The organism is Fibrobacter sp. UWB5 (assembly GCF_002210295.1).
GTDB lineage: Bacteria > Fibrobacterota > Fibrobacteria > Fibrobacterales > Fibrobacteraceae > Fibrobacter.
Window position 1 is genome coordinate 1 of the sequence record NZ_MWQH01000002.1, and the last position, 114,769, is coordinate 114,769.

The following is a 114,769-nucleotide window of genomic DNA, read 5'->3' on the forward strand; positions in this document are numbered from 1 at the left end:
ATAAAATCACGATAATCGCACTTGCTTTGGGTGCGGTCGGTTTCATTGCCTGTTCGGATTCGGACAGTTCTAGTGACGCAAACGGTGAAGACAACGTGCTCTCTATCAAATTGGGTGAGACGCCTGTCAACGGTGGCGTGCTGTTGCTTGGAAAGGGGGAGAGCTTCTATGAACTAAATCTGGAATCCAACGGTGAGTGGCGTATCGAAAATAATTCCACTTTTATCGATTCGGTCTTGCCGGAATCGGGTTTGGGTAATGCGGATGTGAAAATCCATGTGAAAAAGAATGATTCAGAGGGGCAGCGTAAGGGGAAATTACGTGTCGTTTTTCCCAAGGACACTAGTCTGAATACAGTCATTGATTTGAGGCAGATGTATAGCGGAGATTATGAAGATAATGACGCTTCTTTTGATTCTCTTGAAATGGGTGCGATTTTCGCTTGTAGTTTTATGGGACTGTTTAGCAAGGAGGCTGCGTTACAGTGCCTGACGGATGCGTTTGAGAAGAGTGAAAATTATAGGGTTGATCCCCGTGATGGTAAAATGTATAAATTGGAAAAAATCGGCTCGCAACTTTGGATGGCAGAGAATCTTCTGTATGAAACACCGAATAGCTATTGCTATGACGACAATGCGGATAATTGTAAAAAATATGGTCGACTTTACGAATGGGATGCGGCTATGGAGGCGTGCCCCAAAGGGTGGCACTTGCCGAGTAAGTACGAATGGAATGAATTATTTTATGGAATTGTAAATAATAAGGGCAAGGCTCTCAAATCTACTTCAGACTGGCTGCGCGATGGAAACGGAAGTGATGACTACGGCCTTAACGTTTTGCCTGCAGGTTACAAGGATAGCGAGTATCGTTCCTTAGGTGATATAGCACGGTTCTGGACTTCGACAGATGATCACGGCTATACTGCGTTCTTGGTACGTATAGAAGCGCTTAAAGACGATGCCTATCTGAACGAAGAGGTAAAGTACAACGCAAACAGTGTTCGTTGTCTAAAGGATTAGTTTTTCAGAACAACAAAAATATTCCCTCGTTTGAGGGAATTTTTTATAATTATCAGCAAGATGTTCCAATTTGGAATAATACAGGGTGCAGTGAAATTGCGGTATTTTTTTTCGCATGTTCTATTGACTTTGTTTTGAAAAGAAATATTTTATAGAGAAAAAAGTGGAATTACAAGAAGGAGATTCTGCTATGTCTATCAATACCCTCAAATTTCCCGTGGCAGCGGCTTTAGCCTATGCTGCAACCTTGGGCCTTACAGCCTGCTCCAATTCAGAAGATTCTAGTCCTAGTGGCTCCTCCGCTAAAGAAACGGCGATTTCGGTCGAAGTCTTGGGAAAGACTGTCGGTGACACGTTGGTGTTCGACATGATGGACAGCACCTACGATTTCAAGATCAAAGCTGACGGAAAATGGCGCATCGAGGATGAAACGGAATTTATTCAGTCGATTAGCGAAAAATCCGGTAACGGCGATGCGACCGTCAAAATTCGTATGGTTACGAACTTCCTGGACGAACGTTTTGTGGGCGACTTGCGTATTGTGTTCCCTGAGGACACTTCCCTGAACAAGACGATTACCGTTGTGCAGAAGTATAGTGGCGATTACGATGACAATGCGAATGATGTTTCGCAATCAAACAAGGCCTATGCCATGGGCTATGGTTACGATATGATATCATCGACAGAAGGTTACCTTGATCCCAGTGCGATTAAGTCGGAAGTTTTTGATACCAAAACCTTGTTTGAAGATGGGACTTTTGCTTATGGTCCCAATACGCAGACTTTGGATGAAACGACAGTTACCGGGTCGACAATTTCGGACATCAGTTTTAAGCTGGGTGTCAAGACCAAAATAGAAGGTGGCACGGCGCTTTTCTCGGGAGAGATGAAATCTGCTTTTGATATGTCCAAGACCTCCTATAGTAATTATGAATTTGCGTTGAATTATATCGATGTTACAACGCAGACGATTACCTCGGAAGTACCTTTGGAAATTTTGGCTGATAGTTTAAGTATGATTGTGTCCGCCTATTACGCTATCAATGGCTTGGGACGCACTGGCCAGAAATTCCCTTCGACGAATGCGGGCTTTAGAAGGTTGATTAAGGGATACGGAACGCATGTTGTAATGGGAGCGAAAGTGGGTGGTCGTATTCGTCAGTCCATGACGGTGGATGTGTCCAAGGTAACTTCCTCGTATGATTTGGAGGCTTTTGCCAAGGCTGCTTATAAAGGGCTTGCTGTTAAGGCCGAAGGCTCGGTGGAAGCTAAAATGAAACAGAGTTTTGAAGAAAATAACTCGAATATGTCATTTAAGGTGCATGTTTACGGTGGCGACGCCGGAGTAGGCGCAAGATTGATGAACACTACGAATCGGGCCTTGGATCCGACGGATGTGGATACCTGGAAAGCTTCCGTAGCTAAGGGGAAGGGCGCCCTTATTGGTTTCCCGAGCGATGGCTTGGTTCCGCTTTATGAATTGATTGACGAAACAATCAGTGATTCGACTGCGAAACGTAAAAAATTGCTCAAGGAATATATGGAAAGCAAGGCGTTTGCTTCGGACTTTAACGCCTACTACGAATGCGGTACGGTGACCGAAATCGATGTGCCCAAGATTGAAGACTTGGATACGAATACTTTGATCAAGGATATCTATTCTGGCGGTCAGTTGGTGGCAAAGGCGACCTTGGAGTTTGTGCCGCTCCTGAACATCAAGGAAAAGGTGATGGTCATTTACCCTGTAATCAACAACAAGCCTCGCTATAATTTGGGCTTCTACATTGGTGATAAGGACCATAAGCCGGCTCGTGTTAGTTGGGATGGGACGGATGCAGCAATCGTTGAATATGCCGATATGGATTTCGGTGCAGCAAAGAAGATTTATATCCGAGGCACTTCCGTGTTAAGTACAGCTCCTGAAGGGACAGAAACTCATGTGGGTACGGTTGAAGATGCCTATTTGGCTTCGAAAATTATTAATAAAAATATCAGCGCAGATTTTGATTATAATTATCCGCTAGTCAAAATTTTCGACCATGTTTGGATTCGTCAAGACTATGCAAGTAGCACAACGAGAAAAGGCTTTTTTAGACAACCTGGGTCTGGTCAAGTAGTTGGGGCAAACCCTATGTGGAGAAAGTACGATGCAACTGAGGTTGAAGAATATGTTCCGCTGGGTTGGAAAATTCCATCTGATACGGTTTTCAAAAGTATCGAAAATGAGTTTAAAAAGAATGGCTTGTCAAATATAGGAAAAGCGATGCTTAGAAAAAAAGATTGCGATTCTGAGAAAGAATGTGGCTTACTTGGTTTTAGTGCGGTAAAGTGGAATGATAGTAGGAGTAAGAATTATTATGGCTATGTCAAACCGGATGGTAAGATAGGTTCTGTTGATATAATGTATGATGCGAGTGTCCTTGATTATAACAATGATCGGGATGAAGTGCAACTCCGCATCATCCAGGAATAAAATGACTTGGCGATAACTTTACCCGTATAACAAAAATTTCCCCCACTTGGGGGAATTTTTCTGTATATAGACTATTCTAAGTTGGAGTATTGTTCGAGTTTTTTTTTATTGAATTCGTGTTGAAAAGAATTATTTTACAAAAAAACATCCGTCAAAGAAGGAGAAAATCATGAGCTTTGCAAAAAGTTATAAAATCACGATAATCGCACTTGCTTTGGGTGCGGTCGGTTTCATTGCCTGTTCGGATTCGGACAGTTCTAGTGACGCAAACGGTGAAGACAACGTGCTCTCTATCTGGGTTGGTGATATGCTAGCCAATGGCGATACGCTGATTCTTGGCATGGGTGAAGGTTTTTACGAAATGAGTGTGGAGTCCAGCGGAGAATGGCGTTTTGAAAATGGGACGACTTTCATTGATTCGATTTATCCCGAATCAGGCTCGGGTGATGCGGTTGTAAAAATCCATGTAAAAAAGAATGATTCAGATGAGCGACTTAAGGGAGAATTGCGGGTTGTATACCCTAAGGATACGGATCTGAATACATCAATGGATGTATGGCAGGTGTATAGCGGTGATTATGGAGATAATATGAATGTAGATGATAATACTGTAGTAATGGCGTTTCTCGTTTGTGGCATGTTGGGGTCGGCTGGGATTGCTACAGATGATTGTGCGATAAATGCGCTTAATGGTCTTTTAGGGGCTGATGAGATGAAAAATCGATTGCTGGATTACCGCGATTGGAGAATTTATAAAACGACGGTAATTAAGTCACAGGTTTGGATGGCTGAAAATCTCAGGTATGATTCGGAAGGAGGTCATACTTATTGTTTCAATGATGATAAAGCAAATTGTCGAAAATACGGCCGACTCTATAACTATTATGCGGCAAAAAATGCTTGTCCAGACGGCTGGCATTTGCCGAGCAAAGCTGAATGGCTTACTTTAATAAATGAACTTGGGGGTGAAGCCGCTGCTGGCAAGGCGCTCAAATCTACCTCTGGATGGAAGAGCGAAGGTAACGGGAATGATGACTACAAATTCTCTGCGTTACCCGTAGGTTACTCGATTAAAAATACTTATTATAGCATGGACGAAGAAACTCAGTTTTGGGCATCGACAGGTTATGGAGGCAATGCCTTTTACTTAGTTTCCCTAAATTTCGATAATGATTCGGCTGCAGTGCATCCTAAGGCTGCTCGCTATGGACTCAGTGTTCGTTGTCTAAAGGATTAGGTTGTCAGCGTAAAAAAAATTCCCTCGTTTGAGGGAATTTTTTTATCATTAAGGTAATGATGTTAAGGCTGTTTTTTGGATTCTTTCTACTATTTTCGCTGTATGCCTGCTCCAACAGCGAATCTGTTTTTGATGCTGCGCAAAATCGCTCGGGTGTTGCAAACATTACGCTTGTGGCAAGCATCAATGGCATTGGCGATAACAGCTATAATGACCAGATTTTGGCGGGACTTTTTAGGTTCTACGAAGATCGAGGAGTGCCGTTCCGCTTGGTGCAGCCGGAATCTATGGGCGAGGCGGATTCACTTGTACAGGCGTGGCTCAAGGAAAATGTCGACACCGATTCCTCGATGTTGATTTTGGCTTCTTCCGAATATGTGGGACTGGCAAAAAAACTTGATGTTCGCTTTACGGGGGTAGGCAACAAAGTTTTGTTGTTTGAGGCCGATACGGCGGGACTTCCTCAAGGCGTCAATGCATTCTCGATAGAGCGTTACGGAGCGAGTTACTTGTCGGGGGCGATTCTGGGCATAAATCCCTGCATGATTTTGGCAGCGGCACCTGGCTTTGCGAGCCTTGAAACATCGATTGATGGCTTTAGGAAGGGCTACGATGCGCATAAGACGATAGCAGATACTTTGGGGGTGGATTATCTTACTTACAATAAAAATGATGAAACGGCTTTTAACAACATTGAATTTGCCTACGTGGCCACTTTTTCGATAACGAATTATATTCTAGATGCGGATAGACCTTCGGCTATTTTTCCTTTGTTGGGGGGCGCTATCAAGGGCGTGCGTCGGGCCTTGATCGATTATCCGAATACGGGACACTTTATGATTGGGATGGATGTTGACCAAAGCGGCGTGTTGCCAAAGGTGCCGTTTACTTTGGTCATTGACATTAAGGGGATTGTTATTCGCTACCTGGAAGAATGGGCTTTGGGTAAGGATTGGCCTCGGTTCCGCTCTTTTGGCTTGGGTGACGGTGCCGCATCGATTGTGTTTAACAAGAATTTTGACGATACGAAAGAGTTCGAAGACCGCTATGAAAAGTATTATGACGAAGCGGTTCGTGAGGAGGCTCGCCATGCAAAGAAATAGGCTCGGTTTGCTTCTGTTCTGGATGCTTGCGCTGGCACTTTGCCTATGCGCGTGTTCTGATAATTCCGCTTCTGCCAAGGCCGATGCCAAGACGCTTAAAATCAAGGTCGCCGTCATGGCGAAATCCTCTGAAATGGCCCGCTGGAAACGTAGCGCCGAATGGGCTTTGGAAAATATGGAAAAAGCCCAAGGCGGGCTCGACCAGAAGGTGGAACTGCAACTGGAATTTAAAAACCAGGATGACGCCGATTTCGATGAGTATATGGAAATGGTTGCGGGGGATTCGGACTATGTGGCGATTGTTGGCCCCACGCGATCGGACAAGGCGTACCGCATGGCGGAGCTTTTGCAGAAAAGTACGAAGCCGATTCTTTCGCCCAAGGCGTCGAATGTGGAATACCAGCGTTTTTTTGCCAACATGCCGAACTTGTGGAACTTGGTTGAAAACGATTTTATGCTGATTGAATCAGCTTTTTCGCATTTGGCGAGTTCTTTTGCGTCACTTTTCATGAATGAACTGGAACTTACACTTTTGGCTCCGTCGAGTGAATTGAATGGCGGACTCGTAAGTTCTTATGTCGACTGGATTGGCTTTATGGCCGAAGAATTCGGACTTAAAATTGACAGAATCTTTTTGTACAATGACGAAGCCGAACTGCGGATGCTTACGCAGACTTATTTGGAACGTAAGAAACCGTATAGCGTTTTGTTGTTTGAACCCTATGATGACAAAATGGCCTTAGCCTTTGATGATGAATTGTATCAACAGGATGTCGCTTCTCAAGGTGGCATCCGAGTGGTGTGTTCCAGTAATTTCGTTTCGGATTCTATCGTAAAAAATCTTCATTACGATTTTTACCGTGGCTTTGATTTGTATGCAAGACCCGAGTCCGGGTTTGCGCAAGCTTACCATGAACATTTTGGCGAAGACATTCTCAATGGCGAAGCGCATTTCGTAGATGCTCTGTATATTTTGGCGTATGCCGCGACTTATTCCGTTTCGTCGGGCTTGGAATTGAATGAATCGATTAGAGCTGTGCTCGGAGGAAGGAACGGTACCGGCGGCGATTGGATGATTGCCGGAATGCATGAAAATTTCATGTCGTTGCAGAATGGACGCTTGCCTGATCTGACGGGGGTATCGAGCTCTTGGACTTTCCAGGATAGGGACAACAGTGTGAGCGGTTCAGTGTATCGCGGGTGGAATATTGCTGACCATAAATATGTCACGAACGATTTTACCAGCAACGACGATTCGAAGCATTCAATAAATCCAGAAGAAAATTGGTTGGATTTTTTCAAGGCCGATGTGGATACGAGCTTTTTCGAATATGCAGACTCGAATATTTCTTATAATGACGTTTCGAAACATTGGGCACTTTTGGTTGCAGCCTCATCGGGCTGGGCAAATTACCGGTTTCAGGCGGACATCTTTGCCATTTACCAGAAACTCAAGAAGATGGGGTACGACGATGACCATATTATCGTGATTGCCGAAGATGATCTTGTGGATCATGAACGAAACTTGTATCCGGGAGAACTCTTTATCCGTTTGGATGGAGATAACGTCTATGAAAAGGGTGTGGTTGATTACAAATTAAGTTACGTAACGGCGTCTGACCTAGGAAATATATTAAGGGGGAATTCAAGTGATAAGTTGTCAAAGGTCCTCCGTGCAAAGTCGACCGACAATGTTTTTGTCTTTTGGAGTGGTCATGGGATGCCGGGATACCTGAATTTTGGAAATGACAAAATCAGTTACGAACAGATTATTTCGCTGGTGAAACAGATCCCGCACCGCAAGGTGCTGGTTGCCGTGGAGGCCTGCTATAGCGGAGGTCTTGGTGAAACTGCGGAAAAGGCGGATATTCCTGGTATCGTTTTTCTAACAGCGGCGTCGCCTTATGAAACGAGTAAGGCGGATGAACGAAACGAAGAAATGGGCGTATACTTGACGAACCGTTTTACTCGAGGTTTTACGGAACTGCTTGATGAGACTCCCGACGCAACGCTGAGGGACATGTACATCGAAATCGCGAGTAAAATTTCAGGTTCGCATGTGCAGTTGTACAATATGAACCATTATGGAAATATCTACAAAGAAACGATGGGTGAGTTTTTTGTAGTGAAGTGAACTGCCTATAATAAAAAAACACCCCCTATGGGGGTGTATTTTATTGTCCAAGTTGGAATAATTTACTTGATTCTGAGTCTCGCGTATTCGTACAGACCGAGCGAGAGTGCCACCGAGGCGTTGTAGGAATGCGCTTCGGGCATCATCGGAATGCGGAGCACGGCGTCGCACTGCTTGCGAATGAACGGCGGGAGGCCTACGTCTTCGCCACCGACGGCAATCACGGCCTGGTCGCTGAATTCAAAGCCGGCGAGGTTCGTTTCGGTGTCGGCGTCGAGACCGAGAATCTGGTAGCCTGCGAGCTTGAGTTCGCCGACGGCGGCTTCCAGGTTGTTCGGGCGGCAAATCTTCATCTTGTCGAGAGCGCCTGCGGCAGAGCGGGCGACAGCCGGCGTAATGCCGCACATGCCCTTGGCCGGGAGCATCAAGAGGTCTACGCCGAGGGCGAGCGCGCTACGGATGCAGGCGCCCAGGTTACGCGGGTCTTCGATGTTGGTGCCTACGGCAATCAGCTTGCGTTCGCCGTTTTCCTTGGCCTTAAAATATTCTTCGCGAATGTCTTCCCAAACCAGGAGTTCCTTTTCGTTCAAGAGAGCGACCACGCCGTGGTGTTGCGTGGTGTAGGTGTTCAGAACCTTGGAATCGACTTGCTGCACGTGCACGTGGGCGCGCTTGGCGAGCTTTTGCAGTTCGTAGAGCTTGGGATTGCCCGATTGGTGCATAAAGAGCACGCGGTGGACTTGCATGGGACTACGTTCCAAAAGGTCGGTCACTTCGCGGATGCCGCCGATTGCAGTTTGCGGGGCGCCATCGGGATCGCCAAAACTCACGCGGCGGTCGCCATCGGTTTTACGGCGGGTAAAGCCATCGCGCTTTTCGAAGTTGTCGCGAGGTTTAAAGTTATCGCGCGACTTGAAACCGTCGCGGCGTTCAAAACCTTCGCGAGGTTCGCGGAAACCGTCACGAGATTCGCGGTCCTTGAAGTTGTGGCGAATGATGCCGAATTCTGTTTCCTTATCGGAATTCTTGTTGAATGCCATAATGCAATCCTTTATCTAAAATCCTTAGGGCTTTTCCCTACAAATGATAATCTGGTTCATCTTGATGTCGGTCAGTTTTTGCACGAGCGGCTCGACGCTAATCTGCTTTGGCGTTGCAATGCCTGCCTTGTGGGCGTTCGGGTGCTTTGCCAAGAACCGATCGTAGTAACCCTTGCCGTGTCCGCAGCGTTCGCCGGTCAGGTTGAACTTGGTGCCGGGAACCAGGAACACGGTGAAGTCGCCTTCGTAGGCCGGAATATCGCCGCGCGGTTCCATGATGCCGAACTTGCCCTTGACCAAATCTTTCTTGAGGCTTTGCACGTGGCAGAATTCCATGGTCGTGGGGCCCGTGCAGCGGGGGAGCAGCAAGCGGTCTTCGTCGGCGAGCTGCTCGATAATCGGCATAATATTCGGTTCGCCCGTGAGCGGGTAGAAGGCCGCCACCTTGCGCGATTCCCTGTAGCCCTTGATGGCGTGGATTTCTTCCCACGGGTTTCCGATAAGTTCTTCGCCATCGCGTTTTTTGCGCAACATCTCGAAAAGCGGCCTGGAGCCGAAAATCAAGAGGAGTAAGGCTGAAACGAGAAGTATAGATTCCATGATATGCCTGCGGGGGATTTGTCCAGTAGCGGGCGGTTGAGGTGAGTTGAAAAAATTTAGTCGGGGTCGCCTACGCGCTTTGCGTTGGGCAAGTTCTGTTGCAAAATTTCAGTCCACAGGACGCGCTGCCAGTTCATGAGGTGCGCCTCTTCGTAGCGGGCCTCCCAGGGCATGTCACCAGGAGCGGCAAGCCAAATGAGCTGCGCCTTGTTGGCCAAGAGCGACGGGTCGAGCTCCAGTTCTTCGGCTTTAAGGTCGCGCCAGGTCTTGAGCACCGAAAGCAGGTCGGAGTTCGGCACCACCGGCGGGGGCGGGGCCTTGGGCAGGCGTTCGGGCCAGTCCGATTGCGGAACGGCCACTGCGGTCTGCAGCATGTTCACGAACGAATCCAGACGCTCGTCGCGAAAATTGCGGGGGAGCTTCGGCAACTTTTCCAAGTCCACTGTCGGGAAGTTCGCCTCGCTGCGGCGTGCAATGGCAAGCATGAGTTCCACCGGCATCACCTTGTAGGGCGGGCGGTCCAGTTCCTGAGCCTGGTTTTCGCGCCATTCCCAGAGGAACTTGAGCACGTTCAAGGCGCACGGCGAAAGCGGTGCAGAACCCGTGACGCGCCAGGGGTCCTTTCTCTGAGGCGCGGGGTGCTTGGCATGTTCAATCAAGGCGTCGCACTGTTCGGTAAGCCAACTCATGCGGCCTGCTTCTTGCAACTTTTCTACGAGAATCGCGCAGAGTTCGTGCAGGTAGAACGTGTCGTGAATGGCGTATTCGCACATTTCGAGCGGCAGCGGACGCGTGGTCCAGTCGGCACGTTGGTTTTCTTTCTTGAGTTCGTCACCAAAGTATTCGCGGACCAAGTCCGCAAGGCCCAGGTGATCTTCGCCCAGAATCTTTGCCGCGAGCATGGTATCGAAAATCTGCTTGGGCGAGAATCCGTAAGTCTGCCACAGCAGTCGCAAGTCGTAGTCGGCGCCGTGGAAAATGAGCGTCTGCATGGCGCGGGCCTTGAACAAAGGGGCAAGGTCAAGCCCACACAGCGGGTCCACAATGTAGTGGTGTTCGCCGATGGTAATCTGGATCAGGCAAAGACGGGTGGTATAATGGTACATGGAATCCGCCTCGGTATCGACGGCGGCCATTTCGTACAGCTCCAAATCCGCCAGCAAATTCGCCAGCGATTCTTCGCTATCTACCAATATGTATTTCTCGTCTTGCATTGTTGGGGTGAAATGTAATAAAATTTTTAAGAGAGGGTGGGGGGCTCCGCCCCTAAAATCCTTAAGGTATCACACTGATTCGATTTTACTAACGTAAAATCTGCTTTGTAAAATGAAATAAATTTTTCGGGAATTTGGTATTCAGTTGGCTGAAAATGGCGTGTATAGTAATAGAGGGCTTTATAAACGTCTTCTACCCACTTGATATATACACGTTAAATAGGTATATTGAATGATACAAAGTTTTGCAGACAGAGAAACAGAACTCGTCTATAATCAGGAGCTTTCAAGACGGTTGCCTAATACAATCCAAAAGGTGGCCTTGAGAAAACTAATGATGATAGACAATGCCGAATCATTGAACGATTTGCGAATACCTCCGAATAATCGTTTGGAGGCTTTGCATGGAGACCGAGAAGGACAATACTCTATACGCATAAACGATCAATGGCGTATCTGTTTTTCGATGAACGAAGGGAATTTTTATAACGTTGAGATTGTTGACTACCACTAGGAGCAGACCATGAGCAAGCATATTGAAACACCTACTATCGGAGAAATCTTGAACGAAGAGTTTTTTACGCCTATGGGTTTGTCTGCCTACAAGGTTGCCCAGGCGATCAATGTTCCTGTTTCAAGGATCCAGGACATTCTTCATGACCGCAGACGAATTACAGTTGATACCTCTTTGAGGCTTGCCAAGTTCTTTGGTGTTTCCGACGATTATTTCATCTCTTTGCAAGATGATATTGATATTCGCAATTTGAAAATTGAAATCGCCGAGGAGCTTAAGAATATCAAGACCTTTGTGCCGGTGTAAAATGCTTCATATCGGTTGAAGGGATTGCGGCTGCGCCAGTCTCCGAGCTTTGCTTGAGAGCGGTCAAAGGGATTGATTCGTCGCTAGTCTCCGGTCTGCGACCGGCTAGCTCCTCACCCTGGCGGGCTTATCGCTGCGCTCAAAGTCCTAAACAACTCGCAAGCACTTCGTGCGCCTCGTTGTTTAGTCGGCCCCTCTTCTCGTCTCCGAGTCCCGTTCACGCGAATAAAAAAGAACGCCACCGTTAAGGTGGCGTTTCTTTTTTAGAGCGGGAAAAGGGACTCGGACCCTCGACCCCGACCTTGGCAAGGTCGTGCTCTACCAACTGAGCTATTCCCGCGGGGTTGCCCAATTATAGAATAATTGGGCGGAGGTGTCAAGGGGATTGACGCAAAAAATCAAATTTTTTGCGGGCTTAGTGGTGGCCGTACCCGTTCGGATTGTTCTTTTGCCAGTTCCAGGCGTCGCGGCACATTTCCTCGATGCCGAACTGGGCCTTCCAGCCAAGTTCCTTGTATGCCTTTTCGGGGGTGCAGTAGCAGGTGGCGATGTCGCCTGCACGGCGGGGCTTGATGCTGTAGGGCACCTTGACTCCGTTCACCTTTTCAAAGGCGTGCACCACGTCGAGCACGGAGTAGCCGTGGCCTGTACCCAGGTTGTAGATGGCGAGTCCGCACTTGTTTTCGATGGCCTTGAGGGCGCTCACGTGGCCCGAGGCGAGGTCGCAAACGTGAATGTAGTCGCGAACGCCGGTTCCATCGGGGGTGTCGTAGTCGTTGCCGAACACGCCGAGTTCCTTGCGGATGCCCACGGCGGTCTGCGTGATGTAAGGCATTAAGTTGTTTGGAATGCCGTTCGGGTCTTCGCCGATTTTGCCACTCGGGTGTGCACCAATCGGGTTAAAGTAACGCAACAGCACCACGTTCCATTCTGGGTCTGCCTTCTGCACGTCGATCAGTACCTGTTCCAGCATTGACTTTGTCTGACCGTAAGGGTTGGTGATGGCGCCCTTCGGACATTTTTCGGTAATGGGAATTTCGGCGGGGTTACCGTACACGGTGGCCGACGACGAGAAGATGAAATTTTTGCAGCCGTTTTTGCGCATGGCGTTCAACAGCACGAAGGTTGCGTTCATGTTGTTTTCGTAGTATTCCAGCGGCTTGGCGACCGATTCGCCCACGGCCTTGAGTCCGGCAAAGTGAATGCAGGCGTCAAAGTGGTTTTCTTTGAAAATCTTGTCCATGGCGGCTGCATCGCGGGCGTCCGCCTTGATAAAGGGAATTTCTTGCCCGACGATTTCGCCGACTCTGCGGAGCGATTCGTCGCAGGAATTAACCAGGTTGTCGACGGCGACAACGGAATGGCCTGCCTTATAAAGTTCGATAATCGTGTGGCTGCCAATATAACCTGCGCCACCAATAACTGCAATTTTCATTACAAAACCTCAATTTTTGGCTAAAAATATAAAAATGGGGGAGCTTGGGCGATTTTTTCGAGAAAAAGGGACGAATTTTGGGCTTTTGACCTTGACGGAACGCTGGTAAAAATGTATATATGAAAATATGAATAATTGTTCATGTGTTAAAAATACGAAAAACGAAGTCTCGATGGATGTTCTTTTCGAACTTTCGGAGTTTTTCAAGTTCTTTGGCGATACCACGCGTATCCGCATCATCCATTTGATGCTTTCGGGCGAAATTTCGGTGAACGATATTGCCGAAAAGTTGAACCTGGAACAGTCCGTGGTAAGTCACCAGTTGCGCATTCTGCGTACGGCGAACTTGGTCAAGCCGCGTCGCGATGGTCGCAAGATGTTCTATTCGCTGGACGATGAACATATCGGATTGATTTTCAATACGGGTCTCACGCATATTCTGCACAAGAAGGGTAAGTAAATGCCTGCTGTTTTAGAAATTCTGGAAAAGTTTGTTTGGCAATTCATTACGCTGTTTTCGGAGATGGCGCCGTTCCTTTTGCTCGGCTTTTTGCTTGCGGGCATTTTGCATGTGTGGGTGCCGAATCACTTGTATGTGCCAAAGATTGCGAAGCCGAACTTTAAGTCGGTATTGTGGGCGGCCTTGTTCGGGGTTCCGCTTCCGATTTGTAGCTGTGGCGTGATTCCGACTTCGATTGCGCTCCGTAAAGAAGGCGCGAGCAAGGGCGCGAGCGTGAGCTTCTTGATTTCGACGCCTGCGACGGGTGTGGATTCTATTTTGGCAACGTATTCGCTGCTGGGCGGACCGTTTGCGATTTTGCGCCCGGTGGCCGCTTTTGTGACGGCAATGCTTGGCGGCGTGTTTACGAATCTGGTCACGAAAAACGAGCCGGAAACAGGTGTTGCTGTCATTGGCGAATCTCACGAGCATGAGCATCACCACGGACATCATCATGAACACCACGAAGGTTGTGGTTGCGAAGGCGACTGCTGCTCTTGCGACCATGACGATGATGATGAACACGAAAAAAAGTCTTTTGCGCAGAAGGTGAAAGAAACGTTTGAATATGGCTTTGTGAATATGATTGGCGATGTAAGCAAGTGGCTGATTATTGGCCTTTTGCTGGGCGCCTTGATTGCGGCCTTTGTTCCGGATGATTTCTTCTTGTTCTTGCACGAATATCCTCTGCTTTGCATGTTGGTGGTGCTGGTGCTTGCCATGCCTATGTACACTTGCGCGACGGGTTCCATTCCGCTGGCTTTGGCTCTTGTTGAAAAAGGTGTTACGCCGGGGGCAGCCTTGGTGCTGCTGATGGCTGGCCCTGCTACGAGTATTGCTAGCATGCTGGTGGTGGGCAAGGCCTTTGGCAAGCGAACTCTCGCGGCCTATCTCGTTTCGATTGCACTCGGTGCCATGTTCTTTGGCTTTATTGTCGACACGTTCCTGATGGATACGTTCCTTGCCTCGATGCTTCCGCATGGTTCTGCAGAATGTCACGGTCACGGAGCTCTCGGTGTGTTTGACTACGTTTGCGCAATCGTATTTGCTGCGTTGATTATTTATGCGAAGTTTGCGCATAAGGGCTGTGGCTGCGGACATTGCGGCTGCGGTTGTGGCGATCATGATTGCTGCTGCGAAGGTGAAGATCATTGTGAATGCGAAGAACATCACCACCATGAACATCATCATGAACACGGTGAAGGCGAATGCCATTGCCATGAACATTCTAATGAACATCACCATGACGAACATGTTGTGGAAACTTATCGCGTGAATGGCATGAACTGCAGCCATTGCAAGGCTTGCGTCGAGAAGGCGGTAAGGGCTCTAGACGGTGTGATTTCGGCTGAAGCCGATGTCGCGAAAAAGGAACTCCGTGTGGAGTGGCATGACGAAGACGATATAAACGAAACCGCCCTCAAGAAGGCGGTCGATGAAGCCGGATTTGAATTCGTCGGAAAAGTTTAACGGGCGAACTGTTTAGTGGGCGCGGCTTGCGAAAATTTCGAAATCTTCGGGAGTCGTAAGCTTGTCGTTCAGGTTGTTGCCCTTCACGATGTAGACGCTTTCGCCGAAATATTCGAGAATGCTGGCCTCGTCGGTGGGCGTGAAGTTTAAAGGCTCTGCGGCAATGCGCCCGTAGAGCTTTTTCAGTAAGGCAATCGAGGCCGCCTGCGGGGTCTGTGCCATCCATACGGTGTTGCGGTCGATGGTCTGCTGCACGCAGCCGTCTTTTGCAATCTTGATGGTGTCGACAGTGGGCTTTGCCACAAGGCAACTGCCCTTGGTAACAAGCGTTTCGCAAACGTCGCGGATGATTTCTTTGCTGATGAATGGGCGGGCCACATCGTGTACCAGCACGAATTCGGCATTGCTGGTGAGCGCGTTTACGCCGTTTTCGACGGACTGCCAGCGCTCTGCACCGCCTACGACGATTTTCATCTTGGCACGGATGAGCTCGCGCAGTTCTTCGTTTCCGCTTTCACCAAAGATTTCTTTTTCGAAATGATCTTTCCAGTCGGCGGGCACGGCCATCACGACTTCGGCGATTTCATCCATCGAAAGGAAGGTCTCGAGGCTGTAACGGTAAACGGGCTTGCCGCCCAAAACCATAAGCTGCTTGGGAATGTTTCCGCCCATGCGCTTGCCGAGTCCCCCGGCGGGGAGCACTGCCGCGAAATTTCCTTTCATGTCTGCCATAGCCAAATCCAATCGTTACTTTAAAATTTAATCGCCCACGTGGCCGTTGTGGAGGCGTTCAAGGTAATCCTTGGTTTCTTTCGAGACAATTCCGCTCAAGAGAATCAGTGCGACCAGGTTCGGGAACGCCATGAGGCCGTTGAAGATGTCGGCACTGGTCCATACGGCGCTCACTGTGAGGTACGGGCCAATGAAGATAGCGGCGATGTAGACCCAGCGGTAAATCAGGGTGGCCTTTTCGTTCTTGCCGCCCATCAGGTACTGCAGGCACTTTTCGGAATAGTATGCCCAGCCAAGAATCGTGGTGAACGCGAAAAACACCAAAGCGATGGCGAGGAAGAACGGTGCGATGACAGAACCGGCCGGAACGATGGCAAGGCCGCGGGAGAAGGCTTCCATGGTGATGTTCACGCCTTCGAGACCGAGCTTCGGATCCCATGCGCCCGAAACCACGATGGCAAGGCCAGTCATGGTACAAATGATAATGGTGTCGAAGAAGGTGCCTGTCATGCAGACGAGACCCTGACGAACCGGTTCCTTGGTCTTGGCGGCTGCCGCTGCAATTGGGGCAGAACCGAGGCCTGCTTCGTTACTGAAGATGCCGCGGGCGATACCCTTCTGCATCGCGATAAAGATGGTGCCGACGGCACCGCCGGTAATGGCGCTCGGGTTGAATGCGGCTTGCACGATTGTCTGGATTGCCAGCGGAATCTGGGCGAAGTTCAAAAGCAGCAAGAGCATGCAGGCGAGAATGTAGATAATCGCCATAATCGGGACAATGTAGGTCGAAACTTTTGCGATGCGCTTTAAGCCGCCGATGATAACGGTTGCTGCAAAAATCGTAACCAAAAGGCCTGCGATGGCGGTGGTCCAAGAAACGGAATTGCCACCGAGGTTAATGAATTCAGGGGCGTTCGGGGTGAGGCGGGCCATGGCGCTGGTGATACCGTTCACCTGAGTGATGGTGCCTATACCGAGGAGTCCCGCGCCAATGCCGAATACGGCAAATATGACAGCGAGCCATTTCATGTTCCAGCCAAAGCGTTCCTTGATGCCAGTTTCGATGTAGTAGAACGGGCCTCCCAAAACCTTGCCGTCTTTGCCGATGGTGCGGTACTTGACGGCGAGCAGGCCTTCGGCATACTTGGTGGCCATACCGAGGAATGCGGCGACTTCCATCCAGAAGAGGGCGCCCGGACCACCTGTACCGATAGCGGTGGCGACACCCACGATGTTACCCGTGCCGATTGTGGCTGCAAGGGCTGTGCAGAGGGCGCCAAAACTCGAAACTTCGCCTTCGCCGCCTTTTTCGTTGTGGAGCATGTAACGCAGTGCGTTGGGCAAGTTCAGAACTTGCATGCAGCCGAGGCGGATAGTGAGCAGGAATCCTACGAAGAGGATAATGACAATCAGGGGAACTCCCCAAACGTAGCCGTCAATAGAATCCAAAATGGAATTAAGAGTTTCCATAAAAATCCCGTGAAAAAGGGTGGCTGATTTAATGAACGGGCAAAATATAGAAATAAAAAATATATATATGGTTATATGAAGTGGTGTGTGATTCTGATGTGTGCGCTTTCGGGCCTGTTTTGTGCTTGCTCCAGCTCGGACAAGTCAACGTCTCAGAATGATGCCATTGACGACGAGTTGCCGGATGAACCGAATCTGGATTCGCTCACTCTGGGTGATACACTTTCTGTAAAAGATTCCCTTGATATTGAAGACACTCTTGCAAAAGAAGAGGTGGTTCCGGCGGGAATGCTTTTGGTGAAGGCTAAAGGAGCGACCGTTGTCCTGGAATCCATGAAGGTCAAGTTCAGCTATGATTTTTGGATTTCGAAGAGCGAAGTGACGTGTGGCGAATTTAACGCCTTGATGAAACCTGCAACGGGGCTTGCGCTTGCATGCGAAAACGATTCGCTGCCGGTAACGGATTTGACTTATTACGATGCAGTCCTTTTGGCGAATGAACGTAGCAAGGCCGAAGGCTTTGATACGGCCTACACTTACTTGAAAAAGTACTTGGATTCCGACAAGCATTGTGTCCGCCTAGAAGGCTTTGAATACCTGCCCGCCAAAAAGGCTGTTCATTTGCCGACAGAAGCCGAATGGATTTTTGCGGCAAATCAAGATTGGAATCCCCAAGAAAAGGCTTGGACCGCCGATAATTCAGATTACAAGCTGCACCCTGTTTGTAGTAAGGCTGATGAAGGTGAAATCTGTGATATGGCGGGCAATGCGCTGGAATGGGTAAACGACTGGTTTGGCCGCTTGCGCGATACCACGGTGACAAACTTTGTGGGCGCTCCAGATGGAGGCTCGCTTGGCCAACGTGTTGTGAAAGGCGGCAGCTATCGCAATCAGGCCGCACTCATCAATGTGCTTTCGCGTGGAGATATCTACACGGTGACATCTGTTGCACGCGAAGATTATGTCGGCTTCCGTTTGGCTTATGGCGATATCCCTAATGCCGTATGGATGGGCGACAATGGCCGCGTTGCCTCTAGCAAGGTGACTCCGCTTGCAAATGCGACATCGATTTATTCGTACACCGATAGCTATAAGACAAAGCTCGTGTTCCGTAACGAAGAATCCGGGAATTTGTCCTATATTGATTATTCCAACGGCGCGCTTTCGGTGGTAGAAATTGTCGATACGCTTGAATCTTACCATCCAGAAATTTCGCCTGATGGAAACCATGTGGCGTTTTGCACGCAGTTCGAGGGCAACGAAGGAGAATCGAGCCTTTATGTGCGCGACTTGAATGCGGAAGGTTCGAATCTAGTCAAGTTGAATGTGAAAAGTGCGGCGATTCCGCGCTGGCGTGTTCTTGAAAACGGAGATACGGTGATTGTCTATGTGACAGATGTCGGTGTCAACAAGAGCGAAGCTACGTTCCTGTCTAATTCCACGTGGCAGGTGCCTTTTGCAAATGGTAAATTCGGCACACCGCAAAAGCTTTTTGACGGTGCTTATCATGGTGGAATCAGTGACGATGACCGTTTGGCTGTGACGGGGGCGCGCCTTTTGCGAGCTCGCGTCGATGATCGCGATACCCTTTGGTACAATGGGGAACAGGCTTGCAATGTGTCGCTTTCGAAAGACGGCCAAAAGCAGACGCTGTTCCTTGATTTTGCTAGCGCCACGGGCAAGAATTTTGTGGGCTCAAAGTATTCGGCGCACCAGTATATTTTTGTGGCGGATAGTTCTGGTAAGTTGATCCAGTCGGTTGCCGCACCTAAAGGCTTTACGTTTGATCATACGGAATGGGTGGCCGGAGATGGTCGATTGGCTGTGGCGACACTCACGAACAGTAATGGTTCCCACACCGAAATCGTTCTGGTCAATATGTCCGATGGCAGCGTCGTGGAGCTTGCCAAGGGCAACGAGCTTTGGCACCCGAATCTTTGGATCTATACGAATCCGCGTGCTGCTGAAAATAAAACGCTTGATAAGGATAGCGCGGGGGTCTATATGAACCCCGAAGATGCCTTGGCATCTTACATGATGCGGAATAACATGGAGCTATTATGGCGCTATCGGGATTCTGCGAATGTCGTGATTCTCGGCTCTTCGAGACCTTTGAATGCGCTGTCTCCCAAGGAATTCTCGTCGCCGTTTTTTGCGGTGAATTTTGCCCATGTGCCGAACTCCATTTATGCCTCTCATGATTATCTTGAAAGGTATTTGCTCGTTCACTTGAAAAAGCTGAAGTATATCGTGATTTCTTTGGATATCGACTTTTGGTATAAGACGGATGGTCCGGAGAGCGATAACTTCTTTGCGACGAGTTTCTACGATTATCCGGGTTATGTGTACGATGCGAATCACGACTACTGGAAAGACGGATACCCGGATGGCTTGCTAGAAAGTACCGAGAATGCCATTTCGATGGTGGAATACGACCGTTATTTTGCCGACCGCGGACGCTTTATGGCCAACGAATGCTACTCCTGGGGCGATACGGTAGAGATTACCTTGGATTCAACCTATTATGACGATAAAATGTATTTGATCGAGAATAGTCTCGAGACCTTGAAAAAAATTATTGAAATGGCGGCGGAAAAAGATATATATGTCGTGGGCTTGATTTTGCCGCAGAACCCGAAATACAAGGAAACAGGCGCGTTTGGCCGCTATGGCTTGCGCCGTAGTGTGGCGAAAACAATCATTGAGGAAATTGCGGGATACAAAACACTGTATCCTAATTTCGCTTTGCTAGATGAAAATAAAATGGGCGAGCACGATTACTCCGATGACATGGCGCTAGATTTCGATCATTTGTGCGCTGCTGGCGCTCCCAAAATTACTTCTCGCGTTGATTCCCTTTTGAAAACTTTAAAATGACGGAACGCTAAAAACACTTTCCCTTTTAAATTGCTATTTTTTGACACGGAATAAACAAAAAGAGGATTCTATGTGCGAAAATTGCAATTCTAATCGTCCCGTCCGTGTCCGTTTTGCTCCCAGTCCTACGGGCTACTTGCATGTGGGCGGTGCGCGTACCGCTATTTACAACTACTTTTTTGCAAAACACATGGGCGGTACGTTCTACCTGCGTATCGAAGATACCGACCGTAAGCGTTACAACGAAACTGCATTGCACGACTTGATGCGCGACCTCAAGTGGTTGGGCCTGCAGTGGGACGAAGGTCCAGGTTGCGAAGGCGACTGCGGTCCGTACTTCCAGAGCGAACGCTTGGATATTTATCACCGCGAAATCAAGAAGCTCCTGGATGCCGGCTACGCCTACTACTGCTTCTGCTCCGAAGAACGCCTGCAGGAAGTCCGCGCCGAACAGGAAAAGTCTCACGTGCCGGTTACCGGTTACGACCGCCACTGCCGTAATATCAGCCGCGAAGAAGCCGAAGCCCGCATTGCCGCCGGCGAAAAGGCCGTGATCCGTTTCAAGGTTCCCGAAACCGGTGTCACCGAATTCGATGACATGATTCGCGGCCACATCAGCTACCAGAACGAACTTCTGGACGACCTCGTGCTCATCAAGCGCGACGGTTACCCGACTTACCATTTTGCAAGCGTCGTTGACGACCACCTGATGGGTACCACTCACGTGCTCCGCGGCGATGAATGGATTAGCTCTACGCCGAAGCATGAACTCTTGTACAAGGCCTTTGGCTGGCAGCCGCCCGTATGGTGCCACCTGCCGGTGATTCTTGACAAGAACGGCGGTAAACTTTCTAAGCGTAAGGGCGCCGCCTCTGTGGGTGACTTCCGCGACCTCGGCTACCTGCCCGAAACGCTGGTGAACTACTTGGCTCTCCTCGGCTGGAACCCGGGCGATGACCGCGAAGTCATGACCATCAAGGAAATGGTTGATAGCTTTACGCTCGAACGCATTAACCCGAAGTCCGCCAGCTTTGACGAAAAGAAGCTGCAGTGGATGAACGGCCAGCACATTCACCTGTGCGATGACGGCATGCTCAAGGGAATCATGAAGGAAGGACTCGTTGCCAAGGGTATCGACCTCTCCAAGGAACCGGAAGCCCGTCTCGACGAAATCGTGAAGCAGCTCAAGCCGCGTGCCCACTTTGTGCAGGACTTGGCCGACATGGCCGTGTACTTCTTTGTGGCTCCGACCACTTACGATGAAAAGGGTGCCAAGAAGCACTTTGGCGAAGGCTCCAAGGAAGTGGCAACGCTCGTGCGCGATATGCTCGCCTCCATTGAAGACTTCAAGACTCCCGTCATCGAAAAGGGTTTCTATGACCTGGCCGAACGTTGCGGTCACAAGGTCGGTGAACTCGTCGGTGCCCCGCGTCTTGCCGTGTCCGGTGTTACCGCAGGCCCTGGCTTGTGGGAAATGTTTGAACTCATTGGTAAAGAAGAAGTGCTCCGCCGTATCGACGTGGCTCTTCCGCTCATGAAGTAAACCGTAAGACATGCGCGAACAGTTCCCTCACAGATTGTACTCTCAGAGGCTTTTTTGCCGACGCTGCCAGAAGGTAGTGGAACACGGCGTATTTGCCCGCGAGGCGTATTCAACCTTTGGGGGAATGGATCCGCATATTCCTCTTTTATGTTGTTGTGAATCCTGCGGCACCATGTTTGTTGCTTTTTCGAACGAATTCGTTTTTTGCAACAGGGAATATGTCAATCGCGACTATACCAAAATTTACGGCTACAACCGCATCAAGGCGGGCGATTGGGTTTATTTTAAAGGTTCGCCCAAGCCGGGCTTTGTCAAGAGCATCTTCCAGACGCCCGACAAGTTGATTTTGGTTGTCACTTATGACGGCGGCCCCTTTCAAAGAATTGAAAAACCCAGGGTTACGATAGAAGACGAAGAATCCCCCGAAGGGTATCGCCTTTTGCCGATTCAGAGCGCGCAGACACTTTTGGGCGACTACATTTACCACGCCATTCGTGACCAGTTTGGTATAGCCGTTGGCTTGGTCAACGACGGCGAAAAAGACAAGCTCGCGGTTTTGTTGAAAGACCATACGCTGGTGTTTATTACGCTCCCGCCTTTGGCTCAGAATCTGTCGAACGAAAAGCTGTGTGCTACGGTGCAGGGCAAGCTTGCCCAGGTGTTCCCGGAACATTGCGATAAAATTTCGGTCGAAGCGGGGCAGGGCATTATTTACCTGAACGGCCTTGTCAAGAACCTGTCTATCCAGCGGGCGGTGGTAAAGTGCGTGAACGCTTTGCCCAAGGTGCGCGGCTGTGTGGACTTTACCCGCGTGGTAGTGCCGCCGTTTATGACCGACGAACAGATTGAAAAGTCTGTGTACGACCAGCTGGATGCTTCGGCGACGCGCTTGTTCGATTGCAAGGTGCGTGTGCAGGATGGCAAGGTGCAGGTCGAGGCGTTTTGCTATGAAAACGAACGCCCGAAGGATTTGGATAACCGCTTGGCTGAAATTCCGGGCGTACGCGACTTGATTTGCCTGGTGACAGAAGTTTATGATCCTGTAAACGTAGAAGTCTGCCAAAAGGTAGAGTCGGAAATTGCGTCGAGTTCTTTTTTACGCGGCGCAAATGTTAGAATATCTTGCAATAACCGCAGGTTTTTGCTGGAAGGGAGTGTGACTTCGCTATTGCAAAAGGAACTTGCCTTTGCGACACTCCTCAAGAATGTAAAGACGACGTCCATTGAAAACCGTTTAAGAATAGTTTAGGAGGTGCCTATGGCTACCGGTTACGAAAAAATTAATGCGATAAAGAACAAGCTGAAAGTCAAGCAGACGGTGAATGACTTGGCTCGTCTGATGAATTGCGGCCCCCGTACTATTTTCCGCCATTTGGAAGTGATTGGCGAAGAAAACTGCGGTCTACGTAAGTTCAAGGAAAATGGTGAAACCTATTACATTATCCAGACCGAAAAAGAAGCGAATTTCAACCAGGAAGTCGTAAAGCAGCTTGAAAAGATCAAGAAGAGTTTGCCTGCAAATGCCGCTCCCGATATCAAGACGGTCAAGCTTCTGGATAAGGTCATCAAGACCATGCAGACCACGAATCCCGAAGACTTCAAGCCCGAGGCGATTTCGACGGACCCGGATTACGTTCTGGATTACGGCCCCTTCAGCGACGACAAGTTGCAAGACACTATGGTCAATCGCGTGCTCAAGGCAATTCACGACGGTTTTTCCATCAAGATCCATTACCGCCCCTCCGGCAAGGGCCATACGGACGCCGAAGAGGTGACCCTGGAAGTGAACCCGGTCAAGGTAATTATGCGCGTAGACACGCTTTACCTGGTGGCTGGTGAAATGGATGAAAAGGGAAACCAGATTTTCAAGAATTACGTTTTTGAACGCATTGACAGCGTGACCGAAACGAATCACGCCATGCCCAAGTTTGTGTTCGATGCCAAGCTGCATTACAAGTACTGCTTTGGCAAGTATTCTGGCCAGGGCGCTCCCGAAGATGTATCTCTTGAAATCAAGTCGACCTCCAAGTGGTTGCAGTCGCAGTTTGAACGCTCGCATTTCTTCCCTGAAATTTCGAAGCGCTTCGACAAGAACAAGAACATGATTGTCGACATGAAACTGCGCATTACGCCGGATTTGGAAACCTGGCTGATGGGTGTTGCGACGGATGTCCGCATTCTTAAACCTGCATCGCTTAAAGAAAGCGTGAAGAAGTTATTGAAAAAGGCTCTCGCTGAGATGGATGCCTAAAATGGAATCGCATAATCTTTCTGACTATAATTTTGAATTCCCTAAGGAACTGATTGCCAGCCGTACGGCGGGCAAGGGGAAAACCCGTATTTTGCATTGCCCCAAGGATGGCGGTGAACGCCGCATTCTGAAGGCTCCTGAAATTGTCGACCTTTTTAAGCCGGGCGATTGCCTGGTGGTAAATAACACGAAGGTGATTCCGGCCCGATTGTACGGCCACACCATGCACGGCGGCGAAGTCGAAACGCTCTTGGTGCAGGCTTTGATTCCCGCTGAAGACGGCTCAGCCCGCTACGAGGCGCAGGTCCGCCCGGGTAAGGCTTTCAAGATCGGTCGCGAACTTGAAATTGCCGGCGTCAAGACGGTTGTCGAAGACATCAAGGAAGACGGCGCTCGCGTGCTGCGCTTTGCGGTAACGCCTGTGGAACTGGAGACGGTGATGAACCGCGAAGGACACGTGCCTCTGCCGCCTTACATTGACCGCCCCGATGACGAAGACGACAAGAAGGCTTACCAGACGATTTTCGCGAAGTATTCGGGTGCGGTGGCTGCTCCGACGGCTAGCCTCCACTTTAGCGAAGAAATGCTCGAAGCCTTGAAGGCGAAGGGTGTTTACGTTGCCGAAGTCACGCTGCATGTGGGCCCGGGAACCTTCCAGAATATCTCTGTCGAAGACTTTACGCAGCACAAGATGCATGGCGAACATTACGAGCTCACTGCCGAAAATGCCGACATCATCAACAAGGCCAAGCGCGATGGTGGTCGCATTGTAACGGTGGGCACCACGAGTACCCGCGTCATCGAAACGATTGCCGACGCGAACGGATTCCTGAAGCCGCAAAAGGGCGTGACCCATGCGTTCTTCTATCCGGGTTACCGCTACAAGATTGTGGATGGCTTGCTGACCAATTTCCACTGGCCCAAGAGTAGCCTCATCTTGCTGGTGTCCGCCTTCTATGGCCGCGAAAATACCCTCGAAGCCTACAAAATGGCGGTTGAAAACAAGATGAAGTTTTTCAGCTACGGCGACGGAATGCTGATTCTTTAGAGTCCGCTTTTTAACGCGCGCTCTGGAATCCAGAACCAGTCGGGTCGGAATTCCAGCTCGTAACAAGCTTCGTAGATGGCCTTGCCCAGTACATAGGGCGAGGCCTCTTCTTTTAATTGCGCAACGGAAATGCCGGATTCACGGCTGTAGCCTTGCAAAAAGGCTTCGGCCGTGACTTGCTCGAATTCCTTGTCGCCGCGGACGGCGCTGGCATAGGCGAAGCTGCGGAGCATGCCGGCTATGTCGGCGGCGGGGGAGCGGAGCCTGCGCCTGTATTCCAGAGTGCGGGTGGGTTCGCCTTCGAAGTCCAGCACGATAAACTTTCCGTCTTTATAAAGCAATTGCCCTAAGTGATAATCCCCGTGAATGCGCTGCGGTTGGAGCGCATGTGTGCCCGCATTGTCACCCCGGACTTGCTGCGACCGGATGCTTTCCACGCGAGCGATTAAGTTCTCTTTCCCATTCGCCTTCAAAAGCCCAATGAGCTTGTCAAAGGGAACTTCTTCGGCCTGCGCGGGCGTGCCTTCTAGATCCTTGAGCGCCTTGTGCATTTGGGCGGTGGTGCGCCCGAGTTCGAATGCGGCGTCTGCAAAAAAGTTCTGGCTGCCGGTTTGCGCTTTCTCATTTGGTGTGCGGACCATCAAATCCCATGCATTCTGGGCGTCGGGAACGTGTTCTTCGAGAATCCCGAGGGTACGTGTTTCGCCGTCTTTTGTGTAGCTGAAATCGCCGTAGAAATCCGGGGCGATTTTGGGAAGGCCTTGTGCCGCTTTTTGGCTCAGGTGCTTCATGATTTCGGCTTCGGGGTGTTCGCCGACTTGCAAACGGCGGTACAGCTTGAAAAAGAATTCTCCCTTGGAGTAGAACGCGGAATTGCTTTGCTCGGCGTTCAGGGGCCGTGCGTGCAGCAATGTTTCTTTCGGAAAATTTGGGCCGAAGTATTCGGCGAGTACCGCGCCTATTTTGGACTCGTCTTCGATGACGCAGTAGTAGTCCCGTTCGCCGCTTTCAAAAAGAACTTGGATAATCGAAACTTTTGTGCCGCCGATGGGGATGCTGTCGAGTTTTTCGATAGAACGGATTTGACGGCCCTTGCCCATGAACCAGCGTTTTCTTGAAATGTCCTCAATCATCGCACATCTCGCATCACACATTTCACATTAGCCTCTGGCCTTAAGCGGTGGAAAATACCCTTGGGCGCGGAGGGTGGCGAGAATTTTGAGTTGCGTTTCGAGAGGTTCTTTGAGAATGCCTTCGAGCACGAAATCGGGAATGCGCTTTTGCGGACAGAATTCCCTGGGAATATCTTTAAAATCGGACAGTTGCCAGTTCACGAGAAGCTTGGGCAGGAATTGATCCCACGGAAACAGGTCGTTTGGCTTGAGGTAAAAACGGGCGGGCTTTTTGCCGTCTTTGGCTTCGAGCAATAGGGAACCGTCCCTAAAGCAACTAAAAAGCACAGCCTGCCTTTCCTCGTTCGAGGTGGCGGGCTGCGCTTGAATAACCAACACCATTTTCAAAGTACGAAACCTTAGGCCGCGAGTTCTCTTTGGATCTGCGAATACTGATAGCTCGAAATCGCTGTGATTTTGAGAATCAGCTCGCGGGTAATGCCGGCCTTGATTAGCGCCTTCGCATACTGGATTCTGCTTGTGTTCGACATAATTTACCTCACACGTTAAGACACTGTCGATTGGTTTACCCCAATAAAGATACAATAAAATTCTGACATTTCAATGTCAAAAATAATGCAATTTTTTTCGTATTTTCGGGTATATTGGGCCTAACTTGTTGATAGTTCGTGAATTAGGTCCATTCACTTTTTTTAGGGCGAGTGTGATATAGATTACAGGAAAATGCAGCTCTCTTTTGTTAACGTACTGTTACAAAAGACCCTTTAAAACAGGGAATTTGGCGCGGTATTCTTCTTGTGGGGCCGATTCAATTCGTGCATAAACGATGCCTTCTTCTTGGCCATTTGCGCTTGCGATAATTTCACCTTTTGGGTTGACTATCATGGAGTTACCGCCATTCAATTCGCTGCCGGTGCAGTTGACTGCGGCCACATAAACTTGGTCTTCGATGGCGCGGGCTTGCAGCAAAGTTTTCCAGTGGGCAATACGGGCGAGCGGCCAGGCGGCCTGAATGGTAATGAGTCTTGCGCCTGCCTTGACGGCGTCGCGGTAAAGTTCGGGGAATCGCAGGTCGAAACAAATGGTCGCGGCGGTGTTCCAGTTCGCGATTTTGAATAAATTAACGTTTTCGCCGGCGGTGAATTTGGCCTGCTCCATGAAGAAGGGGCGGCGCTTGTCGTAGTGGGAGAATTCCTGTGCGTTGCCGGGGGCGTAGACGCTGCTGTGGTTCAACAGGGCGCCGTTAGAACGTGCGATTCCTGCTCCCATGACGTAGCAGCCGGTTTGGTTCGCGAGTTCGTATAAGAGCTGGGCGGTTTCGCCGGAATCCTTGGTCGAAAAGTCTTCGGCGGCAGATTCGGGGTGCAGGGGCAAGTAGCCTGTGGCGAACATTTCGGGCAAAATGATAAGTCCCGGTACGGAGTCGCTTGCGTTTTTGCGAATTTTGGCGGTCAGTTCGCGCACTTTGGCGAAGTTTTTTGCCTTGTCGTTCGGGACGACATCCATTTGTACCAAGTAAATATCGAGCATACTATAAATATAGAACTTAGTTGGTAGAACTAAGAACTTAGTTTTTTCTATTTTAAAAAATATGAGATTACGCTCCCTGTTTGTTTTCGTTCTGCTTTTTGCGGCTGCCGTGTTTGCCGCGACCCCGACCTTGATTGTGGGTGTGGTTCTGGAATCCGAAACCGATTTGCCGATTAAGAATGCGACGATTACCTATGTCTCGGGTAAGAAGCTCGGTGAAACCGATTCCGATGGTCGATTCGAATTGACTGCCGATTCCAAGAATGCGGTGCTTATCTTTAAAAAAGACGGTTTCGATAGCGTGCAGGTGGAATTGCAGGATTTTGCGGACTTGTTCGACATGGTGATTACCATGCAGACGACTGCCGACGTGCGCAACCTGGGTACAAGCACCGTGATCGGTGGCGGTGGCGACAAGGTGCAATGGACTTTTGAACGCAAGGTGAATCTCGATAAGCTTGAAGATGCGGCCGGCATGCGTTTCGACGTGACGGAACACCTGAGCCAGATGCCGGGTATTTCGGGCCAGAAGGATTTTAGCAGCGCTCTTTATTACGAAGGTTCCCGTGCAAGCGATGTGGCTTACCACTTGGGCAGACTCCGCGTGCCGAACATGCGTCACTTGGATGTGGGTTTCCCGGGTAACCTTTCGGTAATCAACCCGCATATCTTGAGCGCCATCGAAATCCATGACCATTACGGCGAAGGCCCGATCGGTCAGGGCCTGGCAACGTCTGTGCAGTACATTCCCGAACAGACCAAGGGTGACTGGGGCCTGCGCGGAACGGCGGGTATTGCCTTGCAAGAAGTGGTGGTCGATGCTCCGTGGCTTTTCTGGGACAGCTTCCGTTTTTCGTTCCGCAGGCTCGATGACGAAATGCTCAAGAATATGGGTGAAAAGTTCTTTAGCGAATTCCGCAAGGACCGCAGCGGGGAATGCTCGGGTAGCGACTGCAACGTGAAAACCTCTGACCCGTACGACCTGACTGCTTTTGACGTGTATGCCCAGTTTAACGGTTCCGATAGCAGCGGCAATACTTGGGCCTTGCGTACCTTGTACAGTTCTGACGAATATAGCGTGCACCAGGATACCGCGACCTCTTATAACGAGGTGAACTCCATCGACATTATCGAAGGCAAGCAACAGTACTTGGTGGTGGGCGCCGAATACAATTCCCGCTTTGGAACCTCGGCTCATGCCGGCGTGGTGCGCGAAGTGCTGGGCGATACGCTCCGCGATACTAAGGGATTCCGCAATACGGCAAACTCCAAGGAAGCGGCCACTTATATCGATGGCTATGAACAGACCCATACGACTTTGACGGGTGGTGTCGATAAGAACTTCAAAGGAAGTATCCTGGGTTCCAAGTTGAGCTGGGCCTTGCTCTATGAACACCACTTTGTGGAACGCAGCTACCAGGATTATGGTGGCTCGATTACGGATGACTTTAATGCGGGCGTGTGGTCGGGTGCCGGCCGCATGAACTGGCAGAGCGATTTCTCTCAGAAGATTCTCTCTGTGGGTGCGGTGACCGATTTGGGCGAACGCGAAGCGGCGCCGACGGCCTCGTTCGACTTTGACCAGAACCTTTCCCGTATCGATACGGCTTACTGGCGCTTGATTGCGAATGCCGCCTACCGTAGCGACTGGAAACCTTATTACGACGATGGTGAACTGACGGGGCGCTTGGAATCGGGCGTGTCCGGCAAGCTCGGCTTGGGCTACAATTCCAAGTACTTTGTGGCACAGGGCTCTGGCTTTGGCCGCTACTACCCGGATCCGCTGCTCCCGATGCCCAAGGCATTTGCGCAGTACGAAGACGTGACTCCGATTGACTACGCCTGGGTGGCCGGCGCCTCTGCCACGATGGAACTCAAGACTTCGCACCATTTCTCAATGGCGACAAACGTGAGCTCGGTGTACGGAGAATACGAACTCGATGGTGGCAAGTCGCTCCCGTGGGAAGCGAACTCCCGTCTGGATATTCTTTCTCACTTCCGTTATTACCCGCGCAAGGATTCGATTCTTTCGTTCATCATTACGCACCATGCGGCATTGCACCGTCCGCTGTACTACTACGAAATCATGCCGTCTGATCCGAAGGACCGTAGCAACGGTACACGCCGTCTCAAGGACTTCCACGACTTTACGGATATGTTCCGTACGGATGCCCGCGTAAACCTGGATTTGATCGGCAAGAACAACAGCTTCTTCAGGACTGCAAGATTCTACGTGGAAGTGGACAACATCTTTGCGAACCTGGATGTCGATGCGCTCAAGTTCTTGGGTAGCGAAAACGCCCGTGAACGTTCTTGGGTAACTCGAGACGACAATGCCGACATTAACGACGGCTACGATCTGGTGCCGTTTATTGCGAAGGGCATGGGCCTGTACGTGCAATTCGGCGTCGAAGTACAGCTGGGAATCTAGTTGCTAGAAGATGAATGATGTGTAATGTGAAATGTGTGATGGGAAATAATACATCTCACATTCCTCATTTCTCATTTCACATTGATATTTTGGTTGGGCTCATGTTTCGGATACTTCTGACAGTACTTTTTCTGGGTGCCATGGCTTTTGCTCATGAGACAGATTCTCTGTTTGTTCCGCCGAAGCCCGAAAAGCCCTTGCGCTATTGCAGCTCCGTCAAGAAGTGGATTGCTTTTGCGACGGCAGATTCCAACATGGTCGAAATTACCCGCCTGAAGGGGGTGCGCATGGACTTGCGTTATGCGACCTTCGAGAATGTGACGGGCCACGATTTGTATTGTGGCGTACAGCGCGCCTTTGTGCATAAGGATGCCGCGGCAAAGCTCCGCAAGGCCGTGAAGATTATGGAACGCGAAATGCCGGGTTCCGAGCTCGTGATTTTTGATGCGTCGCGCCCGCTGTATGCACAGGAGGCTTTGCGGAAGACCGTGCGCGGTACGCCTTATTCGGCTTACGTGTCTTCGCCGGCCACGGGCGGGCTCCATAACTTTGGCTTGGCTCTGGATTTGAGCATTACCGATGCCGATGGCAACTTGCTTGACATGGGCACGGACTTTGATTCTTTTGAACGCTGCGCGGGCGAAGTCGGCGAAGCGGAAGCTTTAAAGAGCGGTCGCTTGACGCAGGAGCAGGTGGACAACCGCAATAAGCTTCGCAAGATTATGCGCGGGGCGGGCTGGGTCCCGCTCGGCAGCGAGTGGTGGCATTTTAACGCTTACCCTAGCAAGTACGTTCGCGAGAACTATCCGAAGTTCCCGTTGTAGCGCCCTTGTCTTGCCGCACATAGATGCGGCACCTCCTTTTACGGCTTTCCAAAACACCTGCAATCCATATTGCAAAAGTTTCTTTAAACAAATACAAAGGAGATCCCGGCTCAAGGCCGGGAAGACAATCTGGCTATTCAATTTCCACTTTGATTTCGACGTTTTGCACCCAGGGCTTGGGTGCGTTTATGATGGGATGCAGAATTTTGCGGACGGGGGCGAGGTCTTGTGTCTTGATGTAGAGCTTTGCCCAATGTACGTTTTGCACGACGGGCACGAAGGCATCCACAGGGCCGAGCACCATGAGGTTCTTGTTCGCACGGAGAAGGGCTTCGAGCCGTTCGACGGTGTGACGCAACAAGTCTTCGTCGCGACTGCCGCAGCTGATTTCCACGAGCTTGCAGAAGGGCGGGTAGAAGGCGGCGCGCCGGTCTTCCATTTCTTTATTCGCAAATCCGTTGAAGTCGTGGTTCACGGCAAATTGCATGATGGGTTCAGACGGCTTGAGCGTCTGGATAAGCACTTGGCCTTCGCCGCCGGCACGACCCGCGCGCCCTGCAGTCTGGCTGAGCAATTGGAATAGCCTTTCGGTGGAGCGGAAATCGGGAATGCCGAGTCCGCTATCGGCGCCAACGACCCCGACTAATTGCACGCCCGGAAAGTCGTGGCCCTTGGCGACCATCTGCGTTCCAATCAGAATGTTGTATTCGCGGTTGCGGAACGCGTCGAGAATCTTTTCGCTGGCACCCACGTTCTGGGTGGTGTCGCGGTCCATGCGAATCACTTTCGCATTCGGAATCCATTCGGCGATTTCTTCTTCGAGCATCTCGATGGCGCCGCCCACAAACTCGTAAGTTTCGGCGCCGCAGGCGCTACACGGTGTGTTCACCGGGTAAAGGGCGGCGCAGTAGTGGCACATGAGCGAGCGGTATTGCTTGTGGTATACGAGCGGAATGTGGCAATGCTTGCAGTAAAGCGTCTCGCCGCATTCGGTACACACGCGCATCTTCGAAAAACCGCGACGGTTCATGAGGATGATCGCCTGGTCCCCGCGCTCGATGCAATCGGTCAAAGCTTCGCGCAGCGTGGGTGACAACAGGATTCCCTTTTGCTGGCGCATCTTGCCCATGTCCACGATTTGCACCTTCGGGAGCGGCGCCTGTGTGGCGCGTTCCTTGAGCGAGACAATCTTTAAATTTTTTGCCTGGGCGTTATAGAATGTCTCGAGGCAAGGCGTGGCACTTCCGAGAACCACGAGGGCGCCGTACTTGTACGCCAAATGGAAAGCCATTTCGCGGGTGTGGTAGCGCGGCGCCGGATCCTGCTGCTTGAAGGAGGTGTCGTGCTCTTCGTCGAGAATCACCAGGTCAAAATCAAACGGCGCAAGAATGGCACTGCGGGTGCCGAGAACCACTTGCGCATCGCCCTTCAAAATGGAGACGTAGCCTTCGCGTTTTTGGGGTGCGGAAAGCGCCGAGTGCAAAACCACAATCGGAACTTGCAGAAAATCTTCAAAGCGCTTGAGCGTTTGCGGGGTAAGCCCGATTTCGGGCACGAGGATTAAAACTTTCTTGTTTTGCTTGAGGGCTTCGCGGGCGAGCTCCTGGTAAACGCGGGTCTTTCCCGAGCCTGTCACGCCGTGAAGCAATACGCCGCGGAAACCAGTCTTGTTCAGTTCTTCGCAAAGCGTGTTGAATGCGTTAGTTTGTTCTAAAGTGAGTGCCGGAGCGTTCGGGGTCGTTGCTCCTCTAGCCTCACGCGAGGTGGAGGCTTCCCCCTTTGTAAAGGCTAGAGCATCCAGGTACTTCTCGAAGTCGCTGGGCCAGAACACGAACAGCGCCTTCATGGGCGTGCTGATATAATAGCGTGCTGTCCATTCGAGCGATTCCATATAACGTTCGCTAAAGCGGTAGCCGGACTGGTGCGGGTAAGCAGGGCGCACATCAAACTTGGGGCGGTCCTGGTGGACGCGTGCGACCACGGCGAGGGCCGGCTTTTTACGGGTGGCAAACTGAACCCATACAACGTCTCCGCGGCAGAGGTTGACTCCGGCGGGGACTCCGTAGGTGTATACATCGGGGGCCATGGGAATGTACACTTCGCAAAAATCCGTTAACAATTCGGACTTGAGCTTCTGATGTACCTCTTCCGGGGCGCTAAGTTTTGGGATTCGTTTTGTCACGGGCTAAAAGATAGTTAATACCGCAAAAAGCGCCTATTTTACAATCTTTTTTGTTTCAAAAAACTTTTTTTGTTAGATTATAGTATGTAATTCCCCTTTGGGAGTTGCCATACTATTGGAGATCTCTATGAGCTTATTTGACGCCTTTAAACCGAAGTGGCAAAATTCCAACCCCGAAAAGCGACTGGAAGCAATCGCCGAATTGGGTGCGGACAACCAGGATGTCCTGGAACGTGTTGCCGAGTCCGATACCGATGCTTCTGTCAGGATTGCTGCCGTAAAGAAGTTGACAATCATTGCTACCCTGAAAAAGATTTCGGAACGCGATTCCGACGAAGAAGTAAAGCGTACGGCTAAGACTCGTTATTTGGAAGAAGTTGTCAAAAAGCTTAAAAACGAGGCTCAACCGAGTGCCGAGGATCTCGCTTATCTGCAAGATGTTAAGGATACGCACTATGCCGAAGACTTGCTCAAGGGTGTGAACACCGCAGGTCTCGTCCGTGCAGAACTCGTAAAGATTTGTACCAAGCAGTCGATCTTGGCCCTTGCCGCTAACCGCGACCTGGACGAAGATATCGCGATGACGGCTGCACGCAAGGTGACCTCCGACTCCTTGCTCCAGGATATCGCAAAGAGCTCCAGACAGCCCGAAGTACGCAAGGCTGCAAGCGAAAGAATCCGCGCAAGAAAAGATGCTGAAGACAACGGTAAAAAGGCGGCCGAACTCTTGGCAAGCAAGCGCGAAGCTCTTGTACAGCAAGCTCATTTCTTGGCAGCGCAGAAGGAACCTCTCTCTGTCAAGTCTCAGTTTGAATCTTTGATGGAAGAAGCCGCTAAGCTTGGCATGGGCGACAAGCAGGCGACGATCGACGAAGTTTATGCAAGCTTCAAGAAGTTCTGCGACGAAGCGGATGCCGCACGTATCGCAGCCGAAAAGGCCGAAGCCGAAAAGCAGGCCAAGATTGCTTCTCTCACGGCAGCTCTCGAAGAACTTGAAACCTTGATTTCTGAAAACAAGGTGGCTGACAACGCTGAACGCGTGGACGCCATTCTCGCTGAATGCGCCGAAAGCAAGTCCCTGATGGATTCCGCTTGGACCAAGCGTTACAATAACGCCACCTTCAAGGTGCAGGATTTGCGTAAGGTTAAAGAAGTCGTTGTTGACGTGCCCGAAGCGACCGACGAATCGGTGCGACCGGAACTGCTGGAACGCCTTAAGGCCTTGGCAGATACCGACGTGAACGACATGACCAAGAAGCATTTGCATGCCATTGTGCGCGAATGGGAAAAGCTTACGCTGTTGGAAGGCGAAGACCCGATGCTGCAGTCCTACAATGCGCTTCGCAATACGCTCTCTAATAAGATTTCTGCCTACGAAGAAGATTCGCAGAAGCGTTTCGAAGCCAATTCCGAAAAACTCAAGGCTATTATCGAAAAGGTGAAGGCTCTCGACGAAAACGAAGACTTCCGCGACTTGAACAAGAAGGTTCGCGAATTCTACCAGCAGTGGAAAGAAATCGTGGGTGAAAACAAGTTCAAGTACCACGACTTGTGGCAGGAATACAAGGCTGCAACCGCACGTTTCCAGGAAATGCAGCAGTGGGAAAACTGGCATAACGAAAAGGACCGTGATGACCTGCTCCTTGAAATGGATGCATTGACCAAGGAACCGGGCAGCCAGGCCGTTCTTGCCAAGCTCAAGGATATTACGAACCGCTGGAAAGAAATCGGACCTATTTCTGCAACCAAGTTGCAGGAATACCGCGACCATTTCCAGAGCAACTATGAAAAGATTAAGGAAAACTGCGCCGGCTACATCGAAGAGATGAATGCGGAACGCCAGAAGAACTTGGCCGACAAGGAAGCCCTTTGCGCCAAGATCGAAGAACTTGTCAAGAACACGGAAATGTTCTGGAAGGACAAGTACAAGGCCATGCAGGAAATCCAGGAACAGTGGAAGGCCATCGGCATGGTGCCGAAAGAAAATGTGGCCGCCCTTACCGAACGCTTTAAGGCTGCAACGACTGCCTACTATGCCCAGCACAAGGAAAACTTGAAGCAGGAAGACGAAAACCGCGAAGCCAACTACGAAAAGAAGGTGGCTCTCTGCATGGAAGCCGAAGCTCTCAAGGAATCCAACGATTGGAATGCTACTTCGAATAAATTAAAACAGTTGCAGGAATCCTGGAAGGCTGTTGGTCCTGTGCCGAAGAGCAAGTCTGACGAAATCTGGACTCGTTTCCGCACGGCATGCGACAGCTTCTTCGAAAAGAAACGCGCCCATTTCGAAGAAATGGACGCCTCGAAGCAGAAGAATCTGGATGCCAAGAACGCCTTGTGCGACAAGCTCGAAGCCATGGAAGCCGCAGCCCAGGGTACGCTTGACGAACTGAAGGCTGTCGAAGCGGAATGGAAGGCCATTGGCATGGTTCCGAAGGAAGCCATTGAGACTATCAGCAACCGCTACAACACGGTTTACAACAAGATTCTCGAACGCCTCGCTCACGCTGATTCTTCTTTGGCTCAGGGCCTCGACGTGATTAAGGAAAAGAAGAACGCCATGATCGATAAGGTTCGCCAGTTTGCCGAAAGCGCTGGCTCTAACCAGCTTGCCGACGCCGTTCGCGAACTCCAGAAGGAATGGCGCGAACTTGGATTCTGCGGCCTGGAAGACATGGACTTGTACAAGAAGTTCCGCGAAGCTTGCGATGACTTCTTTACCCGCCGTCGCGACCAGCTCGATATTCAGGAACAGGCTCGCCAGAACAACTTGCAGAAGAAGCTGTTGCTCTGCGAACAGGCCGAAGACTTGCTGACGGACTTGAACGAACAGACTGTCGGTGCCTCCATGAACAAGGTGAAGCACTTGCGCCGTCTGTGGAAGGAAGTGGGTGCCGTGCCGCGCGAACAGTCCGAAAAGACTTGGCAGCGCTTCAATTCCGCTTGCGACAAGGTGTTTGCCTTTGGCCGCAAGGACAAGGAAGAAGCATCGGCTGCTGCTCCGGCAGAAGCCTAGGCCTTCGATGTCTTCCCGGCCGTAGAGCCGGGATCTCCTTTTATCAATTTTTGATCGCGAGCATGTCTCGCGATTTTTTTATTTTTGGGCTATCATGCAATTTCCTCCTTGGACAAGTATTGACGATGCCGCGCGCCTGCTCCATGATGGACAGGTGGTTGCGATTCCGACCGAGACTGTTTACGGCCTTGCGGGTAATGCTTATTTGCCGTCGGCCCTGGCGCAGATTTTTGCGATCAAGGAACGCCCGACTTTTGACCCGCTGATTGTTCACATTTGCGAGATTTCGCAGTTGGCTGACATTGCCGAAAATATTCCCGAAGCGGCGTATGCGCTGGCGAAGGCCTATTGGCCGGGCCCGATGACTATGATTCTGCCCAAGAAGGAATGCATTCCGGATTTGTGCACGAGCGGGCTCCCGTCTGTGGCGGTGAGGTTCCCGAGCCACCCGGTGGCGCAAGAAATTATCTGGAAGGCGGGCGTGCCGCTCGCTGCCCCTAGTGCGAACTTGTTCAAGCATGTGAGCCCGACGACGGCCGAACATGTGGCGGCACAGCTGGCCGACCGTGGCCTTGCAGGAATCGTGGATGGCGGCCCCTGCAACGTGGGCGTAGAAAGTACTATTGTCTCTTTAGTGGGCGAGCCGACGGTGCTTAGACCGGGTGCGATTACGCCCGAGATGATTGCAAAAGTCATCGGTGATGTGAAGATTAAGGAGTCTACCTCTAAACCTGGGCAAGCGATGGCGGCGCCGGGGCAGTGCGATACGCACTACCGCCCGCAGGTTCCGCTCCTTTATGGCGAAATCCCTGCCGGCTTTACGCTTCCGGAACACTGCGTGCGGATTGCCTTCGGCAATACCCCCGGCGTTATTCCTGCAACGCTGAATCTGTCTGAATCGGGCAATATGCTAGAGGCGACAGCCAAGCTGTACGCCTATATGCATGACTTGGATGACCCCAAGTACGACTTGATTCTGGTGGACCCGATCCCGAATGTCGGAGTCGGTATGGCCTTGAATGACCGCCTCAAACGGGCGAGCATCAAGTTTTAGTCTTTCTTCTTTAAAATCTCGCGGAGTTCGTTGGCTGCGCGCTGCAAGTCATCGTTGATGATGACGTATTCGTACTTGCCTTGCGTCTTGGCAAATTCCATTTCTTTCTTGGCGTTCTTCAGGCGGAGCTGAATCACGTCTTCGGAATCGGTACCGCGACCGCGCAGGCGCTTTTCAAGTTCTTCTTCGCTGGGCGGCAAAATCAGGATGCCGGTAGCGTCGGGGTAGACTTTGTCAAAGTTCACCTTGCCAAAAACGTCGAGGTCAAAAATCACGCGGTTGCCTTCGGCGAGAGTCTTTTCGACAAAGCTCTTGGGCGTGCCGTAGTAATTGCCGTGGACTTCGTTCCATTCGATCAGGCCGTCTTCCTTGATGAGCTTTTCGAATTCTTCCTTGGTCTTGAAGAAATAATGGACGCCGTCAATTTCGCCTTCGCGGGGCTTGCGCGTGGTGGCCGAAATGGAATACTTGATGTCCGGAAAATCCTTGATGACCAAATCCTTGAGGGTGGTCTTGCCAGCGCCGCTAGCGGCACTCATAACGAATAATTTGTTGCGCATAAAAACCTTTTAACTTCTTGCAATCAATTTCAATGTGTAATGTGAAATGTTTCGTCATGCATTTCTCATTTCACATTCCTCATCACTAATCACTGTTTACTTCTTGTCCTCGATATAAAGCGGTCTCTGCTTGACTTCGTCGTAAATGCGGCCGATGTATTCGCCCATAATGCCAATAGACATCAGCTGAATGCCGCCGAAGAATACGATGGCGGTCATGAGCGATGCCCAGCCGGGAACGGTGGTGGCAGGACTGAGGAATTTTTCGAGAATCGACCAAATCAACACGCCGAGACCGACGACGGTCGCGAACAATCCGGCGTAGAAACTGATCTTGAGCGGGGCGGAACTGAAACCGGTGATGCCGTCGAGGGCGAGTCGCACCATCTTCTTGAGCGGATACTTGGAGGTGCCTGCAGTACGTTCGGCGCGGTCGTACTTGACGCCAATCTTCTTGAAGCCGACCCAGCAGACGAGCCCGCGCAAGAATCGGCTGCGTTCGGGCAGGTTGGTCAGCTGGTTCACCACGCAACGGTCCATCAGGCGGAAGTCGCCGGTGTCAGGCGGAATATCGATGCTCGTGAGCTTGCCGATCAGGCGGTAGAAACAGAAGGCGGTAAAGCGCTTGAAAATGGTTTCGCCTTTGCGCTTGTTGCGCTGGGCGTAAACGACCTGGTAACCTTCGCGCCACTTTTCGAGCATTTCGTGAATCAGGCTCGGCGGGTCTTGCAAGTCGCCGTCGATAATGACGACTGCGTCGCCTGTAGAATGGTCGAGGCCTGCGCTGAATGCGGCCTGGTGGCCGAAATTGCGGCTGAAGTTGATAATCTTGTTGTTCGGATTCTGGGGCAAAAGCGATTCTACGATTTCGCGGGTCTTGTCCTTGGAACCATCGTTTACAAAGATGAGTTCGTGCTCGATATTCTTGAGTTCTTCTTCAAGAACGCGGTAGGTTTCGGCGACGATTTCTTCTTCGTTAAAAACAGGAATGATTACAGATAACAGCATGATTTACCTAGGGAATAAGCGCGGGGTTGATGATGTCGACGTGATCGCAGTCCATGTCTTCGTAAGAGTTGGTCTTGATGATAAGCGTCTTCACGTTTTCGACGCTCACTTCGGCAACCTTTAAATTGCCGAGTGCGAATCGGCCGCTGTCGTGAATCACGTTGCCGTCGGCGATGATTTGCAATTGCACACCGTCGCTGCAGAGCGATTCTTCGTCAAGGCCGTAACCCATCTTGAAAGTCTTGTACTTGCCTTCGATATTGAATACCGTTTCGGAAGAGGCGTGTGTGCCAAAGCCGTCGTTGTAGAGCTTGCCACCCACCTTGAACGTATTGCCTTCAAGCGAGGTGTTCTTGTGGAGCTTGCCCCAAGCCTGCTTGTGGCTCACGTAGGGCAATTCTGTCAGCTGCACGGCGCCTTCGGCATTGTTAAAGTAGAACTTCTGGATGTCGGCCATGAGTTTGCCGTTTTCGCGATTCTGTACCACGAATTCCATCTGGTTGTAGCCGGACTTTAACTTGTCATTAGCGATGCTTCCGCTAAAGCTTCCGTTAGAGTAAGCGCCGTGTGCAATGGTGTCGCCATCGAAAAGAATGGTGTAGTCCCATTGGTTTGCAACGGCGGCGGTTTCGTTCAGGTTGAATCGGTAGAAGAGCGATTGCTTGGTGGAATCTTCGGAACCGGCTCTTAGTTCAAGATCGCTTACGGCAATAATGTTTTGCGGGTTGAATTCCTTGCGGCCGTTGAACTTGGCGATTTGCACCCAGTAGTTGTTGGTAATCAGGATGTTCTTGACGCCTTCCAGGTCCATGTCGCGTTCAAACACGTCGCAGGTGGTGGCAATGCGGTGTTCCACGGCCTTCTTGTGGTAAGTCTGGCTATCCCAGCAGTCAAGACCGCGAATGTAGTAGACTTCGCCTTTGTACTTATCGATGAGCTTCTTGAGGTCAAGCGTGCTCATTTGGCGTGCGCGGTCGTAATGGATAGACGATACCCCGTAACCGATAAAATGCCAGGGGCGGCCGTAAATGAACATGCGTTCCTTTTTCGGCTGTTCCTTGAGCCAACTCAGAATTTCGTATTCTTCGATGGTCAGGTGGTTACGGTTGTACATGATGTTCTTGTTGAAATCTTCTTTGTAGTGGAAAGTCCAACCGGTAAAGATAAGGCCTGCAACAAGAGTGACCAGGGCGGTCGTCATCGCGTTTTGCTTGGCGTCCTTGCTGCCCATGGAGCTAATCAGCAATTGCACCAGGTGCGTTACCGGGAGCGCGCCGACAAATGCCATCGACGGCAACATGACCAGGCTGTAGCGCTGGTTAATCTGGATGCTGAAATCGCCCGAGACGTTTTCGAGAATCACGTACGTCTGAATGTGGTACAAGAGCAAGAAGGCGAGAATTTCGAGGTAGAAGTATTCCTTCTTCTTGGCGCCCCAAATGGCGCGGACCAACAAGTAAATGGCGCCGATGGCGAACAGGTAATTAAAGTAAGTGAGGAAGGGGTTTTCGAGTTCGCCGTTCTTGGTGAGCGGCTTGGTCATTTCGGCCCAGTTGCGGGCGAGGTCTTCAAGGAAGTGGCCGTGGGCTTCGAATTCGCCGCCCTGGAATCCGAATCCCTGGAAATAACTGATGGTGAGGAGTGCCGGAACCGAGAACAGCGACAGCGTCACGAAGAATACGGGGGCCTTAGGGCCCTTGCTGTCCAGAATCTTGGGAAGGGCGAACACGATGAAGGCGAGGAGGCAGAAGACCGTTTCTTGGCGGGTCTGTGCAAAGAAGGCCAGCGAGAGTGCCAACAAAGCCCAGTGCTTAAGGGTATTGCGGTCGTAGGCCCACTTGAAAATCAACAGCGAAAGGGCGGAAAGGAAAATGTAGAGCGGTTCCACCGACATGGCGCGGAACTGGAAAAGTACCGTGGGCTGTAATGCGGTCAGTAGGGCGGCAAAGAAGGCGAGCAGGGGCATTCGTGTCCAGGCGACAATCGCAAGGAACATCAGGAGCACCGCCAGCGGGAGCATCAGGAGTTCCATGTGGAAAATCCAGTGCAGGTTGTTGCCCAGGAGCGGCATGCCGAGCAGGTAAAGGAAGGCGAGGCCCTTGGTCTTGAAACTGTTCGACTTGCCGACGCAATTCAGCTTGCCATTTTCGAAGAATCCCTGGTTGCAGGTGCCCGATTCCTGGTTGTAATACATATTCTGGGCAACCGACATGAACACACTTTCGTCGCTCTGCACGCGGTGGCGGGCTTCAATCTGGGTGCCGGCGAAAATCGTAATCGCGGCGGTAAAGGCGAGCATCAGGATAGAAATCTTCTTTTCGGGCAGAATGCCCTTGATCCATTCCCTGAAATCTTTATGCAAAAGGGCGAAAATGACAATCGCTGCAATCAGCTGAACGATAAATAGCGGGAGCGGCAGGTACAGGTCAAGATTCTTGATGGTATCTTTGTGCCCGATATTGGGACCTAGGTAAATCAGGAACGGAATTGCAATTGATACGACAAGGCCGATAATGGTTCCCGGATGGGCGAGATTCTTCAAAAGTCCAATAATGAAAGCTTTCATTTTATAAATATAAATAATGAAGGCGCCCAAGGGCGCCTAGTTCGTTTGGAATTAATCCGATTTCATTTTTGTGTGAGCATTACTTCTTCTTTTTGCTCTTTTTGCTTTTTTTGCTGGATTTCTTCGAAGACTTTTTAGACTTCTTGCTGGACTTCTTGGAAGACTTCTTGACTGCGGGCTTGGGTTCCGGTTCCGGAGCAGGTTCTGCGGCCGGTTCGGGTTCCGGTTCGGGCTCGGCAACTGCTTCGGGTTCAGCGGCAGCTTCTTCTGCGGCAGGCTCTTCGGCCGGGGCTTCTTCTGCTACAGGTTCCGTAGATTCGGTTGATTCGCTGGCAGTGGTGTCTTCGGAAGGAGTTTCTTCGGAGGCGCCGTAGCCGTAATCAGTTTCAGAGGTCGTTGCCGTGGTGTCCGGTTCAGAAGAGTCGTAAGCTCCGCCGGAGTAGTCAAAACCGGAGGATTCCTGCTGCGGTTCCGGTTCGCTGGATTCCGTGTTCTGGAAGGCGTCCATGTTGTAGGGGTTTTCAGACTTTTCTTCGGCCGGCTTCTTGTCGCCAGAAAGGTTGAAACCGTAAGAGAGCATGACGCCTACGCGGCCGGACGATGCCCTGACCTTGGTGTCCATGCTTTCGTAAGACTTGAGGAGAGAGGTGTAGTCGTAGTTGACTTCAAGTCCGATATTGAACGGCAGGATGACGCCGATACCGCCCTGGACAAAGAAGTTGAGAGGCTTTTCCCACCAGTTTCCGTTGCCCGAAAGCGGAGCGAGTGTACCGGCTCTTGCAACGATGTAGGGAGAAACGGCGTACTTGTCCTTGATCGGGTCGTAAGAAATGGTACCCCACAGAGGAACGGTAGCCGGCGTTACGACGGTGCCGCCCTTTTGCTGGGCGCTTTTATAGCCCAAGCCGCCACCGAAACGGATAGGAATGTTTTCGGGGGAGACGAGAATTTCGGAACCAATCATAAATACGAGATCGGTATCCCACTTGATGTCAGCCTTGTTGCCGCCCTTATCGTAAGCGAGGTTCACTTTTGTGGGGAAGAGAATTTCGGTGAGAGGGCGAATCTCAAGAGCGTTTGCGGTACCGACGAGACCTGCCAAGGTTACTAAAGCTGTTTTGTAAATATTTTTTAGCATATTAAGAGACCTTTGTTTTTCCTGCCCCAAAAATAGATATAAAACGTCCGTATATTCCCACTGATTTGGTAAAACATTTTTCACTAAGTTCCATTAATTATAAGGAGATTATAAGGTGTTTTCTGATGGGTTACCTTGAGAGATTGGCCAAAAAAAGTTAAATTTGGGTCGCAAATTCTAAAGAGAGGTTAAAAAAGTGCAAGACGCGTTGGTTACAAAAGCGGCTGACAACATTCGAATCCTTTCCGCTGCCATGGTGCAGAAGGCAAAGTCCGGTCACCCGGGTGGAGCCATGGGCGCAGCAGACGCCATTACGCTCCTGTATTCGGAATTTCTCCGTTTTGACCCCGAAAACCCCTACTGGGAAGCCCGCGACCGCTTCTTTATGGACCCGGGCCACATGTCCGCGCTCCTGTACGGCGAACTTGCCATGCTCGGCAACCTCTCGATGGAAGACCTCAAGAATTTCCGCCAGCTGGGTTCCCGCACTCCGGGTCACCCCGAAGTCGAAGTCGCCCTCGGCATTGAAAACTCCTCGGGCCCGCTCGGTATCGGTCATGCCGTAGCCCTCGGTAACGCTATTGCCGAACGCTTCATGGTCGAACGCTTTGGCGACATCCTGCAGCACAAGGTGGTCTGCCTCGTGTCTGACGGCGGCCTCGAAGAAGAAATCGCTTACGGTGTGGGTCGTATTGCCGGTCATCTGAAGCTTTCTAACCTCATTTTCTTCTACGACGCCAACCAGGTGCAGCTGTCCTGCAAGGTCGAAGACGTGATGAGCCACGACTTCAAGAAGCAGTACGAAGCATGGGGCTTCCGCGTGATTGACGTGGCCGACGGTCACAACATTGCAGAACTCCGCAAGGCTTTCAAGGCCGCTTGGGCCGAAACCGAAAAGCCGACCATCATCATCGGTCACACCACCATGGCCAAGGGCGCCATTGCCGAAGACGGCAAGTCCTTCGAAGGTGCCGTTTCTACCCACGGTCAGCCGCTGAACGCTGCTGGTGCTTCTACCGACGCAACCGTGAAGAACCTCGGCGGCGATCCGGCCGATGCATTCAAGATTTTTGACGACGTGAAGGCAGGCTTCGAAGCCCGCAAGGAAGAACTCCGCAAGGAAGTCGCCGAATGGAAGAAAGCCAAGGCTGCTTGGGATGCCAAGAACCCGGAAAAGGCTGCCACCCTCAAGGAATGGCTCTCGGGCAAGGCTCCGAAGATCGACCTTTCTGGCCTCGAACTCAAGGAAGGTGTCGCTACCCGCGTGACTTCCGGTACCGTGCTCGGCTACCTCGCTGAAAACGTGAAGAACTGCATCTGCAGCTCTGCTGACCTTTCTAACTCCGACAACACCCAGGCCTTCCTCAACAAGACCGGCATCTTCCGCGCAGGCGACTTCAAGGGTGCCTTCGTTCAGGTGGGCGTTGCCGAACTGACTATGGGCGCCATCTGCTGCGGTATCGCACTGCACGGCGGCCTCTATCCGATTTGTGCTACATTCTTCGTGTTCAGCGACTTCATGAAGCCGGCAATCCGTATGGCAGCCCTCATGAAGCTCCCGGTCAAGTTCATGTATACGCATGACAGCTTCCGCGTGGGCGAAGACGGCCCGACGCACCAGCCGATCGAACACGAAACCCAGATCCGTTTGCTCGAAGGTCTCAAGCGCGAAGACGGCAAGTCCGAAATGCTGGTGCTCCGCCCGGCCGACGCCTTCGAAACCGTGACCGCCTGGGAAATGGCTTTTGAAAACAACGATCGCCCGACCGCGATTATCCTTACCCGCCAGAACGTGAAGACGCTCCCCGGTGACAAGCGCTACGAAGCCTCCAAGGCATGCCGCAAGGGTGCCTACATCGTGAGCGACAACTGTGGCTCCGCACGCCCGGACCTGACCTTCGTGTCTAACGGTTCCGACGTGCTCCTGACTCACGACGCCGCTGAAATCCTCCGTGGCGAAGGCCTCAAGGTTCGCGTGGTCTCCATGATCAGCCCGGCCCTCTTCATGGCTCAGGACAAGGCTTACCGCGAATCCGTGATTGTTCCTTGGACTCCGGTGTTTGCAAAGTCCAGCGGCCTTCCGCTCCTGTTCGCCCAGATCGTGGGCGGCTTCGGCAAGGTCTCCGGTCTCGAACGCTTTGGCGCCTCTGCTCCGGCTGGCGTGCTCGAAAAGGAATTCGGTTACACTCCGGAAGCTGTTGTGGCTGCCGCGAAGGAATACCTCGCTGAATTCAAGGCAAACGTCGCTGAATTCAAGAAGTTCAACTAAGGTTTAAGATGATTTGCCCATTCTGCAAGAAAGATAACGACAAGGTGGTGGACAGCCGTGTGAGCGGTTCGTCTATCCGTCGCCGTCGTGAATGCTGCGAATGTGGCAAACGCTTTACCACCCGCGAATACATCGAAGTCCAGCCGCTGACCGTAATCAAGCGCAGTGGCGAACATGAACCGTTCCAGCGCGAAAAGCTCCTGCGCGGTATCATGAACTCCTGCAAAAAACGCCCCGTCTCGGTCGCCGACATTGAACAGCTCGCGACCAACGTGGAAAACGCCCTGACCGTGACTGAAAACTTCGAAGTCAGCTACGAACAGATCGGTAACCTGGTGATGCAGGAACTCAAAAAGCTCGATGCCGTCGCCTACGTGCGCTTTGCCTCGATTTACCGCGAATTCAAGGAAGTCGGCGAATTCGTGGACCAAATCAAGAGCATGGACAAGTAGCGAGCTTTTTGCTAGAATTGATTTTACGTTAGTAAAATCGAATCCGTGTGGTAATTAAAAAGAATTGTTCTGCATGAACCTGGATTTTCCGAAACTTTTAGATGCGGCTTTCAACAAGCGTTCTCCGTTGTTTGAAACGACGGAGGCTTTTCGCATTGTAAACGGGGCGCCGGACGGTTTCCCCGGCATGACGCTCGACAAGTTCGGTGACCGTTACCAGATTCAGTTTTTCGGCGATGAATTGCTCCGTGAAAAGCATGCCATTGCCGATGCGATTGCGCAGAAGTTTTCTCCCGTTTGCCTCGTTGTAAAGGAACGCCTTTCGCGTTCTGGCAAATCGCTGGAGAACCCGCCGATGGAAGTGGTGGTGGGCCGTCCCGAAGATTCTATAGGCGTTGTCCGCGAAGGTTCTGCGAAGTTCCACATCGATTTGCTCGATACGGTGAATCCGGGGCTGTTCCTCGACATGCGTGCGATCCGTTTGGAGATGGGGTCTCGGGCTGCAGGGCGCCGTATGTTGAACCTGTTCAGTTATACATGCGCTTTCTCGGTGCATGGTCGCCTAGGTGGCGCCGAGATTTCGACGAATGCCGACATTAGCGCAAAGATTCTAGACAAGGGCCGCGAGAATTACGCCCTCAACGGCCTCGAACCCAAGCAGGGTGAATTCTTCAGAGGCAATGCGGTTGAATACGTTCACTGGGCGCAAAAGAAAGGCTTCAAGTTCGATGCCATTGTGCTCGACCCGCCCAGCTTCGCCCGCTTCAAGGGCAAGAACTTTAACGTGCGCGAACACTTGATGCCGCTCGTGGCCGACTGCGCTACGCTCCTGAACAAGGGCGGCCTCTTTATGGTGAGTTCCAACTACAGCGAATTCAATTTATCCGCCTTCTCGCGCAATGCACTTGCATCGGTTGCGTCAGTTCACCCCAGCGCCAAGACGCTCTGGAGCAAGTCGCAGGACATCGACTTCGTGGGCTCCGGCCACACCAAAGATAGCTGCCTCGTGGCAACGCTCATTGAAGTGTAATGATTGAAGCTTTGTTTTAGGCTTTCATGCGCCGACGGATTTCGGCTTTGACTTTATCAAGATCGCTGCTTGTAAGAATCGGAATTAACTCGTTGATTTCTTCGATGGGCTTGTCCCACCACTTGAATTTGAGCAGGAGTTCCGTCAGGTCTTCGTCAAAACGATAGCGGATGGCTTCGGCGGGGTTTCCGACCACAATCGTATAAGGCTCTACGTCGCTACCGACGACGCTGTTCGCGCCGATGATGGCGCCATCACCGATATGCACGCCCGGCAAGATGGTGGCGTTCTGTCCGATCCATACATCGTTTCCGATGACAGTGTCGCCCTTGAACGGCAAGTCGCTTTTGGCGGGCGGATTCATTGTCCAGCCTTCCAGCGTATAGAACGGGAAGGTTGAAACCGCATTCATCTGATGGTTGGCGCCGTTCATGACGAATTCCACGCCGGCGGCAATCTGGCAGAACTTTCCGATAATGAGCTTGTCGCCGATAAAGTCATAGTGGTGCGTCACATGGCTTTCGAATTTCGAGTCCGCGATATAGGTGAAGTCCCCGACAATGATGTTCGGGTTCTTGATGGTTGGCTTGACGTAGATTTCCTTGTCGTAGCCTGCGATCGGATGCACCGTGTTCGGATTCGGAGCGGTCATGGAACCTCTACTTGGCGGCGATGGTGAACATGCCGCTACGCGGGATGTGAACCTTCCAGGTGAGCCATTTCATCTGCTTGTCGTTTACCATGAGGTAGGGGTCTACGAGAGCGACGCTCTTGGTGCCGGCGAAGTCCATCGCGGTGCCGGCGTTTTCGTCGAAGTTCTTGCCCTTGCCGAATACCTGATAGAATAGCGGCTGCCCGAAGGTCACCATGATTTCGGGCTGAATAAAGCTGAGTTCCTTGGTGAGCATCTTGCGGAGCGCGGCTTCAAGAAGCGGCGCGAGCGGGCGCTCGGTGGACTTGAAAAAGTAGGTGATGCCGATGTCGTTTTGATTGATGCTCAAACTTGCGAATAGGCGCGAAAGCATCTGCCCGACGGCGGTTCCGAAGAAGGCGTCGGTGTTTGTCGCCGAGATGTTCGCTGCCTCGGCCATTTTAATGGCGGGGAGCAGGAAAAGTACTTTCGGCTTGGCGGGGCCAACATAGCGGGCGAGCGCAGCTTCTTTGGCGTACATGGCTTCGCCCTTGATGGATTCGTAGAATGCGTCAAGAGAATCGACAGATTCGAAGGCAGATGCCGCGCGCTTTACGATGCGCTCAGTCGGCATGTTGGCGGCAGAAATGGTGGTTGCCTTGGAATCGACGGCGCCGAAGAGCGAAGGCGCGAATCCGGTGGTGTCCGGAATCGGGGCCTGTGCAGATCCTGCTGCGGGAGCCGAGCTGTTCGGGAATTGAGGCGGCAGGTTGCGCGGCGCCGGGCGAGCTGCGGCCGGAGTCGGCGGAACAATGCTCGGTGCGACAGGGCGCGGGGGAACAGGCGCTGCTGGGCGTGCTGCAGGCGCTCCAGGAACTGCGGGCTTGCGCGTGAGCGTCCACGGCTCGTCTAGCAAGAGTTCCGCTTCGCCCAGGTCGATTTGTCCTGAAAGGTAGTTGCGCAGTTCGCTAAAGTCAAATTCGTCAGCCATTCAGGCGCTCCAGGCAAAAGTTCAAAATCGTCTCGGCCAAATCGACCTTCTCGCCCATGGCGAGCGGTGGAACGGGCTTGCCCTTTTCCACCAGGGCGAACCGCACGCAGTCGCGGCCAAAGCCGGAATCAGCGGCCACAGGTGCGTTCAAAAGCAATGCATCGGCGCCGCTCTTGGCAAGCTTTTCGGCGGCATGTTCTTCGAAGTGGTCGGTTTCAAGTGCGAATCCGACAATCACTTGGTCGTCGCGTTTTTGGGCGACGCTGTCTCGCAAAATATTCGGGTTCGGTTCCAGCTCCAGAATCAGCTGGCTGCGGCTATCCTTAATCTTTTCGGTGGCAGCCACTTTCGGGCGGTAGTCGGCAACGGCGGCGCAGTGAACGAGCGCGCTTGCACTCTTCATTCGTTCAAGGACGGCATCGTGCATGTCGCGGGCGCTTGTCACTCGAGTCACTTTCACGCTACCCGGGAACGCCGCCTCCATCGGGCCCGCGATGACTTCAACTTCAAAGCCGTTGGCATAGAACACCGAGGCGAGAGCCACGGCAGTCTTTCCGCTGCTGCGGTTGCTGATGTAGCGTACCGGGTCGATGGCTTCTTCGGTACGGCCAGCGGTCAAGAGAACTTTCTTGCCGTAGCCGGGGAGGCTTGCGTCTTGTGTCGGCGGAACATCTTGTGCAACAGGGCATGCCGGCGCGGGGGTCTTAGGGGCCGAGCCCCTAGGCGATGGGGTAGCGGAAGACGCGCAAGCGGCTGCAGCGAGGGGCAGGCTTGCCCCTTCCAGCCATTTCACGATTTCTGCAGGTTCCATCAGGCGACCCTGTCCGACTTCACCGCAGGCGAGTTCACCCGCAGGCGATTCAAGTACGGTTGTGTCTTCAAAGCCGCGCAAAATTTCGAGGTTGCGCTTTACGGCGGGGGAGTTGTACATGGCCACATTCATGGCGGGCGCAATCACGCGCGGGCAAGTGCAGCTCATAAAGCAAAGGCTTACCGGATCGTCGGCGATACCGCAGGCGAATTTCCCGATGACGTTTGCGGTCGCGGGCACCACCAAATAGAGGTCAGCCCAGCGCGGAAAATCGATATGCTGGAAGGGACGCGCCTCGACGGCTCCGTTCTTCAGGTACACGGGACACTTGCTAAGGCTTGCAAAAGTCAGCGGTGCCACGAATTCGGTAGCCGCATCGGTCATGCACACGCGTACTTCGGCGCCCTTTTTCTGTAACAGGCGCAACAGCTCGCAGCTTTTGTACACGGCAATGCCGCCCGAGACTCCGAGCAAGATTTTCTTTCCAGCGAGGTTCATAGGATGCAAGATAGAAATTTAAAAATGTCATAAAAGAAACCCCGCGACTTTCATCGCAGGGTTCCTTAAAGCATTAAGCTTTTGAAGAAGCTAATTAAGCTTCGGCTTCAGCGTCAGCCTTCTTCTTGGAAGCCTTCTTCTTCGGGGCGGCGGCTTCACCAATGGTGGTGCCAGATTCGCCCGGCTTGTGAGAGTCCATCCAAGCCTTGAGCTCAGCGGATTCACGGTTCTTGAAGTAGTCAACCACAGAGAGGAAGATCTTACGGTTGTTCTGATCGATTTCGGTCACAACGGCCGGAACTTCGTCGCCAACCTTGAATGCATCGGCCGGAACCTTGATGTATTCAGCGGTGAGCTTGGAAACCGGGATGAAGCCTTCGATACCGTCAGCGAGTTCAACCACGACGCCGCGGTCGAGCATGCGAACGATCTTGCCCTTCACTTCGGAGTTCACCGGATAGGTGTTGTCGATGGTGTCCCACGGATCTTCGGTGAGGTGCTTCATGGACAGAGAAATGCGGCGCTTTTCCTTATCGACGGCGAGCACGACGCATTCGACCTTGTCACCCTTCTTGACCATTTCGTTCGGGTGAGTGATCTTCTTGGTCCAGGACATGTCGGAAACGTGGATGAGGCCATCAACACCTTCCTTGATTTCGACGAAGGCGCCGAAGGAAGCGATGTTGCGGATTTCACCAACCACGCGGGCACCCGGCGGAAGTTCGGTTTCGATAGAATCCCACGGATCGGATTCGAGCTGCTTCATGCCGAGAGAGATACGTTCTGCATCTTCTTCAACCTTGAGCACGACAGCTTCGACTTCCTGACCAACAGTGAGGATCTTGGACGGGTGCTTGACATGCTGAGTCCAGGACATTTCGGAAACGTGGATGAGGCCTTCAACGCCGCTATCCAGTTCAACGAATGCACCGTAATCGGTAATGGAAACAACCTTACCCTTAACGATGGCGCCTTCCGGATAACGTTCGGCGATGTCCTTCCACGGATGCGGCTTAAGCTGCTTCATGCCGAGAGAGATACGTTCCTTCTTGTCGTTGAAGTCGAGAACCATAACTTCGACTTCCTGGCCGAGCTGGAGCAATTCGGTCGGGTGGTTGATGCGCTTGTAGCTCATGTCGGTGATGTGGAGGAGGCCGTCTACGCCGCCGAGGTCAATGAATGCACCGAAGTCGGTGATGTTCTTGACGATACCCTTGCGGACCTGACCCTTCTCGAGAGTTTCGAGAACGTCGCCACGCTGCTTGTTGCGTTCTTCTTCGAGAACAACACGGCGAGACACGACGATGTTGCGGCGAGCCTTGTTGACCTTGATAACCTTGAGGTCGTATTCCTGACCGATGAGGGCGTTGATGTCCGGGATCTGACGGAGGTCGATCTGGGAACCCGGGAGGAAGGCGTCGATGCCGAACAGGTCGACAACCACACCGCCCTTGATACGCTTCGTGAGCGTACCACGCACGACTTCGTTGTTTTCGAATGCTGCGTGGATGCGATCCCACACGCGCACGAAGTCGGCCTTCTGCTTCGAAAGGATGAGACGGCCGTCTTCATCTTCGAGCTTTTCGACAAACACTTCGATTTCGGAACCGATTTCGAGGGAGTCCGTGTCCTTGAATTCAGCACGGTCAATGACACCTTCGGACTTGTAGTTCACGTCGATCAAGACTTCCTGGTCGTTCACCTGGCTAATCTTACCAGTGACGAGCTTGCCCTGTTCGAGGCAATCCATGCCGGCGTAAACGTCAGCGTTCTGCTTACGGAAGTCGGGGCTGCATTCGCCCTGAGCGGCGAGGATTTCAGCGAGATCTTCAGCGGTACCGAATTTGAGATTTTGAGACATATTGTTTAATTGGGTTGCGGAACAAAGGATTCAGGCTACGCCACTACACCTACGTAGTCGAGAATCTTTTGAACCTGTTGTTGGATTGAGATGTGTGTAGTGTCAATTTCAATAGCGTCGTCCGCTTTCTTTAACGGGGCGGTGGCGCGGGAAGAATCCAGGCGGTCGCGTTCGACCAGGTTGTTGAGGACTTCTTCGAGAGTCACCTTTTCGCCCTTTTCAAGGAGTTCCTTGTAGCGGCGTTCGGCACGGACTTTAACATCCGTAACCATGAAAAACTTGTACTTGGCATCGGGGAACACCACGGTTCCGATGTCGCGGCCATCCAGAATGCAGCTCTGCTTCTTGCCGATTTCTCGCTGTTGCTTGGTCATGGCGGCACGGACCGACGGGAGTGCGCAGTAGATGCTCACGTTGCTCGATACCTTCATGCCGCGGATTTCGTTTTCGCGGCAGACACCGTTAATGAGGATGTGGTTTTCGGAATCGAACCCGAGGGTCAGGTTTTCGAGCAATTTGTCCATCGCGGGGCCTTCTTCGGCAGCAAGTCCTGCGTCGAGGGCGGCAAGTGTCACGGCGCGGTACATGGCGCCCGTGTCCAAATAGGTAATACCCAAAGTCTTTGCAACGATTTTTGCAGTGGTACTCTTGCCGGTACCCGAACCGCCATCAAGGGCGATGACAAAATTTTCAGAATTGCTCATGAGTGGGGCTAAAAATAGAAACTTGAAGCCCCGACGTCAATCAAAGAGGTCGTAAAAGTAGTAGGTAACAAGGCCGTTATTGTTGTCCCAATAGGCCATGACGTCGCCGCTTTTATAAATGGTCAGCTCGTCGTAATCCTGCTTAAAATTGAAATAGGGCCCGTAATCGCCGTCGAAGCCCTCGCTATACTCTGATTCTAGGTAGTAATAGCGATCGCCATCGAGGTTCAATGAGGCCAAACCGTCGCTGTCGATTCGAAGTCCCACGGTCATGGAAGGGCTCAGGGCGCGGATGCTGCCGCAATCGTAAGGGCCAAAAGCGTCGGCGCGGCAATCCTGTACATAGTAGTAATGGAAATGCCTGTTGAATCGTGCCCCGTCGGCGGCCGGGTCCGGACCCAAATTGCAGGCGGCAAGGCTAGCCAGAAGAACTAGCGCTACTGAAAAAAACGACGCCTTTAAAAGCGCCGTCTTTTTCGAATTTTTGTGAAGGGAACTCGCCATTACGGATTGTCGTAGTCGCCGTTGTAGAGGGTTTCTTCGGCTTCCTGCGTGTTTTCGTCTTCGAAAGCTTCCGGAGCCTGCAAATCGCGGGTGCTACCGTACTTGCGCTTTTCTTCGTCGGTCAGCTTGTTGGAATAGACGATTTCTTCCTGTTCCTGGTTAGCTTCTTCCTCTTCTTCCTGCAAGATCTTCTGACCCTGTTCGATGCGGCGCTTCACGCGTTCGTCTTCCATCTGCTTCAGGTTCGTACCGACCTTGGCCTGTTCTTCGGACATCACGTAACGGCCATTGGCTTCGTCCATGGCGTCCTTGATACCGACCAGGCGGCCTCTGCCGTCAACCTGGAGGCCGGCGCGGCGGAGCGTCGAAAGCGGAAGTCTGCGGGCTGCAGTCTTGTATTCGTCCTTGAATTCGTAACCATCAGAGGTGGCAATAGCATCAGCTTCGCTCGGGGTCACGTATTCCAAAGCTTCCTGCCAGCGGGAACCCTGCACGCAAGAGGTGAAACCCACGAGAGCGTTATCCAGAGCCTCGGGATCATCAGACCTAGAACCTGCACAGCCGGTCAGAACCAGCGCGGCCAAAGAAAGATATGCCAAAATTTTTTTCATAGGATGAAACCTCCGAAAAAATAAAATTTCCACATAAATATAAACAATTTTTGATAAAGTCAACAAAAAAGAATAAATTTTTTCAATTTGCGAGCCATTTTCTTGCTATCATTTAGGGCGATGAACGAAAAATCCGACATTTGCCGCATTAAAAAAGACGATAGAGAGTTTATTCTAATTGGTACAGCCCATATTTCGCAGGCCTCCAAGGACCTGGTTAGGGCAACTATTGAAGCGGAATCCCCAGATACAGTTTGTGTGGAATTGGACGAAGGACGCCTGAATTCCATTAAGGATCCGGACCGCTGGAAAAAGACCGACCTCAAGCAGGTTATCAAGAAAAAGCAGCTGGCGACCCTCATTGCGAACCTGGTGCTCGGGTCTTACCAAAAGCGCATGGGCGCGCAGACGGGTGTAAAGCCGGGTTCCGAACTTAAGGAAGCTGTTGATGTCGCCGGCGAAAAGAATGCCGAACTGGTGCTTGCCGACCGCGATATCAAGATCACGCTCAAGCGCACCTGGGCCTGCACTCCCTGGTACCGCAAGCTTAGCCTATTGGGCGGACTCATCGCTAGCATTTTTGACCGTACCGAAGTCAGCGAAGAAGACTTGGCCAAGATCAAGCAGCAAGATGCCTTGAGCGCCATGATGCAGGATTTCGGAAAGTCGTTCCCCGAAGTCAAGCAGGTTCTTATCGACGAACGCGACCAGTTCCTCGCGAGCAAGATCAGAAACGCTCCGGGTAAAAAGATTGTGGCGGTCGTCGGTGCCGGTCACATGAACGGTATCGCAAAAATTATCGAAGAAAACCGCGAACTCCCCAGCGAAGAATCCATTAGCGTGATTCCCAAGAGCGCTCCCATCTGGAAGATTATCGGCTGGGCCATTCCTGTAGCAATCGTCGCAAGCATTATTGCCGTGGGCGTGCATACGGGTGCCGAAAAGGCGGGCGAACTCAGTCTGCAGTGGGCGATGCTCACTGGCGGTGGAGCCATGCTGGGCACGATTATCGCGGGCGGTCATCCGCTGACGGTTTTGGTGGCGCTTATCGCGGCTCCGTTTACGGGCCTTACTCCTCTTATCGGAGTCGGATTCTTTACGGCGTTGACGCAGGTTTACATGCGCCCGCCGCGCGTGTCCGAAATGGAAACGTTGACTGACGATATCTGGCAGATCAAGCGCTGGTGGAAAAACCGCGTGACTCGCGTAATCCTCTGCTTCTTGTGCCCGGGAATCCCCGCCATTATCGGAAAGATTCTCGCTATCTTCAAGATTTACCAGGCGTTTTAATTTAACACCTTAAAGTATTCGACCCAGTCGAAATCGGGTGTGATACGCATCGCTTGAATGCCGCAATTTTTTGCGGCATTTACATTATCGATGTTGTCGTCGAAAAAAATCGTGTCCGTGGTTACGGCGCCCGAAGCCTCTGAGTCGCGGACAGCGCCGATTGTTTTGGTGACGTATTCAAAGATTTTTGCGCCGGGTTTTTCGAGGTGCAGGTCCTGGCTTAAGAACACCTTGTCGAAGAAATCTTCGCAGCGGTTGTCGCCTGCGTTGAACCAATGGTCCAGACAATATTGCCAATGAAGGTCGTTGGTGTTGCTGAGCAGGTAGACGTTGGCGTTTTGCTTGAGAGCCTTGATGGCGTTCAGCTTTCGTTCGGGAATGCCGATGCAAATGCTGTTCCAGGCGTTTGCGACTTGTTCGGGTGTCGTGCCCGGATTGCACTTGGCGGCAACGAGTTTGCAGAATTCGTCGGTCGTGAAATGCCCGAGCTGGTAATGGTGCATCAAGTCGGCGGTTTCGCCTACATCAAAGCGGAGCTCGTTTTGGGGGAGCCCGAGTGCAGCAAAGCCATTTAGGGCTTTCTGCATGTTGATGTCAAGGATGACTCCGCCTAAATCGAAAATGATGTTCTTGTGTGCCATAAATTAAACCTGGCGCAAACATAGAAAAACAAAAAGAGGCCCCGTTAAGGGCCTCCTGTGTAACAATTCAATTGTAATTATTCTGCGAAGAGCGCGGTAGAGAGGTAGCGGTCGCCGGTATCCGGGAGGAGTGCGACAATCGTCTTGCCCTTGTTTTCGGGGCGCTTCGCGAGTTCCTTGGCTGCCCAGAGAGCGGCACCAGAAGAAATGCCCACGAGCACGCCTTCCTTCTTGCCGATTTCGCGGCCGGCTTCGAATGCGGCTTCGTTTTCGACGGCGATTACTTCGTCGTAGACCTTGGTGTTCAAGGTTTCAGGAACAAAGCCTGCGCCGATGCCCTGGATCTTGTGGGCGCCAGCAGTACCCTTGGTAAGCACCGGAGAGCTTGCCGGTTCAACAGCGACAACCTTCACGTTCGGATTCTTGGACTTGAGGTATTCACCCACGCCCGTCACCGTACCACCGGTACCGACACCGGCCACAAAGATATCGACCTTACCATCGGTGTCTTCCCAGATTTCGGGACCGGTAGTAGCCTTGTGGGCTGCCGGGTTGGCCGGGTTCACGAACTGGCCCGGAATAAAGCTGTTCGGGATTTCCTTGGCGAGTTCATCGGCCTTTTCGATAGCGCCCTTCATGCCCTTGGCGCCTTCGGTCAGCACGAGTTCTGCGCCGTAAGCCTTCATAATCTGGCGGCGTTCCACGCTCATGGTTTCGGGCATCACGATGATGATGCGGTAGCCACGTGCTGCAGCGACAGATGCAAGACCGATACCGGTGTTACCCGAAGTCGGTTCAATAATCACGGCACCCTTCTTGAGCTTGCCGCTCTTTTCGGCTTCGTCAATCATCGCCTTTGCAATACGGTCCTTCACGGAACCGGCGGGGTTGAAGTATTCGAGCTTTCCGAGAATCTTGGCTCCGAGGCCTTCTTCGATATGGGTGAGTTCGAGGAGCGGGGTGTGACCAATGAGCTGGTCGGCGGAGGTGTAGATTTTAGACATGTTTTTAATCCTTATCTTTGAATTGTTTTTCCTGTTAAAATTTACAAAGCTAACGTCAAAATGTCCTTGATTGCAGTTGCATCTAAAGGTACATAATGCCCAACATTGCCGTTTCTTACTGCTCTTGCGGCCATGGCATCAAAATCCTTGTTGTCGATCTTGAGTTCTGCCAGGGTTGTGGCGAGGTGCAGCTTCTTGAAGAATTTCGCGAGTTCTTCAGACAAAATGTAAGCACGTTCCGTTTCGCTGTAGTTGTAGGAATCGGCTCCGAAAACTCGGCTTGCCAAAAGTGCAAGTCTCCAAGGCTTCTTCTCGGCCATGTACTTTGTCCAAGCGACGGTGACAACCGCCATACCTTCGCCGTGAGTGATGTTGTACTGCGCCGAAAGTTCATGCTCGATTCGGTGAGAACCCCAGTCCGCGCGGCGACCTGCATCCAGGAATCCACCGTGGGCTACACTGGCGAGCCACTGGATTTCACCACGGGCATTGACATCCTTTTGGTCTTTCAAGAGCTTGTCCGCATTCACGAGCAATGCACGAATCGCGCCTTCAATCAGGTAGTCCGTGGTGTCGGAATTCTTTTCGTCAGAGAAATAGCGTTCCAACAAGTGCGAAAGTACGTCAGCGATGCCTACAAAAGTCTGGTATGCCGGCAGGCCCACTGTGTATTTCGGGTTCATGATGGCGAACTTCGGAATGATGCGGTCATCTTCAAAACCGAGTTTCCATTCTCCGCTCGAAAGAATCGCCGCGTTCGAAGTCTCGGAACCGCTCGAAGCCGTCGTTGCGATCACGCCAATCGGTAAAACCTGCTTGGGCGAGATGCCTTTTTCAAAGAAATCCCACACATCGCCGTCGTACGGAATGCCAAGCGCCACAGCCTTCGCCGTGTCAATGGAACTTCCGCCACCGACCGCGAGCACAAAGTCCACCTGGTTTTCCTTGCCCTGTTTCACGAGTTCGCGCACCAGGTCAATCGAAGGGTTCGGTACCACATTTCCGTTTTCGGAAAAACGAATCCCGAGTTCAGCGACAGCTGCCTTGATCACATCGTAAATGCCCAGCGTCTTGATAAAGTCACCGCTGTAAACGAGTTGGAGTGACTTTACATTGTGTGCGGCCAAAAGTGATTTTAGCTTCTGTTCACTGTGCTCGCCAAAAATGATTTTTGCAGGATTATAATATTCGAAGTCAATCATTTAATACTCTCCGTTACTGTCTTAATGGCAGCTTATAAAAAAGAATCCAGTCCGACGAACGTTTCCTAATGGTGAAAACGCGCTCGGATCTGGAAACTCAATGCAAACAATTAAATTGCAGCGAAGCCGTTTTCGAGGTCGGCGATAATGTCTTCGTAATGTTCCGTACCGATAGACACGCGGATCGTTGCCGGGGTAATTTCGGCGGCAGCCAGTTCTTCCGGAGAAAGTTCGGCGTGCGTGGTGGTGTACGGGTGAATCACGAGGCTCTTCACGTCGGCGACGTTTGCAAGCAGGCTGAAAATTTTCAGGTTGTCAATGAACTTGAAGGCTTCTTCCTGGCCGCCCTTGATGTCGAACGTGAAAATGGAACCGCCGCCATTCGGGAAGTACTTCTGGTAAAGCTTGTGGTCCGGATGGTTTTCGAGGCTCGGGTGGCTCACGCGGGTAACCTTCGGGTGCTTGGTGAGGAATTCGATAACCTTCTTGGTATTTTCCACATGGCGATCCAGGCGGAGGGAAAGCGTTTCAACACCCTGCAACAGGAGGAATGCGTTGAACGGGGAAATGGCAGCACCTTCGTCACGGAGAAGGATGGTGCGGACGTAGATGGCGTATGCTGCGGGGCCGGCGGCCACAAACGGGAAGCCGTAGCTCGGGTTCTTTTCGGTGAACTGCGGGAACTTGCCGGATGCAGCCCAGTCGAACTTACCGCTATCCACGATGACGCCGCCGAGGGTCGTGCCGTGGCCACCGATGAACTTGGTTGCGGAATGCACCACGATGTCGGCACCGTGTTCAATCGGGCGAATCAGGTACGGAGTACCGAAGGTGTTGTCGATGACCAGAGGAATCTTGTTCTTGTGGGCGATTTCGGCGATGGCGTCGATATCCGGAATGTCGGAATGCGGGTTGCCGAGCGTTTCGATGAAGATGAGCTTCGTGTTGCTCTTGACAGCGGCTTCCACACTCTTGAGGTCGTGAGTGTCAACGAAAGTAGATTCGATACCGAAGTCACGGAGCGTATGCTGCACCAGGTTGAAAGTACCGCCGTAAACCGTGCGCTGGATAACCACGTGGTCTCCGCTGCGGGCAAGAGCCGTGATGGCGTAAGTGATGGCAGCGGCACCAGAAGCAACCGCGAGAGCGGCAACGCCACCTTCGAGGGCTGCGATACGTTCTTCGAGAACACCCTGAGTGGAGTTGTTGATACGGCCATAAACGTTACCACCGGCCTTCAGGGCAAAACGGTCTGCTGCGTCCTGGGAGTTGTGGAAAACGTAAGAGGTGGTCTGATAAATAGGTACTGCGCGGGCGTCGCTAGTGGGATCTGCATGTTCCTGGCCAACGTGAACCTGGAGAGTTTCGAAATGGAGCTTGTTCTGTGTAGTCATTGTATAAATTCCTTTTTTGATTGTTGTCCGCGGTGGGACGATTAAATGGTTTGTTGTTTGTTGCCCCGGCTCGCTGCCGTGGGCTTGTCCGTTTATTTATGCTTGGACTCGCATTCGACAATCAGATTCACAACTCATAGACTATCCTTCCTTCGCGACGGTATCGCATTTTTCTTTGCTGTCTTTCCGAACTCGGTTCGAAATCAGCGTTGTTCTTTTGACACGTCGTAAATTAGAACTTTAATCCCACCGAATCAATAGGAAAATGATTTAGCATGCAAGAAATTTGCTTACATTTTTCTTACTAATAGTTTTAAACTATAACTAGTATTCAAAAAAAGCGGTTTAAACGCTATAAACCGCAATTCCAGTTCTTTCCGCCAGGAATTTTGCCTTTGGCCTTGGGGCTGTTGCGCAAAAACTGGTCTAGTTTGACTCCGTCCAGGTAATCCTTGATCATGGAGTGTAGTTCTTTCCATACCGGGAGCGTGATGCAGATGTCAGCGCGTTCGCAGGAGTTTTCCTTTTCGTCAAGGCAGGCGACGGGTGATACCGATGTTTCTACAACCGAAAGAATCTGCCATACGCTGCAGTTGGCCGGTTCGCAGTTGAGCCTGTAGCCGCCGGCCTTGCCGCGGGCGCCAGTAAGCAGCTTGCCGCGTACCAGCGAACCCAAAATGCCTTCAAGGTATTTTTCAGAAATTTGCTGACGTTCGGCAAGTTCCTGTAACTTCACGTATTCATCCTTGCTGTGCTGAGCAAGGTCAATCATGACGCGGAGTGCGTAGCGGCCTTTGGTAGAAATTCTCATAATAATGCCTTATTTTCTTAAATAATAAGAATTAATTTCGGGCTTTAGAAAAAATGCACCGGAATTTGAGTCTTTTTCTTGCTTGCAGGCTCGATCACCGCTGCCGAGAACTTAGCTGCGCCGAATAACTTATTCGTTATGTCGACGACTTCGTCTTCGGGCATGGACTGGATTAACTTTTCGGACTGTTCCATGGTATGGAATTCGCCCAAGTGCAGCACTTGTTCGGCCATGCGTACGACGCGCTTTTCGGGGCTGTCGGCGCCCAGGTACATGGCTCCCAAAATGTTTGTCTTGGTGCGCTCGTATTCGCCCTTGTTGAATCCGTGCTTCAAGAAGCTACGGATTTCGTTGAGAGAAAGTTCAAGCGCCGTGTTCAGTTGGTGCGGCTCGGTGGCGAGAGATACGCCCCAGTCGGTGCAGTCGAGGTAAACGTCGGCGGTCGAATACACGGAGTAGGCGAGCCCCTTGTCTTCGCGGATTTTTTGGAACAGACGGCTGGCCATGCCGGCACCCATCGCTACGTTAAAGAGCGAAAGTGCGCAGCGGGCGCGTTCATCCATCAGATTGCGGTCAAAGCTTAAACCCCAGAAAAGGTTCGATTGTGCAATGTCTTGTTTCTGTACGACTTTGACGCTGTTGCTTGCCTTGTAAATGTCGGTGGGCATGGTGCCGTTCACTTTCTTTTGTGCGAATTTTTCAACACAAAGTTCAACAAGTTCTTCGTGATTCACTTTACCCGAGGCGCAAATCAGGAGCGGAATCTCGCTTACGACCTGTTCCTTGTACTTGAGCATCTGCTTGTGGGTGAGCGCCTTGACCTGCTTGATGTTTCCGGTAATGGAATGCGCGATGCCGCAGCCCTTAAAGTGAATAGCGTTGAATACGTCGCCTACGATTTCTTCGGGAATGTCGTCGTAGCTGTGGATTTCTTCGATAATCACACGGCGCTCTTTTTCCATTTCCTTCTTGTCCATGCGCGGGTGCATGAGCATGTCGGCAATCACGTCGATGGCGAGTGGCAAATGGCTGCGTTCGATTTGCGCATAGAATCCTGTTTCTTGGCGGGTGGTATAGGCTTCCAGGTTTCCGCCCTTGTCTTCGATAGCGCGGGCGATTTCAAGCGCGCTACGATTTTCGGTTCCCTTGAATACCAGGTGTTCGTAAAAATGACTCAGGCCAAATTCGTCTTTCGCTTCGTGACGCGATCCGCGCGGCACCCAGACGCCAACCGCAACCGAGTAGGCATGCGGCATGTAGTCCGTTAAAATAGTGATTCCGTTATCGAGGGTAGTCTTCTTAACTGTTTGCTTCATGATTTTTCTTGCTTGCGTAATCTCTATGTTGCTTCTTTACTTCTTCGCTCACGTTCATGCAACCTTGCAATTTATAATAAAAGTCTTCAAGCTGTTGCATAGTGTAAATGGTCTTGCGGCTCGTGATGCGCTTGAGTAGGGCGTCTTGCAATTCGCTACAGTGAACGATACTCCAGAATTCGTTGTCCTTGGGTACCTTGCGCAGTACGCAGCGGTCGCTGAAAACGACAAACGAAATAAAGTGCGCCTGTTCATGGCGGATTTTGAGGAAATGTTCCAACGCCAAAATGTGCCCGATGTTCTGGCGGATCGGATTGTGGAACGTATGCTCGGTGCTTGCGTTCAAGTGCTGGTTCCAGCGTTCGCTTTCAAGGTCGCCTGCGATTTCGCCCGAAAGATTCTTGCTTTCTAGAACGTAAATGCCCGACTGGTGCAAAAGCAATGCGTCGATTTCGGTGTAGCCTGCGCGGGCGGGAATGTACAGGTTTCGCATCAGCACATACCGGCGCTTGTCGGTGTCGCAGACGCGTGCGGTCAAAGCCATCATGGCGGCTTCGCCAAAAATGCCGCGCGGGTCATTCGCGATGCGCTCGTCGTTGAATTTCGGGTCCGGCTTAAAGAAGTTTTCGCTGCGGGTAGGCGCGTGCGTGATGCCGTAACCGCCCAATTCAAAAGGCTTGTCTAGTCCGCGAATTCCGTCGCTCAGACCCTTACGGCGTTCCTGCTCAAAGTCGCGGAATGTTTTGCGTCGGCCATCGCCATGGTACATTTTCGGATTCTTTTTCGGCGATTTGCCCTTGATCTTAAAAAAGATAAGGGCTAGCAACAGAATGATGCCGATAAGAGTCGAAAAAGTCATGCCGCAAGTATAGTAAAAAAGAGGCTTGCCGGAGCAAACCTCTTGTCTTTACTTAAACTCTTCCGAAGCGACGAGTTTTGCGGAAGGGCTTGTCTCCAAAGCTACGTTCGTCGTGGTCTTTGTGAAAACGGTCTTCTTTTTTGCCGAACTTCTTGTCGCCGAACATCTTTTCGCGGCGGGCCTTGCGGTTTTCGAAAGGCTTGTCGTCGAACTTTTTGCCGCGACGGTCTCCATCGCGATGGAAACTACGGCGGTCTTCGCGGCTGGCGCGCGGACGGGTTCCGGGAGCGGGGCCGGTAGGCGGTTCGTCGGTCATCAGGCGGAATCTGGATTCATTTCCGCGAATCGTCATGTCGGCGAGAATGTCGAGGACTTCTTGCGGCATAGTTTCGGGGAGTTCCACGGTGCTGAACTTGTCGAACAGCTTGATGCGTCCTATGTTGGAACTGCTGATGTTGCCTTCGCCGGCGATAGCGCCTACGATGTCGCGCGGCGTCACGTGGTCGCGGCGGCCCACACCCAAGTAGTAGCGCAGGTAGCCTTCTTCGACGCCGTTTGCGCCTTCGTTGCGTTCCTTGCGGAGTCGGCTTTTTTCTTCGCGGTCAAGGCCAAAATTGTCGTTACGTTCGCGGCGTTCACGCGGCGCGTCAAGCGGCTTGAGTTCTGGGAAGAGCGGCTGCTTTTTCTGCCAAATCTTGATGACGGCGGCGGCGATGTCTGCGGCGGTCAGCGGCTCGGAACCTTCGGTGGTGCTTTCGGCAACCATGCTTTCCACGAGTTCTTTGAACTTGTCGAGTTCGCCAGAGGTAATAACGCTCTTGATTTTATCTTTGAAGGCAGCGACGCGCTTTGCGCTGATGATTTCGCCTGTCGGCAATTCCATCGTTTCAATCGGCTGGCGGGTCGCCTTTTCGATAATCTTGAGCATCTTCTTTTCACGCGGCGTGATAAAGAGAATGGCGTTACCGCTGCGGCCTGCACGACCCGTACGGCCAATGCGGTGCACGTAAGATTCGGTGTCGTAAGGAATGTCGTAGTTCACCACGTGTGTAATGCGGTCCACGTCGATTCCGCGGGCAGCCACGTCGGTGGCGACAACGATATCGAGCTTGCCCATCTTGAGGCGGTTGATGGTGCGTTCGCGCATGGACTGGGCGAGGTCCCCATTCAGCGGAGCTACATTGAAGCCGCGGCTTTCAAGCTTTTCGGCAACTTCGGTCGTGTTCTGCTTGGTGCGTACGAAAATCAGTACGCCGTCAAAGTCTTCGCCTTCAAGAACGCGGGCGAGCGCTTCGATCTTGTGTTCGTTCTTTACGAGTAAATAACGCTGGCGGATGTTTTCGACGGTCGTCGTCTTGCCTTCGATGCAGGCTTCTTCGTATTCGCCCAGGTGCTGTTCAATAATCTTCTTGACTTCTTTAGGCATGGTGGCGCTAAAGAGGGCGCGCTGGGCGCTTGCAGGGATTTCCTTGAGAATGGTTTCCACATCTTCCATGAATCCCATGTCGAGCATTTCGTCGGCTTCGTCGAGTACGATGGCCTTCACGCCCGAAAGAACGATAGAACCGCGCTTGATATGGTCAATCAGACGGCCCGGAGTGGCGACCACGATGTTTGCCTGACGCTTGAGGGCGCGGAGCTGTACGGCGATGTCCTGACCGCCGTAAACCGGAACCACATGCACCTTGGGCATCTTGGCGGCGTACTGCTGGATGGCTTCGGCCACCTGAATTGCGAGTTCACGGGTCGGCGTGAGCACGAGCATCGAGGTTTCGTGGCCGTTAAAGTCGAGCCTCGATAGGAGCGGAAGAGAGAATGCTGCTGTCTTGCCGGTACCGGTCTGTGCCGTACCGAGCAAATTTCCACCCTGCAAAAGGGCCGGAATAGCCTTTGCCTGAATGGGGGAGGGCGTCTCGTAGTTCAGAGCCTTGATGGCTTCAAGAACTTCGTCTGCAAGTCCGAGGTCTTCGAAAGTTACGAGGGCTTCGTCGCCCGGTTCCTCGTCAGAATCGTCATCGGATTCTTCCGTCGGTTCTTCCTCTGCGGAGTCTTTTACAGCGGGTTGTTCGTCTTCGACCGGTTCGGCACAGCTCTTTTTAGATTCGGCGTAATCTTCGGCGCTTTCATCTTCTTCGGGCTGTTCGACTTCGCCTTCTTCGAATTCGACCTTCGTGCCGACTTCAATGGCGGACTTTCGACCCTTCTTGAGCACGTCGCCTTCTTCGTCGACGACCACGCCGTTCGGGTTCAGTTCCAGGAACGCGGCTTCATCGGCCTCGTCTTCGTCGGCACCGCCTGCAATAGCGTTCAAAAACGCGTCTGCTTCGCGGGCAATCTTGGATTTGGGGTCAATAGCTTCTTCAGGAATACGTTCTTCAGTATTCTTCGTCATAATGCACCTTCAGGGACCCGTAAACTTCATCTGCGGCCCATGCCGCACTATCGAATGGTTCTGGCGCCGGTTGCCCGGCTGAACCTTGAAAAGCCCCGAAGCGCACTCGCGCTTATAAACCTGAAGTTTTTTGGATCCATTTTGTTGGATTTGCGGCCAAATGTAGAAATAAGGGGGCCCTTTTTAAAGGGTGTAAAACTTTTTAGTAAAAATGTATTGTTGATACGAGAGAGGGATTGGACTACAAGCTCATTTCATTTCGCTAGGCGTCCTCCTCTCATTACGAGAGAGGGATGGGACAAAGCTTTCACTTCGTTTCAAGCTTTGCCCTTCGGGTTACGGCCGTTGGCCGTAATCCTTAACTGCGCTTTGTTCGCTACGCTCTCGCGCAGTTAATCGAACCCTCTCCGAGGGTTCTCATCCCGCTTTTTTTTCAGTAAAATAAAAAGCGAAACCTTGCGGCTTCGCTTTTTATTTCAGGAGAGAGAGGGATTCGAACCCTCGGTCCTGTGACAGACTCCGGATTTCGAGACCGGCCCAATCGACCACTCTGGCATCTCTCCGAGGTTCGCATAATGTAGTAAAATATTTTTCGGCTGTCTACGAAAAAAGGACCAACCTTTGGTTGATCCTTTTTTGTGACTACCCCCAAGCGGTTTCGAACCGCTGTTGCGGGAATGAAAATCCCGAGTCCTGGGCCACTAGACGATAGGGGCGATTTGTGCGACCAAATATAGGTAAGTATTTTTGTTTGTCAAGGGCGGATAACAAAAAAAGGAACCTTTCTTTCGAAAGGTTCCTTTTATACCCCCAAGCGGTTTCGAACCGCTGTTGCGGGAATGAAAATCCCGAGTCCTGGGCCACTAGACGATAGGGGCGTTTAGTAGGGCCAAATATAGGTAACTATTTAATTTTAGTCAAGGGGGCGACTCGAAAAAAATTAATTTTTCTGCGTGAATTTGCGAAAATGGCTGAAAAAATCCCTGAAAGGCGGCGTAATCCGCTTTTTGCCGATGGCGCTTTTGGCAAGTGCTGCCGATGCGGCGGTGCTCTGGGGTATTCGCTCCTTTATCGATATTGTCGGGGGCAAGGCAGATATTCCGCTTGCAGCCTGGGTCGGGGGAATGGTGGTGCTCGCCATGCTTCGTCTTGTATTCCTGTACGGCAAGTCCAAGGTTTCCGAAGGTTGGCTCTATAAGGTGTCTGCCCGGGTGCAGGCATGGTTCCTGCACAGGCTCCGCGATCTGGCTCCCAAGAATTTCCATACTCCCAAAGGCGAACGCATGGTTGAATCTGCTTACGAGGCCACGGTCGTGCTGCAGAATAATGGGGGAGTCTTTTTTCAGGCCGTGCAGGCGGTGCTTCAGTTGCTGGTTTTCTTGCCGGTACTCTTCTATATTTCTTGGCCACTTACGGCATTCCTTTTCGTGGTGATTGTGCCGCTGGTGGCGGTCCTTCAACGCAAACTACATAAGCTTGGTCCTGCCGAAGAGTCCCTGTTGCGGGCCCGTTCCGATTTCCGCGGAAATCTGTCGCTGGCCCGTAGGCTTTTTAGGCAGTGGAGCGGCCGCGACGAACGTAAGGATATTTCGGACGGCCTGTTAAAAGAGGTCCGCGGACTCCGCGATAACGGGCTGAATGCCGCCATCAAAAAGTCGGGCCTTTCGCTTTTGACCGAAACGGTTTCGGTGCTGGCTATGGTTCTTGTACTGGCGTTCTGCGCACTTCTCATGAGCCGCGGCTATATGGATGCGTCTGGCCTTGTGCTGTTTACCTCGGCGGTACTCCTCTGCTACAAGCCGGTCAAGGAATGCGCCCGTGTCATGCCACAGTTCCGTTCGGCGGTTTCGGCAATCAACGTCCTCGAAGAATTTGAACAGCTTGAATTGGCCGGAAAATCCGCTGGCAAGGAATTTGCCGCGGCACCAGATGCAACGCCCGATGCAACATCTGGCGCGGTGTCCATTCGCGGTGGTAAATTCACTTACGAAGGTTCCGAAACTCCCGTATTTACAGACCTTGCGCTCAATTGGTCCCGCGAAAAGCCGGTTCTTGTCCGTGGTAAAAACGGGGTGGGCAAATCCACCTTGCTTCGCCTGCTTGCGGGGCTTGAACAATGGAATTCTGCCGATGCGGATTCCCCGCGTGATGTGTTCTTTGTCGCCCAAGACCTGGAACTTCCGCCCAAGTGGATGCTTTCGCGACTTCTGGAAAAAAGGCGCGGTGCCGAGGCTGCACAGACTCTCGAGTCCTTTATGCAGGCTTTGGGGGCTTCATCCCTCCTCCAGAAATCGGGCCTTTCGGGCGGCGAACGTGCCCGTGTGGCGCTTCTTTGGGCGCTAGCTTCGGACTGTCGCACGGTTCTGCTGGATGAACCTTTTGCATCCGTGGCGCTGGCAGACCGAGAAAATCTGCTAAAATCCTACCTTGATGCAGCTCACGCCTTGGGCAAATGGACAATTATTGTGAGTCACGATGTGCTTTCTCCCGAAGTTGAATGTATATTTAACGTTGCAAAGCTTTAGCGGAGGCGATTATGGATGGACAAATGGAAAAAGAGCAAGAACAGGTGAATACGATTGAAAATCCTGCCGAACAGAATGTGCCTGCTGAATCGAAGGAATCGGGGGCGGCGCCGCTTGCTGAAGAAGAACCGAAACGCGAGTTCCTGTTCCGCTATCGCGGGTGGGTCCTGGGTATCCTTTCGTTGATCATGCTGGTATTCGAACCGGCGGACCTTGAACTCATCATGTTCCTTATTTTTATCAATATCTTCATCTTGGCATTTTACCTGCGTGTCAAGGCGCGCCGCGTCATTGGCGAACATACTCGTGGTGACATCCAGGAAGCCGGTGAGTTGGTGACCTGGGGTGCCTACGCCAGGTTGCGCCATCCGCTGTACGTGTCCAACGCGGCGTTTGGAATTTCGCTGATCTTCTTGCACCTGGGTTTAAGTCTGCGCGTCATTCCGTTCATCGTGGTTCTTGTCGCGTTTGAAGCCTATCTGGGCAAACTCGACGACCGCTTCTTGGAGAAAAAGTTCGGTGACGAGTGGAAAATCTGGGCGCAGCAGACCCCTGCCTTTTTCCCGCGCGAATTCCACCGCTCTGGACCGATGCGTTCTGCAAAAGAGGCGTTCCTTGCAGACCATTTTACATGGCTCTGGATGATCATGATCCTTTTGCTGATTGTTGTCCGTAAGATTGCGTTCATGCTATGGACTTAAACGTAAAGAACTTAGGACGTCTTGCTGTAGGAACTGCCATTAAGACGGTGGCGAAGGCTGCAAGCAAGTTACCTCGTCTTGATCGCGAATATCATATTGAAGAACGTTTCTCTGGGCCGTGGCCGAGTGATGGCCCATACCTTTGGCTTCATGGGGCAAGCCTCGGCGAATGCCGCATGCTTCTTGGGCTTGCGTATGCGCTCCAAGAGGACTTGCCGAATTGTCCTAAAATCTTGATTACCTCGCAAAAGGTCGAGGTGGTCGCGTTCTTGAAAGATTCCTGCGCCGGAGCCGTCGAGGTGGCTATCGCTCCGGCAGATGTTCCGTCAACGTTGCACTTGTTTGCAAGTGCTGTGCAACCCTTGGGACTTATCCTAGCTGAAAACGAACTTTGGCCGGGCTACCTTTCGACCATGTCCAAGCTCTCGACCCGCAGAAACATCGCGCTTGTTTCGGGGCGTTACCGCAAGTCGTTCCCGTTCATCAATTTTTCGGGAATGGGGTATGCCTGCATGCAGACGGCTGCGGATCTCGGTCGCTTCACGTATGCGAGCAAGGGCTTTGTCCCGTGCACCATGGGTGGCGACTGGAAACTTTTAAACTGGGCCCGCGATGGAGGCTTGGTTTGCGTTCCTGAAAAACCGACCGTCGACGTGGTGTTCCTGTCGTTCCATCAAGAAGAAGCCGAAGCGCTTGTGTCCATGGCGAAGGATTCCGTGGACAGGGGCGACGCGGTGGTGCTCATGCCGCGCAAACTTTCGGAATTGAATTTGTTCCGCAGGCTTTTGAAAGAGTCTGAACTGCCTGTGGTAGATTATCCTTCTGTCGAGAAGGGCTCCGTCTCCTTGGTGACTCGTTTTGGACTCTCCCGTGAAATTCTTTTGAAATCCAGGAGCGCTGTTGTGGGCGGCTCGTTTGACCGCCGCTTGGGCATTCATGATTTTTGGGAACCTTTGCGGATGGGCGTTTCCACTTGTGTCGGTCCCTACGCCAAAGGGCACGACGATGTGGTGGCGAAACTGGTGAATGCGCATGTGGTCGCGCAGATCCTTACGCCTGCAGATTTCTTGCGCCGCCGTCACCCTTCGCCCGATGCGGTGCGGACGTTCTTGATGGCCGAGCGAATGAAGGTTTTGAATTCTTATAAGTTGTTGTTGAATTTTATAAAAGGGATTTTATGAAAAAGGTGATTCTTGCGACTCCCCGCGGATTCTGTGCCGGCGTAGACCGCGCCATTCATGTGGTGGAACGCGCTATTGAAAAATTTGGAACCCCTATTTACGTGCGCCACGAAATCGTGCACAACAAGTTCGTGGTGGATACCCTCAAGTCCAAGGGCGTTGTCTTTGTCGATGAACTGGACGAAGTCCCGTCGGGCTCGGTCGTGATTTTCTCTGCCCATGGGGTCGCCGAAGAGATTTATGCCGATGCCGAAAAACGCGGACTGCAGGTGCTGGATGCTAGCTGTCCGCTGGTGCTCAAGGTGCATTTCAGTGCCAAGCGCCATTACGCCGCCGGCCGCCATATCATTCTGATCGGGCACGCGGGCCATGCCGAAGTGGAGGGCACTTTGGGCCAACTTCCGCCGGGCGCCATCACGCTGATCAAGAACGAAGCCGACGCACGGGCGGTGGAAGTCCCCGCTGACAAGGAACTCGCCTATATTACGCAGACCACGCTTTCGGTGGCCGAAACCCGCAAGATTATCGAAGCGCTCAAGGAACGTTTTCCCAACATTATCGGTCCCGATGCGGGGGACCTCTGCTATGCGACGGGCAATCGTCAGGCGGCGGTCCTCGATCTCTGCTCCAAGGTGGACATGCTTCTGGTGGTGGGCGCCAAGAATTCCTCCAATTCCAGCCGACTGATGGAACTTGGCCTTGAACAGGGAATTCCGAGCCATTTGATCGCTTCGGTCGAGGATTTGGAAATGAGTTGGTTCGATAAAATTGAATCGGTGGGTATTTCAAGTGGTGCAAGTGCTCCCGAAGTGCTCGTTCAGGGGGTGGTAGACTGGATAAAAGAGAAATTTGCCCCCGTAGAAATCGAAAATTTCGTAAAATTGGTCGAATCTACCAAATTTAACCTGCCAAAGGCATTGCAAGATTGATAATTTAACCTTGACGGAATAGCGATTTTTTTCTAAAATTGCGTCCGTTATAAAACAACGGAGTTTATTATGAGCCGCATTTGTGAAGTTACCGGCAAGGCCGGCCTCGTGGGCAACATGGTTTCCCACTCTAACCGCAAGAAGTTGATGAAGCAGCTGCCGAACCTTCAGAAGAAGCGTTTCTACATTCCTGAAGAAGACCGCTGGGTGACCCTCCGCGTTAGCGCTGCTGGTCTCCGCACGATCAACAAGCTTGGTATCCAGGCTGTTGCTCAGGAACTCGGCATCTAATCTAGATTTTCTAAGGTTTGCCAAGATTCGCCGCCTAACGGGGTAATCCCTCGCTAGGTGGTTCTTTGTGTTTATATAAAAGCGTCAATTTATGCCAGTTCTCCGGCTTTGTCGGGGAATTTTTGTTTTATGTTGAAAAACAATTACGAATAGCCAATAACTAGTGGCTTTTTGTGCGTCTAAATGCCCTTATTTTGCTATTTTAGCGTTATATGCGCAAGTTTGCCTATTCATTGATTGCCTGTGTGGCTAGTGTTTTTGTTGCCCAGTCTTTTGCCCAGCCCCGTGACCTTTTTGCGGAGTTCGAGGCCGAAGCCGAAGCGGCTCAGTCCAGTGCGGCTGTCCAAGCCGCTCCGAGTTCCAGTAGCGTTGCGGCAAAGCCTGCTCCTGCTGCGAAACCCGCCCCTGCCTCTAGCAGCAGTGCGAAGGTCTCGTCCAGCTCGGTCGCTTCTTCCAGCAGTGTCCCGCAGTCCTCTAGTAGCGTCGTTGCTTCTAGTTCTAGCGTAGCACCGTCTTCTAGCTCCGTCGTCGTTTCCTCCAGTAGCGAAGTTCCGGCTCCGGTTGATTCCGCGGCTGTTGCCGAGGCTCCGGCTGATGCGGACTCTGCCCTTGTAGATACTCTCGCTGGCGATTCCGTCAGGGAAATGACTCCTGAAGAAGCTTATGCCGCCGAAATGAGAAGGCATAACGAAGAAAACCGCATCCGCGATTCTCTCGCGATGGCGGGTTCCTCTTCTTCTGCAGACGTTCCGTCCTCTAGCAGCATGAACCGTCGCGAACTGCTGGGCCCTGTCAAGGTGTCCAAGGTGAACGGTATCGACGAAATGAAGGGCCGTTACAAGAGCCCGCGCAAGGCTTTGTTCATGTCCTTGGTGGTGCCGGGTTCCGGTCAGATGTATGTGGGCGGTTCCAATTTCACTTATGTCCGCGGCGGCATTTACCTTGCTTTGGAAGCGGGTCTTTGGGGCGGCTGGTATTATTACTCCGTGAACAAGTACGACAAGCAGGTCGACAGGTATAAGAAGTATGCCCAGACGCATTATTCCATTGGCCAGTACGAAAAGCGCATGCGCGGCCTGTATAACGCCGACGCCGTGAACTACGAATCTGAATTCCGCCGTCGCTACCTGGGTACGCGCGAAACCTTCTGCGAAGGCATTTTCGGGACGGCAACTACGCACCGTTGCTACGACCGCGACAAGCTCTATTCGGGTGATGCGGAATACGTAAATGATTTCGTGAAGAATCCGAAGAGTCTGAAGGAAGAAATGAAGAAGGTCAAGTTCGAATCCCCGTCCGAAGTTTATCAGCTGATTGCTGACGACGCCTATATTCTCGGTTGGGACGACATTGGTGATGAAGATGTCGCCGTGGCAACGTCGCTTGCTCTTGAAGATCCGAACAGCGCTACAGAGCCGCTGGCAAAGACGGAGTCGGACCACCAGAAGCAATACCGCAGCATGCGTGGCAAGGCCAACGACTACGCCGACATGCAGGCTTGGTTCTTTGGCGGTCTCATTCTGAACCATATCATTTCGGCTGTCGATGCCGCCATTACGGCTAATTCGCACAACAAGGCCCTGTACGAAGAAGAACTTTCTTGGTACGACCACTTGCATTTCGATAGCGGATTGTCTTTTGTAGACGGCTTTGGTTTTAACGTGCAGGCAAGCTGGGGCTTTTAATGAAACTGCTCCTGGTCCTGTTGCTCGCGACGGTGTCTGCGTTTTCGCAGACGGTGATTTCCGTTGACGAGAATGTGAGCAAGAATTCCGACAAGAGCTGGCTTTTGGCAATGGGTGCCTCGGCCGTGTTGCCTGGTATGGGCGAACGCTATCTCGGCGAACAGCAGTTCGTGCGTCCGTTCGTGTGGACCGATATCGCCCTCTGGTTTACGGCGATCAGTTCTTACGTGATTGGCGAACGTTATATTTCGTCTGCCCACAACTATGCTGTGCGCCACGCTGGCCTTAATTCCAGCAGCAAGAACGTTTCGATGCTCAATACGGTGGGTGACTATCGTAGCCGCAGCGGTGTCGAAGGCCAGAATTCTTCACCCGATATGGACGAAGACTACAACCAGGCGATGATCCGTGCCGGCAAAGAAATTGACGAAGATTTGTCTGCGGATATCCAGTGGGACTGGGGCTCTAGCGACAATCCCGAAACGACAGAACATATCGATGAATTCAAGAGCCGCATGCGTCATTACCGTGTGAGCCGGATCGTATTCCAGGTGTCAGTTGGCGCCCTTCTTTTGAACCGCGTGATTTCAGTCCTCAATACGATCAGGGTTTACCGTGCGACCTCTTCCAAGAGCTTTGCCGAGCGCATGGAATTTGTACCTGAATTCTACGAAGATGGTAGCGGCTTGATCATGAATGTAAAATTCTGACCCGATGCAACTAAGTCTCCTGCCCAAACATCTAAAACACATGAAAAGCTTTTTAATTCTCCTTTTAACTTCGGTACTCTTTGTTGCTTGTGGCGGTGGAGATGCTTCTCAGGGTAAGGGCGGGGCTCCCGCAGGTAAAGGCGGCCCACAAGGCAAGGGTGGTCCTGGTGGCCCGGGTGGCAGGCCTGCTCGCGAAATCGCTGTGGAAGGCTATATTGCCGAGGCCCATGAATCGGGCAAGACTTTTACTGCCATGGCAACGCTTGAACCGCTGAACAATGTGCAGTTGACGGCTGCCGCCTCCGGTAAGCTTACGAACCTTTACGCTAAAGACGGCGCCCAGGTGCAAAAGGGTACGCTCCTCGCTAAAATTGACGATTCCGAACTTCGTGCACAACTCAAACAGGCTGAATCGAACCAGCTGCTCGCTCAGCAAAAGTTTGATCGCGTCAAGACGCTTTTCGAAAAAGACGGTGCCACCAAGGCCGACATGGAATCCGCCGAGGCTTCGCTTAAGTCTGCCGAAGCTTCCGTAGAACTCATCAAGGCACAAATTGCAAAGACCGAAGTGCGAGCCCCGTTTGCGGGCAAGCTCGGCTTTGTGAATGTGTCCGTGGGCGCCTGGCTTACAACCGGTACGTCGATTGCCTCCCTTAGCGAAGTGAAAAAACTCAAGGCGAAATTTGCGCTCCCGCAGCGTTACGCATCGACGCTTAAAGTGGGCGATGCCGTAGATGTGAAGGATGAAGAACGCAATGTGGCTAAGTCCGGCAAGGTGAAGGCTTTGGAAGCTGCTCTTTCTGAAAGCAGCCGCACGCGTCAGGTGCTTGTCGAAATCGATAACGCGGGCAATGAACTTCTGGCAGGTTCTTACGCCAAGGTGAATGTCTCGATGCAGGCGGGAAAGGCCAAGAGCATCCCGATTCCGGCAGAAGCTTTCACGCTTGATAAAGACGGCGCCTACGTGTTTGTGGCGACTGGTGGCAAGGCCAAAATCAAGCATGTCGAAACGGGCCTCCGCACGCCGATTGCGGTTGATGTCACAGGCGGTCTCGATGAAGGCGATACGGTGATTACCTCTGGCTTGATTAGCCTTCGCGAAGGTGCTTCCGTCCGTATCCGCGAAATCCGTCATAATACCGATTACGAAGTGGAGTAGGTAAACGATGAGTGTCGCGAACCTTTCCGTACGTCGCCCGGTCCTTATGACCGTGATGGCGCTCGTGATTATTTTGCTTGGCGCCTTTGGTGCTTCTAACTTGGGCGTGCGTGAATACCCGAATGTAGACTACCCGCTCATTCAGGTGCGTACTTCTTACCCGGGCGCAAACGCAGCCGTGGTCGAAGCCGAAGTCACTGAAATCTTGGAAGCATCCATCAACAGTGCGTCTGGTATCAAGGCTCTGACCTCTACCAGCCGCGATGGATTCTCCTTCATCAATATTGAATTTGAAACCGGCATGGACCTGGAAGCGGCTGCCAACGAAATCCGTGACCGCGTGAGCCGCGTGCGCCGTCGCTTGCCGGATGATGTGGATGAACCGACCGTCTACAAGTCTGACAGCGATAATGACCCGATTTTGATGGTGAGCCTTGTGAGCGACAAACTCGACCCGATGGAAGTTTCGGAACTGGCGAACAACTTTGTCAAGGAACGCTTGCAGACCATCAACGGCGTTTCTGAAATTGCCATTTGGGGCGAAAAGCGTCCGACGGTTCGCTTGTGGATTGATCCGGTGCGCTTGCAGGCTTTAGGCGTTTCGGGCGCCGAAATGTCGGCGGCTCTCAAGAAGGGAAACTTGGAACTTCCTTCGGGCTCTATCGAAGGTAGCGAAACCACGCTTTCCATCCGTACGCTTGGTCGAATTCTTGACCCGAAGGCGTTTGAAAACATCGCCGTCAAGACGGCTGCCGATGGCACCGTGATTCGCATTTCCGATGTGGCTGACATTCACTACGAACCGAAGGATACTCGTACTGGCTTTAGACGCAACGGCAAGAATTCCATTACGCTTGCGTTGATGGCGCAGCCCGGGTCGAATCACGTGGAAATTGCCGATGAATTTTACAAGCGAGTCGAAGACATTCGCCGCGAAATTCCCGAAGGCGTTGATGTCCTTTATGGCCGTGATACTTCTATCAATATCCGTGCTTCCATTAAAGAAGTGGTGGAGACGATTTTCATTGCGTTCTTGTTGGTGATTGCGATTATCTTTGCCTTCTTGCGTGAAGGTCGCACGACGCTGATTCCGATGGTGGTGGTGCCGGTTTCTGTAATCGGTAGTTTCTTCGTGCTTTACTTGTGCGGTTTCTCGATTAACGTACTGACCTTGCTAGCGATGGTGCTCGCCATTGGCCTTGTGGTGGACGATGCCATTGTGATTGTGGAAAATATTTACCACAAGATTGAAAAGGGAATGACGCCGAAGCAGGCGGCTGTGGCGGGTACGAATGAAATCTTCTTTGCCGTGATTGCAACCTCAGTGGTGCTGATGGCTGTGTTTGTACCGGTGCTTGCGCTGGGCGGTACGACGGGTCTCTTGTTCCGTGAATTTGTGGCGGTGATGATCGGTACGGTGTTCCTTTCGACGTTGTGCGCTCTGACGCTTTCGCCGATGCTTTGCTCCAAGTTCTTGAAAAAGCAGAAACAGGGATGGTTCTTCCGTGTGACAGAACCGTTCTTCGATGGAATGAACCGTGTTTACTCAGTGCTGCTCGGCGGTTTCCTCAGAATGCGTTTGCTCTTGTTCCCAATTGTGGCGGGCCTTTTGGTGGCGGCCTATTTCTGCTTCAATAACATGAGTAGCGAAATGGCTCCGACCGAAGACTCGAATGCCGTCATGGTGAACTTGAACATGCCTGAAGGCGTGACACTGACGCGAACCAAACGCATGGCCGATGCCTTTGCCGAAGAAGTGATTGCCCTGTTAGATAGCAACGAATATACCGAATTCCAGGCGGGTGCATGGAATGCGGGCAATTCGAGAATGCGCTTGACTTTGAATGACAACAAGAAGGCGCGTCGCCCGCAGAGTGTAATCGCCCGTGAAATCCAGCTGCTCGGAAACGAGTACCCCGACTTGCGCGTAATGGTGTTTGAACCACAGAGCATCAGTACACAGCGCGGTGGCCTTCCGGTGCAGTTCGTGTTGCAGGCTCCGAATATCGAAATCTTGCGTACGCTTGTTCCCAAGTTCGAAGAAGAAGCGAGCCATAGTCCTGTGTTCAGCGTGGTGAACACGAACTTGCGCTTTACCAAGCCGGAACTCCATATCGAAATTTTGCGCGACAAGGCCAACGAAGAAGGCGTGTCGGTGAACGATATTGCGCAGGCGGTGCAACTTGCCATTAGCGACCAAAGCTACGGCGAATTCTACAAGGATGGTCGCCAGTATGACATTATCGGTGCGGTGGGTTATCAGTACCGTAGCATGCCCGAAAACATTGCAATGCTTTCTGTGAAGAATGGCAAGGGTGAACTGGTGAGCATTGAAAACTTTATCACCTATAGCGAACAGTCCGCATCGCCGTCGCTCCCGAGATTCAATCGCTTTAGCGCTGCGACCATTCAGGCGGGCCTTGTACCTGGCAAGACGATTGGCGACGGCGTGGAAGAAATGCGCCGCATTGCAAAGCTCTTGCTGAAGGATTATCCGAACGTGAGTACGGCTTTGAGCGGTTCGTCGAAGGAATTCGAAGAAAGTTCCAGCGGACTCTACATCGTGTTCCTCTTGGCGCTTGCGCTGGTGTTCTTGGTGCTTGCGGGGCAGTTTGAAAGTTTCCGCGCTCCGTTCGTCATCTTCTTTACGGTGCCGCTTGCTTTGGCGGGTGCGCTCGCTTGCTTGTTCATTACGGGCCAGACGCTCAATATCTTTAGCGAGATTGCGCTGATTCTCTTGATTGCGCTTGTGACGAAGAACGGCATTCTGATTGTGGAATTTGCAAACCAGATTGCGGCGAATACGGGCTGTAACAAGCTTGAGGCGGCTCGGTTAGCGGCGGAACGCCGCTTCCGCCCAATCCTCATGACGAGCCTTTCGACGGTATTGGGCGCTGTGCCCTTGATTCTCACGGGCACCCCGAGCCGTATCGCCATGGGCATCGCTATCGCCGGTGGCCTTACGTTTGCGACGTTTATGACGCTCTTTATTGTGCCGGCAGCTTACAGCTTCTTTGCGGGCAAGGTCGATTCCAATACTACCACTGACGCCTCAAAGATGGCGTGATTATTTAACCATCTGGAATACGCGCTCGCCTTTGCGGCTCATGCCATAGCGGGTGCGTAACAGGTTCTCTTTGTACAGGGAATCGTTCTTGAGTCGTTCAATCTCGATGTTGCAGGAGTCGATGGCGTGCTGCAGGGAATCGATTTGCGCTTCGTACCTAGCGATGTTCTCCGTGATTTTTTGCTGTTGCTTCAAGCTGTTTTTTCCAAACATCAACTGCGAAATGACAATCGCGATTGTCGCGACGATCGTAAACAGGATTATCCAGAAAAAACGCTTTTTCACGTCAAGTTGCTCCATTAAAGTAGAACTGGAAGTTGTCCGGTGAATGGACTAGACCCGAAAGTTCTAACTCTGTTAATATAGCTAAAATATTGTTGGACTTAAGGTTACAATCGTTCTGCAACTCCTGAAAAGTCTTCTTGAAACCATTGAATTGCTTAAATAGGGCAAGGGCTTCGCTAGAAAGATTGCAACCGATTGCTTCGATTTGAGTGAGGCTGACTGCGGCAGGGGCATCCGAATCCGTCTTGATTTTGGGTAACCCGGCAATGGTGCGCAGGCTTTCGGGCACAAAGACGGGCTTGGCCTTCCCTTGGTCCAAGTATTGATTCGGTCCGGCGGCAGCTTCGCTATCGAAATCTCCGGGAACGGCGATCAACAGCTTGTTTTCTTGTAGGCAATAGTCGGCAGTGATGAGCGCACCGCCTTTAGCTTTACTTTGTACTAAAACCGTGGCGCGGCTGAGGCCGCTGATAATCCTGTTGCGTGCGGGGAAGTTTCCTTTGAAAGAGGGAAAGTCTTCTTCGTATTCGGTCATAATGCAGCCGCCGGCATCAATAATGCGGCGGGCGAGTGTCGCTCGGTCTCCTGGAATAGGAACGCCCAGTCCCTGCGCAATAACAGCAATCGTAGGAATCCCAAAATCAAGCGCCGCCTCGTGGCAATAATAATCAATGCCTTGCGCAAGCCCGGAAACGACGACGGCTTGTGTTCCTTGCAAGGATTTCACCAAGCGTCGGCAAAGTTCGCGGGCGGAACTGGTAGGGCGGCGCGTGCCAACCATGGCAATCCCGATGCAATCGCTTGCGGGCAAGCTGCCGCGAACGTACAGTAACGGCGGCGCTAATGGAGATTCCCTGAGGGAAAGCGGGAATTGTTTCGGTTCAAGTGTTTCGTACTTTCTATCTTTGTCTGTCATGAAATATTCCTTTGAAGACTTGGTGAAAATTATGGCGACCCTCCGCTCCCCGGAAGGCTGCCCTTGGGATAAGCAACAGACGCACCAGTCGTTGCTCCCGTATTTAGTCGAAGAATCCCACGAATATATCGATGCCGCCCAGGCAAACGACAAGGCTCACATGGCCGAAGAATTGGGCGATGTACTATTCCAGGTAGTATTCCATTCGCAAGTCGCCAAAGAAAACGGCGATTTTTCTATCGACGACGTGGTGCAGGGAATCTGCGAAAAAATGATCCGGCGCCATCCGCACGTTTTTGGCGATGCGAAGGTTGATGATTCGAAAGGCGTAGTCCGCCAGTGGGAACGCATCAAGGCGCAAGAAACGAATAATCTAAAAATGCAAGGCAAGTCCGCTATGGACAAAGTAAGCAAAAGCTTGCCGACGCTTGCCCGTGCTCAAGAGCTCCAGCGCCGTGCCGCCAAAGTGAGCTTTGACTGGACCGAGGCTGAACCTGTCTTTAACAAGGCTGTGGAAGAATTTAGTGAATTCCGTGCCGAAATGCAAGCGGCCTCTCCTGAAAATCGCAACGTGGAACGCATGGAAGATGAATTCGGCGATATCATGTTCAGCTTGGTGAATGTGGCGCGCCACTGTGGCTTCAATGCGGCCCTTGCGCTGGAACGCGCAAACTCCAAGTTCGAACGCCGCTTCCGCGTGGTAGAACAGATGGCCCGCGACCAGGGCAAAGAAATGAAGGACGTGGGCCTCGAAGGCTTGCAAGAAATGTGGAAACAAGCGAAGGCCGCATCCAAGTCGTTCTAAATTGGAGCATTCCATTTTGGAATACGAAAGTTGAAAAAATATTTTCGCATTCCTGATCCCGATGGTATATTAAGTAATGTGCTTCCAGTCCATTCTGATTTAGCGAAGGGATGCTGGAGCAAATCACGGGGTAGAATAGACCGGAAGCACGCTTGTTTTCTTCTAATTCCACTTGTCCCGCAGAGGTCTCCCTTCTGCGGGACTTTTTGTTGCTATAAATGAAAAAATCCCCGGTGCGTTGCACCGAGGATTTTAAACTTCTAAGAAGTTTGGCTTGTGCTAATTAAGCTCTTGCCTTGGCCTTGTCGCCGTACTTCTTGATGAGTTCTTCCTGGATGTTCTTCGGAACCGGGAGGTACTTGCAGAATTCCATGGTGAATTCTGCCTTACCCTGGGTCATAGAACGCAGGTCAGTGGCGTAGCCGAACATTTCGGACAGCGGGACTTCGGCGGTGATGGTGGTCATGCCGAGTTCTTCGTTCGTACCGGTGATGGTACCACGACGCTGAGAAACGTTACCAACAACAGAACCCTGGAATTCGGTCGGAGTCTGGATTTCGACCTTCATGATCGGTTCGAGGATCTGAGCGCCAGCCTTTTCGAAAGCTTCGCGGAAGGCCATACGGGCTGCAACCTGGAACGCCATATCAGAAGAGTCAACCGGGTGGTATGCACCATCCTGGACTTCCATTTCGATACCCACAACCGGGAAGCCGATCAAGGAACCTGCTTCCATGCAGCTCTGGAAACCCTTGTCGCAAGACGGGATGTATTCCTTCGGAATACGGCCACCCACGACGGAGTTAACGAAGTTGTAAACCTTTTCCTGGTCGCCTTCGACAGCCATCGGACGCATTTCGCCGACAACCTTAGCGTACTGACCAGAACCACCGGTCTGCTTCTTGTGGGTGTAGTCGAACTTGGCCGGACGGGTAATGGTTTCGCGGTAAGCCACCTGCGGAGCACCGGTCGTCACGTCGCACTTGTATTCGCGGCGCATACGTTCGATGTAAACGTCGAGGTGAAGTTCGCCCATACCCTTGATGATGGTCTGGCCGGATTCCTTGTCGACTTCCACCTGGAACGTCGGGTCTTCCTTGGTGAAGCGGTTCAGAGCCTTGGACATGTTGTCCAGGTCGTCGCGGTTCTTGGCTTCGATCACGAGTTCGATCACCGGATTCGGCACGTGCATAGAAGTCATGTTGTAGTGGTTCTTGCCATCGGTAAAGGTCGTACCGGAGGCGCAGTCGATACCGAACAGAGCAACGATGTCGCCTGCACCGGCTTCGGTGATATCCACCATTTCGTCAGCGTGCATACGCACGAGACGGCCCACGGACACCTTCTTGCCGGTGGCCATGTTGGTGATCATGTCGCCCTTCTTGAGGGTACCCTGGTAAATACGGATGTAGGTGAGCTGGCCATAGCGGTCGTTCACGAGCTTGAATGCGTAGCAGACGAGCGGTGCGTTGTCTTCGGACTTCAGCACGACTTCGGCTTCGTTGTTGTCGAGGTCAAGGGCCTTGTTTTCAACTTCGGTCGGGTTCGGGAGGTAGTCGATAACGCCGTCGAGGAGCTTCTGGACGCCAACGTTCTTGTGAGCGGAACCCATGAACACCGGGGTCACTTCGAGGCTGATGGTAGCCTTACGGATGGTGGCCTTGATGAGGTTCTTGTCGATTTCGTCGACGCCATACTGGCCTTCCATAGCCTTTTCCATGATTTCGTCGCTGTAGTCTGCGCAGCAGTCGATCAGCTTTTCACGGTATTCGTTGGCCTGGTCAACGAGTTCGGCCGGGATTTCCTTTTCGATCATGTCGTCGCCGTTAGCGCCTTCGAAGTAGTAGGCCTTCATTTCGACGAGGTCGACCACGCCCTTCAGTTGGTCTTCGAGACCGATAGGAATCTGCATGACGCAGGGCTTGTGGTTGAGCTTTTCCTTGAGCATGACAGCCACGCGGAGCGGGTTTGCACCGGAGCGGTCGCACTTGTTCACGAACACGACGCGCGGCACATGGTAGCGCTTCATCTGGCGGTCAACGGTAATAGACTGGGACTGAACACCTTCCACGCCGGTAAGCACGAGGATAGCACCGTCGAGCACGCGGAGAGAACGTTCCACTTCGATCGTGAAGTCCACGTGCCCCGGGGTATCGATGATGTTGATGGAGTCGGCTTCGCCAGACTTGGTGTGGGTCCAGTTTGCAAACGTAGCAGCGGACTGAATCGTGATGCCGCGTTCGCGTTCAAGTTCCATGGAGTCCATCGTGGCACCGACGCCGTCTTTACCACGAACTTCGTGGATAGCGTGGATACGCTTTGTGAAGTAGAGGATACGTTCGGTAAGGGTGGTCTTACCGGAGTCGATGTGGGCAGAAATACCAATATTTCTGTGCTTTTCAATGTTTTTCATATTTTATTCCACAAATGGAGTTGATGTTTGTTTGAGTTGCGCCCAAAGATAGAAAAAAAAAGCCCCCTTTCAAGGGCTTGACTTTGGGAATAGGCTTGAGTTTGGCTTTTAAACCTGATTTTCGGCATTTTCGACGATTACGTCTGCTTCTTCGGCAAGGGAATCGTCGGGATTGTCGGCCAGAGCCTTGAAATAGCTTGCGGCCGTTTTACCGACTTCGGTGGTGTCGTAGAAGGAATAGGCTCCGTTTCCGAGAGCCCCGATGGCCGGAATGGCTCGGAGGGCGGCTCTGCCCAGGAATTTGGTCGAGACCTTCACGCCGATTTTCTTGAGAAGCTTCTCGAGGACGGCAAAAGAGACCTTCTGGACTACAATTCGGCTTCCGGTGCGTACGGCGATGTCGCGGACAAGTTGGGCGGCGCTGTGGCGGAACAGGCACCAGACCATGGCTTCGCGGCTCAGTTGGGCGAATTTTCCGTAAGTTGCGGCAATGTCAGACACCAGCTGTGCCTGAATGCGCCAGATGGCGGCAATGTCTGGAACCGAGGTCAAAACGCCAGTGACGCCGGCCGGAACCGAAAGCGTGGCGCTTACCAAGGAGGCCTTGACCGCGGCCTGGCGGATCAGTTTCTTGATTTTTTCGTCAGAATTTTCGGTGGGGGAGTGCAGGGATTCCGGAATGTCAGTAATCAGCTCGAACAACAAGGCGCTCAGCTTTTCCTTGATTTTTTCCATCTTTTCGTCGGTACAATCGCTCATAAAAGTCTCCTTACGAGACTAATATACATTATTAAATGTGAAATGAGGAATGAGCGATTTTAGAAGATAATCTTGGCGAGTCCGCCGGCGAGTCCGGGGAGGTTGTAGCGGAGGGTCTTGCCTTCGAGCCAGTACGAAAGTGCCTGGTCAATCCACTCGCGTTCGCTGGTGATTTTGCGGACCACGATATCGGTGCCTGTGTCGGTATCGTCAAAATAATAGTATCCGCGGAACTTGATCGGGAAAATTTCGCCGTGCAATAGAACGCTTACGTCGGCGGTGCCGTTGTCCGAATCAATAGACACGGACTGGACATCGCCGAAGCGCTTGACCAGTTCGTGGTTCTTGACAAAGGCTTCCACCGCCTTGTTGCGTAAATTGCCTAACAGCGACATGAATCCCCGTTTAGCGCGGCAAAGTGAGAATCTCGATGCCGTTCTTGGTGCGGGCCACGGTGTGTTCCCACTGGGCGCTCAAAGAACCGTCGCGGGTCACTGCAGTCCAGCCGTCGCTGAGCGTCTTGGTGCCCGGGCGACCCACGTTGATCATAGGTTCAATCGTGAACACGTGACCGACTTCGATAAATTGCTTCAGAACATTGTTGCGGAAGTGGTAAAGGGTCGGTTCTTCGTGGAATCCGCGACCGATGCCGTGACCGCAGTAGTCTTCCACCACGCTAAAGTCATGTTCTTCGGCGACATCCTGAATGATGTTTCCGATGTCGTAGTAACGGGCGCCGTCTTCGCCGGCAACGCGAATGCCTTCTTCCATGCAAAACTTGGCGGTGTCCACGAGTTCTTGGGCGAGGTTGCTCACGCGGCCGACGCAGAACATGGCGGATGTATCGCCGTGGTAGCCCGAAAGAATCGTGGTGATATCGATGTTCACGATATCGCCGTCTTTCAGGATGGTGTTTGCGCTCGGAATGCCGTGACACACGACTTCGTTGATGCTGATGCAGGCGTAACGCGGGTAACCGTGGTAACCCATGCAAGCAGAAATACCCTTGTGCTTACGGGTATAGTCGCCGATGAATTCGTCGATTTCGAGTGTTGAAACGCCGGCCTTGCACATTTCGCCTGCGCGGATCAGCGTTTCGGCGGCGAGGGCGCCGGCGTCGCGGATCAGTTCGATTTCTTTTGCGGATTTAATCTTGATTTTGGCCATAACTTATGCCTTTTTCCATGCGTAACGGTCGACCAAGTAGGCGAGCAGCATCTGGTCTTCTTCGGTTCCGTTAGCGAGTTCTTTTACAAGGGGGATAACGCGGCTGATACGTTCGCGAGCCTTCTGGCCACCGAAGTGGTTCTTTTCCTGTTCCAGCTTGGCACGCACGCGTTCGCTGACTTTCTTCGCAATTTCTTCGTTGGTCGGAGGTTCCATCTTGATGAAGTTGATGCCGAAATCGGCGGCTGTCTGCTTCATGTCGATTTCTTCGACCGGCGTAATCAGCGAAATGCAAAGTCCGCTGCGACCCGCACGGGCGGTACGTCCGCTACGGTGCACATACACTTCGTGGTCATCGGGGTGGTCGTACACGATTACGTGTGTCACGTGGTCCACGTCAATACCGCGGGCGGCCACGTCCGTACAAATGAGAATGCGGAGTTTCTTGTCGCGGAAGGCGTTCAAGGTCTTTTCACGCATGTTCTGGGCGACATCGCCGCTCAGGGCGCCCACGTTGAATCCGTAGCCCGAAAGCACCTGTTCCAGGTAGCTCACGTCGCTCTTCTTGTTGCAGAAAATCATGCAGCTTTCAGGATTGTAGTATTCCAGCACCTTGATGGTCATGGAATCCTTGTCCATCACGTCGCAGGGGTACCAGCGGTGTTCCAGGTTGTTGGCAATCACCTTGTCGTAGCTGAGCGAAAGGAATTCGGCGCTCGGACGCTGGAATTCGCGGGCTAGGCTCTTCACCGTCTGCGGGATGGTGGCGCTGAACATGGTGCAGGCAATCTGCTTGGGCAGGTACTTGCGGATCTTCTGCATGTCGGGGTAGAAACCCATCGAAAGCATTTCGTCGGCTTCGTCCAGAATCAAGTCGCGGATGTCGAGGAAGTCGACGTTGCCACGCTGTACGTGGTCCATCAGGCGGCCGGGGGTTGCGACAATGATATGCACGCCGTTCTTAAGTGCCTTGAGCTGGGGTTCGTAGCTTACGCCGCCGAAAATAGCGACCGAGCGGATACCCGTTCCGGCAGAGAGCTTTTCAATTTCGTCTTGCACCTGCAAGCAGAGCTCGCGGGTCGGCACCAGAATAAGGGCCTGCGGGAAAACGTGGTCGCGGACAATCACCTGCAAAAGCGGGAGAACGTAGGCGCCGGTCTTTCCCGAACCGGTCTTGGACTGCACCAGCATATCGCGGGCGGCCAGCATGTAGGGCATTGTCTTGCGCTGCACCGGCATCAGGTCGGTCCAGCCGTGCTGAGCGAGAACAGCCTTCTGTTCTTCGGGCAGCATGTCAAAAGTGTAGTCGGGGAGCTTGTGTTCGGGCTCGATAATCTTAACGGGAGTCAGAAACGGATTTACTTTCTCTTCTTTCTTTTCTTCTTTTACTTCTTCACTCATAGTGAGCGCAAATTTAGTAAAAGGCGAGTGACGCGGCAAAGTAATTTATTGCTTTGGCATGGCCGAGCCGTACTAAATGCACTCCAAAGGAGTGCAATGATAGAAAATTCTACTTGAAGGGAGTCCAGTGGTATTCCAACCCAACACTGATAAACCAGTCAACTGTGGTGGCGCCGATGGTCGTAGGCTCGGCGGCGGCATCGGGAGAAGGCTCCACATAGACGTCCTTGCCGCGGCTCGAAATGCCCGTGCGCACGCTCAAACCGTAGTGCTGCAGGAATACGCATTGCGTGCCAAATCCAAAGAGAGCTCCCTTGTAGGGGTCTTCGGTCTTGAAGCGGGTCTGGTATTCTCTCGAGGGCTTTTTCTTGGAATCCTTGACATCGATGTCTTCGGAATAGAAACTGTATTGGAATCCGAGGAAGGCGAACAGGTGCAAGTCCAACCATTTGAAGGGGTCATAGGTCCTTGCAAACATCACGTTCAGGCCGATTTCGTGCTGGGCGAAACTCCAGTGGTCCAGTTCCTCGTAGACTTCGTCTCGTTCGTCGATTTTGACATCGTGGTTTGAATAGCGGTAAAAGATTTCGCCACCGATAAAGCCAAACCAGATTCCGCCGGCATACAATGTGAATAGCGGGGTGGAGTCGTCCATGAAATTCCAGAGGCTTACGGAGTCGCGGGTGGCGCGATAGTTAGAAACTCGGCTTCTGATTTTGCGCTTGTACCAATTGTAGGGCGTAAAGGGAATGTGGGCCTGGGCATAGCCGGCCGAAATGCCTGCCCAAGAACGGAATGTGGGTGTTTCCTTGTAAAGGTCGTCGGGTTCCGATTCCATTTTGAGGCGTTCTTCTTTCGTTAGTCGGCGCTTGGTATTGCGGCCGAAGAAGGCGCTTGCGATGTCGTCGCCCAGGGCAATCTTGTCGTTGTTCTTTTGGACTGTGCCTGCCGTTCTTGGCTCGAGCGTCGTTTCGTCGAAAATGGCAATCTGCAAATAGTTTCCCTTGTCGGCGATGAACAAGACGATTTTGTCTTCGAGAGCCTGGAGCTTTGCCATCATGGCGGGGTGACGGGCCTTCAAGAGGTGTGCGTTCAGGCCGGGTTCGATATTGTTCGAAAGCCAGGTGGCGTAACGCATGGCGACGGTGTCGCGTTCCCATTCGCCGTAAAGTCTGCATTTGGGTTCGCCGATGCCAGAATTGTTGCGGCGTAAAGACAGGCAGAATTCCTTGGGATCAATCGCCGGGTCCTTATCGGGAGTCCAAATCAAAATGTCGGCATTTTGCCAAAGAGTCCAGTGGGAATCAAAGAATACGTCCTTGGCGTGTGCGGTGCCTGCCAAAAACGCCTGTGCCAAAATGACGGCAACAAATGCGACTAGGGAGAGGTGTTTCATTTGCCTGCCCCCGTGTACATGTTCTTGCGGATTTGCTGGACTGTTAAACGCATCAGTTGTTCAAGGTCGTTCAGGGTCAGCTTGAAAACCGGGTGCTGGATCTCGTCGACGGCGCTAAACAGTGGACGTTGTTTTACATTGTCCCACAATGTGTACGACACGATGGCGCTGATGTTCTTGACATCGCGCTTGTCTTCCAATTCGTTATGAATCAGGGCGTAATCGAAGAAATTTTCACGCTTCAGGTCGGTGCCGATAATGACTTCGTGAATCAACAGAATCTGCGGGGGAATGGTTCCATCGGGGGCGGTAACAGTTACGCCCTGCTCCGGAAGCTTGCCCTTCATGAAGATACGGTCATCGAGTTTTTGGCTTTCTTCGGGGAAGTTTGCCAAAAGCGAATCGGGCAACACGCTGAGCTTGCTGTAACCGCCGCGGAATTCATGTTCCACGGCCTTTGCGCAGAACTCGGTCGCCTTGATTTGCGTGCTATCGCCAAAGTCCAGACGATTTGCAAACCACTTGGTTCGGGTAATGACGAACGCCTTCTGAAGCCCCGCTATCGTAAGTTCTCCATAGGGGGCTTGCTTGTAGGCGGGGTGCTTTGCAGACCATTGGTAAGAATCGGCGCAACCCGTGAAGAGTAGCGCCGTCAGCACAAACAATGTTCCCCAAAGGCGTGCCATTAATCCTTGCTGGTTACGGAGCGCCCCACTTTTCGCGGTAGGCGTACACCTTGTCGAGGATTCCTTCGGGAGCGTTGATCTTCTTGCGGTTTTCTTCGCTTTCGAGGAATGCAATGATATCGTTGATGTTTACGATAGAGTGGGCTTCGATGCCGTATTCATCTTGCACGGTCTGGAGTGCGGACTTCCCGTTTTCGAGCTTTTCCTTGCGGTCCACCGAGATCAAGAGACCGATGACATTTGCATTTTCGATCTTCGAAAGAGCCTGCATCGTTTCGTTCACGCTGGTGCCGGCCGTAATCACGTCTTCGATAATCACGACGTTCGTCTTTTCGGCGTACTTGTAACCGACCAGCATGCCGCCTTCACCATGGTCTTTGGCTTCTTTGCGGTTGTAGGTAAAGGTGAGGTCCGAGTTGTACACGTCGGAAAGTTTCATGGCGGTGGCAGCGCACAGGGGAATGCCCTTGTAGGCCGGTCCGTAAAGGTTCTGGGCCTTGCCGTCAAAATGCTTCATGAATGCAGCGGCGTAAAATTCAGCGAGCTTGGAAAGGGTACGTCCGGTACGGAATTCTCCGGTATTGATAAAGTACGGCGTGTTGCGGCCGCTCTTGGTCACGAAATCGCCGAACTTGAGAGCGCCGGCTTCAACGAGAAAATGGACAAATTGGTCTTTGTTATTCATAATGCAGTTGCGGCTTGGCCGCAGTTCATAGTTAAAAGATTACGTTATGCGGCTCCGCACAGAAGGCTTACGATCTTTGCAAACACGTTCGTTTCTTCTGTAAGGATTTCAATGACTACCAAGAGGACTGAAATGAGCACGCAAAGTCCGATGTAGAAATAGAACGACTTCTTGAATCCCTTGATCTTCATCTTGAAAATGGCCCAAGCAATCACGCTAAAGATAGCGCTGAAAGTCCATGCAGCGACGGCGCCGAGCGAAATACCCGGAATCAGGCTGATGGCGAAAGTGATTGCGATACCCGGCATAAAGTAAAAGCAAATGCACAGGACGCTCAAAAGGGCGAATCCGACGTAATGCGAAAAACCGCGTTCACGCTGGACAATCACCTGGGGCTGGGTCGGCGTTGCGACGGCTTCTTCTACGGCAGGTTCCTGCGGAACGATTTCGGCTTCGGGTGCCGGAGCAGTTTCGGTTTCGACAACCGGGGCGACTTCAGCGGGGGTCTCGGCTGTGGTTTCGTTTTGGTTCAGTTCTTCGGACATATTGTCTCCTGTAAAATTCTAGAGGATAAAGGTACGGCCCGCATAAACGAATACGCGGTGTTCCAACCAGAGCTTGAGGGCGGCCGAAAGCGTGCGCTTTTCGATATCCTTACCCAGTTCCACAAGTTCATCGATGCTGGCGGTTTCGGGCACGCGCTGGATGTCCTGGCAAATAATCGGGCCCTGGTCCAGGTCTTCGGTGGCGAAGTGGGCGGTAGCACCGATAATTTTCACACCCTTGTGCCATGCCTGGTGGTAGGGCTTGGCGCCCTTGAAGGCCGGCAAGAATCCGTGGTGAATATTGATAATGCGGTATTTGAATTCCTCTGTAAAGGCTTCGCTCAAAATCTGCATATAACGGGCGAGGACCACCGTATCCGTCTTGGTTTCGGCGATAATTTCGCGGAAACGGTTCTCGGGAATGCTCTTGTCCGGGTTCGACGGCACATAGTAGAACGGTACGCCGAAGGTGCCGCCCACGGGGCCGAGGTCGGGGTGGTTACCCACGATGCAGCTGAACTCGCAGGGGAGGTCGCCATCGCGATGCTTGAGCAAAAGGTCATAAAGGCAGTGGTCCGTCTTCGAGACGAAGATGGCAACGCGTTCAATTTTGGTGGTATCGAACAATTTCCAGTTCAGGTGGAGGTGGCCTTCCAGGGTCTCCAGGTGCTTGCGGACTTCTTCGATATTTTCGGATTCCGCTTCAAAAACGGCACGTAGAAAGAAAGTTTCGATATCTTTTGCCGTATGTTGCTGTAAATCAACAATGTTGGCGCCCGCCTTGGCGAGCACCTGGGTTGTTCCGGCAATAAGGCCCTTTTGGTCAGGGCAATGAATCTGCAAAATATAACGAGTAATAGCCATAGCCCAAAATTATAAAATCGCAGGGATTAAGTCTTTGCTCTCCTTCCGAAAATCTAAAATATTCTAACTTTAAAACGAAAACTTTATACGAGAAGGAAAAATGAGTCGTAAATTCTCTTTCAAGTCTATGATTGCCGTCGTATTCGGTATGGCTGTTGTCCAGGCCGTTGCTGTTCCGCAGAAGTCCTGGGATGCTATTTATAACGCCGAAGGCGAAGGTGATTATTCCGCTGCCAAGATCGATGGCAAGATTCGTTTCGGTAAGTACACGCACTATAAGGAAGTCCAGCCGGTTTCTTTCAAGGTTTCTGACAGCCTGTTCGCTTTCTCTGTTGCCGGTAACATGACCGTTCCTGCCGACAAGATCGAAAAGGAAGGCTTCTACAACAAGTGCAACGAAACCATGGAAGCGTGGATTTCTTTCTTTAACAAGCCGCGCGATTTCGGTGGTGAACAGCTTGTCATCAATATTGCTGGCGTCGACCTCGCTTGTGGCGACGAACTTTTTGCCGTGGGTGATTTGCGCATCAAGTTCACGAACCCCAAGGCTCAAGAAGCATGGGCTACTAACCTGGAAGGCCGTGAAAAGTACAAGCGTGAAAAGGTGGTGGAATACCGCCGCGCCGAACAGGAACATCGCGCTTCACTCCGCGACGTTTCGGGCATGGTCAAGGACCCGCGTGATGGCCAGGTGTACCGCACTATCAAGGTCGAAGGCCGTGAATGGTTCGCCCAGAACGTGAACTACAATGTCGAAGGTCATTCCTGGTGCTATGAAGACAAGGAAAATTACTGCGCCCGCGGTGGTCGTCTGTATGACTTGGAAGGCGCCCGTAAGGCATGCCCCGAAGGCTGGCACCTGCCGCGTGACCGCGAATGGATGGACTTGCTGACAGGCCTTACCAAGTGCTATGACGGCGTGGACAAGTGCGAAAAGTTTGCAAACAAGATGAAGGCTACTACCGGTTGGCAGGGCGGTGGCGGTACCGACGAATACGGCTTCTCTGTCTTCTCTTCGGGTTACCGCAAGATGGTGGGTAAGTCTATCGTCCGCTACGAAGACATGGGTGAATACGCTGGCTTCTGGTCTGCACAGAACGGCCGTAACGAAACCATTTGGATTTGGGCGATGGGTCGTATGAGCGACCAGATGGTTCGCCAGCTGGTGCCGAGCAAGACCAACGCCTACTCCGTCCGCTGCATCAATGGTAACTAATCTTTAGTTGACATTCAACAAAGAAAGGCTCCCGAACGGGAGCCCTTTCTGTATTATGTAGCGAGAAGCTCGCGCCGAAGGCACGGCTTACATCTGGCGGATCGGGAAGAGGCCGAGCAAGTCAAGCACGTTTTCGAGCACGATCTGCGTTGCCTGCACCAAGAAGAGTCTGGACTTTTCTTCGGCGCTGCCAAGCACGCGGTCTTCGTGGATGAACTTGTGTGCGGCTTCTGCGATTTCGAGAGCGTACTGGGCGAGAACGCTCGGTTCGTCACCGGCGACAGCGTCCAGAATCTTCTTGCCCTTCTTCGACAGGATGTTGATGAGGCTGTAAGCGGCATCGTCGCCGAGTTCGGCAAAGTTCACGTCCTTGATTGCGGCGGCGAGGTCCGCGCGTTCAATGCCGGCCTTGCGCATGATGCTGCACAGGCGCACGTGGGCGTTCTGCACATACGGACCGGTGTCGCCTTCGAAGCTCATCACGGCGTCCCAATCGAAACGCACATCCTTCAGGCGGCTGTTCTTGAGGTCGTTGAAGGTGAGTGCGCTGATACCGATCTGGCGAGCGATGAGTTCCTTGTTTTCGAGGTTCGGATTCTTCTCGTCAATGAATTCGAGAATCTTCTTCTGGGCGGCTTCAATCACGTCGCGCAACAGGCTGGCAGTACCCGTACGGGTCTTGCCCTTTTCCCATTTGCCGTCGACCAACTGCAGAATTACGCCGAACGGAATGTGGTACATGTCCTTGTACCATTCGCGGCCCATCTTCTTGAGCACGTGGAATACCTGCTTGAAGTGGAGAGCCTGTCCGAGGTCCACCACGTAAAGGCACTTGTCGAAGTTGTATTCCTTCTTGCGGTAGCAGGCGGCGGCCAAGTCGCGGGTTGCGTACAAAGTAGAGCCATCGCTCTTACGGATAAGGCAGGGGTTCAGGTCAAATTCGTCGAGCATCACCACGTCCAAATCCTGACTCTTCACCATCAAATTCTTTTCGCGGAGTTCGTCGAGAATGGCCGGAATCTTGTCTTCGAAGAAGGATTCGCCGGTGTAATGGTCAAAGCCTACGCCCATCATGTCGTAAATACGCATGAGTTCCTTGAGCGTTGCCGCACGGAAGGCGGTCCAAAGCTTGCGGTAGAATTCATCGCCCTGTTCGAGCTTGGTGAATGCGGCGCGTGCTTCGTCTTCGAGCCCCGGCTCTTCCTTGCTGGCCTTGGAGAAGGCTGCGTAAAGGATGTTGAGTTCCTTCACGGTCAGGCTATCGAGTGTGGCGTCGTCTGTCGGGCGCTTTTCGCGCAGGTACATCACGATGAGCTTGCCGAAAGCGGTACCCCAGTCGCCCAGGTGGTTAATGCGTTCCACCTTGTAGCCGGCGGCCTTGTAAATGCGGGAAAGCGAGTTTCCGATCATTGTCGAACGCAGGTGGTGGAAGGCGAGTTCCTTACCGATGTTGGGGGAGCTGAAGTCGATGCAAACGACCTTGCCGTTCGGCGCGGCGTGTCCGTATTCCAGACCCTTGGCGGCGATTTCTTCGAGAGTGGACTTCGCGAGGAATCCGCGGTCGATGAAGAAGTTCAGGTAACCGTTCACGGCTTCCACCTTCGAAAGGCCGGCGGGGAGCTTCACCTGTGCGGCGAGGTCTTCGGCAATCATCTTCGGGGCCTTGCGCATTACCTTTGCGAGCGAGAAGCACGGAATAGTGAAGTTGCCGTGGCTGGTGTCAGGCGGCACAGAGATAAGCTTGAGGGCGGCTTCCTTTTCGAAGGAACCGGTAGCGGCCAGCGCTTCTGCGATTTCTTGCTCAAACGAGTTCATCTTCACTGCTCTTCTTCTTGGAGGTCTTCTTCACAAAGTCATTTTCGTCGAGAGTTTCAACGGTGCCGTCGGCGTACAGACGGTCCAGGGAAATCTCGTTGCGCTTTTCTTCTTCGAACAGGTGAACCATCAGGTCAAGGCCTGCGTCGAACACGGCCCAGCGCACTCCTTCCTTGTATTCCACGCCCACGGACGGAATGTTGGCGGCCTTGAATTCCTTGCGGAGTTCATTCAAAATGGCCTGCATCTGGGCTTCGCTTTCGCAAGTGGCGACAAGGAAAAAGTCGGTCACGTCCTTGATACCGCGAAGGTCAATCAACTGGACGTCCTGGGCGCGCAATTCAAAAAGAATGCTGGCGCCGATATTTACGGACTCTGGCAGGTCTTTGATTTTTGTTGTCATTTTTCTTCTCCCTGTTCGGGTTCTATGATTTGATTAAAGTCTTTTCCGATGTATACGGCGGCATCGACGACAGCGCGGTCGCTATGGACAATCAGCACGTTGTCGGTCTTGAGCGCTTGGGCAAGAGCCTTCGCGCCTTCCCATTCGGGGTTCCTAAGCACAAGAACGGTCTCGTCGTAATTTTGCAGACGGTCGTTTCTGGAGCTTACAATGTCAAAGCCGTTGTCGCGCAGGTAAGAGCGCATCTTGGCTGCCGCGCCCTGCATGCCGCAACTGTTCAACACTTCGACATCGCCCTTGTAGGTACGCTTGACCTTTACGACTTGGGGCTTCTTTTCTTCTTCACATCCCGTCAAAAGAAATGCCGCTAAAACGGCCATGACGGCAAATGAAAAAGGAAATGTTTTGGAACGGCTTTTGTTCATTTTCTAGTGCAAATCTAGAAAAATGTGAACTGCTGTCATAATGTTATTTGTCTTACCTGCAGTAATAAGGCGTTCTCCAAGGACATCCGCCATACAAGTAGCGGTAGGGCCCGTACGCCTTGAACGCATCGTTTTCGTTCACGAACATGACTCTGAACGACATGTTGTCATTGGGCTTGTACTCCAAGGCGATGTCGGGTATGACAACGCCTACGTTTCCTTGGCGGGCATCTTCCTTGGCGATGGGGGTTCCAAAGCGGAAATTCGAATACAGCGGCATCCAAAGTCCCACGTTTGCGTATAAATGAAGCTCCGGAGTGAATTCGTAGGCGAGATGCGCCATGTAGCTTTGCTGGGCAAAACTTCCGAAGGTTCCCCCCATAAAACTCACGGAATAGGTGTAGGCGACTTTGAGGGCGGGGTCAAAGGTTTCGTGTCTTACCAGGCGATCGGGGTCGAAATGTTCGCGGTTCCAGGGAATTCCGTCGTCTGGAACCACGTAGACGGTATCGACAATCGTGTCCTTTGCGGCTGTTTTTACAAGGGAAGAATCGTTTTTGCTAACAACAGAGTCTGCCTTTACGGGACTTTCCGCAAAAGCAAATGCAGTAAGGACTATGGTTAGCAATAAAAATCGCATGGCTAGAATATAGCAAATGCGAATTAGACGATTTCGTTCTTGTTATTGACGTGGATAACTGTAGGCTTCCACGTTTTGGCTTCTTCTTCGCTCATGGTTGCATAAGCCACGATAATCACGAGATCGCCGGGCTGAACAAGTCGTGCGGCAGCGCCGTTCAGGCAAATCACGCCGGAACCGGCAGGGCCTTCAATGACATAAGTGTCCAGGCGGTTGCCGTTGTTCACGTCAAGAACGCCCACTTTTTCGAAGGGAAGAATGTTGGCTGCATCCATCAAGTCGCGGGCAATAGTAATCGAACCCTCGTAATTGAGGTTTGCGTCGGTTACAGTTGCGCGATGAATTTTGCTCTTGAGTAATTCTAGCTGCATGATGCGCTTAGAACTTGACATTGAAGAATCCCGCAACACCCTTTTCCGGGGTCGGGAGAATGCCGTAGCTGAAGCGGTTTGCGTCCGGGTTGCTGTCCCACTGGGTGCTGAAGAAAGCGTCAGCAAAGGACCAAATGTGTGCACCAGCCACAAAAATCAAACCATACCACCAAGCGGAATTGCCGTCAATGGCGAGGTAAACTGTTGCGCCTACACTCACACCCCAAAGGGCGTCAATCCAGATAGCCTTCATGGATTCTTGCTTGTGCCACTGATACAGCGAGGGAACAAGAAGAGAAAGATAGGCGTAACCCTGGTCGCCAGAGTGGTTGCGGTAGGAACGGTCAATATCTGCGTCTTCGAGGCCGCCAGAACGCTGGGCGAGCCATTCTTCTTCAGAAACGCCGAGCTTTTCCCAGGGCTTCTGCAAATATTCGGAGGGACGGACACCCATTTCGACGAGGTGCGTCAACTTGTCTCTTGTAACGCCTTCCTGCTTGGCCTGCTGGAATTCCCATTGGGTCAGGCCCATTTCTTCGTAGTTGAATCCCTGCCATTCGTCGGCAGTTGCAGATGCTTCGCCAACGCTTGCGCTGGAAGCTTCTTCGGCGTCGCTGCTGTTGTCGTCAGCAAAACCGTCGTCTGTTGTTTCCTCGGAGGCCCCGTAAGAATAGGAATCTTCGGAAGATTCGTCGTCGTCAAACTGTGCGAACGCAATGGAGCCGCACAAAAGCACCGTTGTGAGAATCTTGCACCAATTCGCCATCGTTTCTTCCTTCAAAAAATAATGCCGGGGGAGGGAATCGAACCCTCACACTCTCGCGAGTACCGGATTTTGAGTCCGGCGCGTCTACCAATTTCACCACCCCGGCTCGGGGTTTGCTCAAATATAGAACAATTTGTGTTTTTTTGCAGGGGAAAAATGCGAAAAAAGCGCTTTTTTGTGCAAATTTACCTTTTCAAAAGGGGCTGATATTCAATTTTAAGGGGTGCAAGCTTACTTGCTGCGAAATCGACAGCTTGATCTTTGGTTTCGAATTTGCCCGTTTGGACCAAATAAAGCGTTTTTTCGCCGCGAGGTTGCTCTATAATTGTGCAGGCGATTTTTTGCTTTTTCAGATTCGAAACCAGTAAGTCTGCATTAGATTTTGTTCCAAATGCGCCCAATTGCAAAGTCCAGTATTCTGCCGATGCGGTGGCGGTGGTCGTAGGCGCTGTTGCGGGAGCCGGTGTAGCGACGGGAGCTGTGGCGACAGGTGCCGCGGCTTTAGGTTGTTCGACTGCAGGTGCCGGTTCGGCAACGACGGGCTTGGGTTCCGGAGCGGCTACCTTTGCGGGTTCGGCGGCAGGAGCGTCCTTTGCCTTCGATGCGGTTTGAATTGCTTTGAGAGAATCCGGATTGTTTAGCAGGTTGCAGCGTTCGTTCAGGTCTTCCGATTTTACCTTTGCCTTAACGGCCTTGCAAACCTTCTGCAGTACAATAGCTTGGTGCGGGTGCGAAGTTTCGATTGCCTGAATCAAGTCTTCGGCGGCCTTGTCATACTTGCCAAGGTAGAGCCTGAACTGGGCGCTCGTCATCATCAGGTCCGAATAAATCGCTCTTTGCGGATTCGTCGTCTTGATCAGACTGTCGAGACGGTTGCCTGCAATCTTGAACGACTGCGCGCTCCCCATTTGCGAAAGGGCGAGTACGTTCCACAAGTAGCATTCGGCGCGCAGGGAATCCGGTTCCTTGGGACAGGCGGCTTCGTAGGCGGCAGCGGCTTCTTTCCAGTTGCCGGCAACGTATGCCTTTTGCGCATCAGCCATCGTCTGTGCGAATGCGGCTGTTGCAAAAATCGCTGTTAAAGTAATCAGTATTTTTTTCATTTTCACTAATCCAACTTCCTACTGTCTACTTCCTACTTCTTACTAAACTAATTTTCCTCTAATCGTCCACCCGCGAATGTCGTCCAGCTTCACCTTCACGTAGTCGCCGGGCTTCACTATCTGGCCATCTTCGGGCTTGAACACCACCTTCTTGAAGTTGTCGGTGCGGCCACGCAGTTCCGTCTCGTCGCGTGCGGAGTTCTTTTCTACCAGGAGTTCCTCGGTGCGGCCGAGCATCATCTGGTTACGCTTGAGCGTGATGGCGTTCTGCAGTTCCACCAGGCGCGTGTGACGTTCCTGCTTTTCGGCCTCGGTGAGCGTCTCCGTTTCCTTGTACGATTCCGTGCCCTTGCGCGGGCTGTAGATGAACATGAACGCAGAGTCGAATTGGCAGTTTTCAAAAGCCTTGAGCGTCTGCTCGAAATCCTCTTCCGTTTCGCCCACAAAACCGCAGATTACGTCCGTCGAAATGCCGTAGAACGGGTCTTTGCTGCGCAGCTGCTCGATAATCGAGAGGTACTGTTCCATGTTGTGCTGGCGGCGCATCTTCTTGAGCATGGCGTCGGAGCCGCTCTGGATGGGGATGTGCGCATAGTGGCAAACCTTCGGGTTGTTCAGCAGCACGTCGATGAGCTCGTTCGTGTAGTGCCTCGGGTGCGGGCTCGTAAAGCGAATGCGGCGGATGCCGTCGATTTCAGAAACCTTCGTAAGGAGATCGGCGAAGTTCCCGCCTTCCGTCTTGTAGGCGTTCACGGTTTGGCCCAAGAGCGTCACTTCGGTAATGCCCTTGTCTGCGGCCTTGCGGACTTCGGCGAGCACGTCTTCCATGTCGCGGTACTTTTCCGGCCCGCGCAGATACGGCACAATACAGTAGCTGCAGCGCTTGTTGCAACCGCGCTGAATCGCGACGAAGGTCGTGAAGTCGTTCTGGAGCTTCGCGTATTCGCCCAAGTAGTTTTCGCTCAGGTCCTCGTCGATGAACATCTTGTGGTGCGTCAGGTGCAAGGGACTTTTGGCGTCGCCCAGCAGCAACTCCGGAATTTTCTTGTACTGGTCCGGGCCCACGATGTAGCTCACGTTAGGCAAGCGCTTCAAAAGTTCCGGCCCGCGATTCTTCGCCATGCAACCGCAAACGACCACCTTAACGTCGGAATTCTTCTTGTTCAGGTACTTGAGCTTGCTGATGTTCGCGATGGCGGTTTCCTCGGCCTTTTCGCGCACGCTGCAGGTGTTCACGATGATAAAGTCGGCATCTTCCTGGTTGCTCGTCTCGACACAACCGCACATGTCGAGCTCCTGGGCAATCATCGCCGAGTCGTACTCGTTCATCTGGCAGCCGTATGTGGCCAAGTGGTATTTTTTCATGGGCGCAAATATAGAAATTTACTTGGAAATACTTAAATGCTGGTGCTTGGAAAAGTGTCTTTCTGAGCGAGAGGCGAAACCTTGAAGTCGAAGAATCTATTGATGTTGTGAGGGGGAGTAGTCCCCCTCGCTCTAGCCACAACTCAGCCTGCACCGCACGCGAACAAAAAATCCGCCTGCGGCTCCGACTGTTTGCTTTGCGGTCAGTCTATCGCCGTGTCTGCCGCTACCCCTACTGCGGGGACACCCCGCAACGCCCCGACCTTGCTAAAAATGAATAAAAAAAAGAAGGGTTTTGTGGATCTACCCTTCAAAAAACCTGGCCGCCCAGATTGTAACCGATTGCTCGGCCATTGAATCCCGGCTTTATGGAATTCCCTTTTGTGGGCCCATACGTCGCAATTTCAGAAGTTTAAACAACAACTTACTTTCACTCCAATTCAAATATAAATCTTTTTTACTTAAAAATCAATATTTAGGGCGAAAGTTTATAAATTTCTTAAATTATGAACTCTTCGAAAAATGGCAAAATTATTTGAACCTTTCATCTGGATATTTTACACCGAATTTACTTGGCGTAAAATATTTGACTTCCCCGTTGTCATTGACTGCGAAGATGTGAAGACACAAAACTTTTGCAATCTCCTTTGGTATCCTATTTAAAGCCACTTGTGCAGATTCCCAATATAAGCCTAATCCGTATTTATAGGCATGATTTATTCTTGAAATGCCGGACCCGTTTTTTGATACTGAAAATCTCTTAACACGCATCCTTGTAATGATTTGTCCTAATGCATTAAGCCAGCCTTCTCTATTTATTGATTTTGCTGATTTAGAATATGATTTGCCTTTGCATTCAATGAAAAAGTATTCGCTGTTCCTTTTTCCGCCAACAAGTTTTAGATCACACCCATGTTCATGTAAACCGCGTTGTTCAGTTTTTTCTTCATGCCAATTTCCGTTTTTCTTATTTATCATAAATTCTATTATGCGTTTGACTACGAATTCTTCGGTTATTTCAAGCATGTTGCAATCTCCGTAGGTACTTAAAATTCTTTTTATTTTTCAAAACCCAACAGCAGCATATAATTCCGCTTGGCGTAAAGAACGCGATGGATTTGAACCACGTTACCCCTGACGACATAGAACATCAGATAATTGTCAATAGGAATGACTCTGTAGCCGATAAGCTTTAATAGAGGATCCTGATGAACACTGTATGTAAACGGGTGGTTTTTTAAAATCCTAACCTGTTCGAGAAACTTTTCAAAAACGGAATTTGATGATGTCTTTAGAACATTCGTAAAATAAGACTTGATTTCATTCAGGTCTTTCTGTGCGGAAGGTGTGATGACGACTACGTATTTTTTAGCCATTCATCAGGTCCTTCAAGAATTTTTCTGCGTCGGTGCATTCCGCGCCACGTTCTACTTCAGAGATTGCTTCGGCAAGTTTTGAATACAGTTCCAACTGCGCCATCTGTTTTTCGTAACATTCGATAGACATCACGACCATGTCTCCCACGCCGTTTTTGGTGAGGTACATTGGCTCGTCATATTTGTGGACCGTCTCGGCAACACTTGTGAAGTTGTTTCTTAAGTCTGAAATTGGTCGAATGGTCGGCATGGAGGACTCCTTTATTATGATAATATAATATCATAATTATGATATGTCAATAGGTCGGCTTATAAATTTCTATATTTACTACATGTCCCTGTTGCTTGCCGTTTTGTTCCTTGCGCTTTTCATTAGCGCCATTGTCCGTGGAAAGTTTTCTTACGGCAAGGCGGATTACGATTTTCATGAGCATCCGGTGCAGTTTGTCATCGTTGTCGTATTCATTTTGGGAGTGTCGGCGCTTTGCTTTTACCGATTCCTCGTCGAGATGGAATTCATTCGGTAAATTTCTACATTTGGGCGCGCTATGCTCCAAAAGAAATCCCTCATCGTTTTTGACTTGGACGGGACTCTGTTCAATACGCTGGGCGACCTTGCCGTGGCGGTGAATTTTGCGTTGCGCCATTTCGGGCTTCCGGAACACGATGAACAGCGCGTGCGGACTTTTATCGGGAATGGTTCGATGAAGTTGATTGTGCGTAGCATGGGGAAGGCCGCGCTCCCTGAAAATATGGCCCGCTCCGGTGTGACCGTCGAAATGGTTCACAAGGTCTATTCAGATTTTTACTGGGAACATTGTACCGAACGCACACTCCCGAATCCGGGAATCGTTGATTTTTTGAACAACTCTAAAGCCCGTGTGGCGATGCTTACGAACAAGCCGCTTCGCCCCAGCGAAAAAATCCTCGATCACTTTGGGCTTCGCGACCGCTTTGAATTTATCCTTTGCGGCGACACTACGCCTGAACGCAAACCGAGCCCCGCAGGCTTGCTCAAGATTCTTGAAATGGCAGGCGTCTCTCGTGAAGAGGCCGTCATGGTGGGCGATGACCAGCCGGACATTCTTGCAGCCCGCAATGCCGGGGTCGATTGCATTACGCTCCTTTGTGGCTTTGGAAAACCGGTGAACTTGCTTCCGTTAAAGCCCGAAAATACGGTCGAGAGCTATGCGGAAATGTGCCAGTTGCTGGCTAGAATCTCTAACTAGTATTTTTTCTATATTCATACCATGACTTTCAAAATTATATCTTCTGTTCTGGCGGCAACTCTCGCCCTTACGGTCACTTCCTTTGCCGACGAGGCCATCCGCTTTGTTCCCGAAAATTACCCGATAGGCGTCTTGAATCAGGGCGATACCAAGCATATCGTTTTGCAAGGTGCTAATATCACGGACAAAGAAATCGTTCTCGAAAACGTGTTCGGCCAAGGCAATGGCATGTCGAACTTCAAGTACCCGAACAAGATTCCTGCCAAGGGCACGGTCAAGATTGAATTCGACTTTAACTCTGCCGAAATGGAAGGTCAGATTAAACCGGTTGTGGTGTTGGTGGATACCACCGGCAAACCTTATCTTGCCAATATGGATGGCATCGTGAAGGTTCCGTTCATTTTCGGCGAAAAACTCTTTGATACGGGCTACTACGCCAAGGGCGAAAAGCGTGAATGGACTTTCTATGTATGGGGCACCGACAAGAAGGAACGTCCGGACTTGACTCTCGCGCCCGAGTCCGCCAAACAGTTCTCCATGTCTGCCAAACCCGTAATGCTGAACGTGGACAAGTTTGACCAGATTAAGGAAGGTGGCAAGGTCCCCGGCCTGAAAATCACCCTTTCGACCAAGGGGCTCTCCCGCGAAGGCTGGGAACTCAAGCAACAGAGTATCCGGAAGATCGTTTCGTTCAAGAGCAAAAAGTACCCGAAGGCTACGCCTGACGTGCTGATTGTTGGTTTCTGGAAGTAAAAAAACGGCTTTTTTGGGGCTTTAGCCTTGCAAAAAAGCCCACTTTTATCTAATTTTGACCCACCAATGAACCAACGGGATGTAGCTCAGCCTGGTAGAGCGCTTGAATGGGGTTCAAGAGGTCGCTGATTCGAATTCAGTCATCCCGATAAAAAACACCGCTTTTAAAAGCGGTGTTTTTGTTTTAGAAGCTTGTATCGGTTTTATGCCGGAGCGTTTTAACTCTGCTTTTCTTCCTCTTCAGGCGAATTTTCGTCATTGCGTTCATCTTCGCCCTTTTCTTGTTCCGCAGATTCTGCGGCCATTTTGAGCGGATGGTCTTCGATATAGTCGAGGCTCACCTGGAAATTTTCGCCCTTGGGCTTGTCGGCATTCTTTTTCAATGTGGCAAGTTCGATAGCAGCGGCCTCGTAGTCGGTCTCGGTCACCCATTCGGGCTTCCACACGATGACGCGGTTTCGACCGCCTTCTTTACCCTGGTAAAGTGCCTTGTCGGCCATTTGAATGCTTCGGTCTGCACCCAGACGGTCGTCGAACTTGGCGACACCGAGCGTAATGGTAATCTTGATGGTGAAGTCCGCATAGCGAACGGTCATCTTTTCAATCTGCCTGCGGAAGCGTTCGGCGACCACTCTTGCACCTTCGAGGTCCGTTTCGGGCAACAGCGTCAAGAATTCTTCGCCACCGTAGCGGGCAAAGACATCGTACTTGCGCAACAGACCGCGAATGGTCTGGGCCACCGACTTCAGGATGATATCGCCACAGGCGTGACCGTAGGTATCGTTGATATTCTTGAAGTGGTCGATGTCGATAAAGATGAAACAGAAGGGTTTGTGCGTACGTGCAGAACGACCCATTTCGTTTGCGATGGTTTCGTTCATTTCGCGGCGGTTCGGAAGTCCCGTCAGTTCGTCGGTCTTCGAAATCAGTTCCAGCTTCTTGTTGGCCAGTTCCAAATCCTTGGTTCGTTCCTTGACTTCCTGTTCCAAGATTTCTCTATGGGCGTTCAGTTCCTTAATCTGACGTTTAATGGTATCGTGCATCGAGTTGAAAGCGTTGCCCAACTGGCCCAGTTCGTCTTTACGGCTACCCACGTCAATGTTTTCGATATCAAGGTCTCCGTCAGTGATTCTACGGATGTGCTTGGTAATGCGGTTCAGCGGAACGCCCAGCATGTAGAACATCCATGCTGCGACAAGGAAGATTATCAGAATTGAAATCACGAGAATGGCGATGCTTGCCTGCGTTGCCGAGGAAATAAGTTCATCGATTTCTCTCTGCGGCTGGAAGGCGAAAAGACCGAAGTCCGTGTTGGAATCAAAGTAGTAGTTGACAAGGTATTTTTCGTTGTCGGACAGCTTCTGGAATTGGGCCTTCTTGACATCGTAGTTGCGGGGGTCGATATCTTTCAGTCCCAGTTCCGAAATCTTGTGGGAATCGGTCAGCCAGCGTTTCAAATCGGGGTGGTAAAGGATTTCACCCTGACCATTGATGGCGACCAGGAATCCGTTTTTGCCGACTTTATAGTTCGGAAAGTTGGTCCAGAGTCTGCGGAGTGAGAATTCTGCAAGCAGGTATCCGCTGGAACTAGACTTGTTTGTAATGCTAATGCCGAACAGACGCTTTGGGGGTGCATCCTTTGTTTCCCTAAACCAGGGCGTCAAGTAAGGGCGGTGCGGAGTAATGCGCGAAAAATCAATGGGGTAGGGGCTTTCTGTTGGAATGCCGACCATGGAGTTGTCGCAGATGAACGAGTTGTCTCTGTCGTATAAAGTAACGGTTTCACCCGAAATGAACAATGTCGAAATGCTGTAGCTCTTAAGGTAGCTGGCAGCCGTATTCGGATCGAGACTTTGAATTTCGGATGTCTTGGAAAGAAGTGTCAGGCGGTCGCCGAACTGCTTCATTTCGCTAGATGCCATGTAGCCAATCTGCGAGAGAGTCGACTCGTTGTTGTTGAAACTCCATTCCAACATCAGGTTTGTCTGTTTTGACGTGAAAATAAAGATACTCCCCGTGACCACGAGGGTCATGGAGAAAATCAAAACGATAAGCACCTTGAAGACGATGCTTCGTGAAAAACCTGATATGGTAGTGGTCGACATAGGCGGTTACTTTAAAAACTTGTTATCTCTTGCGCTTGCGGAGGAAGGCAAACAGGAACCCGAGGATAAGCATGACGGCGAATACGAAGGGGGCTGTCTTCATGTTGTCGTCGACGACTCCGTTCGTGGAATCCTTGGCGACTTCAACCACAGGCGTTTGCTCTTCGTTAATCTTGTTCCAGGCTGCCTTGAATTCGGCTGCCGTCATAATATTGGTTGTCGGGTAGTTCAACTTTTTGTCGATTTCGACCGTGAGGTCCTTGAATATCTCGTACAGCTTGTCTTCGGAATAGAGCGACGGGATTTCCATCTGTTCCCAAATGGCGCTGAATAGTGTGTTGAGTTGCTGTTCCAGTTCGCCCCATTCCGGAATGGCCACGTAGGCGCGACCGGTTTCTAGTGCGCGGACCAACACTCGGTATTCTTCGTCTTCGGCCCAAGTCTGCAAAACCTTTCTAGAGGGCGGCAACAGGCCAATCTGCTTGGTGTAAGCGTCCAGGTTTTCATCGTCGGTCAAGAAGAGCAAAAGGTCAAGAGCTTCTTTGCGTTTGTTGTTTGCCGGAATGGCGAGGTTTGAACCGCCGATAAAGCTGACGCTTCCGACCTTGCCTCTAGGAATGGGAACCACCATGACGCTGTCGGAACCGATTCGGGCGTTAGAAAGGCCTCCCATGTTTCCGTGGAAACGGGTCTGCATGATGATTTCGGAAGTGCTCACGATAAAGGCGAGTTCGCCATTGTTGAATTGCTGGGCAATCTGTGCCGTATTGGTCTGCAGGGCTTCGGGCGCTACGAGCGTATCCATAATAAAGTGGAGGTAGCTTGCAATGCCTAGGAGCGTTTCTTCAGAAAGGATGTTGGCGTGCCATTTGCCGTCGGCGTCTTTCTTGATGAACGAACCGCCGTTGCTCCAAATCCAGGGAGCAAAGTTGTGAGGAAGGTTCCAGTCGCTCCTGCCGGGGAATGCGTAACCGCGTACGTGGGCACCGTCTTCAAGAACTTCGTCTTTTTGGTTGATTTTGCGAATTGCGTTCTTGAATCCTTCGTAGGTTCTAATGGAATCTTTAGTGATGCCGTGTTCAGCAAGGATTCTCTTGTTGGCAAGAACAGCTCGAATATCGATAAACCAAGGCACGGAATAGATTGTCGAGTCTTCGTCGATATGGGTCGTGTTCCAGCTGACGGGGACAAAACGTTCCGGTTGAATTGCCGAAAGTTCTTCGTTTAAGGGCTTAATTTCTTTGCGGGATGCAAAGTACGGAATCCAAGTAGTGCCAAGCTGCAATACATCGGGGGCCGGCTGAGTTCCGGAAAGCGCTGCCGTAATGCGGTTCCAGGCTTCACCCCAGTCAAGCACTTCGACCTTGGTCGGAATGCCAGTTTTCTGGGTGTAAAGTTCAAGACGTTTTTCGAGGGTTTCTTGCGGAGATGCGCCATTGGGCATAATCCAAACTGTGAGCGGTTGCTTTTTAGGGGCGGCCATAACTGCAGTCGAGGCTATAGCAATCGCTAGAATTGAATGCATAATTCTATTCATCTTTATACCCATGAACAACTCTCCTTTCTTAATCGCATCGTCATGTTTATACGAACATTAAAATAATAAAAAAAAGAGAAAAGTGACAAAAATCACTGAAATGGATTGGTTATTCATAGTCCAAAATGGAATAGAAAACTCCAATAGCCATGTTGATTGTAAAAATAAATAAACAATATGGCGTGAATGTGATAAAAAATCAAAAAGTGAGAAATTTTAAGAGGAATATCACCAAAGAATCATTTTTTAGTTATATTTTCCACGTCGTAAGAAAACGATAAACAACCCTTAAGGAGTTAATAAAATGAAAAAAGGTATCATTACCCTTCTCTGCGCCGGCATGATCGTTCTTTCCGGCTGCTATGGCAAGTATGCATGCTTCAACAAGCTGCTCGCATGGAACGGCACCCTTGGTAACAAGTGGCTCAACTCCATCGTCCACTTCGCCATGAACGTGATCCCGGTCTACGGTATCGCTCTGTTCGTGGACTTCCTCGTCCTCAACACTGTCGAATTCTGGACTGGCTCCAACCCGCTCGCTGCTGGCGACTCCTACTATGAAAAGGACGCTCAGGGCAACACCATTGCTGCTGTCAAGAACGCTGACGGTTCTATGACTGCTGAAATCACCACCGCTGCTGGCGAAAAGGCCGTCCTGACCCTCCAGCGCGATGAAAACGTTATCCGCGCCATCGACGCCGAAGGTAACGTTGTCGCTCAGCGTGAACTCGACAAGTAATTTCTTACTTGATTGATTTTCAAGGACCTTGGTTTTGCCAAGGTCTTTTTTTATTGATTTTATTATATATTTAGGCTATGCTTAGGCGTGTGTGCTACATAGGGGTGTTGTTGTTCACCTTGTCTTTGATGTCTTGCGTCAATGACGACATCAAACGTGGAAACGACGCCTTGCGTATTGGCGACTATGAACGCGCTATTACGAATTTCTCGAAAGCCTTGGATGTTGAACCGGCCAACCGCGATGCCCGTTACGGGCTTGCGCTTTCGTTCTATGCCGAAGCGGAACAAGCGGACCGTTTCAACGATTCCTCGTTTGTCCGTTGGAGTCGCGCCGCCCGCGAATTCAAGATTCTTTACGGTCTAGATAGTAGCGGAAGCATCAATGCCAATTATTCGACTTGCTTGTTCTACTTGGCCCGCGCTACGTTGAATCAAGATGCGTCTGCAAATGTGTTGCCCTTATTGGATAAATCTATACAACTGGATAGTTTGAACTATTTTAGCTATAACTTGAAGGGCTTGATTCTTGCCCGGAGCAGTGCTCCTGGTAATCTGAATAGCGCAAAGAACATATTCATCCATATCGTGACTCGAGAACCCGGATTCATTTCGGCGTACATCAACCTCGGAAATATCTACTGGGAAGAAGGCGATGTGGAATCGGCCTGGGATACTTGGTCTGCGGGCTTGCAGAAGGCGCCCACGAACAGCTCCCTGATTTACTGGACTCAGGTTGCCGAAGATTCTTTGAAGTCGATGGTGCTTTCGGGTAGACTATGAGCGTAAAAAGCGAAAAGTCTATGGCAAGCATCTTGGACAGGGCTTGCGATTGCGCCTTGTTGCATCAGGGTGGCGAAGCCGATGTTTACGAACTTGCATGTGGCGAAGACTTTTATGCCTTAAAGTGGTACCATTCCGGTTGCCGCTTTGAAGAATCCGTCGTTGACCGCCTGAAGCACTTGAACATTCCTGGGCTTTACCGAGTCCGCGAATCGGGCGTTCGTGATAATACGCCATACTTGGTTTACGATTTTATTGAGGGCGTGAGTTCGGCTGATGTTCCGGCGATGCCGGTAGCGGTGGCATTGAAACTCTTGCGTGGAGTAGTGCAGACACTTGATGCCTTGAATAAAGAAGATATCCATCACGGCGATATCAACCCTTCGAATGTCTTGCTTTGCAAGTCTGGCAATAGCTTGCAGACTCTTGTGATCGATTGCGGCATTGTGGGGCCCGGCGCCTTGGCTTATGCGGCTCCGGAACGCTTTCAAGGCAAGCCCGCCAGCACGCAGAGCGACCTCTACAGTTTGGGAATGCTTTTGTTCCGCTGGATTGCCGGCGTTGATTTGCTTGAATCGGACGATTACAACAATCTGGCTGCCCAAGCTCTGGCTATCGAAGGCTTGGATATTTCTTCGCGACTTTATGACCTGGACCGTTGCAAGCCGCAGGAGCTTTCGGCACTGGAGCCTTTGTGGAAGGCCATGCTGCGGGAATCTCCGGAAAACCGTGCCGAAGATTTTGACGAGTTGGACGAACTTCTGGAAATCGCCCTCGAATCGATCGGCGTGGGGGAGGTAACCGCCCAAACGGCTCTGCAAAAATATGCTGGCGAAGTCCTTCCCGAAAAAATGGGGCGAAAATTCCCGACAGAGCAAAAAAGCGCTTTCCCGTACAGCCAAAACGATAATGAAAACAAAAAAAATACCTTAAAAATTGCCGTTTTGGCCATTTTAGGACTTATATTAATTGCAACGGCGTTTTTCGTGTTGGTTGGGACAAAAAGTCCCGACATCGACGAAACAGGAAATTTGTTGCTTCAGAAATCCAGAAGTCTGGAATCGGTTGAATCGGGATTGGAAAGTCGTGGAAATTCTGCTCCTGATACGCTTCCGCCTGCGGTACTGAAGGATTTGCCTACGCCCGTATCGGAATAGTTTTTGAAAGAGGTTTCGTATGAAGTCAGAATCGATGCTCGCGACAGAAAGAATGCTCGATGTCGTAAGAATCTTACTGGATGAAGTCCAGCCGGAATCTCTTTTTGTGAAAATTCTCGAAGTGGCCAAGGATGTATTGCATGCCGATGCCGCGGTCCTTGATACCGGCGGCGAAAATGCGATTCACTTGAGCAATCCCGAAAAAGTTTCGATTTCTATTTCTGCAGTAAAGCAGGCCAAGCTCGAAAAGAAGGCCGTGGTGTGGAACCAGCTCGATGACGATTCCGCCGACCTTTCGAAGTCTATTGTACAGAACCAGCTGACAAGCATCATGGTGTCGCCGTTCCGCACGCCCGAAAGCGAAGCCGGTTACCTGTACTTGCAACGCGCAGCCCGCGAAGAACCTTTTACCGAAGACGATAGCGCCCTGTTCGATTCCTTCGTGATGGTGTGCGAAAAGTTCGCCTTTGCCGCCTTCGACCGTTTGCGCGACAAGGAATCCTTGAATGTCTTGCGCAATGTCATCCGCAAAGACGGCATTGTGTATTCGAGCAAGGCCATGTCCGACTTGATCGCTCTTGCAGACAAATTAGCAGGGCTCCCGATGCCGGTAATTATCCGTGGCGAAACGGGAACCGGTAAAGAAGTCATTGCCCGCTATATTCACAGGCATAGCCCTCGCGCAGACAAGCCTTTTATCGCTGTCAACTGTGGCGCCATTCCGGAACACTTGATGGAATCGCTTTTGTTCGGACATGCCAAGGGTTCATTTACGGGAGCCATTGAAACCCGTAAGGGATTTTTTGAAGAAGCCGATGGCGGAACGATTTTCCTCGATGAAATCGGTGAACTGCCCATGAACATGCAGGTGAAGCTTTTGCGCGTGCTGCAGGAAAAGCACATTACCCGCGTGGGCGACAACCGCGAAATTCCGGTGAACGTGCGCATCATTAGTGCAACGCATGTAGACTTGGAAGAAGCAGTCAAGGCAAAGCGCTTTAGGGAAGACTTGTACTTCCGTATTCAGGTGATGCCGGTAGAAATGCCGCCCCTGAGAGACCGCGGACAAGACGTTGTTCTCTTGGCCGAGGAATTCCTGACCCGCTATGGGGCGGAATACGGCCGCGGAAAGTTCCACTTGAGCCGTAACGCCGAAAAGGCGATGCTCAGCTACCACTGGCCGGGCAACGTGCGCGAACTCGAAAACAAGGTCCAGAAGGCCCTGGTTCAGGCGGTGCATGGGGTCGTTCAGCCCGCCGATTTGGGCTTGGGCGATGTCCAGTCGCAGGCCAAGGAGTCTCCGCGTACGCTTAAGGAAGCCCGCGAAATCGTGGAACGCGAAGTAATTGGCAGGGCGCTTTCCGACAGTAATGCGAATCTGACGCTCGCAGCGACGATTTTGGGCATCGACCGCAAGGTTCTGCGCGAAATTATGGAAAGATTGGGAATGAAAAAAGAAGACTATAAGAAATAGTTTTATATATTTATTATAGCCTAAAAGACGGTTGGCACGGAATTTGCAAGAGATTGAGTATGAAAAAGACTACTTTCATAACGACAATTATGATGGCTGCAGCGCTTAGCTACGCTGCTCCGTCTTCTGCGCGTCCGGAGTCTTCTGTCCCGACCCCCGCCGAGAATATGGAAATTTCGCGAGAAATGCCCAATCTCGGTGCAAAGGAAAGCGCAGATTGGCAGAAATTGCGCGCAGAACGTCGTGCTGCCCGAGAGCAAATTCTTAGGGACTTGCGCAACAGTTCCGCCGCGGAAAAGAAAAATATCCGCCAGGAAGTCTCGAAAAAACGAGACGAAAAGCCTCGCTTGGAGGGGGAAATCCCGAAAAATCAATCTCGCGAACGTCGTCCTTTTTATGAGCAACCTGGGTCTCATCAAATGAACCCGATGCGAGAAATGCCCCATGGTCCGGGGCCGGCTCCCATGTATCCCATGAATCCCATGCATCCCATGTACCCCATGGGTCCTGTGAAGCCGATGGATCATCCCCATCGCTAAATGCGTTTCATTGTAATAGTGCTATTGATGTTTTCGTCTTTGCTTTATGCCGAGACGCAAGAATCTGTGTACTTCCGTGCAATGAAGGCTGAAGAAGCCGGTGATGTGTCGGCCGCCCTTGCAGCCTTCGAAGAAGCGGTTCAGATTCCCGGTCCCTATACTGAGGAACTTCGCGAAATCATTGACGAATATTATAAGGCCCTTGATGCGACTACGGAAACGAAGAATCCGTGGTCGCTTCGTTTTTTGGGGGATCTCGGTTTTTACGGCTTGCATTATAATGAATATGGCGGTGTAGAGAAAGTCAGCGAAACCGGCGGTGACATCTTCTTTTCGCTGACGCCATTTGTGGACTATTCTACGGGCGACTGGATTCATTCTTTTGGACTGGGTTTTTCGGGCGACTGGTTTGTGGCGAACGAAGATATGCCCGTGCTCGATACGAACGACTGGAATATTTCGGTCGGGCTTGAATATTCCTTGGTCGGTAAATCCCTGATGCTTGACGTGGGTGCCGATATCAAGATTGTCGAAGGCGCTTACGTTTCTCCCAATTTTTATGTGTGGGTGGAACGCGATTTCTACCGCTTTGAAAAGCAGCGTGTCGGTGCGGCGGCCTGGGGGTACTATGATCCCGATGGTCCGCTTTCGTTTGCATTATACGGCTCCTGGCACAGGATGGTTCCTTACGGCTTGAACTGGTCTGTTTATGCGGGGGCCCGTTTCGAGGCGGATTCCGCGGTGGATTTTGTGAGCTATATGGAGTCGTATAAGAACGCTATTGAAGAGTTGGAACAAGAAGATGAATGGGGTACAGAGAATCAGTGGGGAAATTATTCCATGTACGGAAACTGGCAGAACCCGATGCAGGTTTGTCTGGAAACCTATGGACCGGAATGCTATAATTGGAATGTCGGAAAGCTGGATTCCATGTATTGGGCGCAGCAGAATGCGTCTAAGGATACGACGTCTTCCATTAGTGTAGCGATTCCCAAGTATTTTGCCAAATGGTTTGGCCCAACCCTCCGTTCACGGGTGTCCTATAAGTTCAAGCGCAATATAACGCTCGAGGCGAGGCTCAATCTGTTCTACGGTTTTGTCTTGGATGGCCCGGATAGCAATTACGAAAAGATGCGTAAATTCAGTGGCGTCTGGGGAACCATGCTTTATTGGAAACCGAATGCATTGACGCTCTATTTAGGCGTTGAACAATTCTACAAGCATTACAGCTTGCCCCGATATTATAAGGGCGTCTATCCGGAAAACAGTATTCTTTCTGAAATGAAAGTCGGTTTCAAGTGGGAAATTTAAAAACGAAAAAAGCAGGACGACGTCCTGCTTTTTTATGGAGATAGTGGGAGTCGAACCCATGACCTACAGATTGCGAACCTGTCGCTCTACCAACTGAGCTATATCCCCAGGATGTAGGCGCAATATAACTTATTTTGAGACCATTGGCAAGTCATGCGCCTTGATTGGACTAGTTCCCGCGGTTGTCCATCGAAGAGAACATCTGGATGATTTCTTCGGTGAAAAGCGAGTTCGGAAGTCCTTGAGCTATTTCAAGTGCCTTTTCAAGATGATCTTGGGCGTTGGCCTTTGCCTTCTTGAATGCGTCCTTTTCGTTCAATTTCTCGATGATCTTTTCGGGAATGTCGGGCTGGTCCGCCTTTGCGATGAGCGATTCCATGTCGGAGCGTTCCTGTGCGTTGCAGCTTTCGAAATAGTACAGCAGCGGAAGCGTGATCAGTCCATTGCCTAAATCGGTGAACTTGGCCTTGTCCAGATTCTTGCTGCCAAAACCGTAGTCCAAAAGGTCGTCGACAATCTGGAATGCAATTCCGAAATGGCTACCCATTTGGGCGCACTTGTCGGTGTTTTCTTTGTCGAATCCGGCAAGGATTGCTCCGATGCGTGCGGCCGCAGCAATCAGGGAGGCTGTCTTTCCGTCGATGATGCGGTCGTATTCTTCGAACGAGAGACGCATGTTTCCGGACTGGTCCAATTCCAGGATTTCACCGGCGATTAATTTGTCTGCAGCTTTGGAAAGGACGGTCGGAATGTCGTGAGATTCTTCGTCAATCACGCATTGCATGGCCTGCGAAAGAACGTAGTCGCCGATCAACACGGCCACTTGCGTGCCCCATTCGCGGTGTGCGGTCTTTTGTCCGCGACGAATGTCGGTGCCGTCGATAATGTCGTCGTGCACGAGGCTTGCAAGGTGCAAAAGTTCAATGCCTGCGCAAGCGTGAGCCACGCGCAGGGGATCGGGCTTTTGTGCACCGCTTTGCGCAATTAGGCAAAGGAGCGTCGAACGGATGCGTTTTCCTTTGCGCAGAAACAGCGATTCCAGTCGTTCGCAAATTCCTGCGGGAGCATTCTTGGCGACGCCGAGAATGACCTTTTCGGTAAGTTGCAATTGTTCTTGGACAAGTGCGCGTGCCTGAGAAAGCACGGTCTGAAAATCTGCCTTAGTCGGAGCCATTGGAACCTTTAAACATCCAGGTCGTTCAAGACCTTGTAGGCGTTAGATTCAATGAACTTGCGGCGCGGTTCCACGTCTTCGCCCATGAGCATGCTGAAGATCTGGTCGGCGGCGACGGCGTCTTCCACATAGCACTGCTTGAGGAAACGCTTGGACGGATCCATGGTCGTTTCGGAAAGCTGTTCCGGAGACATTTCGCCAAGACCTTTGAATCGGCTCACCGTCACGTTCTTCTTGTCTTCGAGCTTGGCCATGGCCTCGTCCTTGTCGTTTTCGTCAAACAAGTAGGTTTCCTTGGTGCCGACCTTGAGCTTGAACAGAGGCGGCATGGCGAGGAACACGTGACCGTCGTCGATGAGCGGGCGCATGTAGCGGAAGAAGAAGGTGAGTAGCAGAGTCTGAATATGAGAACCGTCCACATCAGCATCGGTCATGATGATGATCTTGTTGTAGCGGAGCTTTTCGAGCTTGCATTCGGTACCGAGACCGCAACCGATGGCGTTCACCAGGTTCTGGATTTCTTCGGTGTCGAGCACGCGGTGGAGGCTTGCCTTTTCCACGTTCAAAATCTTACCACGGAGTGGGAGAATGGCCTGGAACTCGCGGTTACGGCCCATCTTTGCAGAACCACCTGCAGAGTCACCTTCCACGATGAACAGTTCGCATTCCTTGGGGTCGCGGCTGGAGCAGTCGGCGAGCTTGCCCGGCAGGCCGCCGCTTTCGAGAACGTTCTTGCGGCGGGCGAGCGTGCGTGCCTTGTGGGCCGCTTCGCGGGCCACGGCGGCGTTGTAAACCTTGTCCAAAATAATCTTGACCGCGGCCGGGTTTTCCTGGAAGTATTCTTCCAGCTTGGCACCGAAGGCGGAGGCGACGTAGCCTGCGATTTCGGAGTTGCCAAGCTTGCGCTTGGTCTGGCCTTCGAACTGCGGCTGCGAGACCTTGATGGCGATCACGGCAGTCAAGCCTTCGCGAATGTCGTCTGCGGTAATCTGAATGTCTTTCTTGCCCTTGGGCATTTCTTGCGCGAACTTGCTGATGACGCGGGTGAGGGCGGTCTTGAAGCCCGTCACGTGCGTACCGCCATCGTAGGTGTTCACGTTGTTCACAAAACTAAAGAAGTTTTCCTGGTAGCCGTCGTTGTACCACATGGCCACTTCCAAAGGATACTGGCCTTCGGGGAGCACCAGATGAATCGGGTCCTGGAACAACTTGGTGCGGTGTTCGTCCACGTAACGCACGAATTCAGACACGCCACCCGGATAGCAGAACGTATCAGTCTGCTTATTTTCGGGATCGCGTTCGTCGGTAAGCGTCAGGCGAAGACCGCTCATGAGGAAGGCGAGTTCGCGGAAACGTGTAGCGAGCGTGTCATACACGTAAACGGTTTCGCTGAAAATCGTATCGTCCGGATAGAATTCAACGGAAGTACCGGTCGTACCGTCGCTTTCGCCGAGGTCCACCTGCGGACCGCACGGAACGCCTCTAGAAAATTCCTGCTGAACCACGCGGCCGTTGCGGCGCACGGTAACAACGAGCTTGTTGGAAAGGGCGTTCACGCAGCTCACGCCCACGCCGTGCAAACCGGCAGAGACCTTGTAAGAGCTATTGTTGAACTTGCCACCGGCGTGGAGCTTAGTCATCACGACCTGAATGGTGCCGACCTTTTCCTTGGGGTGAATGTCGGTCGGAATGCCGCGGCCGTTGTCGGTTACGCGGATGCCGTTACCCGGCAAAATGGCAATTTCAATGTGAGAGCAGAATCCGGCCAGGGCTTCGTCCACGGAGTTGTCGACCACTTCCCAAACCAGGTGGTGGAGACCACGGATGTCCGTCGAGCCGATGTACATAGCCGGGCGAACGCGCACGGCTTCGAGGCCTTCGAGAACGGTAATGCTAGAGCCGCTATAATCTTCTTCGGCCTTTTTCATTTCTTCAGATTCTTCTGCCATTTTTTACCTTGTTTTCTTCTTCTAAAATCTTTGTGTCGGGGAGTCTATTTGACATGCTTTTATACGAAAAGAATGTCCTTGATAGAGGGCTTCCCGAGCAATAAATTACACTTGTCAATAATAGCTTTTTTTTGCAAGAAAAGTTCCTGTTTCCACGCGGAACTGTCGCACTTTAGCGTCAAAATATTCTTGTTTATTTTGGCAATTTGTACGTGGGGTTTTATGAGTGGCCCCACGATGGTTTCAAGCCCTTCGGAAAGCTTTTCGAAGGCCATTTCTTCGCCTAACGGAGTCTTGTCCAAAAGCATTTGCAACAGGACGCTGATGTCCTCCGGGTCCTTGCCGCAGACCGGTTTTTTACGCTTTTTGCGAAAGGGAATTTCCATTAGAGCAACAGCAACTTGGAAAGCACAAAGCCGCCAATCAAAATGCTTGTCATGCCGGCAACAACGGTAGCCTTGGTGTTCTTACCCACGCCTTCGGCACCGCTATGGGTAGTGAAACCGAAGAAGCATGCGTAGCTTGCAATAAAATAGCCGTAAAGGGTTGCCTTGATAAGGCCCACCACCAAGTCCCAGTTTTGGTAGAACATGCGCACACCGTAGAAGAATACGGCGAAGGACACGTCCTTGTAAATGTGGGCCACTTCGTAACCGCCGACGATACCGATAAAGATACTGATCACCGTAAGGGTCGGAAGCATGATGATGGTGGCGATCAAGCGCGGCGCAAGCAAGAACTTATAAGGGCTTAAGCCGAGAACCTTGTAGGCGTCAAGCTGTTCAGTCACAGCCATGGTACCAAGCTCGGAACACATGGACGCTCCAATTCGGCCAGCAAGCACCATGGCGGTCAAAATCGGGCAGAGTTCCACCATCACCGATTTACCCACGGCCATTCCCACAAACATCAGGGGAATAATGTCTGCAAACTGGTAGGCAAGCTGCCAGGCCATAATTGCGCCCGTGGCAAGCGATGCGGCCACCACCACGGGAATACTGGTAAGCCCCACGTGCTGCATCTGTTCCACGGTTGTGTGGAAGTTGCTAAACGCTCCGGGGACGTTCTTGAAAAGCTGCCAGACAAAGTGCAGGTAACTTAACACCGTATGCAGAAACTTCCGGATAAACTTACCCAGACTTTCTGCAATTCTGTTCATGACGGTAATCAAGGATTCCTACTTCTTCTTGGATGCTTTCTTGGACGGAGCGCTGATGGCCTTCTTGTAAAGGTTCATGTCGCTCAAATACTTGATGGCTTCGTTCAACTGCTTGTCCTGTTTCAGGGAGAAGGCGGTGCTGACGGAGTCGTTGATGAACGCGGTCAGGAGCTCGCGCTTGATGCCGTCCTTGATGTACTGCTTGTTCTCGTCAAACTGGGCGTTGCGGTTGTTTTCAAGGGCCTTGCGCATGTCGGCGATGCGCTTGGCGAGAGCGGTGTCGCTCACGACCTTGGCGCTATCGCCCATGTAGTTCTGTTCGCGGATAATGCTCTTTTCGAGCTGGTCCACGCCTACCAGTGCGTTGCTCTTGATCTTGGTAAAGTTCGTGTCCTTCATGCAGAAGTCGCGGAACTGCGTAAACAGGCTGTCGGGGACTTCCCAGTTGGCGTCAATCTTCACGTTGTTCTTTTCGAGATCCGGACGGATCTTGACGGCAAACTTGAAGTACATGGCCATGCGTTCTTGAACCTGCACGACCCAGGGCATGGGGGAAAGTTCCACTTCTACGTCAGGAGAAATGCCGCCGCTACCGAACATCATACGGCCGTTATGGGTGTAGAAGGTGTCGACCTTGGCAGTGTCTTTCTTGGTAGAATCGGCCTTGCCGTCGCCTTCGTCGGCGTATTCTTCTTCAAGGAGCTTCAGGCCCTTGATGCCGTTTTCGGGCTTGTTGATGCAGCGTCCGAAGGGCAGGTAGTAGAAGGCGGTTGTAAGCTTGAGGGCGTTACCCTGGTTGTCCAGCGGGAAAATTGTCTGCACAGAGCCCTTACCGAAGGAAGTCTTACCGATAATCAGGGCGCGGTCCCAGTCCTGAAGGGCGCCGGAAACAATTTCGGCGGCGCTGGCAGAACCCTGGTTCAAAAGAACGACCATCGGCACTTCAGGCTTCACGATTCCGTTTTTGCGGGCGTGGCTTTCGGTCTTCTGAGTGCGGCCACGGGTGCTCACAATCAAGTTGCCCTGCTTTAAGAACAATTCGCTGATTTCGATAGCCTGGTTCAGGAGACCACCCGGGTTGTAGCGCATGTCGAGAATGATCTTCTTCATGCCCCTCTTCTGCAGAATCTTGAGGGCGTTTTCGACGTCGCTCGTGGTCTTGTCGCTAAAGGTGGCGAGCTTGATGTAGCCGATATCCTTGGTGACCATGCCGTAGTAGGGCACGGCGTGTACAATGATTTCGGCTCGGGTAATGGTAAAGTCCATTAGATCGGGCACGCCTTCGCGTTCAATGGAAACGGTCACGTCGGTGCCGATTTTACCGCGGAGCTTGTTCACGGCTTCGTCGAGGCTTAAGCCTTTGGTGTCCTTGCCGTCAATTCTACGGATGCGGTCGCCGGCACGAATGCCCAAGCGGAATGCCGGGGTGCCGGAAAGCGGTGAAATGACGGTCAAAATGTTGTCGCGGAGGCTAATGGTGATGCCCACGCCGCCGAACTTGCCTTCCATCGAAACCTTGAGGCTTTCGTAGTC

The 114,769-nt window shown here is 51.7% G+C and carries 102 protein-coding genes and 7 tRNA genes (1 of these 109 cut by a window edge); 43 read left to right on the top strand and 66 right to left on the bottom strand.

Features of this window, described 5'->3' with window-relative positions; genetic code table 11:
• The 5 genes from B7989_RS04235 to B7989_RS04250 form a co-directional block, all read left to right on the top strand.
• On the top strand, positions 1-1,019 hold a 1,019-nt coding region (locus B7989_RS04235), incomplete at its 5' end, for an FISUMP domain-containing protein (RefSeq protein ID WP_304529066.1).
• Positions 1,020-1,209: 190 nt separating this feature from the next.
• Complete coding sequence (locus B7989_RS04240) at positions 1,210-3,492, top strand: MAC/perforin domain-containing protein (RefSeq protein ID WP_088627371.1); 2,283 nt, start codon at positions 1,210-1,212, stop codon at positions 3,490-3,492.
• 169 nt (positions 3,493-3,661) lie between these two features.
• Positions 3,662-4,729 (top strand): FISUMP domain-containing protein, encoded by a 1,068-nt coding sequence (locus tag B7989_RS04245; RefSeq protein WP_088627372.1) that lies wholly within the window; start codon positions 3,662-3,664, stop codon positions 4,727-4,729.
• A 56-nt stretch (positions 4,730-4,785) separates the two neighbouring features.
• Positions 4,786-5,832, top strand: a complete 1,047-nt coding sequence (locus B7989_RS13955; protein ID WP_158212864.1) for a hypothetical protein — start codon at positions 4,786-4,788, stop codon at positions 5,830-5,832.
• Complete coding sequence (locus B7989_RS04250; protein ID WP_158212865.1) at positions 5,819-7,966, top strand: C13 family peptidase; 2,148 nt, start codon at positions 5,819-5,821, stop codon at positions 7,964-7,966. The genes B7989_RS13955 and B7989_RS04250 overlap by 14 nt, the downstream gene beginning before the upstream one ends.
• A gap of 62 nt (positions 7,967-8,028) precedes the next feature.
• Here B7989_RS04250 and B7989_RS04255 read toward each other — a convergent pair whose 3' ends face one another.
• From B7989_RS04255 to B7989_RS04265, 3 genes are read right to left on the bottom strand one after another with little or no spacing between them, the layout of a single operon-like run.
• Positions 8,029-9,006, bottom strand: coding sequence for an RNA methyltransferase (locus tag B7989_RS04255; RefSeq protein ID WP_088627374.1), 978 nt, complete (start codon positions 9,004-9,006; stop codon positions 8,029-8,031).
• A 24-nt stretch (positions 9,007-9,030) separates the two neighbouring features.
• A complete protein-coding gene (locus B7989_RS04260; protein WP_088627375.1) occupies positions 9,031-9,606 on the bottom strand; it encodes a 5-formyltetrahydrofolate cyclo-ligase in 576 nt (191 codons plus the stop codon).
• A gap of 56 nt (positions 9,607-9,662) precedes the next feature.
• Positions 9,663-10,820: an HRDC domain-containing protein gene (locus B7989_RS04265; protein WP_088627376.1), complete on the bottom strand. Its 1,158-nt coding sequence runs from the start codon at positions 10,818-10,820 to the stop codon at positions 9,663-9,665.
• 232 nt (positions 10,821-11,052) lie between these two features.
• Between B7989_RS04265 and B7989_RS14315 the strand changes: the two genes are divergently transcribed.
• Complete coding sequence (locus tag B7989_RS14315; RefSeq protein ID WP_088627377.1) at positions 11,053-11,334, top strand: type II toxin-antitoxin system RelE/ParE family toxin; 282 nt, start codon at positions 11,053-11,055, stop codon at positions 11,332-11,334.
• A 9-nt stretch (positions 11,335-11,343) separates the two neighbouring features.
• Complete coding sequence (locus tag B7989_RS04275) at positions 11,344-11,640, top strand: HigA family addiction module antitoxin (protein ID WP_088627378.1); 297 nt, start codon at positions 11,344-11,346, stop codon at positions 11,638-11,640.
• Between the two features lie 267 nt (positions 11,641-11,907).
• On the opposite strand, the gene B7989_RS04280 is transcribed toward B7989_RS04275, so the two are convergent.
• Both B7989_RS04280 and galE read right to left on the bottom strand, forming a co-directional pair.
• A tRNA-Gly gene (locus tag B7989_RS04280) sits at positions 11,908-11,980 on the bottom strand.
• A 75-nt stretch (positions 11,981-12,055) separates the two neighbouring features.
• Complete coding sequence (galE, locus tag B7989_RS04285) at positions 12,056-13,075, bottom strand: UDP-glucose 4-epimerase GalE (RefSeq protein ID WP_088627379.1); 1,020 nt, start codon at positions 13,073-13,075, stop codon at positions 12,056-12,058.
• A gap of 127 nt (positions 13,076-13,202) precedes the next feature.
• Here galE and B7989_RS04290 point away from each other — a divergent pair, with 127 nt between their 5' ends.
• Entirely contained in the window at positions 13,203-13,535 is a 333-nt protein-coding gene (locus B7989_RS04290) for a helix-turn-helix transcriptional regulator (protein WP_088627380.1), read from the top strand.
• The gene (locus tag B7989_RS04295; RefSeq protein ID WP_088627381.1) at positions 13,536-15,044 is read left to right on the top strand and encodes an SO_0444 family Cu/Zn efflux transporter; all 1,509 of its coding nucleotides are present in this window, start codon (positions 13,536-13,538) and stop codon (positions 15,042-15,044) included.
• Between the two features lie 12 nt (positions 15,045-15,056).
• Here B7989_RS04295 and ispD read toward each other — a convergent pair whose 3' ends face one another.
• Positions 15,057-15,776: a 2-C-methyl-D-erythritol 4-phosphate cytidylyltransferase gene (gene ispD / locus B7989_RS04300; protein WP_233144244.1), complete on the bottom strand. Its 720-nt coding sequence runs from the start codon at positions 15,774-15,776 to the stop codon at positions 15,057-15,059.
• Between the two features lie 27 nt (positions 15,777-15,803).
• Entirely contained in the window at positions 15,804-17,246 is a 1,443-nt protein-coding gene (locus B7989_RS04305) for a sodium:alanine symporter family protein (protein ID WP_088627382.1), read from the bottom strand.
• Between the two features lie 75 nt (positions 17,247-17,321).
• Here B7989_RS04305 and B7989_RS04310 point away from each other — a divergent pair, with 75 nt between their 5' ends.
• The 5 genes from B7989_RS04310 (at position 17,322) to queA (ending at position 24,965) form a co-directional block, all read left to right on the top strand.
• Positions 17,322-20,123 carry a TIGR02171 family protein gene (locus B7989_RS04310; RefSeq protein ID WP_088627383.1) on the top strand — a complete coding sequence of 934 codons (2,802 nt, stop codon included), beginning with the start codon at positions 17,322-17,324 and terminating at the stop codon, positions 20,121-20,123.
• Positions 20,124-20,193: 70 nt separating this feature from the next.
• Positions 20,194-21,666 carry a glutamate--tRNA ligase gene (gltX, locus tag B7989_RS04315; RefSeq protein ID WP_088627384.1) on the top strand — a complete coding sequence of 491 codons (1,473 nt, stop codon included), beginning with the start codon at positions 20,194-20,196 and terminating at the stop codon, positions 21,664-21,666.
• A 172-nt stretch (positions 21,667-21,838) separates the two neighbouring features.
• On the top strand, positions 21,839-22,915 hold the full coding sequence (locus B7989_RS04320; RefSeq protein ID WP_088627385.1) for a BON domain-containing protein: 1,077 nt from the start codon (positions 21,839-21,841) through the stop codon (positions 22,913-22,915).
• A 9-nt stretch (positions 22,916-22,924) separates the two neighbouring features.
• Positions 22,925-23,917 (top strand): YafY family protein, encoded by a 993-nt coding sequence (locus tag B7989_RS04325; RefSeq protein WP_088627386.1) that lies wholly within the window; start codon positions 22,925-22,927, stop codon positions 23,915-23,917.
• A gap of 1 nt (position 23,918) precedes the next feature.
• Positions 23,919-24,965 carry a tRNA preQ1(34) S-adenosylmethionine ribosyltransferase-isomerase QueA gene (queA, locus tag B7989_RS04330; protein WP_088627387.1) on the top strand — a complete coding sequence of 349 codons (1,047 nt, stop codon included), beginning with the start codon at positions 23,919-23,921 and terminating at the stop codon, positions 24,963-24,965.
• On the opposite strand, the gene B7989_RS04335 is transcribed toward queA, so the two are convergent.
• The 4 genes from B7989_RS04335 to B7989_RS04345 all read right to left on the bottom strand — a co-directional run bounded on the left by B7989_RS04335 (position 24,962) and on the right by B7989_RS04345 (position 27,628).
• Complete coding sequence (locus B7989_RS04335) at positions 24,962-26,098, bottom strand: phosphotransferase (protein WP_158212866.1); 1,137 nt, start codon at positions 26,096-26,098, stop codon at positions 24,962-24,964. The two genes, queA and B7989_RS04335, sit on opposite strands and share 4 nt — an antisense overlap.
• Before the next feature lie 27 nt (positions 26,099-26,125).
• Complete coding sequence (locus B7989_RS04340) at positions 26,126-26,476, bottom strand: hypothetical protein (protein WP_144264964.1); 351 nt, start codon at positions 26,474-26,476, stop codon at positions 26,126-26,128.
• Positions 26,477-26,496: 20 nt separating this feature from the next.
• On the bottom strand, positions 26,497-26,628 hold the full coding sequence (locus tag B7989_RS14230) for a hypothetical protein (protein WP_255406369.1): 132 nt from the start codon (positions 26,626-26,628) through the stop codon (positions 26,497-26,499).
• Positions 26,629-26,848: 220 nt separating this feature from the next.
• Positions 26,849-27,628 carry a nitrilase-related carbon-nitrogen hydrolase gene (locus B7989_RS04345; protein WP_088627390.1) on the bottom strand — a complete coding sequence of 260 codons (780 nt, stop codon included), beginning with the start codon at positions 27,626-27,628 and terminating at the stop codon, positions 26,849-26,851.
• Between the two features lie 61 nt (positions 27,629-27,689).
• Between B7989_RS04345 and B7989_RS04350 the strand changes: the two genes are divergently transcribed.
• Together B7989_RS04350 and B7989_RS04355 are read left to right on the top strand one after the other, a co-directional pair.
• Positions 27,690-30,059: a hypothetical protein gene (locus tag B7989_RS04350; protein WP_088627391.1), complete on the top strand. Its 2,370-nt coding sequence runs from the start codon at positions 27,690-27,692 to the stop codon at positions 30,057-30,059.
• Between the two features lie 101 nt (positions 30,060-30,160).
• A complete protein-coding gene (locus B7989_RS04355; RefSeq protein WP_233144245.1) occupies positions 30,161-30,883 on the top strand; it encodes a M15 family metallopeptidase in 723 nt (240 codons plus the stop codon).
• A 133-nt stretch (positions 30,884-31,016) separates the two neighbouring features.
• Here the strand turns inward: B7989_RS04355 and priA are convergent, their stop codons facing one another.
• Positions 31,017-33,065, bottom strand: a complete 2,049-nt coding sequence (priA, locus tag B7989_RS04360; protein WP_088627392.1) for a primosomal protein N' — start codon at positions 33,063-33,065, stop codon at positions 31,017-31,019.
• A gap of 127 nt (positions 33,066-33,192) precedes the next feature.
• On the opposite strand from priA, the gene B7989_RS04365 reads away from it, so the two are divergent.
• Together B7989_RS04365 and B7989_RS04370 are read left to right on the top strand one after the other, a co-directional pair.
• On the top strand, positions 33,193-36,081 hold the full coding sequence (locus tag B7989_RS04365) for a DUF349 domain-containing protein (protein WP_088627393.1): 2,889 nt from the start codon (positions 33,193-33,195) through the stop codon (positions 36,079-36,081).
• A gap of 94 nt (positions 36,082-36,175) precedes the next feature.
• Positions 36,176-37,135, top strand: a complete 960-nt coding sequence (locus B7989_RS04370) for an L-threonylcarbamoyladenylate synthase (RefSeq protein ID WP_088627394.1) — start codon at positions 36,176-36,178, stop codon at positions 37,133-37,135.
• On the opposite strand, the gene gmk is transcribed toward B7989_RS04370, so the two are convergent.
• From gmk to B7989_RS04390, 4 genes are all read right to left on the bottom strand, one after another.
• A complete protein-coding gene (gene gmk, locus B7989_RS04375) occupies positions 37,132-37,695 on the bottom strand; it encodes a guanylate kinase (protein WP_088627395.1) in 564 nt (187 codons plus the stop codon). The two genes, B7989_RS04370 and gmk, sit on opposite strands and share 4 nt — an antisense overlap.
• Before the next feature lie 96 nt (positions 37,696-37,791).
• Entirely contained in the window at positions 37,792-38,703 is a 912-nt protein-coding gene (locus B7989_RS04380; RefSeq protein WP_088627396.1) for a glycosyltransferase family 2 protein, read from the bottom strand.
• 7 nt (positions 38,704-38,710) lie between these two features.
• A complete protein-coding gene (locus tag B7989_RS04385) occupies positions 38,711-41,269 on the bottom strand; it encodes an NPCBM/NEW2 domain-containing protein (protein WP_088627677.1) in 2,559 nt (852 codons plus the stop codon).
• 79 nt (positions 41,270-41,348) lie between these two features.
• Positions 41,349-42,407: a hypothetical protein gene (locus B7989_RS04390; protein ID WP_088627397.1), complete on the bottom strand. Its 1,059-nt coding sequence runs from the start codon at positions 42,405-42,407 to the stop codon at positions 41,349-41,351.
• A 196-nt stretch (positions 42,408-42,603) separates the two neighbouring features.
• Between B7989_RS04390 and B7989_RS04395 the strand changes: the two genes are divergently transcribed.
• The 3 genes from B7989_RS04395 (at position 42,604) to B7989_RS04405 (ending at position 46,158) form a co-directional block, all read left to right on the top strand.
• A complete protein-coding gene (locus B7989_RS04395; RefSeq protein WP_088627398.1) occupies positions 42,604-44,676 on the top strand; it encodes a transketolase in 2,073 nt (690 codons plus the stop codon).
• 8 nt (positions 44,677-44,684) lie between these two features.
• Positions 44,685-45,128 (top strand): transcriptional regulator NrdR, encoded by a 444-nt coding sequence (gene nrdR, locus B7989_RS04400; protein ID WP_072977912.1) that lies wholly within the window; start codon positions 44,685-44,687, stop codon positions 45,126-45,128.
• 73 nt (positions 45,129-45,201) lie between these two features.
• A complete protein-coding gene (locus B7989_RS04405; RefSeq protein ID WP_088627399.1) occupies positions 45,202-46,158 on the top strand; it encodes a class I SAM-dependent rRNA methyltransferase in 957 nt (318 codons plus the stop codon).
• Positions 46,159-46,174: 16 nt separating this feature from the next.
• Here the strand turns inward: B7989_RS04405 and B7989_RS04410 are convergent, their stop codons facing one another.
• The 7 genes from B7989_RS04410 to B7989_RS04440 form a co-directional block, all read right to left on the bottom strand.
• A complete protein-coding gene (locus tag B7989_RS04410; RefSeq protein ID WP_088627400.1) occupies positions 46,175-46,810 on the bottom strand; it encodes a CatB-related O-acetyltransferase in 636 nt (211 codons plus the stop codon).
• Positions 46,811-46,817: 7 nt separating this feature from the next.
• Positions 46,818-47,780, bottom strand: a complete 963-nt coding sequence (locus B7989_RS04415) for a hypothetical protein (protein WP_088627401.1) — start codon at positions 47,778-47,780, stop codon at positions 46,818-46,820.
• Positions 47,773-49,089, bottom strand: coding sequence for a phosphopantothenate--cysteine ligase family flavoprotein (locus B7989_RS04420; RefSeq protein WP_088627402.1), 1,317 nt, complete (start codon positions 49,087-49,089; stop codon positions 47,773-47,775). The genes B7989_RS04415 and B7989_RS04420 overlap by 8 nt, the downstream gene beginning before the upstream one ends.
• A 94-nt stretch (positions 49,090-49,183) precedes the next feature.
• On the bottom strand, positions 49,184-50,950 hold the full coding sequence (gene rpsA / locus B7989_RS04425) for a 30S ribosomal protein S1 (protein WP_088627403.1): 1,767 nt from the start codon (positions 50,948-50,950) through the stop codon (positions 49,184-49,186).
• 35 nt (positions 50,951-50,985) lie between these two features.
• Complete coding sequence (gene cmk, locus B7989_RS04430) at positions 50,986-51,654, bottom strand: (d)CMP kinase (protein ID WP_073320900.1); 669 nt, start codon at positions 51,652-51,654, stop codon at positions 50,986-50,988.
• 36 nt (positions 51,655-51,690) lie between these two features.
• Positions 51,691-52,158 carry a hypothetical protein gene (locus B7989_RS04435; RefSeq protein ID WP_088627404.1) on the bottom strand — a complete coding sequence of 156 codons (468 nt, stop codon included), beginning with the start codon at positions 52,156-52,158 and terminating at the stop codon, positions 51,691-51,693.
• Positions 52,158-52,769, bottom strand: coding sequence for a hypothetical protein (locus B7989_RS04440; RefSeq protein WP_088627405.1), 612 nt, complete (start codon positions 52,767-52,769; stop codon positions 52,158-52,160). The genes B7989_RS04435 and B7989_RS04440 overlap by 1 nt, the downstream gene beginning before the upstream one ends.
• A gap of 120 nt (positions 52,770-52,889) precedes the next feature.
• Here B7989_RS04440 and B7989_RS04445 point away from each other — a divergent pair, with 120 nt between their 5' ends.
• Positions 52,890-54,059 (top strand): TraB/GumN family protein, encoded by a 1,170-nt coding sequence (locus B7989_RS04445; protein ID WP_088627406.1) that lies wholly within the window; start codon positions 52,890-52,892, stop codon positions 54,057-54,059.
• Here the strand turns inward: B7989_RS04445 and B7989_RS04450 are convergent.
• The 11 genes from B7989_RS04450 to B7989_RS04505 all read right to left on the bottom strand — a co-directional run bounded on the left by B7989_RS04450 (position 54,056) and on the right by B7989_RS04505 (position 64,556).
• The gene (locus tag B7989_RS04450; protein WP_088627407.1) at positions 54,056-54,700 is read right to left on the bottom strand and encodes an HAD family hydrolase; all 645 of its coding nucleotides are present in this window, start codon (positions 54,698-54,700) and stop codon (positions 54,056-54,058) included. The two genes, B7989_RS04445 and B7989_RS04450, sit on opposite strands and share 4 nt — an antisense overlap.
• A gap of 77 nt (positions 54,701-54,777) precedes the next feature.
• A complete protein-coding gene (cysK, locus tag B7989_RS04455; RefSeq protein WP_072800492.1) occupies positions 54,778-55,704 on the bottom strand; it encodes a cysteine synthase A in 927 nt (308 codons plus the stop codon).
• Positions 55,705-55,745: 41 nt separating this feature from the next.
• Entirely contained in the window at positions 55,746-56,906 is a 1,161-nt protein-coding gene (locus tag B7989_RS04460) for an iron-containing alcohol dehydrogenase (RefSeq protein WP_088627408.1), read from the bottom strand.
• Positions 56,907-57,016: 110 nt separating this feature from the next.
• Positions 57,017-58,300 carry an O-acetylhomoserine aminocarboxypropyltransferase/cysteine synthase family protein gene (locus B7989_RS04465; protein WP_088627409.1) on the bottom strand — a complete coding sequence of 428 codons (1,284 nt, stop codon included), beginning with the start codon at positions 58,298-58,300 and terminating at the stop codon, positions 57,017-57,019.
• A gap of 352 nt (positions 58,301-58,652) precedes the next feature.
• Complete coding sequence (locus B7989_RS04470; protein ID WP_072800489.1) at positions 58,653-59,111, bottom strand: Rrf2 family transcriptional regulator; 459 nt, start codon at positions 59,109-59,111, stop codon at positions 58,653-58,655.
• Between the two features lie 44 nt (positions 59,112-59,155).
• A complete protein-coding gene (locus B7989_RS04475) occupies positions 59,156-60,427 on the bottom strand; it encodes a pitrilysin family protein (RefSeq protein WP_088627410.1) in 1,272 nt (423 codons plus the stop codon).
• Positions 60,411-61,286: a nuclease-related domain-containing protein gene (locus B7989_RS04480; protein ID WP_088627411.1), complete on the bottom strand. Its 876-nt coding sequence runs from the start codon at positions 61,284-61,286 to the stop codon at positions 60,411-60,413. The genes B7989_RS04475 and B7989_RS04480 overlap by 17 nt, the downstream gene beginning before the upstream one ends.
• A 52-nt stretch (positions 61,287-61,338) precedes the next feature.
• On the bottom strand, positions 61,339-63,678 hold the full coding sequence (locus B7989_RS04485; protein ID WP_088627412.1) for a DEAD/DEAH box helicase: 2,340 nt from the start codon (positions 63,676-63,678) through the stop codon (positions 61,339-61,341).
• A gap of 478 nt (positions 63,679-64,156) precedes the next feature.
• Positions 64,157-64,241: transfer RNA gene (locus tag B7989_RS04495), tRNA-Ser, on the bottom strand.
• A gap of 80 nt (positions 64,242-64,321) precedes the next feature.
• A tRNA-Glu gene (locus tag B7989_RS04500) sits at positions 64,322-64,394 on the bottom strand.
• A gap of 89 nt (positions 64,395-64,483) precedes the next feature.
• Positions 64,484-64,556 (bottom strand) — tRNA-Glu (locus tag B7989_RS04505).
• A gap of 75 nt (positions 64,557-64,631) precedes the next feature.
• Between B7989_RS04505 and B7989_RS04510 the strand changes: the two genes are divergently transcribed.
• The 9 genes from B7989_RS04510 (at position 64,632) to B7989_RS04550 (ending at position 75,926) form a co-directional block, all read left to right on the top strand.
• Positions 64,632-66,203, top strand: coding sequence for an ABC transporter ATP-binding protein (locus tag B7989_RS04510; protein ID WP_233144246.1), 1,572 nt, complete (start codon positions 64,632-64,634; stop codon positions 66,201-66,203).
• A gap of 11 nt (positions 66,204-66,214) precedes the next feature.
• Complete coding sequence (locus tag B7989_RS04515; RefSeq protein WP_233144247.1) at positions 66,215-66,904, top strand: isoprenylcysteine carboxylmethyltransferase family protein; 690 nt, start codon at positions 66,215-66,217, stop codon at positions 66,902-66,904.
• Entirely contained in the window at positions 66,895-68,085 is a 1,191-nt protein-coding gene (locus tag B7989_RS04520) for a glycosyltransferase N-terminal domain-containing protein (protein ID WP_088627414.1), read from the top strand. Before B7989_RS04515 ends, B7989_RS04520 begins: the two co-directional genes overlap by 10 nt.
• Complete coding sequence (gene ispH / locus B7989_RS04525; protein WP_088627415.1) at positions 68,082-69,014, top strand: 4-hydroxy-3-methylbut-2-enyl diphosphate reductase; 933 nt, start codon at positions 68,082-68,084, stop codon at positions 69,012-69,014. Before B7989_RS04520 ends, ispH begins: the two co-directional genes overlap by 4 nt.
• Positions 69,015-69,083: 69 nt before the next feature.
• Positions 69,084-69,305, top strand: coding sequence for a 50S ribosomal protein L28 (rpmB, locus tag B7989_RS04530; protein WP_014546602.1), 222 nt, complete (start codon positions 69,084-69,086; stop codon positions 69,303-69,305).
• A 212-nt stretch (positions 69,306-69,517) separates the two neighbouring features.
• Positions 69,518-70,990, top strand: a complete 1,473-nt coding sequence (locus B7989_RS04535; RefSeq protein WP_088627416.1) for a hypothetical protein — start codon at positions 69,518-69,520, stop codon at positions 70,988-70,990.
• Positions 70,990-71,700, top strand: coding sequence for a hypothetical protein (locus B7989_RS04540; RefSeq protein ID WP_088627417.1), 711 nt, complete (start codon positions 70,990-70,992; stop codon positions 71,698-71,700). The genes B7989_RS04535 and B7989_RS04540 overlap by 1 nt, the downstream gene beginning before the upstream one ends.
• A gap of 40 nt (positions 71,701-71,740) precedes the next feature.
• Complete coding sequence (locus tag B7989_RS04545) at positions 71,741-72,859, top strand: efflux RND transporter periplasmic adaptor subunit (RefSeq protein ID WP_088627418.1); 1,119 nt, start codon at positions 71,741-71,743, stop codon at positions 72,857-72,859.
• Positions 72,860-72,866: 7 nt separating this feature from the next.
• A complete protein-coding gene (locus B7989_RS04550; RefSeq protein WP_088627419.1) occupies positions 72,867-75,926 on the top strand; it encodes an efflux RND transporter permease subunit in 3,060 nt (1,019 codons plus the stop codon).
• On the opposite strand, the gene B7989_RS04555 is transcribed toward B7989_RS04550, so the two are convergent.
• Positions 75,927-76,211, bottom strand: coding sequence for a septum formation initiator family protein (locus tag B7989_RS04555; protein ID WP_158212867.1), 285 nt, complete (start codon positions 76,209-76,211; stop codon positions 75,927-75,929).
• 1 nt (position 76,212) lies between these two features.
• Positions 76,213-77,127, bottom strand: coding sequence for a DNA-processing protein DprA (gene dprA, locus B7989_RS04560; RefSeq protein ID WP_088627421.1), 915 nt, complete (start codon positions 77,125-77,127; stop codon positions 76,213-76,215).
• Between dprA and mazG the strand changes: the two genes are divergently transcribed.
• Complete coding sequence (gene mazG / locus B7989_RS04565) at positions 77,126-77,932, top strand: nucleoside triphosphate pyrophosphohydrolase (protein WP_088627422.1); 807 nt, start codon at positions 77,126-77,128, stop codon at positions 77,930-77,932. The genes dprA and mazG overlap by 2 nt on opposite strands.
• A gap of 283 nt (positions 77,933-78,215) precedes the next feature.
• Here mazG and fusA read toward each other — a convergent pair whose 3' ends face one another.
• From fusA to purU, 10 genes are all read right to left on the bottom strand, one after another.
• Positions 78,216-80,345, bottom strand: coding sequence for an elongation factor G (gene fusA, locus B7989_RS04570; protein ID WP_088627423.1), 2,130 nt, complete (start codon positions 80,343-80,345; stop codon positions 78,216-78,218).
• 108 nt (positions 80,346-80,453) lie between these two features.
• The gene (locus tag B7989_RS04575) at positions 80,454-81,104 is read right to left on the bottom strand and encodes an EcsC family protein (RefSeq protein WP_088627424.1); all 651 of its coding nucleotides are present in this window, start codon (positions 81,102-81,104) and stop codon (positions 80,454-80,456) included.
• A gap of 59 nt (positions 81,105-81,163) precedes the next feature.
• Entirely contained in the window at positions 81,164-81,499 is a 336-nt protein-coding gene (locus B7989_RS04580; protein ID WP_088627425.1) for a hypothetical protein, read from the bottom strand.
• Positions 81,500-81,509: 10 nt separating this feature from the next.
• Entirely contained in the window at positions 81,510-82,271 is a 762-nt protein-coding gene (gene map, locus B7989_RS04585) for a type I methionyl aminopeptidase (protein ID WP_088627426.1), read from the bottom strand.
• Positions 82,272-82,274: 3 nt separating this feature from the next.
• Positions 82,275-83,672, bottom strand: coding sequence for a DEAD/DEAH box helicase (locus B7989_RS04590; protein ID WP_088627427.1), 1,398 nt, complete (start codon positions 83,670-83,672; stop codon positions 82,275-82,277).
• Positions 83,673-83,781: 109 nt separating this feature from the next.
• Entirely contained in the window at positions 83,782-85,068 is a 1,287-nt protein-coding gene (locus tag B7989_RS04595; RefSeq protein WP_088627428.1) for a hypothetical protein, read from the bottom strand.
• The gene (locus B7989_RS04600; protein WP_088627429.1) at positions 85,065-85,754 is read right to left on the bottom strand and encodes a hypothetical protein; all 690 of its coding nucleotides are present in this window, start codon (positions 85,752-85,754) and stop codon (positions 85,065-85,067) included. Before B7989_RS04600 ends, B7989_RS04595 begins: the two co-directional genes overlap by 4 nt.
• Before the next feature lie 13 nt (positions 85,755-85,767).
• Positions 85,768-86,439, bottom strand: coding sequence for an orotate phosphoribosyltransferase (gene pyrE, locus B7989_RS04605; RefSeq protein WP_088627430.1), 672 nt, complete (start codon positions 86,437-86,439; stop codon positions 85,768-85,770).
• Between the two features lie 44 nt (positions 86,440-86,483).
• Complete coding sequence (locus tag B7989_RS04610) at positions 86,484-86,984, bottom strand: hypothetical protein (protein WP_088627431.1); 501 nt, start codon at positions 86,982-86,984, stop codon at positions 86,484-86,486.
• 18 nt (positions 86,985-87,002) lie between these two features.
• Positions 87,003-87,848, bottom strand: coding sequence for a formyltetrahydrofolate deformylase (gene purU / locus B7989_RS04615; RefSeq protein ID WP_072800463.1), 846 nt, complete (start codon positions 87,846-87,848; stop codon positions 87,003-87,005).
• A gap of 100 nt (positions 87,849-87,948) precedes the next feature.
• On the opposite strand from purU, the gene B7989_RS04620 reads away from it, so the two are divergent.
• Entirely contained in the window at positions 87,949-89,064 is a 1,116-nt protein-coding gene (locus B7989_RS04620) for a fibrobacter succinogenes major paralogous domain-containing protein (protein ID WP_233144248.1), read from the top strand.
• A gap of 87 nt (positions 89,065-89,151) precedes the next feature.
• Here the strand turns inward: B7989_RS04620 and argS are convergent, their stop codons facing one another.
• The 12 genes from argS to B7989_RS04680 all read right to left on the bottom strand — a co-directional run bounded on the left by argS (position 89,152) and on the right by B7989_RS04680 (position 97,578).
• A complete protein-coding gene (argS, locus tag B7989_RS04625) occupies positions 89,152-90,879 on the bottom strand; it encodes an arginine--tRNA ligase (RefSeq protein ID WP_088627433.1) in 1,728 nt (575 codons plus the stop codon).
• Positions 90,866-91,282 (bottom strand): ribosome silencing factor, encoded by a 417-nt coding sequence (gene rsfS / locus B7989_RS04630; RefSeq protein WP_088627434.1) that lies wholly within the window; start codon positions 91,280-91,282, stop codon positions 90,866-90,868. Before rsfS ends, argS begins: the two co-directional genes overlap by 14 nt.
• A complete protein-coding gene (locus B7989_RS04635) occupies positions 91,279-91,662 on the bottom strand; it encodes a LytR C-terminal domain-containing protein (protein ID WP_233144249.1) in 384 nt (127 codons plus the stop codon). The genes rsfS and B7989_RS04635 overlap by 4 nt, the downstream gene beginning before the upstream one ends.
• Before the next feature lie 97 nt (positions 91,663-91,759).
• Positions 91,760-92,347 (bottom strand): hypothetical protein, encoded by a 588-nt coding sequence (locus B7989_RS04640; RefSeq protein ID WP_088627436.1) that lies wholly within the window; start codon positions 92,345-92,347, stop codon positions 91,760-91,762.
• Between the two features lie 23 nt (positions 92,348-92,370).
• Positions 92,371-92,718, bottom strand: a complete 348-nt coding sequence (gene panD / locus B7989_RS04645) for an aspartate 1-decarboxylase (RefSeq protein ID WP_088627680.1) — start codon at positions 92,716-92,718, stop codon at positions 92,371-92,373.
• 7 nt (positions 92,719-92,725) lie between these two features.
• Positions 92,726-93,484: a hypothetical protein gene (locus B7989_RS04650; RefSeq protein ID WP_088627437.1), complete on the bottom strand. Its 759-nt coding sequence runs from the start codon at positions 93,482-93,484 to the stop codon at positions 92,726-92,728.
• A 22-nt stretch (positions 93,485-93,506) separates the two neighbouring features.
• Positions 93,507-93,590: transfer RNA gene (locus B7989_RS04655), tRNA-Leu, on the bottom strand.
• Positions 93,591-93,669: 79 nt separating this feature from the next.
• Complete coding sequence (locus B7989_RS04660) at positions 93,670-94,587, bottom strand: SPOR domain-containing protein (protein ID WP_088627438.1); 918 nt, start codon at positions 94,585-94,587, stop codon at positions 93,670-93,672.
• A 42-nt stretch (positions 94,588-94,629) separates the two neighbouring features.
• A complete protein-coding gene (gene miaB, locus B7989_RS04665) occupies positions 94,630-95,952 on the bottom strand; it encodes a tRNA (N6-isopentenyl adenosine(37)-C2)-methylthiotransferase MiaB (protein ID WP_088627439.1) in 1,323 nt (440 codons plus the stop codon).
• Positions 95,953-96,483: 531 nt separating this feature from the next.
• Positions 96,484-96,978 (bottom strand): hypothetical protein, encoded by a 495-nt coding sequence (locus tag B7989_RS04670; RefSeq protein WP_088627440.1) that lies wholly within the window; start codon positions 96,976-96,978, stop codon positions 96,484-96,486.
• Positions 96,979-97,010: 32 nt separating this feature from the next.
• Positions 97,011-97,328, bottom strand: a complete 318-nt coding sequence (locus tag B7989_RS04675; RefSeq protein WP_088627441.1) for a type II toxin-antitoxin system RelE/ParE family toxin — start codon at positions 97,326-97,328, stop codon at positions 97,011-97,013.
• A complete protein-coding gene (locus B7989_RS04680) occupies positions 97,321-97,578 on the bottom strand; it encodes a type II toxin-antitoxin system Phd/YefM family antitoxin (protein WP_088627442.1) in 258 nt (85 codons plus the stop codon). The genes B7989_RS04675 and B7989_RS04680 overlap by 8 nt, the downstream gene beginning before the upstream one ends.
• 82 nt (positions 97,579-97,660) lie before the next feature.
• On the opposite strand from B7989_RS04680, the gene B7989_RS04685 reads away from it, so the two are divergent.
• The 4 genes from B7989_RS04685 (at position 97,661) to B7989_RS04700 (ending at position 99,459) form a co-directional block, all read left to right on the top strand.
• Complete coding sequence (locus B7989_RS04685; protein ID WP_088627443.1) at positions 97,661-97,855, top strand: hypothetical protein; 195 nt, start codon at positions 97,661-97,663, stop codon at positions 97,853-97,855.
• Between the two features lie 21 nt (positions 97,856-97,876).
• The gene (locus B7989_RS04690; protein ID WP_088627444.1) at positions 97,877-98,557 is read left to right on the top strand and encodes an HAD family hydrolase; all 681 of its coding nucleotides are present in this window, start codon (positions 97,877-97,879) and stop codon (positions 98,555-98,557) included.
• Between the two features lie 21 nt (positions 98,558-98,578).
• Entirely contained in the window at positions 98,579-99,310 is a 732-nt protein-coding gene (locus B7989_RS04695; protein ID WP_088627445.1) for a DUF1573 domain-containing protein, read from the top strand.
• 75 nt (positions 99,311-99,385) lie between these two features.
• Positions 99,386-99,459, top strand: a tRNA-Pro gene (locus tag B7989_RS04700).
• 69 nt (positions 99,460-99,528) lie between these two features.
• On the opposite strand, the gene B7989_RS04705 is transcribed toward B7989_RS04700, so the two are convergent.
• Both B7989_RS04705 and B7989_RS04710 read right to left on the bottom strand, forming a co-directional pair.
• On the bottom strand, positions 99,529-101,415 hold the full coding sequence (locus B7989_RS04705) for a diguanylate cyclase (RefSeq protein WP_088627446.1): 1,887 nt from the start codon (positions 101,413-101,415) through the stop codon (positions 99,529-99,531).
• Between the two features lie 22 nt (positions 101,416-101,437).
• Positions 101,438-102,952, bottom strand: coding sequence for an extracellular solute-binding protein (locus B7989_RS04710; RefSeq protein ID WP_088627681.1), 1,515 nt, complete (start codon positions 102,950-102,952; stop codon positions 101,438-101,440).
• Between the two features lie 304 nt (positions 102,953-103,256).
• On the opposite strand from B7989_RS04710, the gene B7989_RS04715 reads away from it, so the two are divergent.
• The 6 genes from B7989_RS04715 to B7989_RS04740 all read left to right on the top strand — a co-directional run bounded on the left by B7989_RS04715 (position 103,257) and on the right by B7989_RS04740 (position 108,954).
• Entirely contained in the window at positions 103,257-103,691 is a 435-nt protein-coding gene (locus B7989_RS04715) for a DUF3332 family protein (protein WP_088627447.1), read from the top strand.
• A 77-nt stretch (positions 103,692-103,768) separates the two neighbouring features.
• The gene (locus B7989_RS04720) at positions 103,769-104,473 is read left to right on the top strand and encodes a lipopolysaccharide assembly protein LapB (protein WP_088627448.1); all 705 of its coding nucleotides are present in this window, start codon (positions 103,769-103,771) and stop codon (positions 104,471-104,473) included.
• A complete protein-coding gene (locus tag B7989_RS04725) occupies positions 104,470-105,630 on the top strand; it encodes a serine/threonine protein kinase (RefSeq protein WP_088627449.1) in 1,161 nt (386 codons plus the stop codon). The genes B7989_RS04720 and B7989_RS04725 overlap by 4 nt, the downstream gene beginning before the upstream one ends.
• A 19-nt stretch (positions 105,631-105,649) precedes the next feature.
• Positions 105,650-107,104 (top strand): sigma-54-dependent Fis family transcriptional regulator, encoded by a 1,455-nt coding sequence (locus B7989_RS04730; RefSeq protein ID WP_088627450.1) that lies wholly within the window; start codon positions 105,650-105,652, stop codon positions 107,102-107,104.
• A gap of 59 nt (positions 107,105-107,163) precedes the next feature.
• Positions 107,164-107,643, top strand: coding sequence for a hypothetical protein (locus tag B7989_RS04735; protein ID WP_088627451.1), 480 nt, complete (start codon positions 107,164-107,166; stop codon positions 107,641-107,643).
• A 27-nt stretch (positions 107,644-107,670) separates the two neighbouring features.
• Entirely contained in the window at positions 107,671-108,954 is a 1,284-nt protein-coding gene (locus B7989_RS04740; protein WP_233144250.1) for a hypothetical protein, read from the top strand.
• Positions 108,955-108,989: 35 nt separating this feature from the next.
• Here B7989_RS04740 and B7989_RS04745 read toward each other — a convergent pair.
• The 6 genes from B7989_RS04745 to B7989_RS04770 form a co-directional block, all read right to left on the bottom strand.
• A tRNA-Ala gene (locus tag B7989_RS04745) sits at positions 108,990-109,062 on the bottom strand.
• Positions 109,063-109,123: 61 nt separating this feature from the next.
• Positions 109,124-110,128 carry a polyprenyl synthetase family protein gene (locus B7989_RS04750; RefSeq protein WP_088627452.1) on the bottom strand — a complete coding sequence of 335 codons (1,005 nt, stop codon included), beginning with the start codon at positions 110,126-110,128 and terminating at the stop codon, positions 109,124-109,126.
• 8 nt (positions 110,129-110,136) lie between these two features.
• Positions 110,137-112,077, bottom strand: coding sequence for a DNA topoisomerase (ATP-hydrolyzing) subunit B (gyrB, locus tag B7989_RS04755; RefSeq protein ID WP_088627453.1), 1,941 nt, complete (start codon positions 112,075-112,077; stop codon positions 110,137-110,139).
• 59 nt (positions 112,078-112,136) lie between these two features.
• Complete coding sequence (locus B7989_RS04760; protein ID WP_088627454.1) at positions 112,137-112,463, bottom strand: DUF721 domain-containing protein; 327 nt, start codon at positions 112,461-112,463, stop codon at positions 112,137-112,139.
• Positions 112,463-113,236 (bottom strand): ABC transporter permease, encoded by a 774-nt coding sequence (locus B7989_RS04765; RefSeq protein WP_233144251.1) that lies wholly within the window; start codon positions 113,234-113,236, stop codon positions 112,463-112,465. Before B7989_RS04765 ends, B7989_RS04760 begins: the two co-directional genes overlap by 1 nt.
• A gap of 18 nt (positions 113,237-113,254) precedes the next feature.
• Positions 113,255-114,769 carry the 3' portion of a S41 family peptidase gene (locus B7989_RS04770; RefSeq protein ID WP_088627456.1) on the bottom strand. It continues 261 nt past the right edge of the window, so 1,515 of the gene's 1,776 nt are visible here — the last part of the coding sequence; its start codon lies beyond the right edge, outside the window — the gene reads right to left on this strand; it ends in the stop codon at positions 113,255-113,257.

What these genes read in the sequence shown, in the direction of transcription:
- B7989_RS04240 (WP_088627371.1), top strand. Translation starts at nt 1,210, where the DNA reads ATGTCTATCAATACCCTCAAATTTCCCGTGGCAGCGGCTTTAGCCTAT.
- B7989_RS04245 (WP_088627372.1), top strand. Translation starts at nt 3,662, where the DNA reads ATGAGCTTTGCAAAAAGTTATAAAATCACGATAATCGCACTTGCTTTG.
- B7989_RS13955 (WP_158212864.1), top strand. Translation starts at nt 4,786, where the DNA reads ATGATGTTAAGGCTGTTTTTTGGATTCTTTCTACTATTTTCGCTGTAT.
- B7989_RS04250 (WP_158212865.1), top strand. Translation starts at nt 5,819, where the DNA reads ATGCAAAGAAATAGGCTCGGTTTGCTTCTGTTCTGGATGCTTGCGCTG.
- B7989_RS04255 (WP_088627374.1), bottom strand. Translation starts at nt 9,006, where the DNA reads ATGGCATTCAACAAGAATTCCGATAAGGAAACAGAATTCGGCATCATT.
- B7989_RS04260 (WP_088627375.1), bottom strand. Translation starts at nt 9,606, where the DNA reads ATGGAATCTATACTTCTCGTTTCAGCCTTACTCCTCTTGATTTTCGGC.
- B7989_RS04265 (WP_088627376.1), bottom strand. Translation starts at nt 10,820, where the DNA reads ATGCAAGACGAGAAATACATATTGGTAGATAGCGAAGAATCGCTGGCG.
- B7989_RS14315 (WP_088627377.1), top strand. Translation starts at nt 11,053, where the DNA reads ATGATACAAAGTTTTGCAGACAGAGAAACAGAACTCGTCTATAATCAG.
- B7989_RS04275 (WP_088627378.1), top strand. Translation starts at nt 11,344, where the DNA reads ATGAGCAAGCATATTGAAACACCTACTATCGGAGAAATCTTGAACGAA.
- galE (WP_088627379.1), bottom strand. Translation starts at nt 13,075, where the DNA reads ATGAAAATTGCAGTTATTGGTGGCGCAGGTTATATTGGCAGCCACACG.
- B7989_RS04290 (WP_088627380.1), top strand. Translation starts at nt 13,203, where the DNA reads ATGAATAATTGTTCATGTGTTAAAAATACGAAAAACGAAGTCTCGATG.
- B7989_RS04295 (WP_088627381.1), top strand. Translation starts at nt 13,536, where the DNA reads ATGCCTGCTGTTTTAGAAATTCTGGAAAAGTTTGTTTGGCAATTCATT.
- ispD (WP_233144244.1), bottom strand. Translation starts at nt 15,776, where the DNA reads ATGGCAGACATGAAAGGAAATTTCGCGGCAGTGCTCCCCGCCGGGGGA.
- B7989_RS04305 (WP_088627382.1), bottom strand. Translation starts at nt 17,246, where the DNA reads ATGGAAACTCTTAATTCCATTTTGGATTCTATTGACGGCTACGTTTGG.
- B7989_RS04310 (WP_088627383.1), top strand. Translation starts at nt 17,322, where the DNA reads ATGAAGTGGTGTGTGATTCTGATGTGTGCGCTTTCGGGCCTGTTTTGT.
- gltX (WP_088627384.1), top strand. Translation starts at nt 20,194, where the DNA reads ATGTGCGAAAATTGCAATTCTAATCGTCCCGTCCGTGTCCGTTTTGCT.
- B7989_RS04320 (WP_088627385.1), top strand. Translation starts at nt 21,839, where the DNA reads ATGTTTGTTGCTTTTTCGAACGAATTCGTTTTTTGCAACAGGGAATAT.
- B7989_RS04325 (WP_088627386.1), top strand. Translation starts at nt 22,925, where the DNA reads ATGGCTACCGGTTACGAAAAAATTAATGCGATAAAGAACAAGCTGAAA.
- queA (WP_088627387.1), top strand. Translation starts at nt 23,919, where the DNA reads ATGGAATCGCATAATCTTTCTGACTATAATTTTGAATTCCCTAAGGAA.
- B7989_RS04335 (WP_158212866.1), bottom strand. Translation starts at nt 26,098, where the DNA reads ATGATTGAGGACATTTCAAGAAAACGCTGGTTCATGGGCAAGGGCCGT.
- B7989_RS14230 (WP_255406369.1), bottom strand. Translation starts at nt 26,628, where the DNA reads ATGTCGAACACAAGCAGAATCCAGTATGCGAAGGCGCTAATCAAGGCC.
- B7989_RS04345 (WP_088627390.1), bottom strand. Translation starts at nt 27,628, where the DNA reads ATGCTCGATATTTACTTGGTACAAATGGATGTCGTCCCGAACGACAAG.
- B7989_RS04350 (WP_088627391.1), top strand. Translation starts at nt 27,690, where the DNA reads ATGAGATTACGCTCCCTGTTTGTTTTCGTTCTGCTTTTTGCGGCTGCC.
- B7989_RS04355 (WP_233144245.1), top strand. Translation starts at nt 30,161, where the DNA reads ATGTTTCGGATACTTCTGACAGTACTTTTTCTGGGTGCCATGGCTTTT.
- B7989_RS04365 (WP_088627393.1), top strand. Translation starts at nt 33,193, where the DNA reads ATGAGCTTATTTGACGCCTTTAAACCGAAGTGGCAAAATTCCAACCCC.
- B7989_RS04370 (WP_088627394.1), top strand. Translation starts at nt 36,176, where the DNA reads ATGCAATTTCCTCCTTGGACAAGTATTGACGATGCCGCGCGCCTGCTC.
- gmk (WP_088627395.1), bottom strand. Translation starts at nt 37,695, where the DNA reads ATGCGCAACAAATTATTCGTTATGAGTGCCGCTAGCGGCGCTGGCAAG.
- B7989_RS04380 (WP_088627396.1), bottom strand. Translation starts at nt 38,703, where the DNA reads ATGCTGTTATCTGTAATCATTCCTGTTTTTAACGAAGAAGAAATCGTC.
- B7989_RS04385 (WP_088627677.1), bottom strand. Translation starts at nt 41,269, where the DNA reads ATGAAAGCTTTCATTATTGGACTTTTGAAGAATCTCGCCCATCCGGGA.
- B7989_RS04390 (WP_088627397.1), bottom strand. Translation starts at nt 42,407, where the DNA reads ATGCTAAAAAATATTTACAAAACAGCTTTAGTAACCTTGGCAGGTCTC.
- nrdR (WP_072977912.1), top strand. Translation starts at nt 44,685, where the DNA reads ATGATTTGCCCATTCTGCAAGAAAGATAACGACAAGGTGGTGGACAGC.
- B7989_RS04405 (WP_088627399.1), top strand. Translation starts at nt 45,202, where the DNA reads ATGAACCTGGATTTTCCGAAACTTTTAGATGCGGCTTTCAACAAGCGT.
- B7989_RS04410 (WP_088627400.1), bottom strand. Translation starts at nt 46,810, where the DNA reads ATGACCGCTCCGAATCCGAACACGGTGCATCCGATCGCAGGCTACGAC.
- B7989_RS04415 (WP_088627401.1), bottom strand. Translation starts at nt 47,780, where the DNA reads ATGGCTGACGAATTTGACTTTAGCGAACTGCGCAACTACCTTTCAGGA.
- B7989_RS04420 (WP_088627402.1), bottom strand. Translation starts at nt 49,089, where the DNA reads ATGAACCTCGCTGGAAAGAAAATCTTGCTCGGAGTCTCGGGCGGCATT.
- rpsA (WP_088627403.1), bottom strand. Translation starts at nt 50,950, where the DNA reads ATGTCTCAAAATCTCAAATTCGGTACCGCTGAAGATCTCGCTGAAATC.
- cmk (WP_073320900.1), bottom strand. Translation starts at nt 51,654, where the DNA reads ATGAGCAATTCTGAAAATTTTGTCATCGCCCTTGATGGCGGTTCGGGT.
- B7989_RS04435 (WP_088627404.1), bottom strand. Translation starts at nt 52,158, where the DNA reads ATGGCGAGTTCCCTTCACAAAAATTCGAAAAAGACGGCGCTTTTAAAG.
- B7989_RS04440 (WP_088627405.1), bottom strand. Translation starts at nt 52,769, where the DNA reads ATGAAAAAAATTTTGGCATATCTTTCTTTGGCCGCGCTGGTTCTGACC.
- B7989_RS04445 (WP_088627406.1), top strand. Translation starts at nt 52,890, where the DNA reads ATGAACGAAAAATCCGACATTTGCCGCATTAAAAAAGACGATAGAGAG.
- B7989_RS04450 (WP_088627407.1), bottom strand. Translation starts at nt 54,700, where the DNA reads ATGGCACACAAGAACATCATTTTCGATTTAGGCGGAGTCATCCTTGAC.
- cysK (WP_072800492.1), bottom strand. Translation starts at nt 55,704, where the DNA reads ATGTCTAAAATCTACACCTCCGCCGACCAGCTCATTGGTCACACCCCG.
- B7989_RS04460 (WP_088627408.1), bottom strand. Translation starts at nt 56,906, where the DNA reads ATGATTGACTTCGAATATTATAATCCTGCAAAAATCATTTTTGGCGAG.
- B7989_RS04465 (WP_088627409.1), bottom strand. Translation starts at nt 58,300, where the DNA reads ATGACTACACAGAACAAGCTCCATTTCGAAACTCTCCAGGTTCACGTT.
- B7989_RS04470 (WP_072800489.1), bottom strand. Translation starts at nt 59,111, where the DNA reads ATGAGAATTTCTACCAAAGGCCGCTACGCACTCCGCGTCATGATTGAC.
- B7989_RS04475 (WP_088627410.1), bottom strand. Translation starts at nt 60,427, where the DNA reads ATGAAGCAAACAGTTAAGAAGACTACCCTCGATAACGGAATCACTATT.
- B7989_RS04480 (WP_088627411.1), bottom strand. Translation starts at nt 61,286, where the DNA reads ATGACTTTTTCGACTCTTATCGGCATCATTCTGTTGCTAGCCCTTATC.
- B7989_RS04485 (WP_088627412.1), bottom strand. Translation starts at nt 63,678, where the DNA reads ATGACGAAGAATACTGAAGAACGTATTCCTGAAGAAGCTATTGACCCC.
- B7989_RS04515 (WP_233144247.1), top strand. Translation starts at nt 66,215, where the DNA reads ATGGATGGACAAATGGAAAAAGAGCAAGAACAGGTGAATACGATTGAA.
- B7989_RS04520 (WP_088627414.1), top strand. Translation starts at nt 66,895, where the DNA reads ATGGACTTAAACGTAAAGAACTTAGGACGTCTTGCTGTAGGAACTGCC.
- ispH (WP_088627415.1), top strand. Translation starts at nt 68,082, where the DNA reads ATGAAAAAGGTGATTCTTGCGACTCCCCGCGGATTCTGTGCCGGCGTA.
- rpmB (WP_014546602.1), top strand. Translation starts at nt 69,084, where the DNA reads ATGAGCCGCATTTGTGAAGTTACCGGCAAGGCCGGCCTCGTGGGCAAC.
- B7989_RS04535 (WP_088627416.1), top strand. Translation starts at nt 69,518, where the DNA reads ATGCGCAAGTTTGCCTATTCATTGATTGCCTGTGTGGCTAGTGTTTTT.
- B7989_RS04540 (WP_088627417.1), top strand. Translation starts at nt 70,990, where the DNA reads ATGAAACTGCTCCTGGTCCTGTTGCTCGCGACGGTGTCTGCGTTTTCG.
- B7989_RS04545 (WP_088627418.1), top strand. Translation starts at nt 71,741, where the DNA reads ATGAAAAGCTTTTTAATTCTCCTTTTAACTTCGGTACTCTTTGTTGCT.
- B7989_RS04550 (WP_088627419.1), top strand. Translation starts at nt 72,867, where the DNA reads ATGAGTGTCGCGAACCTTTCCGTACGTCGCCCGGTCCTTATGACCGTG.
- mazG (WP_088627422.1), top strand. Translation starts at nt 77,126, where the DNA reads ATGAAATATTCCTTTGAAGACTTGGTGAAAATTATGGCGACCCTCCGC.
- dprA (WP_088627421.1), bottom strand. Translation starts at nt 77,127, where the DNA reads ATGACAGACAAAGATAGAAAGTACGAAACACTTGAACCGAAACAATTC.
- fusA (WP_088627423.1), bottom strand. Translation starts at nt 80,345, where the DNA reads ATGAAAAACATTGAAAAGCACAGAAATATTGGTATTTCTGCCCACATC.
- B7989_RS04575 (WP_088627424.1), bottom strand. Translation starts at nt 81,104, where the DNA reads ATGAGCGATTGTACCGACGAAAAGATGGAAAAAATCAAGGAAAAGCTG.
- B7989_RS04580 (WP_088627425.1), bottom strand. Translation starts at nt 81,499, where the DNA reads ATGTCGCTGTTAGGCAATTTACGCAACAAGGCGGTGGAAGCCTTTGTC.
- map (WP_088627426.1), bottom strand. Translation starts at nt 82,271, where the DNA reads ATGGCCAAAATCAAGATTAAATCCGCAAAAGAAATCGAACTGATCCGC.
- B7989_RS04590 (WP_088627427.1), bottom strand. Translation starts at nt 83,672, where the DNA reads ATGAGTGAAGAAGTAAAAGAAGAAAAGAAAGAAGAGAAAGTAAATCCG.
- B7989_RS04595 (WP_088627428.1), bottom strand. Translation starts at nt 85,068, where the DNA reads ATGAAACACCTCTCCCTAGTCGCATTTGTTGCCGTCATTTTGGCACAG.
- B7989_RS04600 (WP_088627429.1), bottom strand. Translation starts at nt 85,754, where the DNA reads ATGGCACGCCTTTGGGGAACATTGTTTGTGCTGACGGCGCTACTCTTC.
- pyrE (WP_088627430.1), bottom strand. Translation starts at nt 86,439, where the DNA reads ATGAATAACAAAGACCAATTTGTCCATTTTCTCGTTGAAGCCGGCGCT.
- B7989_RS04610 (WP_088627431.1), bottom strand. Translation starts at nt 86,984, where the DNA reads ATGTCCGAAGAACTGAACCAAAACGAAACCACAGCCGAGACCCCCGCT.
- purU (WP_072800463.1), bottom strand. Translation starts at nt 87,848, where the DNA reads ATGGCTATTACTCGTTATATTTTGCAGATTCATTGCCCTGACCAAAAG.
- B7989_RS04620 (WP_233144248.1), top strand. Translation starts at nt 87,949, where the DNA reads ATGAGTCGTAAATTCTCTTTCAAGTCTATGATTGCCGTCGTATTCGGT.
- argS (WP_088627433.1), bottom strand. Translation starts at nt 90,879, where the DNA reads ATGAACTCGTTTGAGCAAGAAATCGCAGAAGCGCTGGCCGCTACCGGT.
- rsfS (WP_088627434.1), bottom strand. Translation starts at nt 91,282, where the DNA reads ATGACAACAAAAATCAAAGACCTGCCAGAGTCCGTAAATATCGGCGCC.
- B7989_RS04635 (WP_233144249.1), bottom strand. Translation starts at nt 91,662, where the DNA reads ATGGCCGTTTTAGCGGCATTTCTTTTGACGGGATGTGAAGAAGAAAAG.
- B7989_RS04640 (WP_088627436.1), bottom strand. Translation starts at nt 92,347, where the DNA reads ATGCGATTTTTATTGCTAACCATAGTCCTTACTGCATTTGCTTTTGCG.
- panD (WP_088627680.1), bottom strand. Translation starts at nt 92,718, where the DNA reads ATGCAGCTAGAATTACTCAAGAGCAAAATTCATCGCGCAACTGTAACC.
- B7989_RS04650 (WP_088627437.1), bottom strand. Translation starts at nt 93,484, where the DNA reads ATGGCGAATTGGTGCAAGATTCTCACAACGGTGCTTTTGTGCGGCTCC.
- B7989_RS04660 (WP_088627438.1), bottom strand. Translation starts at nt 94,587, where the DNA reads ATGAAAAAAATACTGATTACTTTAACAGCGATTTTTGCAACAGCCGCA.
- miaB (WP_088627439.1), bottom strand. Translation starts at nt 95,952, where the DNA reads ATGAAAAAATACCACTTGGCCACATACGGCTGCCAGATGAACGAGTAC.
- B7989_RS04670 (WP_088627440.1), bottom strand. Translation starts at nt 96,978, where the DNA reads ATGCTTGAAATAACCGAAGAATTCGTAGTCAAACGCATAATAGAATTT.
- B7989_RS04675 (WP_088627441.1), bottom strand. Translation starts at nt 97,328, where the DNA reads ATGGCTAAAAAATACGTAGTCGTCATCACACCTTCCGCACAGAAAGAC.
- B7989_RS04680 (WP_088627442.1), bottom strand. Translation starts at nt 97,578, where the DNA reads ATGCCGACCATTCGACCAATTTCAGACTTAAGAAACAACTTCACAAGT.
- B7989_RS04685 (WP_088627443.1), top strand. Translation starts at nt 97,661, where the DNA reads ATGTCCCTGTTGCTTGCCGTTTTGTTCCTTGCGCTTTTCATTAGCGCC.
- B7989_RS04690 (WP_088627444.1), top strand. Translation starts at nt 97,877, where the DNA reads ATGCTCCAAAAGAAATCCCTCATCGTTTTTGACTTGGACGGGACTCTG.
- B7989_RS04695 (WP_088627445.1), top strand. Translation starts at nt 98,579, where the DNA reads ATGACTTTCAAAATTATATCTTCTGTTCTGGCGGCAACTCTCGCCCTT.
- B7989_RS04705 (WP_088627446.1), bottom strand. Translation starts at nt 101,415, where the DNA reads ATGTCGACCACTACCATATCAGGTTTTTCACGAAGCATCGTCTTCAAG.
- B7989_RS04710 (WP_088627681.1), bottom strand. Translation starts at nt 102,952, where the DNA reads ATGAATAGAATTATGCATTCAATTCTAGCGATTGCTATAGCCTCGACT.
- B7989_RS04715 (WP_088627447.1), top strand. Translation starts at nt 103,257, where the DNA reads ATGAAAAAAGGTATCATTACCCTTCTCTGCGCCGGCATGATCGTTCTT.
- B7989_RS04720 (WP_088627448.1), top strand. Translation starts at nt 103,769, where the DNA reads ATGCTTAGGCGTGTGTGCTACATAGGGGTGTTGTTGTTCACCTTGTCT.
- B7989_RS04725 (WP_088627449.1), top strand. Translation starts at nt 104,470, where the DNA reads ATGAGCGTAAAAAGCGAAAAGTCTATGGCAAGCATCTTGGACAGGGCT.
- B7989_RS04730 (WP_088627450.1), top strand. Translation starts at nt 105,650, where the DNA reads ATGAAGTCAGAATCGATGCTCGCGACAGAAAGAATGCTCGATGTCGTA.
- B7989_RS04735 (WP_088627451.1), top strand. Translation starts at nt 107,164, where the DNA reads ATGAAAAAGACTACTTTCATAACGACAATTATGATGGCTGCAGCGCTT.
- B7989_RS04740 (WP_233144250.1), top strand. Translation starts at nt 107,671, where the DNA reads ATGTTTTCGTCTTTGCTTTATGCCGAGACGCAAGAATCTGTGTACTTC.
- B7989_RS04750 (WP_088627452.1), bottom strand. Translation starts at nt 110,128, where the DNA reads ATGGCTCCGACTAAGGCAGATTTTCAGACCGTGCTTTCTCAGGCACGC.
- gyrB (WP_088627453.1), bottom strand. Translation starts at nt 112,077, where the DNA reads ATGGCAGAAGAATCTGAAGAAATGAAAAAGGCCGAAGAAGATTATAGC.
- B7989_RS04760 (WP_088627454.1), bottom strand. Translation starts at nt 112,463, where the DNA reads ATGGAAATTCCCTTTCGCAAAAAGCGTAAAAAACCGGTCTGCGGCAAG.
- B7989_RS04765 (WP_233144251.1), bottom strand. Translation starts at nt 113,236, where the DNA reads ATGAACAGAATTGCAGAAAGTCTGGGTAAGTTTATCCGGAAGTTTCTG.